We start from the raw sequence: 115343 nt of genomic DNA, 5'->3' as shown, positions 1-115343 counted from the left end.
GCTCGTAGATGCGAATCCCGTCCGCATCGCAAGCGCTAAGCACTTAACTGTTTAATCCAGTCAAGGCTCGCAACAGTGGCACCGGAAGGACGGTATTCACACCCGATCCATCCTGTGTAGCCACGCTGCTCCAGCGCGGCGAACAAAGCTGCGAAGTCGACGTTCCCTGTTCCCGGTTCGTGACGCCCCGGGCAGTCGGCAATTTGCACATGGACGGTTCTGTCATAAAACCGAGCCAGAACATCTGCCGCATCTCCGGTCAAAAGCTGGGCATGGTAAAGATCGAGAATCAGCCCGACACTCGGAAAGGTCTCCAGCACCTGTTGCGCCTTGCTGAAGTCAGACATGTAATAGCCCGGCATCTCTTGCGTACAAATTACTTCGATAAGCGGCCGCAATCCCTGATCCTCGAAGTACTTGACGGCATACTCCAGGTTGCCTCCGAAGATAGGTCCTGCGTCATCCTGCGTCGTAACACCAGACATGATGTGGACATTCGAACATGCCAGCGCCTTTGCATAGCGGGCGGCCTGGAGCAAACCGTGGCGAAACTCTTCTTCCTTGCCCTGCAAGGCAGCGATGCCTTTGGTAACGCCCGCCGGTGCGGCGAACTGAATCAACGGCAGACTGTATTGCGCCAGGTGGTCTGCCAGGAGGCTCGCGTCGAATTCATAGGGCGACGGGAACTCCACTGCCCGAAAACCCGCTGCGGCGGCGGCTTCGATGCGTTGCAGAAAAGGCAATTCATTGAATTGGAAACCGAGATGAGCGTTGAACTTGAGCATTAGATAAATATCCATCCTTGGGAAGAAATGAAATCATCAGCCTGGAGCATCCTTCGCTGCTCCAGCACTGCATCAAAACAAAGCCCTCGCAGCAATGCGAGGGCTTTGTTGCTTCTGGGGTGTAAATCAGGTCTCAGTGACCGGCACTCTGCCCGCCATCAACATGCAGAATCTCCCCGGTGACAAAGTTGGCGCTGTCCAGATACACCACAGCCTGAGCAATATCGTTGATCTCCCCCATGTGCCCAACCGGATGCAAACTTCCCAGTGCTTCGTGAGTTTCCTCACCATGCATCGGCGTCTTGATGATGCCCGGGGAAACCGCATTCACCCGAATGCCACGCTTGGCGTACTCAATGGCCAAGGATTTGGTCGCCGCGTTCAACCCACCTTTGGTCAATGAGGCCAACACCGACGGCACACCGTCAATCGCGTGGTCCACCAGGCTGGTGGTGATGTTGACGATGTGGCCGCTGCCCTGTTTTTCCATCTCGGTGATCGCGAGTTGGGTGATGTAGAAGAAACCATTCAGGTTCACCGACAGCACCGCGGCATAGTCCTCAGGGGTGTAGGCAGTGAATGGCTTGGCGATGAAGATCCCGGCGTTGTTGACCAAGGTATCGATACGGCCGAAACGTTCGATCGTTTCACGGATGACTCGCTGGGCGATCGCCGGGTCGCCAATGTCGCCGGCAACGGTAAGGATGTCCGGGTCGGTGGATGGCTGGATCGAACGCGAAGTGGCGACAATCCGGTAATCGAGATCACGGAAGGCCTTGACCATGCCTGCGCCAAGACCTTGAGAGGCGCCAGTAATAACGATGACTTTTTTCGAATTGCTCATGATGAACCCTCTACTACTGAATGATGGTTTTGACGGACGCGGTCATGACTGCCCCTGCGCTTCAGCCAGTTGCTTGCGGTATTGGGTAGTGGTGATCCCGGCATAGCCCCAGTTATCGGTGTCGACTTCTTCGATCACGATGTGGGTCAGGTCCGGGCGTTTGTTGAGGACGCGTTCCAGGGTTTCAGTGATTTCGGCGATCACCTGAGCTTTCTGCTCGGAGGTAACGCCATCGCGGGTGATGCGTACGCTTACGAAAGGCATGAGGAATCTCCAGTGGCCCTCTCATCGGGATGATGGGGAGGCGTTGGAGAGGAATGTATGAGGTTGGGTCAGGGGGATAAAGGTGGGGACGGGAACATCATTAGTGACGTGGTGTAATGAGTTGCCGGGAACACATCATCATGCGCAGACTATTGAAAAGAGATTTCCGCCCCCCAAAAAAGACGCCGACACACGGTCAAATACACCCGTTGACACCCGCGTCACACGGGAAGAAAATTTAATCGAGAGCGCGAAACCGACTGCCTTCAGGTGGCGATAGTCGATGTAGGAGCCCCGTTGATGACCTGAAAATCAGCGCTCGGGTAAACCTCTCCTCCCCTGCTTGAGGGAGCACAATATCAAGCACCTATTCACGAAAGCAGCCTGATCAGGCTGCTTTTTTTTGCCTTGGAAAAAGGTTTAGCTGCTGCCAAAAAACGCCCACACCTCCCCCCATCCGGGCCTTTTTTGCCCCCTGATCACCTACCTGCCACCAAAACCCCGATCCTGTGTAAGCCTCAAACCATCGGACGCAGAATCATTTCGCTACTAAACTCGGGACAAGCATGCTCAGGTGCAGGATCATAGCCAGCACGCGACCGACGCCCACCCGGCGGCCAGGTACACAACAATAGCCAGCCCACTTCAGAGGGCATTACCCAAATGGATAGCAGAACCTTACGTAACCTCATGCGCATTGTGCAGACCGGCTCATTGTCGGCGGCGGCAGAGCATTCCTGTTTGACCGTGCAGGCATTGGCCGCGCAGTTGAACAAGGTTGAAGAGCAGTTCGGTTTTCGGTTGTTTCGTCGCTCCAACAAGGGGCTGACCCTGACAACGCAGGGCACGGAGCTCACGCCCTACATGGACAAAGTGTTGGTCGCCACGCGGCAACTGGAAGAAAAAGTCGCCGCGCTCAAAGTGCCTGGGCAGCGCACGCTCAAGGTTGCGCTTAACACCACGCTCTCGGCCGACTTCAACCGGCGAATGATCGGACGCCTCATTGAGGTGTTTCCTGATTATCAACTGGAATTCAGCTACGCCGAGTCGATGGAAAACCTCAGCAAGTTGAAGAATGAGGATTTCGACCTGGCCGTGCTGATCGGCCCGCAACAACCGGGGTTACCCAGCATTGCCCTGCCCCATGTACAGGTGCAGGTGGTCGGTGCCCATTGCGGTCAGGAAAACGATCCGCTGATGCTGCTCGGCAATAAGTTTCAGGTTCGTCCTGCCGATGATTGTCCGTATTCCCACAGCTTCTTGCGTTTTCTCGACGCCGGCCTTGGTAATTACGAGTCAGGCAAGCGGATGATCTATTCCTGCAGCGAGACCCTGACCCTGTCGTTGATCACACAAATGGACGGCCTTGGCATGGTTTCCCGTGAAGCGGCGCTGCGTAACGGCCTGACCATTTTCCCGGGTTTCGAGGATTCCCTCGAAGTGCGGTTGGCGGTCAATAATCCCGAGTTGTCGGGCCAGGCCTTGAACGACGTGGTCGCTCTATCACTACATGAACGACCCGAGCGCAATGTACGCAGCCGTCCCAACCGCCACACTGAGAAAGAGGTTTTTGCTGAAATACGCACATAACAACGTCGGAATCGCTGCATAGAATTCCGGGCGATCGAGCTGCACCTGCTGATCCTTGATCAACAGCGGCGTAAGGCTGATTGCAGCGACGATCGCCACCGGCAGGTATTCCAGCGCCCTGGCGACGAAGGGCGGCCAATGGTCGGTGTTCACTTGCAGCGGCAATGCACGCGGCAGGAACGTCACGGCCATCATTAGCACGACGACCAGGATCAGGAACGTTTGGTCAGGCATACACCCACCCCGCAGCCCACGAATGTGGCGATGAATACGTTGAAGGGTGAGCTGCCGATCAGGCTCAGGACACCCATGCAGGCGACCGCGGCCAGTGCGGCGATCAGTTTATTGCGGGTGTTGCACAGCGATACCAGCACGTAGAGCATCATCGCGGTCAGCGCATAGTCGAGCTGATATTTGATCAGGTGCGCCGCGTACTGCGCGCAGATTGCTCCCAGCAAACCACCCAGTACCCACGACGTGTGGCAATACAGATTGAAGCCAATCAGATAACGCACATTGACCGGCGTGCCCTTGCCCAGTTTGACGCTGTGGAAGGCGAACGATTCATCGGTCAGCCCGCCGGCATAACACCAGCGCTCGAGACGACTGAGCCCCATCGCCTGCAAGGCCTTGGCCATGTAGACCGACATCAGCATGTGCCGCGCATTGATCAGAAACGTAGTGAGGATGATGGTGGTCAGCGACGCGCCGCTGGAGATCAGCGCCAGGGCGGCGAACTGCGAGGCACCGGCGTAGACGAACAGGCACATCGCGACCGGCAGCCACACGGGCAATCCGGCATTGACGGCCATCAAACCGAACACAAACGACACCGTGAAGTAGCCCGCAATAACCGGGCTCGCTTCAGCAAACGTGCGCGAGGGCTGGGGCTCGACCATCAGCGGCTGGCTGCTGGACGTCTCATTCATAAGTCCCTCTCAAAGGTCGTTTCGCCACGCGGCTCGCAAAAGCCCTGGGCACTCCAAAAACGTTTGCCGGCAAGGTTAGCATCGTCAACGAACAGGAACATCCGCAGCACACCGACCCGTTTCATGTCTGCCGACGCCGCTTCCACCAGGCGCTGACCGACGCCCTGGCTGCGATACACCGGGCTCACCGCCAAGTGATTGATGGTGCCACGGCTGCCGAGCATGCCGCCCAACACCGCGCCGACTACTTCGCCACGGATATCGAGCGCGAGGAACGCCGCAGTGGTTTTTTGCACCAACACACCGCGCAGGCATTTGGCGTCCTGCCATTCACAGAACGACACTTCTTCGAATTGCCGAAAGAAGCACTCCAGGCGCTGGGCATCCTTGGCCGTCGCGCGCTGCAGCATCACCGGTGCAGGGCACTCAGCGATGTGCAACATGGGGTCTAGCTGTTCAGCGAACAATGTCGAAAGCGGTCCCGGGCCGCGAGAAGGAAATGGCCAGAATCTGCCGATAGGCCATTTCGTGAGCGTGGGTGTTGCGTGCCGGTGTCACGTAGTGACGCATGTCGCGATCGAGGAAGTAGGTGGTGTCGAGGATTTCCAGATAGGTCGTCGCCGCCAATTGTTCCTCTTGGGGCGAATACAAACGGCTCTCCGCCCCATCCACGTTATTGCGACCCCAGAAATGCACACCGCTGAACGGATAACCGTCGCAATGAATACCTTCAGGGGTAATTTCCAGTTGCTTGCCTGGCTTGATTTCGATGCGGATCTGATGGATCTGGCATTGCCAGATTTCGTCGTGCAACTCCGGCGGCAATACGTTCTTGTACACCTCGAAATCCGCATCGATGAGGCTGCGCATCACCGGCGAATTGATGACTTCGTTGGAGAAATCCTGGAAGTGCCGCTCCAGTCCGCCGACGTAGCTGTTGTTGGCCTTCGATTGCACGTAGGCGCGGTGTTCCAGCTGCGTCAAGTCACGGGTGACCGGGTTGTATTCGAAATCGCTGTAACGACGGAAACGCATGCCCGCATCGGCCTGGCCGTAATAACTGTCCGGCTCCATGCTTTCCCAACTTTTGGTCAATCTGACGAAGTCGGAAAAATGACCGAACAGATTAAAGTCAGCTCCCTGGACGTTGACATATTTGTCGCGCCGTAGCGATTCGCCAACTTCTCTGTTTAAAACGATCATTACTAGGTCTCCGCTGCATTTAGCGGCTTAATCTAGTAGGTGCAGGATTTGCGGCCCATGAGAAAGAATTTCAGGCATATCAAGCGTTGATTGAAACGCAGTATGAAGTTGCTTTAATTCGACTTTCCGCGATCGAAAACAGCCATTTTTTGTATTTTCCTACGGTCATGAGGCGAAAAAAACCCTGAACCAGTCAGGGTTTTTATCGAGTCTGAACAACTCAGCCGATCATCAGAAGATGTTGATCGGGTAATCCACGAATACGCGCAATTCGTTGCCGCTGACGTTGTACTCGCTGGATTTGTGCGACACACGCAGGATCGAGCTGCGCACCTTCACGCTCAGGTCTTTGGCCGGGCCACTTTGCACGACGTACTTGAACTGGTTGAAGATCTCGCGCTCGGTGCCGCCTTCGCTGGTGGAGGTGGTGATGTTGTCACCGCGCACGTAGGCAACGTTGTAGCTCAGGCCAGGAACGCCGAATGCGCTGAAGTCCAGGCCATAGCCCAACTGCCAGCTGCGTTCGTCTTCAGCGTTGAAGTCAGACCAGTAGGAATTCGCCAGATAGATGGTGTTGCCACCGTCGCCGACGCGACCTTGATCCTTCTGGTAGCCACCGTAGGCGTAACCCAGGTTGCTGTCGCCGGTACTGCGCTGGTGAGCGAGAGTGAACGAATGCGGGCCGGTGGCGAAGGTCGCTGCCAGGCTCCAGATCTTGTTGTCGTCGCCGGTAGCACCGCTTTCACGGACGTAGGAATCGTCCAGCTTGGTGCGGTAGCCGTTGAAGTCCAGCGTCAGGGACTGATCCTTGTCGATCGGGAACACGTAGTTGGCGTTCACGTACTGTTTCTTCAGCACGTCTTCGACGTCGGACGCGTACAGCGCGGCCTTGAACTGTTCGGTGAACTGGTAACTACCGCCCAACACGTTGATCGACTTCAAGCCACCGCTGTCACGGCCTTCAGCACTTTTGCGCGATTCGGCGGTGAAGCGACCGGCGTTCAGTTCCAGGCCTTTGATCTCCTTGGAGGTGATCAAAGTACCGGTGTAGCTTTCTGGCAGCAGGCGCGAGTTGTCATAGTTCAGCACCGGCAAGGCTGGCATCTGGTCGCCATGGGTCAGCGTGGTGCTGGAGAGACGGAACTTGACTGCCGCGCCACCCTTCGACAAGTCGTCCGCCGCGTTGCCGCTGTCGCCCTGTTTGAAAAAGTCGATACCACCGGCGCCGCTGCGGCCTTTGCCGCCATCCAGACGCAGTGCGTACAGACCGAAAGCATCCACACCCACACCAACGGTGCCTTGGGTGAAGCCGGACGAGAAAGTACCGATCGCCGCTTGGCCCCACTCGGCTTTGTCCTGTCGGCCGTCCTTGTAGTCACGATTGATGTAGGCGTTGCGCAGCAGCACTTTGAGGCTGCTGTCTTCAACAAAACCCTTGGATTCGGCCTGGTCGTTAGCCATAGCCTGAGTGGCGCTCAACATCCCCAATGCGATCAGGCTGATTCGCTTGTTCAACATGTTATTTTCCTTATTACGGGTTGATACGCGCTGTGTCGAACCACTGAAATGGCGCTATCGCGCTCTTTTTTCACCCAAAAACAAAAAGGCCCGCCCACGAAAATTCGCGGCGGGCCTTTTATTGTTTTGTGAGTCATGGCGGTTAGCCACAGGCGTGGGGCGCATCCTATCTGCGCCCTTAATAAGGTGTCAATTTCAGGAATCGTCTGTGAATAGGCGAAAATCGTCTAAGAAATCACTTGTCAGCGATAGCCAATTGCACGGTGTGGCTGTCGACGAATTGTTCGAAATGCGTGACTTTGCCGTTGGCCAGGGTCCACAAGTGAGCGACCCGAGCATTCATCGGGCGCCCGGTGGCTTTGTAGATTCCGCTGTAATTGCCGTAGGCAAACACCTTGTCGCCCTGTGCGACGTAGTGCTCGACCTTGAACTGAAAATCTTCCCACTCGGTGGCCAGGCGCTTGAACACGTTTTCGACGATAGCGTCGAAACCGACATAGGTCCCGGCGTACGGGAAACCTGCGGCCTCAGTCCAGCGAGCGTCATCGGCCAGTGCCGCGGCGGTATTGCGAGCGTTCTCCTGGGAGTTGGCGCCTTCGTAGGTGCTTTTAATCAGGCTCAGGTTATCCATGGTGACTCCAGGTGAATTCAATGGGCGCAGCCGTCGAGGCCACAGGTTTGAAACGCGGATGAAGACTCTTTCGCCGCAAACGACTGACCCAGCCATTGGGCGAAGGCTTGCGGCTTGCCGAACCATGGGCCGATGTCGACCAAGGTGAATTGGCCATCCTGTTCCATCGCAAAAGTCGGAAAACCCTGTCCACCGACCTTGGCCAGGAGTGCGCGGCTGTCCTTGATATGGCGCTCGGTGTCAGCTTCATTAAATGCCTGTTGGAACGCCTCGGGTTCAAGGCCGGTCTGTGTGGCGAGTTCCAGCAGCACGGCGTTATCAGCGATGCGTCGACCTTCCATGTAATGAGCCGTCTGCAAACACCCCAGCAATGCTAGCCCGCAGCCAGCGATCTGCTCGGCTGCCAGCACAGCGGCAATCGGCGGCGCGGAATCGAACACTGCCGTCTCATCGCGCAGCAAACCTTCAAAATACGCCTCACCAAACGACTGGCCGGTGTACTCGGCGATGCGTCGGTCATGGGGCATGACGTAATTGCGCAGTTGTGACGAAACGGTCTGGCGGTTGGCGCCGGTCATCATGCCGCCACCGTGGGCGATTACCGGCAGCACGCTTTGGGCGGCCTGCACCAGTGGCTTGGCGCCGTAACACCAGCCGCACAATGGGTCGTAAATGTAGTGAAGGATCATGGGAAGACTCCGGCAACAAAGTAGGAAAACTCAATGCCGGCAGGTTAATCCCCAGACAGTTTCGGAAAAACGCTGGAATGGCTTTCAGTCTGTTTCATGAATCGGTCGAATACTTTCTGTTTCCGCCAGGTTATGGCCGATATGACCGGAACCTATATCTTCTAAACAATGCAAAACCTTGTGGGAGCGGACTTGCTCGCGAAGGGGCCATCATGTTCAACATCTTCATTGACTGACATATCGCTTTCGCGAGCAAGCCCGCTCCCACATTTGATCTCTAGTGTTCATAAAAATCTTCGCCCATAAAAAAGCGCCGCCTTCCCGGCAGCGCTTTTATCAATCCGTTGTTTTTCTTCTTATCCTTCCATCACATCCCACAGTGCGTCCAGTTCCGCCTCGCTGAATAAACCAGCAGGGTAGCGCTCGATCATCATCCGGCGCGGATCAGGTTCTCTGATCTGACGCGTTCCATTGGACTTCAACCATTGCGCCAAGACCTGGAGCGATTCGCTGTTAACTGCCAGGGGATGCATTGCCCGCTCGCTCACGACGTTCATTTCGGCGTTCATCTCAGCGCTCTCTCCTGGTTTGTGAGCGGCTAACTTATCCAAGGTTTATGACAGAACATCGAAGTTCTCTCCCTCCCCATGTTGCGCCATCGAAGATACAAGAGCTGTGCCAATGTTTTCGAAGTGTCGACAAGTGGATACAAAAAAGCCCGCAGTCCTGATGGGCTGCGGGCTTTCTGTGAAATAACGACGCTAAATCGTTGCTCAATCGATTCTTCAATCAACTCAAGCTGTTACGACCTCACTCACTCCTTGTGCGGCGCGGGTTGTTGTTGGGTAAGGCAGTGGATGTTACCGCCCCCCAGTAACAGTTCGCGACCCGGCACCATGACCACTTCATGCTGCGGGAACAAAGCCTGCAAAATCTCTTTGGCCGGACCGTCCAATGGGTCGTCGAAGCTCGGCGCGATAATGCCGCCGTTGACGATCAGGAAGTTCACATAAGAGCCGGCCAGACGAACGGTCGGATTGCGTTCCTGAGTGCCATCCACCGGATCGACACCTGCGCACTCTTCTTCGGTGGCATACAGCGGCCCCGGAATCGGCATCTTGTGCACCGTGAACGGGCGCCCCTTGGCATCGGTGCTGTTTTGCAGCACGTTCATTGCCGCCTGGCAGCGCGGGTAGTTCGGGTCCTGCGGATCGTCGGTCCAGGCCAGCAGTACTTCGCCCGGACGCACGTAGCAGCAGAAGTTATCCACATGGCCGTCGGTTTCGTCGTTGAACAAACCGTCCGGCAGCCAAATGATTTTATCCACAGCCAGATTAGCGCTGAGCACCGCTTCGATTCGCGCACGGTCCATGTGCGGGTTGCGATTGCGGTTGAGCAGGCACTCTTCGGTGGTAATCAGGGTGCCTTCACCATCGACATGGATCGAACCGCCTTCGAGCACAAAACCTTCGGTGCGATAGCGCGGGCTGCGCTCGATTTCGAGGATCTTGCCCGCCACCTGCGAGTCACGGTTCCACGGCGAATAAAGACCACCGTCAAAACCGCCCCAGGCATTGAAGTCCCAATCCACACCACGGACTTCGCCGCGATTGTTGATGACGAACGTCGGGCCAGTATCCCGAACCCAGGCGTCATCGCTGGACATCTCCACCAAACGAATATTCGGCACGTCGAGACGGGCGCGAGCATTTTCGTACTGGCCGGCGGAAACCGCCACAGTCACCGGTTCGAAACGCGCGATGGCCTTGGCCACCGCCACGTGCGCGGCTTGCGCCGGTTTGCCGCCCAGGCGCCAGTTGTCCGGGCGCTCGGGCCAGACCATCCAGGTCTGGGTCTGTGGTGCCCATTCGGCGGGCATGTAAAAGCCGTCGGTGCGAGGGGTACTGTTCAAAGTGGTCATGGTTCAGGACTCCAGGGAACCGTCGAGGGTTTTGATCGCGCCGTACAGGTTCGGGCGACGGTCACGGAACGAGCCCCATGCGCTGCGGATGTGCTCCAGCTCATCGAGGTCGAAACTGTGAACCAGAATGCCTTCTTCTGTTTCATTCAGCTCCTGGACTTTCTCGCCAAACTGGTTGGCGATGAACGACGAGCCGTAGAAGGTAATGTCGTAGCCGTCCTGCTCTTCGTTGCCGATGCGGTTGCTGGCAATCAACGGCATCAGGTTGGCGCCGGCATGGCCTTGCTGCACGCGCTGCCAATGGTCGCGGGACGAAATGGTCTTGTCGTGTGGCTCGCTGCCGATGGCGGTCGGGTAGAACAGGATTTCTGCGCCTTGCAGCGCCATGCTGCGGGCGCACTCAGGGAACCACTGATCCCAGCAGATGCCCACGCCGATTTTCGCGTAGCGGGTATTCCAGACTTTGAAGCCGGTATCGCCCGGGTTGAAGTAGTACTTTTCGTGGTAGCCAGGACCATCCGGGATATGGCTTTTACGATAAATCCCGAGGTTGCTGCCGTCGGCATCGATGATCGCGATGCTATTGAAGCGTGCGCGGCCGGCCAGCTCGTAGAAGCTGATTGGCAGAACAACCTGCAATTCTTTGGCGACCTTCTGGAAATGCTTGATGGCGACGTTGTCTTCGACCGTCGTGGCCAGCTGCAGGTAGTCAGGGTTCGGTTTCTGGCAGAAGTACGGTGCCTCGAACAGCTCCTGGATCAGGATGATTTGCGCGCCTTTCGCCGCAGCCTCACGGACCAGCTTTTCAGCGGTCTCGATGTTGGCTTCAAGGTCCCAGGAACAGGCCATCTGGGTAGCGGCGACGGTAACGATACGGCTCATGAATCATCTCCTGGGCAAGTGTGAAGGTCGAGGGTGGCATCGACCGATGACAGAAAGAGGCAGCACCGGGCGTGGTTCATCCACACCGTGGGCAGTGGCGACTTTATAGCCGATAAAAATCGGCTTTTAAAGCGATAAATATTCTTTTCGTCGGAAAATTCTCACTTAAACCCGATAACAATCGATATTAATGTATGTCTTTATGACGCCTTCGCGGGCAAGCCTCGCTCCTACAGGTCCGTGTCGTGCGCATATTCCGCGAACGACATAAATCCGTAGGAGCGAGCGGTGCGGCGATCCGACTTGCCCGCGAAAGCGATCTCAAGTCTTACAACCCCTCGTCCAACACCTTCGACAGCATGTCGACAAAGAAATCCACGCTCTGACGCGACGTAACCATCGGCGGCTTGATCTTGAGAATGTTCAGGTAATCGCCCGTCGGCTGCATGAAGATCCCCAGCTCACGAAGGCGATCGCACAACGCTGTGGTTTCTTCGGTCGCGGGCTCCAGGGTTTCTCGATTGCGGATCAACTCCACGCCCAGATAGAAGCCGGAACCATGCACCGCGCCCACCAACGGATGCTGGTCAATCAACGCTTCAAGACGTTCTTTGAAATACCCGCCCACAACCTGCGCGTTCTCCCAGAGTTTTTCTTCTTCCATCACATCCAGCACCGCCATGCCGATTTGGCAACTGACCGGGCTGCCACCGGCCGACGAGAAGAAGTAACCCTCGGCCTCCAGCGCTTCGGCAATTTCCCGTCGGGTAATGACTGCGCCCAACGGTTGGCCGTTACCCATGCCTTTGGCCATGGTGATGATGTCCGGCACCACGCCCTGCTCTTCGAAACCCCAAAAGAATTTGCCCATGCGGCCGTAACCGACTTGCACTTCATCGGCGATGCACACTCCGCCCTGAGCGCGGACCAGCGCATAGACCTGCTTCAAATAGCCCGGTGGCAGCGAGATACCGCCGGCATTGCCGTACACCGGCTCGCAGATGAAACCGGCCAGTTGGCGTTTCTGTTCGGCAATTTTTGCCAGGTTATGTTCGACGCTGCGCAAGTAGTCCGGTGCGCTGTCGATGCCACGAAATTCACCGCGATAGGTGTTCGGCGCGGTCACTGGATGCACCCAGTCCGGACGGCTGCTCAAGGCCTTGGGGTTGTCGGCAATCGAGGTCGAAACCGCGTCCGCCGCGACTGACCAACCGTGATACGCCTCCAGCACGCTGAGCATGTCGCGACCGCCGCTGTAGGCCCAGGCCAGGCGGATCGCCAGGTCATTGGCCTCGGTGCCGCTGTTGACCAGAAATACGCGATCCATGTTGTCCGGTGCCAGCTTGAGCAAACGCTCGGAAAACTCGGCAATCGCCGCGTAGTGAAAACGCGAATTGGTGTTGAGCAACGACCACTGCCGGCTGGCGACGGCAGCCATGCGCGGATGGCCATGACCCAGGACCGCGACGTTGTTGAGCATGTCGAGGTAAGAACGACCCTGCATGTCGATCAGGTGATTGCGCCAGCCGCGCTCGATGCGCGGCGGGTCGACGTAATAGTGCTTCTGGGAGCGAGCGAAACTCGCGTCACGGCGGGCCAGCAATGTCTGCGGGTCGAGTTCTTCTTCTGCATCACAGGCCAGGCCCAGCAACACGGCAGGTGAAGGACACAACGCCTGCCAGGCTGCCGCGCGCGAAGGTGTGCAAAACAACGGCGCATCTAGCTGAGCGCTTCGGCACAACTGCACGATCAACGGCCCGTTGACTGAGCCCAGCACCTGGCCTTTGACCAGCGCCGCGCTACTGCGCACCGATGGGGTCACACCCCACAATCGGACGCTGAGCTCCGGGCCGTCCAGTTGCAGAAAATTCTCCCCTTCGATATGGATAACCCCGGCGAACGGCGCTTCGACCGCCGTGCCGTCGGGTACTCGCAATGCAACATGTAACGGGAAAGTATCCGGTTCACTGGCGCTGTCCGGCCGAGTGCGGGACAGACGATACTGGCCATATCGACTGGCCGCCAGACCGTGAGCCGCGGCGGCCTCAGTCAGCAGACGTTGGTCGATCCCCTCTTGCTCCCAGTTACCCGCCTCGAAATGCGGACTGAGCACGCCCAGATCGATCAACGCAAATTCACGCCCCACCAGACTCGGCAACAATGGCGCGAAGCTTTCACTGCCGATGCTCGGCAGGCTTTGACCGACGGCGGTAAGAATCGCCGCCTCCATCAACTCCAACGGCACCGACGTGGCAACACGGAAAATTTCCCACTCATGGGTCAGGTTGTCGCGACTGTACTCATTGCCCGGATCAATGCTGACCTGCTGCTCGCCACTCAGCACCAGCACTGCCGAGCGGGCGACGATCAGCGGCCAGAGTGCCAGCAACTCTTCATGCTGCAACGGATTGACCGCGTGATAAGCCCGAACCGCCGGCAAAATGCAGAACGGATCGCCATCGGCATGGTGCAGCAGCGCGGCGCAGGTCACCGACAGATCGGTGATCCGCCAGGTACGGACCAGGTCGCCGAAATCGATGACGCCCTGCAACTGCCATTGGTGCTGCGAATCCCGCTGCCAGACTACGTTGTCGTCGGTGATGTCCATGTGAATCGCCTGCACCGGCAGCTTGTCCACCAAGGGCTGCAAATGGCGCTCGGCCTGTTCGGCAGCTTCAGCAATCAACCTTTGTTGTTGCTCATCCTTGATCACCGGCAGCAGATGCGCGATTAACGCATTGGCGTGGCGAGCGTCCCATTGCAGGGTGCGCTCAAGGCCTGGGTGATTGAAACCGGCCAGCGCCAGGTCCATTTCGCCGCAGAGCCGACCAAAACCGGCGACCACTGAATGGCTTAGATGATTGAGGTGCGTCAGGGGCTGGCCGTCGATGTAATCAAGCAGGCGCACGTGCACCGCTTGGCCGCCGACCTCAAGTGAGAGCAAGTCTGCGCCATTTTTGGCAGCAATCACTCCAGGCACCGGCACGCCGGAATGTTCAGCCAGATGCTTGAGCCCTGCGTGTTGGGCTTGCAGCTCCAGCGCCGAGTAATCGCCACGACAGATTTTCAGGACAAAACGCCCCTGCTCGCTGTCGACGCGCAAATTGAGATCCTGCTGGCTCCCAAGAGCCTGCAACCGCCCGCTCAGCCCGTAATGCTCTTTCAGCAGCTCTATCGCTTGCGCCGCAGACACCTGCGGGCTGGGCAGACTGGCGCGGTGAATCAACGTGGCGAGCGGCATACAACGACCCCTGAAATTTTATTAGGCGCTTATATCGCCACTGCTTGGGGCGATACGCAACCCCCTTCCTGGTTGGCGCAAATCAAATGCCCGCGCAACTCTCTTCATCGCCCCACTCGCACCCGCCGCCACTTTGCGTAAGAATGTCGGCCATTAACGCCTAATGCTGGAGAAACACCATGAATGTAGTCACCACCGACCTGCCCGGTGTTCTGATCATCGAACCCAAGGTATTTGGTGACGAGCGCGGTTTCTTCTATGAGAGCTTCAACGCCAAGGCTTTCGAAGAAGCGACTGGCCTGAACACCCAATTCGTTCAGGACAACCATTCCCGCTCGCAAAAAGGTGTACTGCGCGGTTTGCATTACCAGTTGGAGAACACTCAGGGCAAACTGGTCCGTGTCACCGCCGGTGAAGTGCTGGACGTGGCGGTGGATATTCGCCGCAGCTCGCCGCATTTCGGCAAATGGGTGGCGGTACGCCTGTCCGCCGACAATCATCGCCAACTCTGGGTGCCGGAAGGTTTTGCCCATGGTTTCGTGGTGTTGAGTGATTTCGCCGAGTTCCTCTACAAGACCACCGACTACTACACTCCGTCGGCCGAGCGCAGCATTCGCTGGGACGATCCGGACCTGGGCATCGACTGGCAGCTGGACGAAGCACCAAAACTGTCAGCCAAGGATCAGTCCGCCGCGTTCTTCAAGGACGCTGAAGTCTTTTCCTGAATGCCTGTGTGAATCTTCACCGCCAGTGCGCACTTGATCCTGGTGCGCAGACTGCGCCCGCAAGCCTAGGCATAATGCGTCTATACCCATAGGCGCTTGATGCTCATGACACCAACTCTCCCCCGCAGACCCCGCTGGCGCAGCCTGGCGCTACTCGCGTTGTGCCTGGCGCCCTTGCTGTGGCCGCTGGAGCATCTGGCCGAGCGTTACTACCGCAGCGAACTGGCCGGGCAGAACCGTCAAACCCTCGACCTCTACGTCGCCAACCTGTTGGGCACTCTGCATCGGTATGAAGTGTTACCGCAGATTCTCGGCGAGTTGCCCGCCCTGCGCGCGACATTGGCTGCACCCGACGAGGGCGTGATTCAGGGTAATGCCAATCGCCTGCTGAAAAACATCAGTGCCCAGACCGGCGCCGAAGTCATGTACCTGATGGACACCACCGGCAAGACGCTGGCGGCCTCCAATTGGGACAAACACGACAGCTTCGTTGGCCGCAATTTCGCTTTCCGTCCTTATTTCAGCGAAGCCATGGCCGGGCGTCTGGGGCGCTTCTTCGGCCTGGGCACCACCTCGGCCAAGCGCGGTTACTTCTTCGCGGCGGCGATACGTGATCGCGAAAAAATCATCGGCGTACTGGTGATCAAGGTCGACCTCGACCACACCGAAAGCCTCTGGGGTAAAACCCCGGAACAACTGTTGGTCACCGACCACAATGGCGTGGTCATCCTCACGTCACGGCCCGAGTGGCGTTTCCGCTCGACCCGTCCATTGAGCGACGCAGAACGCGAGGCCATTACCGCGATTCAACCCTACCCGACCCGCGATCCCAAGCCGTTGAATCTAGACGCCAACGCCTGGCTGACCCAAACCCGGCAGATCGAAGAAACCGGCTGGAGCGTCAGTATCCTTGCGCCGCGCACCCTGATCGATCGTCCGGTACGCACCGTCGTGGCCATCGGCGGCGCAACGCTGCTGGTATTGATGCTGCTGCTCGGCCTGATGATGCAACGCCGGCGCCATTACCTGGAGCGGATCGCCTTCGAAGGCAAGGCCCGCCACGAACTGGAGGGCCGGGTCGCCGAACGGACCAGCGACCTCGAAGGCCTCAACCGTCGACTCAAGCAGGAAGTGCTGGAGCGCGAACACGCTCAGCAGGAACTGGTGCGCGCGCAGGATGACCTGGTGCAGGCCGGCAAGCTCTCGGCGCTGGGGACGATGTCGGCGAGCATCAGCCATGAGCTCAACCAACCGCTGGCGGCAATCCGCAGCTACGCGGAAAACGCCGAAGTGCTGCTCGATCATCAGCGCACCGAGGATGCTCGCGGCAACCTCAAGCTGATCAGCGAATTGACCGGGCGCATGGCCTCGATCATCGCCCACCTGCGCGCCTTCGCCCGGCGTGATCGCCACGCCCCGGAAAGTGTTGCCCTGCAACCGGCACTGGACGACGCGCTGGCGTTACTGGCCAAGCGTCGGCGCAGCATGGAAGTCGAGCTGATCCGTGACCTGCCGGCTGCCACCCTATGGGTCGAGGCCGGGGAAACCCGTCTGCGCCAGGTACTCGGCAACCTGCTGGCCAATGCCCTCGACGCCCTGACGGAAAAAGGCCCGCCGCGTAAACTCTGGTTGAGTGCCGAGTCCACCGCCGACGGCGTCAATCTGTACATTCGCGACAATGGCCCCGGGTTCTGCCTGGAAGCGCTGGGGCGTGCCGGCGAGCCCTTCTACACCACCAAGACCCGCACTCAGGGGCTTGGCTTGGGGCTGGCGATCTGCGACACCCTGATGCGCGCCTTCGGTGGTGAATTGTCGTTCTCCAACCACAAGGAAGGTGGCGCCCTGATTACCCTGAAGTTGCGCGCAGGCGCACCGGGCGTGAGCCTGCAACCGTCCGAGGACCGAAGTGCATGACCATCGACAACCGCATCCAGGTCGTGTTGATCGACGACGATCCCCACCTGCGCCAGGCCCTGAGCCAGACCCTGGACCTGGCCGGCCTGAAAATCCTGCCGCTGGCTGAAGCCAAAGGCCTGGCCGGGCAGCTGGAGCGTGACTGGCCGGGCGTGGTGGTCAGTGACATCCGCATGCCAGGCATGGACGGCCTCGAACTGCTGACCGAACTCCACGCCCAGGACCCGGAGCTACCCGTGCTGCTGATCACCGGCCACGGCGATGTGCCGCTGGCCGTTCAAGCCATGCGTGCCGGAGCCTATGATTTTCTGGAAAAACCTTTCGCCAGCGACGCGCTGCTCGACAGCGTACGTCGTGCCCTGGACCTGCGCCGGCTGGTGCTGGACAACCGCAGCCTGCGTCTGGCCCTGAGCGATCGCAACGAACTGAGCGCTCGGCTCGTCGGGCAATCAGCGCCGATGCTGCGCCTGCGTGAGCAGATCGGTGCACTGGCGGCGACCAAGGCCGACGTGCTGATCCTCGGCGAAACCGGTGCGGGCAAGGAAGTGGTGGCGCGCGCGCTGCACGACCTGTCGAGTCGGCGTAACGGTCCATTCGTGGCGATCAACGCCGGGGCTCTGGCCGAGTCGGTGGTGGAAAGCGAGCTGTTCGGTCACGAGCCCGGTGCGTTTACCGGCGCGCAGAAGCGTCGCATCGGCAAGTTCGAATTTGCCAATGGCGGCACGTTGTTCCTCGATGAAATCGAAAGCATGAGCCTGGATGTGCAGGTGAAATTGCTGCGCTTGCTGCAAGAGCGGGTCGTCGAGCGTTTGGGCGGCAACCAGCTGATCCCGCTCGACATCCGCATCATTGCCGCGACCAAGGAGGACCTGCGTCAATCCGCTGATCAGGGCCGCTTCCGTGCCGACTTGTATTACCGCCTGAACGTCGCGCCGCTGCGCATTCCGCCGCTGCGTGAGCGGGGTGAAGATGCGCTGATGCTGTTCCAGCATTTCGCTGATGAAGCCAGTGCCCGCCACGGTTTGCCACCCCACGAATTGCAGCCGGGACACCGGGCGCTACTGCTGCGCCATACCTGGCCAGGCAACGTGCGAGAACTGCAGAACGCCGCCGAACGCTTTGCCTTGGGTCTGGAACTGGCGCTGGACAACAGTGCGCCGGATGGCGGCGTCGGCAGCACGATTGAAGTGGTCAGCGGCGGCCTGAGCGAGCAAGTGGAGAACTTTGAGAAGAGCCTGATTGCCGCCGAACTGGCGCGCTCACACAGCTCCGTGCGCAGTCTCGCCGAAGCGCTCGGCATTCCGCGCAAAACCTTGCACGACAAACTGCGCAAGCATGGTCTGAACTTCGCCGATGCCGGCGCCGGCAGCCACACTGACGACCTTGATTGAGCTACCGTAAAATCATCCCCTTCACACAAAAGGCCCGTGAATGAACCGCGACAGTCGTCACCTGGAATCGATCCTCCATTCTGACATCCCCCTCACGCGGGACATGGGCCTCAAAGTGCTCGACTGGCACGACCAACAACTGCGCCTGCACCTGCCGCTTGCGGCCAACGTCAATCACAAGAGCACCATGTTCGGTGGCAGTCTGTATTGCGGCGCAGTGCTGGCCGGCTGGGGCTGGCTGCATTTGCGTTTGCGTGAAGAAGGCATCATCGAAGACGGTCACATCGTGATTCAGGAAGGGCAGATCAGCTACCCGCTGCCGGTCACCATGGACGCGACGGCGATTTGCCAGGCACCGAGTGCGGCAGTCTGGAAGAAGTTTCTGGCAATGTATGAGCGGTATGGGCGGGCACGGTTGACGCTGCATTCGCGGATCGTGAATACCGGGAGTGAAGAGGATGCGGTGCGGTTTACCGGGCAGTACGTCCTTCACCGGTAAAGCAAAAGATCGCAGCCTCGTTTCACTCGACAGCTCCTACAGAAAAACGTGTCCCCCGTAGGAGCTGTGTAGGAGCTGTCGAGTGAAACGAGGCTGCGATCTTTTGATCTTTGATCTTTGATCTTCAACCCCGAGCCAAAGCCAACAATTTCTCCCGCCAAGCCGCTTTAGCCGGCAGCGCCAGGAAAAACTCATTCAGCAACGACTCCCGCGCCGGATAGCAGAACGGCTCACCGTTCAAATCCAGCACCTCTCCACCTGCGCCTTCCAGCACACCTTGCGCAGCCGCCGTGTCCCACTGCGAAGTTGGCGCCAACCGCGGATAACAATCCGCCGCGCCTTCCGCCAGCAGGCAAAATTTCAGCGAGCTGCCGATGTTCGCCAGTTGCAACTCACCCAGGCTATCGCTCAATCCCGCGAGTAACCGTTCCTGCTCAGGGCTCGAATGCCGACGACTGGCGACCACCGTGAAAAGCTCACCCGCAGCCGGAACCTCGCGAACCTGAATCGGCAACGGCTCGGCGCCTTTATCACCACGCCAGGCACCCAACCCTGCACCGCCGACATAAAAGCGCCCGTTGGTCGGCATCGACACCACACCAAACACCACCCGCCCCTGCTCGATCAGCGCAATGTTGACGGTGAACTCTTCGCTACCGGAGATGAACTCCTTGGTCCCGTCCAACGGGTCGACCAGCCACCAGCGCTGCCACCCGGCGCGCACGCTCTGGGGGATATTGGCGTCCTCTTCGGACAGCACCGGAATGCTCGGATCCAGCGCTGTCAGCCCGGCCAGAATCACGTGATGAGCGGCCATGTCGGCGGCGGTGACCGGGGAATCATCGGACTTTGCAGTGACAGCAACGTTGACGCGCCAGAATGGCAGGATCGCCTCGCCAGCCTTCAAAGCCAGTTCAACGACTGGCGCCATCAACGGATGGGGAAAATTCAAGTTCACGGCAAAAACACCCCACGCTGAGTCAGTAAGTCACGGGCCAGATACAGCGCCGCCAAGGCACGGCCCTCGGTGAATCGTGGATTCTGCGCCAAAGACGACAATTCACGCAGGTTGATCTTTTCCACCCCCATCGGCTCGGGCTCGTCACCCTCCAGGCGTTCTTCGTACAGCTCAGTGGCCAGCACCACCTGGATCCTCTGGCTCATGTAGCCCGGTGACAATGACAACTCGGTCAAATGCTCAAGCTGTCGCGCGCCATACCCGGCCTCTTCCATGAGTTCGCGCTCGGCCGCCGCCAACACGTCTTCGCCCGGCTCGATCAAACCTTTGGGCAGGGACAATTCGTATGCATCGGTGCCGCCGCAGTATTCCTCCACCAACACCGCGTGCTCCGCGTCGAGCATCGCCACAATCATCACTGCGCCATGGCCGGTGCCTTTGCTGACCAGACGCTCGTAAGTACGCTCCACGCCATTGGAAAAGCGCAACTTCAGCTCTTCGACACAGAACAAACGGCTGGTGGCGACAATGTCGCGGGCGAGTACGGTGGGTTTCTGGCGCATGAGAGGCTCCTTGGCGTAAGCGGGTTACTATACCCGGCCTATCCTGATTGTTTATCTCAGATATCTTTTTACCGCTGGAGAAGTTTTATGTCCCTGCTGCCCTGGCATGACATCGATACCGTTTTGCTGGATATGGACGGCACGCTGCTGGACCTTCACTACGACAACCATTTCTGGATGGAGCACCTGCCCCAGCGTTATGCCGAGCTGCACGGGGTGAGCCGGGCCATGGCGGAGCTGGAATTGCAGCCGCTGTTCGAACGCAATGCCGGACAATTGCAGTGGTACTGCCTGGATTTCTGGAGCGCCGAGCTGAAGCTGTCGGTGCGCGAACTGAAACTGGAAACCGCGCACTTGATCGCCCTGCGTGCGGATGCGGACACTTTTCTGGCGGCGATCAAACGGGCCGGCAAACGCGTGGTCCTGATCACCAACGCCCACCGCGACTCGCTGTCATTGAAGCTGGAACGAATTGAACTGGCGCCGTATTTCGAGCGCTTGATCAGCTCTCACGATTACGGTTTCCCCAAGGAAAACCCGCAGTTCTGGGATGCCTTGCAAGCCGACATCGGCTTCGATCCGGCGCGCAGTCTGTTTATCGACGATACGTTGCCGATTCTGCGCAGTGCGCGCAATTTTGGCGTGGCGCATCTGCTGGCCGTGAGCGAGCCGGACAGCCGAAAAGGGCCGAAGGACACGGCCGAGTTTGCGGCGGTGGGGGATTATCGGGAGTTGATTGCCGGGCTCTGATACCGAGTCGTCTGCTTCGCGGGCAAGCCTCGCTCCTACAGGCCCCTGTCGTTCGCGGAGTATGCGCACGACAGGAACCTGTAGGAGCGAGGCTTGCCCGCGAAAGCCATCACACAGTCTCGAACCTTACTCAGGAATCCGCAACACCTGCCCCGGATAGATCTTGTCCGGGTGCGAAAGCATTGGCTTGTTGGCCTCGAAAATCTTGTTGTACTTGTTCGCGTCGCCGTATTCGGCCTTGGAAATCGCGCTGAGGGTGTCGCCCTTTTTCACCGTAACGAAGCGAGCGGCCTTCGCCACCGGCCCGGTCACCGTGATCTGGTCATCCACGCTACCGACCCCGGCAATATTACCCAAGGCCAACAGAATTTTTTCCTTCTCTTCCTGACTCGCCACTTCACCAGTGACGATGACTTTGTCGCCCTCGATTGTCGCCTGAACATTCGGATTACCCAGGCCGACCTTGCTGATGTGTTCCTTCAACTGCTCGCTGGCATTCGCATTGCCAGGTGTCAGCAGATCAATAAGTTTTTCGCCTGCTTCTTTCACAAAGCTAAAAATACTCATGGTGCACTCTCCTTGGGGTTTAGGTTCCAGACGCCAAAGACTAGACCAGCCTTGCAAAGCCCGGTTCCCAGCCGACCAATGACCCAACCCCGCGCAGGCGGTAGAATCGCAAACCTTGCCCGCGCCCTGGAGCGAAGATGGACATCAAGCAGCTCAAATTCCTCATCGCCCTCGACGAAACCCGGCATTTTGGCCAGGCCGCCGCGCGTTGCCACATCACCCAACCGACCCTGTCCATGCGCCTGCGCAGCCTCGAAGAAGAACTCGAACTGCCACTGGTCAACCGCGGCCAGCGCTTCGAAGGTTTCACCGCGCCGGGCGAGCGCGTGCTGGCGTGGGCGCGTACGGTGCTGGCGGCCTACGACGGATTGCAGGCCGAAGCGGCAGCCTGTCGCGGCAACCTCGTGGGTACGTTGCGTCTGGGCGTGGTGCCGCTGTCGAGTTTCGATCCGGTACCGCTGATGCAGCGCCTGCACGCCGAGCACCCGAACCTGCGCTTCGAACTCTCGGCCCTGAGTTCCGAGCAGATCCTCGAGCAGCTGGCGAACAACCGTCTCGACCTCGGTGTGTCCTATCTGGAGCGTCTGGACGGTGAGCGTTTCGACTCCCTGGCTTTCAGCGAAACCCACATGGGCTTGCTCTACGATCAGCGTTTCTTCAGTTTCGGCGACGCGCCCTTGAGTTGGAAATCGTTGATTGAACTGCCGTTGGGCATGCTCACCAGCGGCATGCATTTTCGCCAGTCCATCGACCATAACTTCCACAGCCGTGGCTTGGCCCCCCAACCGTTGCTGCAAACCGATGCGGTCCACCAATTGTTACAAGCGGTACACGGCGGTCTGTGCTGCGCCGTGATGCCATTGGAAGGTGGACTGGAAAACCTCACCGATCACTTGCGCCTGCAGCCTATAGAAAGTGCCCAGACCCTCGCCCGGCTGGGGCTGATCATGCGTCGTAGCGCTCCGCGTTCGGCGCTTGCAGAAGCCTGTTTCGCGATCTATCAGCAATCAGTGGCCGTCTCTTGATCGACGTCATCTATCAGCAGATCAGTAATAGCAATTAGACACGACCCGCTGACCCGCCTAGGCTTAAAACTGACCAACCCATCGGTGATACCTGATGAACGCCAAGCGCCCTGCCCGCGCGGCGCCTGCTGTTGAAACGCCCGCGACCGTCGCCAGTCAGACATACAGTTACTGCAACCTTGAATACACCGAATCGGCCAGCACCGCGCTGGCCGAGGAAGTCGCGTTGGCGATTGCCTATAACGGCATCAGCCAGGCCGTCATGTTGGTCACACCAACGGATCTTGAAGACTTCATCGTCGGCTTCAGCCTCGGCAGCGGAATCATCGAAGACGCCTGCGATATCTACGACTTGCAACTCAGCGGCACGGGCTCGGCGCAATACGCGCAAGTGACCATCGCCAATCGCGCCTTCTGGAACCTCAAGCAGCAGCGTCGGCAACTGGCCGGCACCAGTGGTTGCGGGCTCTGTGGCGTGGAAGCGGTTGAGCAAGCACTGCCCGATCTCAAAGTCTTGCCCGGCGCCCCACTGCCCCCGACCGAATGGCTGGACGGCCTGCGCCAGCGCATCGGCGAATTCCAGCCGCTGGGCCAACATTGCGGCGCGGTACATGCGGCGGTGTTCATGAACGGCAACGGCGAATTGTTGCTGGGCCGTGAAGACATCGGTCGACACAACGCCCTCGACAAGCTGATCGGTGGGTTGATCCGCCAGAAGATCCCGATCACTGGCGGCCTGGCGATTGTCACCAGCCGTTGCAGCCTCGAATTGATCCAGAAAGTTTTACGCGCCGGCATTCAGACCCTGGTCAGTTTATCGTCGCCCACGGGCCTTGCCGTGCAATGGGCCCGTCGACACAACCTCAACCTCATCCACCTGCCGCAGAAAAGTGCGCCGCGGGTCTACAGCCCCGCGACGGAGAATCAAGCGTGAGTCAACATCGTCAAGCCGACCAGAAACCCGTCCCCCGCTACAAGCCCTACAAAGGCCCAGCCGGTGGCTGGGGTGCGCTGATCAGCGTCGCCCAGGCCTGGTTGACCAGCGATAACGCGCTGAAAAACCTGCGCATAATGCTCAAGACCAACCAGAACGGCGGCTTCGACTGCCCCGGTTGCGCCTGGGGCGATTCTCCGGAAAAGGGCATGGTGATGTTCTGCGAGAACGGCGCTAAAGCGGTGAACTGGGAAGCGACCAAACGCCGTGTCGACGCTGCATTCTTTGCCAAACATAGCGTCACCTCGCTGCTGGAACAGAGCGACTACTGGCTTGAATATCAGGGCCGCCTGACCGAGCCGATGAGCTACAACGCCGAAACCGATCGCTACCAACCCATCAGCTGGGATGATGCCTTCACCCTGATCGCCAAACATCTGCGCGGCCTGTCGAGCCCGAATCAGGCCGAGTTCTACACCTCGGGCCGCGCCAGCAACGAAGCGGCGTTCCTCTATCAATTGTTCGTGCGCGCCTATGGCACCAACAATTTCCCCGATTGCTCAAACATGTGTCACGAAGCCAGTGGTGTTGCGTTGGCGCAGAGCGTTGGCGTCGGCAAAGGCACCGTGACCTTCGATGATTTCGAACACGCCGATGCGATTTTCGTCTGGGGCCAGAACCCCGGCACCAACCACCCGCGGATGCTCGAACCCCTGCGCGAAGCGGTGAAACGCGGCGCTCAGGTGGTGTGCATCAACCCGCTGAAAGAACGCGGTCTGGAACGTTTCCAGCATCCACAGCACCCACTGGAAATGCTCACCAACGGCGACAAGCCGACCAACACCGCGTACTTCCGCCCGGCACTGGGCGGCGACATGGCGATCATGCGCGGCATGGCCAAGTTCCTGCTGCAATGGGAGCGCGATGCGCAGAAGGCTGGTGAACCTGCGGTGTTCGACCACGACTTCCTCAATGAACACAGCGTCAACGTTCTGGAATACCTCGGCATCGTCGACGACACCCCGTGGGAGCAGATCGTCGAGCAGTCCGGCCTGCCCCTGGTGGAAATCGAGCAAGCGGCGCGCATGTACGCCAAGGGCAAGAACGTGATCATGTGCTGGGCGATGGGCATCACCCAGCATCGTCATTCGGTGGCGACCATCCAGGAAATCGCCAACCTGATGCTGTTGTGCGGCAACATCGGCCGGCCGGGTGCCGGTCTGTGCCCGGTGCGCGGCCACAGCAATGTGCAGGGCGACCGGACAATGGGCATCAACGAACGTCCGCCGGTGGCGTTCCTCGACGCTCTGGAGCGGCGCTTCCAGTTCAAGGTTCCCCGTGAAAACGGCCACAACGTGGTCGAGGCGATTCACGCCATGGCCGACGGTCGCTCGAAAGTCTTCATCGGCCTGGGCGGCAATTTCGCCCAAGCCACCCCGGACAGCACGCGTACCTTCCAGGCTCTGGCCAACTGCGACCTGACCGTGCAGATCAGCACCAAGCTCAACCGTAGCCATTTGGCCCACGGTAAAGACGCGCTGATCCTGCCGTGCCTGGGCCGTACCGACATCGATATCCAGACCGAAGGCGCCCAAGCGGTGACCGTGGAAGACTCGTTCAGCATGGTCCACGCCTCCAACGGTCAGCTGCAGCCACTGTCGAACCAGATGCGCTCGGAGCCTGCAATCATCGCCGGCATCGCCGCCGCAACCCTGGGCAGCAAACCGGTGGACTGGAACTGGCTGGTGGCCGATTACAGCCGCATCCGCGACCTGATCGCCGACACCATCCCGGGCTTCCGGGACTTCAACGAAAAAATCCAGAACCCGGGTGGTTTCTACCTGGGTAACAGCGCCAGTGCACGTCGCTGGAATACCCCATCGGGTCGGGCCAACTTCCGTGCGAACAGGCTGCCCAAACATCTGGTGCATGAGCGCACCCGCGCCACCGGCGTGCTGCCGGACCTGATCATGCAGTCGATGCGCTCCCACGATCAGTACAACACCACGATTTATGGTCTTGATGACCGTTATCGCGGGGTGAAAGGTCAGCGCGATGTGCTGTTCGTCAATGAAGCCGACATCATTCGCCTCGGGTTCAAACCCGGGCAGAAGGCTGACATTGTTTCGATTTGGGATGATGGCCGTGAGCGTCGGGTGAAGGGTTTCACGCTGCTGGCGTTTGACATTCCTGCCGGGCAAGCGGCCGCTTACTATCCGGAAGTGAACCCGCTGGTGCCGCTGGAAAGCACTGGAGATGGCAGCCATACGCCGACATCGAAGTTTGTGGCGATTCGCTTGGAAGCGGCGAGTGAGACTGGGTTGATTTTGGCCAAGTCGGCTTAACGCGGCGTCTGAGCTGACGCCATCGCGAGCAGGCTCGCTTCCACAGACCTGCCAATACATCCGTCAGGAAGATGTTTGCTAGCATTGCGTTTGAATCAATCCAGATCAGACACGAGTGCTCAGCATGCAACTCCCGGACATGAACCTGTTGGTCGCCCTCGACGCCTTGCTCGATGAAGGCAGTGTGGTAGGCGCTGCACGGCGGATGAACCTCAGCCCGGCGGCGATGAGCCGGACGCTGACGCGGATTCGCGAGGCCATTGGCGATCCGATTCTGGTGCGCGCCGGTCGAGGCTTGGTGCCGACGCCCAAGGCACTGGAGTTGCGCGAGCAAGTGCGGGATCTGGTGGAGCAGGCCGCTTTGCTGTTCCGCTCCGCCGATGAGGTGGATCTGGGCAGTTTGCGCCGGCGGTTCAGCATTCGCGCCAATGATTTCTTTGTTGGCGTTTACGGCGGCAAGCTATTTGACACGATGGAACGCCAGGCCCCGCATTGCGAATTGCGCTTCGTTCCTGAGGGCGATGGAGACGACGAAGCCTTGCGTGAAGGACGTATCGATTTAAGCGTCAGCAACAATCGTCCGCTGATGCCGGAAGTGAAGGTTCAGAACCTGTTTTCCACGCACTTTGTCGGGCTGGTGCGTGAAGATCACCCGTTGTTCGACGAAGAAATCACCGCCGAACGGTACGCCGGGTTTTCTCATATCAGCATGTCCCGTCGCGGGATCGCCCGCGGGCCGATCGACACGGCGCTCAACGCCTTGGGGCTGGAGCGGCGGGTGGCGGTGATTGCACCGAGTTTCCATGCGGCGATGTTCGCCTTGCCGGATTCCGATCTGATTCTGCCGGTGCCCAAGGAGGCGCTGCTGAGCGTGCGACGCCTGGGCTTGAAACTGCGCTCGTTCACCCTGCCAATTCCGTTACCGACCCTGATGCTGACCCAGGCCTGGCACCCGCGTTTCGACAAAGACCCGGCCCATCGCTGGATGCGTGAAACCCTCAAGACCTGTTGCGATGAGACGTGGCTGGCCGCACAACCTACCTGAGTTGACGCAACCCCTTGTGGGAGCGGGCTTGCTCGCGAAAGCGGTATTTCAGTCAATATCAATGCTGAATGACACACCGCCTTCGCGAGCAAGCCCGCTCCCACAGGGGATCTGTGTCGTTTCAAAAATTTGCCAGCCATCCGATTTGATTGCTGCATGGAACGCACTTATAAGCTGCCAACAAGTCAATTTTCGTAACCTTCCACGCTCCCTAAAATGCTTCGGTATTCCCCTTCCGGAGCTTGCAGTACATGACTTCCCTCACGGTCACGGCGCCTCTCGCTGCGGCCAAACCAACGGCCGCCGTCGCGCCACCGGTCTTCGGCCCGCGAATCATCATCGGCCTGGTGGGCGTGTTACTGGCGGTGCTGGTGTCGGGCCTGAACGAGATGGTGACCAAGGTCGCGCTGGCCGATATCCGCGGCGCGTTGGCCATTGGTTACGACGAAGGCACCTGGCTGGTCGCCAGTTACACCGCGACCTCGGTGGCCGCCATGGCGTTTGCCCCTTGGTGTGCGGTGACGTTCTCGTTGCGGCGCTTCACTCTGTGCGCGATCAGCGCGTTCACCCTGCTGGGTGTGTTGTGCCCGTTCGCTCCGAATTACGAAAGCCTGCTGGTCATGCGCACCTTGCAAGGTCTTGCCGGCGGCGCGCTGCCGCCGATGCTGATGACCGTTGCACTGCGATTCCTGCCGGCCAACGTGAAACTCTATGGCCTGGCCGGTTATGCCCTGACGGCAACCTTCGGTCCCGGTCTCGGTACACCGCTGGCCGGGTTGTGGACCGAGTACGTCGGCTGGCAATGGACCTTCTGGCAAATCGTCGTGCCGTGCCTGATTGCAATGGCGGCGGTGGCCTACGGTTTGCCCCAGGATCCGCTGCGGCTGGAACGCTTCAAGTCATTCAACTGGCGTGGCTTGCTGCTGGGGTTCCCGGCGATCTGCATGCTGGTGATCGGCATTCTGCAAGGCAATCGGCTGGACTGGTTCGAGTCGAGCCTGATCTGTGGACTGCTCGGCGGCGGGCTGCTGTTGCTGGTGCTGTTTTTGATCAATGAATGGTCGCAACCGATTCCATTCTTCAAATTGCAAATGCTCGGCATCCGCAACCTGTCGTTCGCGCTGTTGACGCTGGCCGGCGTGCTGGTGGTGTTGCTCGCGGTGGTCCTCATTCCCTCCAGTTACCTGGCTCAGGTCCAGGGTTATCGGCCGGTGCAGACCGCGCCGATCATGCTGCTGGCGGCGCTGCCTCAGTTGATCGCGCTACCGTTGGTGGCGGCGCTGTGCAACCTGCGCTGGGTCGATTGCCGCTGGGTGCTGGGGATCGGCCTGAGCATGCTGGCGCTGTCTTGCCTCGGTGGTTCGCAGCTGACGTCGGCATGGATTCGCGATGACTTCTATGTCCTGCAATGGCTACAGATTTTTGGGCAGCCCATGGCCGTGCTGCCGCTGTTGATGCTCTCCACCGGCAGCATCACTCCGATGGAAGGGCCGTATGCCTCGGCCTGGTTCAATACCGTGAAAGGCCTGGCGGCGGTGATTGCTACGGGTGTGATCGAGGCACTGACCACCGCAAGGCTGCATTTCCACTCGACCATGCTGGTGGACAACCTTGGTAACTCGCCCCTGATCCAAAGCGACGCAAGCCTGGCTCACCGACTGCATCAACAGGCCCTGGTGCTGACCTCCTCCGATCTTTATCTGTGCATGGCCGGCGTCGCCGTGGCGCTGATCCTGCTGATTTTCTGGCTGCCGACGCGGATCTATCCACCGCGCGCGCCGACTTGAATGCTTCACTGAAACAGAAGGTTTTTATGACGACTCAATCAAAGCAAAAAGTCGCTGTCGGCGTTGCCGCAGTGATGGCGCTCGGCGTGTTGATTTACCTGCTGGCGCCGGGCTTGTTCGGCAAGCGTACACAGCAGAGCACCAACGATGCTTTCGTCTCGGCGGACTTCACCCGGGTGGCGCCGCGCGTGGCGGGGTTCATCAAGGACGTGCTGGTGGAAGACAACCAGCTGGTCAAGGCCGGACAGCTGCTGGCGTTGATCGACGACCGCGATCTACGCGCTGCCGCTGAAGCCGCCGACGCTGAAACCCTGGTGGCCAGGGCGCAGTTGCAAAACGCTCGAGCCACCCTGGAGCGTCAGACATCGGTGATCGCTCAAGCCCAGGCTACGGTGGTTTCAGCAAGGGCTGAAATGGCCTTCGCCGAGCATGAACTGAACCGCTACAACCATCTCGCCGGGGTCGGCGCCGGCACGGTGCAAAATGCTCAGCAAGCACGCACACGCATCGATCAGGCCTCCGCCCGTTTGGCCAATGCCACGGCGGTGCTCGCGGCGGAACGCAAGCAGGTGGAGATCCTGACCGCCCAGCGTGATGCGGCCGAAGGGGGGCTGAAGCGAGCGCAAGCGGCGCTGGAAATGGCCAGCTATGAGCTGTCCTATACGCGCATCGTTGCGCCTCAGGACGGCATGGTCGGCGAACGCGCGGTGCGGGTCGGCGCCTATGTCACACCGGGCAGCAAGATTCTGGCCGTGGTGCCGTTGGAGCGGGCCTATGTAGTCGCCAATTTTCAGGAAACCCAACTGACTGACGTACAGCCGGGGCAGAGCGTGCAAGTGCAGGTCGACAGCCTCGGCGGCGAAGCCCTGCGGGGCCGCGTGGAGAGCATCGCACCGGCCACCGGCGTGACCTTCGCCGCGGTCAAGCCGGACAACGCCACTGGCAACTTCACCAAGGTTGTGCAACGGATTGCGGTGAAAATCCTCCTCGATCCGGGCCAGCCATTGGCCGAGCGGTTGCGGGTGGGGATGTCGGTGGAGGCGAGGATTGATACTGCAAGCGCCAGCGAGCATGAGGTTGCGCAACGATGAACTTTGTTAATCGCACATCCCTGTGGCGAGGGAGCTTGCTCCCGTTCGAGTGCGCAGCGCTCGCAAATTTGGGGTCCGCTGCGCGGCCCAACGGGAGCAAGCTCCCTCGCCACAGGGTCAGCATTCATTCAGTGGTTTTTGTGTTGAGTCTGTTTTCTTTGAGTGCCTGCACCGTCGGCCCGGACTTCCAAAAGCCTCAGCCGCAACAAGTGGCCGAATGGTCCAAACCAACTAAAGCCGCCGCCAGTCAGATCATTCCCGGCGAAATGGACGAACGCTGGTGGGAAGTATTCCACGACCCGAAACTCTCGGCCCTGACCCAGCGCGCCCTGACCGACAACCTCGACCTGAAACTCGCCAGCAGCCGCTTGCAGCAAAGCCGAGCCGCGCGTCAGGTGATCACCGCCGACCGCTATCCCACTACCGCCGCCAACGGCAGCTACGGGCGTAAACGCAACAGCGGTGAAGGCCTGAACGATCCGTCGGGCAACGACGGCGACTCGGCGTTCAACCTGTGGGACGCCGGCTTTTCCGCCTCCTGGGAGCTGGATTTCTGGGGCCGTGTACGCCGCGAAACCGAAGCCGCCGATGCCACGCTGGAAGTGGCGGAAAACGATCGCCGTGGTGTGCTGCTGTCAGTGCTTGCCGAAACCGCTCAGGACTACATTCAACTGCGCGGTGTGCAAGGCACGATGGCCGTCACTGAGCAGAACCTCGACGTCGCCCGCCACAGCTTGAAACTCTCGCAATTGCGCCTGGCCGACGGCGTGGCGACGGATCTGGACGTCGCCGAAGCCGCTGCGCAAGTCGCGGCCATCGAATCACGTTTGCCGGCGCTGGAGCAGCGTCAGTCGCAACTGATCAACGCCCTGAGCCTGTTGATGGGCGAACCGCCGCAAGCGTTGTCCGCCGAGTTATCCACAGACGCTCCCGTGCCGCAAACCCCGCGTCAGGTCGCCATCGGCTTGCCGTCGCAATTGGCCGAGCGCCGCCCGGACATACGTCAGGCCGAAGCCCGCCTGCATGCCGCGACCGCCAGCATCGGCGTGGCCAAGGGCGACTTTTATCCGCGGATCACCCTGTCGGGCAATATCGGCTCGCAAGCCATGCAATTGAGCGATTTCGGCTCCTGGGGCTCGCGCTCGTTCGGCATCGGCCCGCAGTTGAGCCTGCCGCTGTTCGACGGCGGTCGCCTGCGCGGCATGTTGCACCTGCGCGAAGCCCAGCAACAGGAAGCGGCGCTGGCCTACCAGCAAACCGTGCTGCGGGCCTGGCATGAAATCGACGATCAGCTCACCGCCTACAACGCCAGCCAACTGCGCCGCGACAGCCTCGCCGAAGCCGTGCGCCAGAACCAGATCGCCCTGCGCACCGCGCAACAGCAGTACGTCGAAGGGGTAGTGGATTTCGTCAACGTCCTCACCGCGCAAGGCGAATTGCTGGCGACCCAGCAACAGTGGGTCGAGAGCTCGACCGGGGTGTCGTTGGCGATGGTTGGGTTATACAAGGCGTTAGGTGGGGGATGGGAATCGGTGTATCCGCTGATGGAGACGGCGCAGCGCTGATCTGCGCGCAGAAAAACGAAAAAACCGGCCGGAGCCGGTTTCTTCACCCTGACTGCCAGCGAATTTAATCGCTGCGTGTAGGGTTCAGTGGTGCAGAGAGATTAAAGTCGCATGTCGAAGGCTGCAATGGCTGATTGATGGGGAATCGCGTAGGACGCGTCCTGATAATTTGTAAGGTATTACATACTCCCTTGACCAATCAATGATGCCCATCCGCTTGACGCTCACCCCCGCTGTCATAGACTCCGCTCATCCGTCAGGGAGTTACGGTTATGCGGCGTTTTCGTGTTTGGGTTGCAGGATTGACCTTTGTAACGTGCGTAGTACAGGCGCAAACGCCTGCGCCAGACGATCCGTTGCTGGAAAGCAGCGCGGTTGGCGGGAATGCGTCGGTCAGCAATGAAGCCCGTGGTGTGCTGCGGGCCCGGGATCAGGCGGTGCTGGCCAGCGAGTTGTCGGGGCGGATTGTCGAGTTGCCGTTCAGTGAGGGCGAGTCGTTCAAAAAGGGCGACACCCTGGCGCGGTTTGACTGTTCGGCTTATCAGGCTCAGCTCAATGCGGCTCAGGCCGCCAGCCGTGGTGCTGGTGAAGAACTGGCGCACAACAAACAACTGGCGGCATTGAATTCGGTCGGACGCTTTGAAGTGGCGCGAGCCGAGGCCAAGGTCAGCGAGATTCAGGCTCAGTCTCAGGTCTATCAGGTTCAGGTCAAACGCTGCAGCGTGGTTGCGCCGTTTGATGGCCAGGTCGTCGAACGTAAGGTCAAGCGCTACGAAAGCGTTGCCGCCGGCGCGCCGTTACTGGACGTGGTCGATAACCGCACCCTGGAAATTCACCTGTTGGTCCCGTCGCGCTGGATGGGCAAGCTCAAGCCCGGCCAGACATTCAGTTTTGTCCCCGATGAAACCGGTCAGCCGCTGGATGCCACGGTCAAACGCCTCGGTGCGCGAATTGATGAAGGCAGCCAGACTTTGCTGCTGGTGGCGGCGCTGCCCAACGCCAACGGTCTGTTGGCCGGCATGAGCGGAACGGCGCATTTCGCGGAGCTCAAATGAACGCCCCGGTGACCGGCGGCGCCGAGCAGGTGTTCGCCAGGTTTCTCGACCTCGAACGCCAGACCCGCGCCGCGCGCACGCCTTCGCAACTGGCTTACAGCCTGGTCAATGACGGTCAGGCGCTGTTCGGTTTCCGCCATGCCGCGCTGTTGATCGCCGGCAAGGTGCAGGCGGTTACCGGTGTTAGTGCCGTGGAACCGAATGCGCCGTTCGTGGCGTTTGTCGAGCAGGCGGTCGCACAGCTGTTCAAGCTTGAGGTGCTGAAACAGGCGCGGGTGATTGCGCCTGATCTCCTTAGCGAATCGATTCTGGCCGACTGGCAAAGTCTGTCAGCCGCTCAGGTGTTCTGGCTGCCGCTGATCGATCATCAGGGCGAGGTGTTCGGCGGTCTGTGGCTGGCGCGGGATGTGCCGTGGAACCCTTCCGAACAAGTGCTGCTGTCGCAACTGGGCGACACCTACAGCCATGCCTGGCTCGCGCAGCAACCGCGCAAACCCTGGCGACTGCGCTGGACGCGCAAGCGTCAGGTGGCGCTGGTTGCCGTGTTGTTGCTCGGGCTACTGATTCCGGTGCGCCAATCGGTGCTGGCGCCGGCCGAAGTCGTCCCGTTGGGCGGTCGGGTGGTCGCCGCGCCGCTGGACGGAGTGATCGCCGAGTTTCTGGTCAAACCCAATCAGGCGGTGAAAACCGGCGACCTGCTGCTGCGCTTCGAAAGCACCACGCTCAAGGCTCAGGCCGATGTGGCCGAGCGCGCCCTGGGCGTTGCCGAAGCGGAACTCAAGGCCAATTCCCAACGTTCCTTCGCCGATGCCGAGTCCAGTTCGAAAATCGATCTGCTGGCGGCGCGAGTGGAGCAGAAGCGCGCCGAACGGGATTACGCCCGTGAACTGCTCAAACGCAGCGAAGTACGCGCCGAGCGGGACGGTATCGCGGTGTTCGCCGACGCCGAACGCTGGACCGGCAAACCGGTGCAAACCGGCGAGCGGCTGATGGAAATCGCCGACCCGAACCAGGCCGAATTGCGCATCGAGTTGGCCGTGGGCGATGCGATTGCCCTGGAGCCGGGCGCACAAGTCGCGCTGTTTCTCGACAGCGATCCGCTGCATCGGCACCTGGCCAAACTCGAACGTTCGGCCTACGAAGCGCAGCCCACCGCTGCCGGGCAACTGGCTTATCGACTGGATGCGACGTTCGACGCCGCGCCGCCGCGCATCGGTTTGCGCGGCACTGCGAAAGTCTTCGGCGACCGTGCGCCGCTGGCGTTGTACCTGTTGCGCCGACCGCTGGCCGGGTTGCGTCAGAGCGTGGGCCTGTAGATGAACCTGCCGAGCCTGCGGGCAGACCTGCAATTGTCGGCGGCGGCCCCGGCCCTCGACGGGTCGCCGCGCTGGACCCTGGCCGACCCGGTGCGCGGGCGCTATTTCAAACTCGGTGCGGCGGCGATGCGCCTGCTGCGCCATTGGTCGTTGGGCGACCCCGAGCAAGTGCTGCGTGCCGCCAACCGCGAACCGGGGCTGCCGCTGGATGGTGCGGCGCTTGAGCAATTGCTGGAGTTTTTGCGCGGCCACGATCTGATCTGCGCCCTCGACCCGTCGCAGCGCGCCAGTTATAGCCTGAAGGCCGCGGCCCAGCGCCAAAGCCTGTGGCAAATCCTGCTGCATCAATACCTGTTTTTCCGGATTCCGCTGTGGCGCCCGGACGCCTTTCTCAATCGCGCCTGGCCGTGGCTGGAGCGTTTCGGCCCGCGTGCATTGCGCTACGGATTGCCCGCGACGCTGGGGCTTGGGGTGTTTCTGGTGTCGCGGGACTGGCAGCGGTTTATCGCGACCTTTCCTCACCTGTTCAGCCTCGGCGGTGCGCTGGCGTTTGCTGTGGCGCTGTTTTTCGCCAAGCTGTGCCACGAGTTCGGCCACGCCTTCATGGCCAAGCGCGCCGGTTGTCGGGTGCAGAGCATGGGCGTGGCATTCATGGTGCTGCTGCCGATGTTTTACACGGATGTCAGCGACGCCTGGCGAGTCAATGATCGTCGGGCGCGGTTGCTGATCGGTGCCGGCGGGGTGCTGGCGGAACTGGTGTTGGCGTGTATCGCGCTGCTCGCCTGGTCACTGCTGCCTGACGGTCCCGGACGCACGGCGGCGTTCATGCTCGCCAGTGCGACCTGGATCACCACGCTGGTGATCAACCTCAATCCGTTCATGCGTTTCGATGGCTACTTCTTGCTCAGTGATTTCTGGGAAGTGGACAACCTTCAAGGGCGGGCCTTTGCCTTGTGTCGCTGGCGGCTGCGCGAGTTTTTGTTTGGCTACGCGGCCCCGGCGCCGGAGCCGTGGTCGCCGAAGATGCAGCGGCGTTTGTTGATCTGGGGGTATGGCGCGTGGTTGTGGCGCGCGGCGTTGTTTTTCGGGATTGCGCTGGCGGTCTATCACCTGTTCTTCAAGGTGTTGGGGATTTTCCTGATGCTGGTGGAACTGGTGTGGTTCATTTTCCTGCCGATCCTGAGCGAATGGCGGCAATGGTGGAGCCGTCGTGAACAGGCGCATGCGCCTCGGGTACTGCTCAGCGGTCTGGTGTTGCTTGGGTTGTTGTTGCTGCTGGCGCTGCCTTGGCGTAGCGCGGTGGAGTTGCCGACGATGCTTGAGGCCGGACGCGCCAGCGCCCTGCACGCGCCGGTGGCGGCGCGGGTCAAAACGGTGAATGTGCACGACGGCCAGGTCGTCGCTCAAGGTGAGGTGCTGATCGAGCTGGAATCCCCGGATCTGGATTCACGCCAGGCCATCGTCCGTCGCGAAATCCAGATCCAGCAATTACAGATGCGTCGTCAGGCCGGTCGTAGCGAAACCGCGGCCGACGCCGGAATCGTCGAGCAGCGCCTGGCCGAAGCCGTGGCCGAATATCGCGGCCTGGCCGCTCAGCGCGAACGTCTGCTGCTGCGCGCGCCCCACGGTGGCAAGGTGCGTGATCTGTTGCCGCAGTTGATGGTCGGCCGCTGGCTTTCGACCAAAGATCCTTTGACCCGGGTAGTCGAGGACGGCGCGCGGTTGCGCGGTTATCTGGCCGAGGCCGAACTCTGGCGTGTCTCCCCGGGAGCCAGCGGACGGTTCATCGCCGATGATCCGATGCACCCGGCGATCGCCGTGCAATTGAGCGAAATCGACACCAACGGCGTGGCTTATGTCGATCAGGAAGCGCTGACTTCCGATCACCACGGGCCGATCGCCGTGCGCCGCGATCAGCATCAACGCGCCGAGCCGGTACAGGCGCAGTACGGAGCGCGATTGAGCATCCTCGAAAATACCCCGACACCGGTGCAGCCGTTGCGCGGCATTGTGGTGTTGCAGGGCAGTGGCGAGTCGTTATTGGGCGTTGCCTGGCGACGCATGGCGGCGCTGGGAGTCAGGGAAAGCGGTTTCTAAGGAGGAACAGCGATGGCGAAAACCGATTCAATGGCAGCGGACGGCTTGGTGGTCAGGCCTTCGCGGACCAGTGATGGACCTTTTCTGCACAGCCTTTACCAGGCGGCGCGGCCGGATCTGCAATGGATCGACGGTGAGCAGGAAGTGGTTGAGCAGGTGGTTGCCCAGCAATTCAGGGTGCAGGAACAAGGGCTGGGGGAGAACTTCCCCAACGCCATGCATTATGTGATCGAGAAACTCGACACGGCCATCGGCGCACTGACCACCGACTTCGGCCCCAATGAAATCCGCGTGCTGTACCTGGCGTTTATCCCCCAGGCCCGCGGCAAGGGTTACGGTCGGACGGTGCTGCAAGGCGTGCAAAAAGCTGCGCAACAAATTCGCTGCCCCGTGGCGACGGTGGTCTGGGCCAATAACCTCCATGCTCGCCAGCATTACCTGGCGCTGGGGTTTCAGGTTGAAGAACGCAACCCGGCGGCAGAGCGGTTGGTGTGGTACCCACAGGGTTGAGCCCGGGGCAAGGCCCCCTCGCCACAGGCTCGCTCCCACATAAGCTCGATACAGAAATTCGAAGAGAACCACCATGAGTAACCTGACAATTATCCCTCTCAGCTCCGCCCTCGGCGCGCAAATCAGCGGCATCGATATCAGCCAGCCGCTGAACGTTGAGCAACGCGATGCCATCGAGCAGGCGCTGCTCAAGCATCAAGTGCTGTTCTTCCGCGACCAGCCGATTGAGCCGCAGCAGCAAGCGCGATTCGCCGCCTATTTCGGTGAGCTGCATATTCATCCGATCTACCCGAACGTGCCGGAGCAGCCGCAAGTGCTGATCCTCGACACCGCCGTCACCGACGTGCGGGACAACGCGATCTGGCACACCGACGTGACCTTCCTGCCGACCCCGGCCATGGGCGCAGTGCTCAGCGCCAAACTGCTGCCCGAATTTGGCGGCGACACGCTGTGGGCCAGTGGTATTGCGGCGTATGAAGCACTGTCCGCACCGATGAAAACCCTGCTAGAAGGGCTGACCGCTACTCACGATTTCACCCGTTCGTTCCCGCTGGAACGTTATGGCAACACACCCGAAGCCCTGGCCCAGTGGGAAGAAGCCCGGCGCAAGAACCCGCCGCTATCGCACCCGGTGATTCGCACGCACCCGGTGAGCGGGCGCCGGTCGCTATTCGTCAATGAAGGGTTCACGTCGAAGATCAATGAGCTGTCGGAAACGGAAAGCGAGGTGATTCTGAAATTCTTGTTCGCCCACACCACACGACCGGAATTCACCATCCGCTGGCGCTGGCAGAAAGACGACATCGCGTTCTGGGACAATCGCGTGACCCAGCATCACGCGGTGGATGATTACCGCCCGGCACGGCGGGTGATGCAGCGGGCGACGGTGTTGGGGGATGTGCCTTTCTTTCGGTGAGCACTCAGCTTCTTCAGTGGCTATGAGGGCCTCTTCGCGAGCAAGCCCGCTCCCACCGGTGATCGCATTCTTATCTAAGGACTCGGTCTAATGTGGGAGCGGGCTTGCTCGCGAAAGCTATGTGACAGGCGCCAGAAGACCCGGCGCCGAACACTTATTCAGCCGTCGAAGGCTTCTCCCAAAGATTGACCCCACCCTCCTGGGCAAACCGGTCAATCTCCGCCAGTTCTTCCACGCTGAAACTCAGGTTCTTCAACGCCCCGACATTCTCGATGATCTGCTCCGACCGGCTCGCGCCGATCAGCGCCGAGGTCACCCGTGGATCGCGCAGGGTCCAGGCCAGCGCCAGTTGCGCCAGGCTCTGACCACGGCGCTTGGCGATTTCATTGAGCGCCCGCACATGGGCGATGTTGGCTTCGGACAGGTGAGACGCCTGCAGCGAACCACCGCCCGGACGATTGACCCGCGCATCCGCTGGCACGCCATTGAGGTATTTGTCAGTCAACAGCCCCTGAGCCAATGGCGTGAAGGCGATCACGCCGGTGCCGAGTTCATCGGTGGTGTCCAGCAGGTCCTTTTCCACCCAGCGGTTGAGCAGGTTGTAGGCCGGTTGATGGATCAGCAACGGTACTTTCCACTCCTTCAGCAACCCGGCGATTTCACGGGTCTTCACCCCGGAATAAGACGAGATGCCGATGTACAGCGCCTTGCCCTGCTGCACGGCAGTGGCCAGTGCGCTGGCGGTTTCTTCAAGCGGCGTGTCCGGGTCAAAGCGGTGGGAATAGAAGATGTCTACGTAATCGAGGCCCAGACGTTGCAGGCTCTGGTCGAGGCTGGCCAGCACGTATTTACGCGAACCACCGCCCTGACCGTAAGGGCCCGCCCACATATCCCAACCGGCCTTGCTGGAGATGATCAACTCATCGCGGTACTGCTTGAAGTCTTCACGCAGCAAACGACCGAAGTTGATCTCGGCGCTGCCATACGGCGGGCCGTAGTTGTTGGCCAGGTCGAAATGGTTGATGCCCAGATCGAATGCCGTGCGCAGCAACGAACGCTGGGTGTCGATCGGCGTGCTGTCGCCGAAGTTGTGCCACAAGCCCAGGGACAACGCCGGCAGCACCAGCCCGCTGCGCCCCACGCGGCGGTAAGGGATGCAATCGTAGCGGTTTTCGGCAGCGGTGTAGGTCATCGAATCCTCTCTTGTCGGTCTTGAATGGGGTATCGACTGCTTTGCAAGTTGCCCAGCATACGCTTGGACAAACGCCGATAAACCTCGGACTCGAGAAAATGCTGAAACGTTTCACAAATTTCATCTCCAGTGCCAGACCCATCGCCAGGATCGCAGCCTGCAGGAGCTGCCGAAGGCTGCGATCTTTTGATCTTCGTTTGCCTTCAAACGGCCTGCGCAAACACCTCCCCCAACCAATCCACAAACACCCGAACCCGTGGCGACATGTGTTTGTTATGGGGATACAAAACGGAAACCGGCATCGGTGGCGGTGGTGTGTCGGTGAGGATTTCCCGCACCAGCCCTTGGGAAATCAGCGTTTCCATTCGGTAGTGCGGGCACTGGATCAGGCCCAATCCGGCAATCGCCGAGGCTGCATAAATCTGCGCACCGAACACCGACAATGCGCCATCGATTGCCACTTCTTTCAGCTCGCCATCCACCATGAATTGAAACGGAAACAACTTGGCGGTGGTCCGCGAAACGTAGTTCACCGCGCGGTGTTTTTTCAGGTCCTCGAGGTTTTTCGGTTCGCCATATTTGCGCAGGTAGGCAGGGCTGGCGCAGGTGATCTGTCGCAAGTTGGCGACACGTTTACCGATCAGTGCCGAGTCGCCCAAGGTGCCGGCGCGCAACACGCAATCAACGCCTTCTGCGATCAGGTCGACGAAGCGGTCGGCTTCGCTGATGGACAGGTCGATGTCCGGGTAGCGCGCCATGAATTGCGGCAACGCCGGGATCACGAAGTGCTTAGCCAAGGTGCCGTGCAGATCCACTCGCAACCGCCCTTTCGGCGCTACGCTGCGAAATGCCAGTTCGGCCTCTTCCAGTTCCGCCAGCAACTGCACGCAACGCAGGTAATACGCCTCTCCGTCCAGCGTCGGACGGACCTTGCGGGTGCTGCGCTCCAGTAAACGAGTACCGAGCCAGGCTTCGAACTGATTCAGCGTGTGGGTCAGCGTCGCCCGCGGCAGATTCAGGTCATCGGCCGCCAGGGTGAAGCTGCTGCGCTCGTAGATCCGCACGAACACCTTCATCGCTTTGACTTGATCCACGGGTCACTCCTGGCGCTCGATTGTTGGCGATTATTGAACAGTCAAGGCAACTCTCATGCATTTATCGGCCTGAGTAAACATGTGAGTCTGGCTCCACTTCAAACCACTCCAAGGAATCAACGCCATGACTGCTCAAACTTCGAAAGTTGCCATCGTGACCGGCGCCTCCCGCGGCATCGGCGCTGTGATCGCCAGGCAACTGGCCAGCGAAGGTTTCGCCGTCGCCATCAACTACGCCAGCAGCGCCACTGAAGCCTCAAAACTGGTGGTGGAGTTGCGTCAGGCCGGGCATCAGGCCATAGCGGTCAAGGCTGACGTGGCCAATGCCGATGACGTGCGCCGGTTGTTCGACGAGACCGAAGCGCAACTGGGCAAGGTCGATGCGCTGATCAACAACGCCGGCACCCTCAAAGTGATGCCGCTGGCGCAGCACACCGACGAACTGTTCGACCAGACTTTCAACATCCACGCCCGCGGCACCTTCAACACCTTGCGTGAAGCGGCGACGCGTCTGAACAGCGGCGGCCGGATCATCAACTTCTCCAGCAGCACCGTTGGCCTTAACTTGCCGGGCTACGCGGTGTACATCGCCAGCAAAGCGGCTGTGGAATCCCTGACCCAGGTGTTCGCCAAGGAAATGCGCGGGCGCAACATCACCGTCAACGCGGTGGCGCCTGGCCCGGTGGCGACTGAGCTGTTTTTGCACGGCAAGAGCGAAGAGCAAATCCAGACTTTCGCCAAGATGCCTCCACTGGAGCGTTTGGGTCAGCCGGAGGATATTGCTCGCGTTGTGTCGTTTCTGGTGGGGCCGGATTCGGCTTGGGTCAATGGGCAGATTCTGCGGGTGAATGGTGGGTTGGTTTAACTATGCTCGATGTATTGGGGTGAATCAGCAAGGTCGCCTTCGCGGGCAAGCCTCGCTCCTACAAACGCAGTGTCGTTCGACACAAAAATCTGTAGGAGCGAGGCTTGCCCGCGAAGACGACCTCAAAGAGACCACACATCTGAGGGAGAGGAACGCATCATGCACACCACCATCATCATCTTCTTCGGCCTGGTCCTGCTGGCGCTGATGCTGTTCATCGGCGAGAAAATCGGTTTCCCCCGCCAGACCCTGGCCTACAGTTTTGTCGCGCTGTGGCTGGCGTTGACCTTGATCAACGGCGCGGTCGGCATGGTTAACGCCGGCCAGCCGTTGAGCACGGAACTGGTGGTGGGTAGCGCGGTATTCGGCGTACCGGTGGCGGCGCTGGTGTTGTTCATGACGATGAGCACTGACGCCTGACAAGACGTCAGCGCCACCCTTTTCAATCAACGCACCAGGTGCAGGAACTGCATGTGCCGCTCGTACTGGTCGAGGATATCGTTGATGACCTGCTCCTTGGTGTAGCCCACCAGATCGTAATCCTGACTGCCCTCGCGCAAATGCACTTCGGCCCGGTGGTAACGACGGTTGTTGAGTTGCTTGGAACCCATGCCGCCACGGGCGAACGATGGCGTGAAGTACCCGCGCATCTGCACCTGATAGATGAACGGATGCAGTTCGCCGTGACCGATCTCCAGGCTGACGTTGTCATTGGCCGGATCGGGCTGAGTGACCACGTGCAAGCCCTTCTCGACGAACACTGCCGTCACTTCTTCAATCGCCGGGCGCACCGTCGCATCGAGGAAGCGATAGACCTCATCGCGCGACGGGAAATGCACCGCCTGACTCAAGCGCTGACGCCAACCTCCGCGTCGCGAGCCGGACACCGGCGCGAGGGAATGCAGTTGCGCGATCTGCTTCTGCGATTCCAGATAAAACGCCTTGTGCAGCCCCCACATCATCAGCAGCAAAATCAACGAGAACGGCAACGAGGTCAGCACCACCGCTGACTTCAAGGCGTCGATGCTGCCGGAGAACAACAGCGCGCTGGTCACCAACGCCGTCATCGCGCCCCAGAATACTCGCAGCCATTTCGGCCCGTCTTCATCCGGGTTGCCACCCTTGGCGGACAACGTCGACAACACCACAGTGCCGGAGTCGGCGGAGGTCACGAAGAACACGAAGCTGATGAACACCGTGACCGCAATCACGGTTTTGCTCCACGGGTAGGTTTCCAGCAGCAGGTACAGGGTCATCGACGGGTTGTCGATGGCCGACATACCGAGCGCGCTCATGCCGTGGTTGAGGACCTGATCGATGGCGCTGTTGCCGAAGATCGACATCCACGCCAGGGTGAAACCAAGCGGAATCAACAGCACGCCGAAGACGAATTCACGGATGGTCCGGCCCCGGGAAATCCGTGCGATGAACAGGCCCACGAACGGCGACCATGCAATCCACCAGGCCCAGTAGAACACCGTCCAGCCACCCAGCCAGTCGCTCGGTTTGTCATAGGCGTAGAGGTCGAAACTCTTCATCGGCAAGGCGCCGAGGTAATCGCCGATGTTCTGGATCAACGTGTTGAGCAAGTGCTGGGTGGGGCCGGCGAACAACACGAACAGCAGCAGCGCACAGGCCAGCAGCATGTTGATGTCGGACATCACCCGCACGCCTTTATCGACGCCGGACACCGCAACGATGATCGCCGCGCCCATCATCAGCGTGATCAACCCAACCTGAATCCACTGGGTGTGGGCGATGCCGAACAGGTAATCGAGCCCTGAGTTGAGGTGCAAAACACCAAAGCCCATATCGGCGCCGAGGCCGAACACCGTGGCGATGATGCCGAAGCCATCCACCGCGTAACCGATGGGGCCGTTGATGCGCTTGCCGATCAACGGATACAGCGCCGAACGCAGAGCCAGCGGCAGGTTATGTCGATAGGCGAAATAAGCCAGCGCCATGCCGACGAAGGCGAATACGCCCCAACCGTGCAGGCCCCAGTGCAGAAACAGAATCTGCATCGCCTGACGCGCCGCATCCGCCGTACCAGCCTCACCTTGCGGCGGTTGTGCCAGGTGCGTCAGCGGTTCGGACACGCAAAAGAAAAACAGCGTGATGCTGATCCCGGCGGCAAACAGCATGCCGGCCCAGGACAGGTAGCTGAATTCGGGCTCGTCGTGGTCGGCACCGAGCTTGATCTTGCCGTAGCCAGACAAGGCGGTGACCACCACGAAGACCAGATACAGCGTCATCGCGAGCATGTAGTACCAGCCGACCGTATTGGCCGCCCAGTTTTGCGCTTCCAGAAGCCAGGCACCGGCCTGTTCGGGTATCGCCATGACCACAACGGCGAACAACAAAATAAAGGTCGCCGCGAAATAAAACACCGGCGGATTCATGCGGACCTGGCCGCTTGCGGGGGTGGACGATGCACTCATCAAAAGTGCACCTCAAGGGGGTGAAACAGGGCAATCAAAAACGGACTCGGCAAAGGCAAGCCTCCTGTTGTGAGCGGGCAGCAAACCGACGGTTTAACTTGAATGAGCGTTCAAGTTAAACATGGATAGGGGGCTAAGGACTAATCGCAGGGCTCGGCGGTACTTTTCGTACGCTAGCTCAAGGATGGGTATTACGCGGGGTTTGGGGGATTCGTTCAGCGGGAAATTAGCTAAATGCCATTATCCTGGTTCGGCTTGAAACCATTCGCGAGCAAGCCCGCTCCCACATTAGACCGAGGCGCGGGACAGGTACGCGATCTAATGTGGGAGCGGGCTTGCTCGCGAAGGCGGCCGATCAGACAGCGAACATTTTCACAGGCTTACTTTTGTGTCCCATCATCATGCTGCAAATTCGCCTGGCTGAGGTTGCACCCCGCCGGCACACTGCGGGTCAGCCAGACGTTGCCGCCGATGGTCGAGCCCTTGCCGATGGTGATGCGCCCCAGAATCGTCGCGCCGGCATAGATCACCACATCGTCCTCGACGATCGGATGCCGCGGATGGCCCTTTTGCAACTGGCCGTCTTCATCCGCCGGGAAGCGCTTGGCGCCCAGGGTCACCGCTTGATAAATCCGCACGCGCTCGCCAATGATCGCGGTCTCGCCGATCACCACGCCCGTCCCGTGATCGATAAAGAAACTGCGACCGATCTGCGCACCCGGATGGATGTCGATGCCGGTGGCCGAGTGGGCGATTTCCGCGCTGATCCGCGCCAGTAGCGGCAAGCCGGCGCGATACAAATGATGGGCCAGACGATGGTGAATCACCGCCAGAATTCCCGGATAGCAGAGCAACACTTCGTCGACACTGCGAGCCGCCGGGTCGCCGTGATAGGCCGCCAGTACGTCGGTGTCCAGCAGAGTGCGCAGCCCCGGCAAAGCCAGGGCGAAATCCTGAATGATCTGGATGGTTTTGGCCTCGACTTCAGTGTCTGCCTGGGCACTGTGGCGCGCGGCGTAACGCAGTTCGAGCCGCGCCTGAGCCAACAACGCGTTCAATGCCACGTCGAGTGTGTGACCGACGTAGAAGTCTTCACTCTCCTCGCGCAAATCCACCGGGCCCAGACGCATCGGGAACAACGCACCGCACAAGGCTTCGAGAATATCCGCCATGGCCGCTCGGGACGGCAACTCGCGACCGCCCTGCTCGCCGCTGGCACGGCCGTTTTGTGCGCGCCACTGCTCACGCGCCGTACGCAGTTGGCTGACTATGGTCTGCAATTGCCAATGGCTGGAACGCTCGCTCACGGTAAAAACTCCTCACGGGCGGCCGGACTGTCTGGCCGCGTTAACCGCGATTACTTTACGGCAACGGCTTGCAGCCGAATTAAGAACCAATAGTGCTGTACTCAATACTTTTGGCTATAAGCGATTGGCAGTTGCCCCACTAAATACCCGTGCCTATAGTCCTGACATCTTCCTCCGCCAGTACGGACCCATGATCAAACAACAGCTTGCCCGCTTTAACCGCCTCGACCTGCTCGGTCATCCTACGCCCCTGGAAAAACTCGAACGCCTGTCGACCTGGCTGGGCCGCGATGTGTACGTCAAACGCGATGACCTGACGCCATTGGCACTGGGTGGCAACAAGCTACGCAAACTCGAATACCTGGCTGCCGATGCCCTGGCCCAGGGCGCTGATACATTGATCACTGCAGGCGCGATCCAGTCCAACCACGTGCGCCAGACCGCTGCCATTGCAGCCAAGCTTGGCCTGGGCTGCGTGGCCCTGCTGGAAAATCCGCTGGGCACTGACGACAGCAACTATGTCGGCAACGGCAATCGGCTGTTGCTGGACCTGTTCGATGCCAAGGTCGAGCTGGTGGAAAACCTCGACAACGCCGACGAGCAATTGGAAGCGCTGGCCGGGCGTCTGCGCAGTAACGGCAAGAAGCCGTACCTGGTGCCGATTGGTGGCTCGAATGCATTGGGTGCTTTGGGTTATGTCCGTGCAGGCCTGGAACTGGCCGAACAGATCAAGGACACCGGGCTGCAATTCGCCGCCGTGGTGCTGGCGTCCGGCAGTGCTGGCACCCACAGCGGCCTGGCGCTGGCTTTGAGCGAAGCACTGCCGGATTTGCCAGTGATCGGCGTGACTGTTTCCCGTAGCGATGAAGATCAACGACCGAAAGTCCAGGGCCTCGCCGAGCGCACGGCCGAGCTGCTGGGCGTGGGCCTGCCGGCGAATTTCAAAATCGATTTGTGGGACGAATATTTCGGCCCGCGTTATGGCGAGCCGAATGCCGGGACACTGTCGGCGCTGAAGCTGCTGGCGAGCCAGGAAGGGTTGTTGCTGGATCCGGTGTACACCGGCAAGGCCATGGCCGGTTTGCTCGACGGCATTGGGCGCCAGCGCTTCAATGACGGCCCGATCATCTTCCTGCACACCGGTGGGGCGCCGGCGTTGTTTGCCTATACCTCGGTGTTCTGAGAGCGCATCGCGCTCTTCGCGGGCAAGCCTCGCTCCTACGGTTTAACCGCACCCTCCTGTAGGAGCGAGGCTTGCCCGCGAAAGCGATCTCAAATTAATATGCAATTAAGAAATAACAAACTTGATATTTAGTATTTTCGTATCTAAAGGCAACATCATATAGTCGCGCCGCAGGCGAATTTGCAGCAAGACGCATAAGCTGCTTTAGGGCAGGATATCGCAGTCGTTCAAATCCCGAATTTGCCAACTTTCCATAAGCGTCTTCCATAAGAAAACACAGGGGCTTGTCATGAATTTTTCCGCATTACGTCGAAATCTGCTGGTGGGTTCGCTGGGCCTGGCGCTGAGCGCCGGCCTGCTCGGGCAGGCAGTTGCCGGTGAGCAACTGCAAAAAATCAAGGACGCAGGCGTGATCAACGTCGGTCTGGAAGGCACTTATCCACCGTTCAGCTTCGTCGACGAGGCCGGCAAACTGAGCGGCTTCGAAGTCGAGTTCTCCGAAGCCTTGGCCAAAGAGCTGGGCGTGAAGGTCAAACTGCAGCCGACCAAATGGGAAGGCATCCTCGCAGCCCTGGAATCCAAGCGTCTGGACGCGGTGATCAACCAGGTGACCATCACCGAAGAGCGCAAGAAGAAGTACGACTTCTCCACGCCTTACACCGTTTCCGGGATTCAGGCGCTGACCCTGACCAAAAACAAAGACACCATCAAGACCGCCGCCGATCTGGCCGGCAAGAAAGTCGGCGTGGGCTTGGGCACCAACTACGAGCAGTGGGTGAAAGAGAATGTGCCTAAGGCTGAGATCCGCACCTACGAAGATGATCCGACCAAGTTCCAGGATCTGCGCGTTGGCCGCATCGACGCCATTCTGATCGACCGCCTGGCCGCGCTGGAATATGCCAGGAAGGCCAAGGACACTGCCGCCGCTGGCGAAGCGTTCTCCCGCCAGGAAGCCGGTATTGCCCTGCGCAAAGGCGAACCTGAGCTGCTGGCAGCGGTGAACAAAGCCATCGACAAGCTGCGTGCCGACGGTACGCTGAAAAAGCTGTCGGAAAAATACTTCAGCGCTGACGTCACTCAATAATGGGAGAAGCTTTCCAACTTGCGCTGGACTCCGCGCCCTTTCTGCTCAAGGGCGCGTACTACACGGTCATCCTGAGCCTGGGCGGAATGTTCTTCGGCTTGCTCATGGGCTTCGGCCTGGCGTTGATGCGGCTGTCGCGCTTCAAACTGGTGAGCTGGATCGCCCGCATCTACGTGTCGTTCTTTCGCGGCACGCCGTTGCTGGTGCAACTGTTCGTGATCTATTACGGCTTGCCGCAATTGGGCATCGAACTTGATCCATTGCCAGCGGCCCTGATCGGCTTCTCGCTGAACATGGCCGCCTACGCCTGCGAAATCCTGCGTGCCGCCATCAGCTCCATCGAGCGCGGCCAGTGGGAAGCCGCCGCCAGTATCGGCATGACCCGCGCGCAAACCCTGCGCCGGGCCATCCTGCCGCAAGCGGCTCGCACGGCCTTGCCACCCTTGGGCAACAGCTTTATCTCGCTGGTCAAGGACACGGCGCTGGCAGCCACCATTCAGGTGCCGGAGCTGTTCCGTCAGGCACAGCTGATCACCGCTCGCACCTTCGAAATTTTCACCATGTATCTTGCCGCTGCGCTGATCTACTGGGTTCTGGCGACTGTACTGTCGCACCTGCAGAACCAGTTGGAAGCGCGGGTCAATCGGCACGACCAGGAGTCCTGACCCAATGATTGTCGTGGAAAAACTGACAAAGCAGTTCAAGGGTCAGGTGGTGCTCAACGGCATCGATCTGCAGGTGAAGGAAGGCGAGGTGGTGGCGATCATCGGCCCCAGTGGCTCGGGCAAGACCACCTTCCTGCGTTGCCTGAACTTTCTCGAGGAGCCTAGCAGCGGCCGGATCAAGGTCGGCGACATCGAGATCGATGGCAGCCGTCCCCTGAACCAGCAGCAGAGCCTGGTACGGCGCTTGCGCCAGCACGTGGGTTTTGTGTTCCAGAACTTCAACCTGTTCCCCCATCGCACGGCCCTGGAAAACGTGATCGAAGGCCCGTTGGTGGTGAAAAAGATCCCGCGCGCCGAAGCCGTTGCCCTGGGTAAAAAGCTGTTGGCCAAGGTCGGCCTGGCGGGCAAGGAAGACGCTTACCCGCGACGCCTCTCCGGCGGTCAGCAACAACGTGTGGCGATTGCCCGAGCGTTGGCGATGGAACCGGAAGTGATCCTGTTCGATGAACCGACCTCGGCGCTGGACCCGGAACTGGTGGGTGAAGTGCTGGCGACCATCCGCGGCCTGGCCGAGGAGAAACGCACCATGGTGATCGTTACCCACGAAATGGGCTTTGCCCGGGACGTGGCCAACCGTGTGGTGTTTTTCGACAAGGGTGTGATCGTCGAACAAGGCGAAGCCAAGGCACTGTTCGCCAACCCGAAAGAGGAACGGACGAAGCAGTTTCTCAGCAAGTTTCTTAATAACGCTTAGTGCTGCCCCACTCGAAAACTGTCAACTTCCATGGATGGAAGTGGCATTAACTCCGCTTTATAAAAGCAAATAGCATCTTTCAACGACTTACACCCTTCGCCCCACCCTAAATAACTTCCCGGCCTCCCATGCGGTACATATATATGTCCTGCAACAGATTCATATCGCCTAAAATTTATAAAATACCCTGCTACCCACGCTCAGAGGGTTGCTGCCTCAGAGGCATAAAACCCACCAAATACCCCACTTTATTCGACAGAGTGATGCGGTTTATTAACCCTACTGCGTAGGAGCTTTCTGAATCACGCAAGAACTAACCTTTAACCAACCCACGCTATTGACACCTATTCAAACGCACTCTTATCTAGTTCCCAACAGGCAACAGCCATCACACTCATTATTATTTAATCGCGCCAATAGCGAATCGTTTTGTTGCTTGGTAATTCACGCCTTTCGATCTTTCAGAAATGGACTTCGCGGCAAAGCCTCAAGGAGAGAAACCCATGACCAGCACTTCCAACAAACCTGAACTTGCAGCCCCGACCCTGGCGCAAAGCCACAAGGCCGGTATCAACATCACCTCGGCCGCTCATCTTATGATCGACGTGCCACCCTACCCCGGCATGGATGAAGGCGATCTGATCGAGCTGTTTTGGGACAACTGCTATGTCGCCTCCAGCGTGTTGGGGGCCGACCATGACAGTAAAGCCGTGAGCCTGCGGGTGCCGGAAAGCTTCATTGCCAATGGTTCTGCCCGCGTCCATTACAAGGTCATGCAGGTGGGGCAAGGGCCAGCGGTATCACCGGCGGCGCACGTCCAGATCAAACTCGATTGCCCGGGCGGCCTGCCCTCGCCCCTTTGCGATGAGGAAAACCAGAGCCTGGCGCCGGTGTTTATCCCCGAGACTATTCGCCGTCAGGGGGTCAATCCGAACCAGGTCAAGCGCGGTGTCCCGTTGACCATCGAACCGTACCTGAACATGGCCGCCGAAGACGAAATCACCTTGCGCTGGGGCGACGTGCGCATGGACCTGCCCAAGCTCAAGGCTTGCGATGTGGGTCAGCCGATTCAGGTGTGGGTGCCCCCAGCGATCATTGTCGAGGCCGGCGAAGACCTTCGACTGGAAGTGACCTACTGCATTCTTGATCGGGTGGGTAACAACTCGCGGTGGGCACCACCGCGCAGATTGAAGATCGGTTGCGCCAATCCCTATTTGAAGGCCCGGCCAAAGGAGTTACTCATGGCCGCCGAACCCCGCAAACACTGAGATCCATGTAGCAGCCGAACGCAGGCTTCGCCAGCTGCTACAAGGGGCGTGCCAACTCATCTATCGGGTGAGTAACGTACCTTCTATGCATATTCCTAAAAGTTAGTTCATTAATTATTTATACACGTTTATGGTATATACACCGGACCACCGGACATTCGTGTTTTTCGTTCGCCGCAACCCATGCGGCGCTTTCATGAGATGTGAGGTAGGTATGGTCCGGAACACAATCACCCCAGTGCAAATCGCCAGGGCATTGCGTGCAGCCAAGGAGCGGCACTGATGTCCAGTCTGGCAGACGCAGTAATCCAGAGTGATCTGGACATCGCCCCATTGTTGTTGCCCGCGCAGGTCTTGCGCAACGACGCACAAGCCATCAAGGCGGCCCATGAGCTGGCGCAAGTCGCCCGCCTGCAAGCAGCCAAACGTGACCAGCAACGCAAGTTGCCGTGGTCGGAAATCGAGCAGTTCACCCGCAGCGGTCTGGGCAGTATTTCCATCCCGCGAGAATACGGTGGCCCGCAGGTTTCATTCGTCACCCTGGCCTCGGTGTTCGCGATCATTTCCGCGGCCGACCCGGCGTTGGGGCAGATCCCGCAGAACCAGTTCGGGATTCTCAACCTGATCCTCGGCGCCGCCACCGAGTCGCAGAAAAAACAGCTGTTCAAAAGCGTGCTCGAAGGCTGGCGGATCGGTAACGCGGGACCGGAGCGCGGGACCAAAAATACCCTGGAGCTCAAGGCGCGGATCAGCGCCGACGGCGATGGCTTCGTCATCAACGGGCAGAAGTTCTATTCCACCGGCGCGTTGTTCGCCCACTGGGTGGCCGTCAAGGCGCTGAACGACGACGGCAAGCAAGTGCTGGCCTTCGTCCGTCGCGGTACACCCGGGCTGCGCATCGTTGATGACTGGTCGGGTTTCGGCCAGCGCACCACCGCCAGCGGCACCCTTTTGCTCAACAACGTGCGGGTCGACGCCGAGCTGGTGGTGGATAACTGGAAGATCAACGACAGCCCGAATACTCAAGGCGCCGTGTCGCAGCTGATTCAAGCAGCCATCGACGCCGGAATCGCCCGGGGCGCCATCGATGACGCCATCGAATTCGTGCAAAAACGCGCACGGCCGTGGATCGACGCCAAGGTCGACCGGGCCAGCGACGACCTCTATGTGATCGCCGACATCGGCAAGCTGAAAATCGAACTGCACGCCGCCGAAGCGTTGTTGCGCAAGGCCGGGCAAGTACTCGATCAGGTCAACGCCGCGCCGCTCACCGCCGAGTCCGCTGCGCGCGCCTCGATTGCCGTGGCGGAAGCCAAAGTACTGACCACCGAGATCTCGCTGCTGGCCAGCGAAAAACTCTTCGAACTGGCCGGCAGCCGCGCCACCCTCGCCGAATTCAACCTCGACCGCCACTGGCGCAATGCCCGGGTGCACACGCTGCACGACCCGGTGCGCTGGAAGTATCACGCGGTCGGCGCTTACCACCTCAATGGAACCTTGCCTGCGCGGCATTCCTGGATCTGACGACCAGAACCTTTTGACCAGATCCCTGGAGAAACACATGACTCTTTCTCACCACGTCGCGGTCATCACCAGCGATGAGCAAGCCCTGATTGTCGCCAGTGACCTGGCCGATGATTTCAAACGCGACAGCGCCCTGCGCGACCGCGAGCGTCGTTTGCCGTACCCGGAACTGGAAGTGTTTTCCCGTTCGGGTCTTTGGGGCATCAGCGTGCCAAAGGAATACGGTGGCGCCGGGGTTTCCAACGTCACCCTGGCCAAGGTCATCGCGTTGATCGCCCAGGCCGACGGCTCTCTCGGACAAATCCCGCAGAACCATTTCTATGCCCTTGAAGTGCTGCGCGTAAACGGCACCGATGAGCAGAAAAAACGCCTGTACGCAGAAGTGTTGGCCGGCCAGCGCTTCGGCAATGCACTCGCGGAACTGGGCACCAAAACCGCCCATGATCGCGTCACCAGCCTGACTCGCGATGGCGACGGCTACCGCATCAACGGCCGCAAGTTCTACGCCACCGGCGCGATTTACGCCCAGCGCATCCCCACGTCAGTGGTGGACGAAAACGGCGTGCAGCAATTGGCCTTCGTCCCGCGCAACAGCAAAGGCCTGACGGTGATCGACGACTGGAGCGGTTTCGGCCAGCGCACCACCGGCAGCGGTTCGGTGGTGTTCGAGGACGTCTACGTCGCCGCCGAGGATGTGATCCCGTTTCAAAGCGCTTTCGAACGCCCGACCACCGTCGGCCCGTTGGCGCAGATTCTCCATGCCGCCATCGACACTGGCATCGCCCGCGCCGCGTATGAAGATGCGCTGCATTTTGTGCGCACCAAGACCCGGCCGTGGATCGACGCCACTCATGAAAAAGCCACCGAAGACCCGCTGACAATCAAGAGCTTCGGCCACTTGAGTATCCGTCTGCACGCCACCGAAGCCCTGCTGGAACGCTCCGGCGAATTCCTCGATCAGGCCCAGGCCGACCCCAATGCCGAGACCGTCGCCGCCGCATCGATTGCCGTTGCCGAAGCCCGGGCCATCAGCACCGAAATTTCCCTCTCCGCCGGCAGCACGCTGTTCGAACTGGCGGGCAGCCAGGCGACCCTGGCGGAACACGGCCTGGATCGCCACTGGCGCAATGCCCGGGTGCACACCCTGCACGACCCGGTGCGCTGGAAATATCACGCCATCGGCAATTACTACCTCAACGATGAAAACCCTCCATTGCGAGGGACCATTTGATGGCTGGTGCCAAAAAGAAAATCCTGCTCAACGCGTTCAACATGAACTGCATCGGGCATATCAACCATGGCCTGTGGACCCATCCACGGGACAATTCCACCCAATACAAAACCATCGAGTACTGGACTGAACTGGCTCAGTTGCTGGAACGCGGACTGTTCGACGGTTTGTTCATCGCCGACATCGTCGGCGTGTACGACGTCTATCAAAACTCGGTGGACGTGCCGCTCAAAGAGTCGATCCAGTTGCCGGTCAACGACCCGCTGCTGCTGGTCTCGGCCATGGCAGCGGTCACCAGAAACCTCGGCTTCGGCCTCACTGCCAACCTGACCTACGAGCCGCCGTATCTGTTCGCCCGGCGTATGTCGACGCTTGATCATTTGAGCCGTGGGCGGGTCGGCTGGAACATCGTCACCGGCTACCTCGACAGCGCCGCCAAGGCCATGGGCCTGAGCGAACAGGTGGAACACGACCGCCGCTACGACCAGGCCGACGAGTACCTGCAAGTGCTCTACAAACTCTGGGAAGGCAGCTGGGAAAACGGCGCGGTGCTCAACGACCGCGAACAGCGGATCTACGCCTTACCTGCGAAAGTGCACAAGATCGAGCACAAGGGCGAGTTCTATCAGGTCGAGGGCTATCACCTCTGCGAACCGTCGCCGCAACGCACGCCGGTGCTGTTCCAGGCCGGCAGCTCCGATCGCGGTTTGCTGTTCGCCGGCCGGCATGCCGAGTGCGTGTTCATCAGCGGTCAGAACAAACCGGCGACCCGGGTTCAGGTGGACAAGGTTCGCGCCAGCGCCGTCGAAGCCGGGCGCAATCCCTGGGACATCAAGGTGTTCATGGGCTTGAACGTGATCGTTGGCGAGACAGAAGAGCTGGCCTGGGCCAAGCACGCCGAGTACCTGAGCTACGCCAGTGCCGAGGCAGGTGTGGCGCACTTTTCGGCGTCCACCGGGATCGATTTTTCCGAGTACGAACTCGACGAACCGATCCAGTACGTGAAGAGCAACGCCATCCAGTCCGCCACCAAGAACCTGCAAAACAACGACTGGACCCGCCGCAAACTGCTGGAACAACACGCCCTCGGTGGCCGCTACATCACCGTGGTCGGCTCGCCTGAGCAGGTGGCCGATGAACTGGAGTCGTGGATCGCCGAAACCGGTCTGGATGGCTTCAACCTGACGCGAATTGTCACGCCGGAAAGCTATGTGGATTTCATTGAACTGGTGATTCCGGAGTTGCAGCGCAGAGGGTCGTACAAGACCGCTTACGACGACGGCAGCCTGCGGGAAAAGCTGTTTCACGGCCAAGCGCATTTGCCTGAGCAACACACAGGCGCCGGTTACCGGCGCTAAAAGCTTCGCGAGCAAGCCCGCTCCCACATTAGATCTGTGGTGAACACAAAATTTGTGCCCGACTCGATCCACTGTGGGAGCGGGCTTGCTCGCGAAGAGGCCCACCCAAACACCACACATTCAATGCCCTGACTGGAAAACCATCATGACCAAAAAACTCTTACCCCACCCAGTCAAAGCACTGGCCCTGGCCCTCGGCCTCTTCAGTTCCGTCACCTTCGCCGCCGACGCACCGCTGAAGGTCGGCACTACCGCCGCCTTCGCCATTCCCCTGGAAGCCGCCGTAGAAGAAGCCTCTAAACAAGGCCTGAAAGTCGAACTGGTGGAGTTCAGCGACTGGATCGCCCCCAACGTCAGCCTCGCCTCGGGCGACATCGACGTGAACTATTTCCAGCACATCCCGTTCCTGGAAAACGCCAAGGCCGCCGCCGGTTTTGACCTGGTGCCGTTCGCCCCGGGCATCATCAACAACGTCGGCCTCTACTCGAAGAAATACAAAAGCTTCGACGATTTGCCCGAAGGTGCCAGCGTGGCCATCGCCAACGACCCGATCAACAGTGGTCGCGGCCTGCAACTGCTGGCCAAGGCCGGGCTGATCACCCTCAAACCGGGCGTCGGCTACAAGGCCACCGAAGAAGACATCATCGCCAACCCGAAGAAAATCAAAATCCTTCAGGTCGAGGCCGTGCAACTGGTGCGCGCCTACGACGACGCCGATCTGGTCCAGGGCTACCCGGCCTACATCCGTCTGTCGAAGACCTTCGATGCCAGTTCCGCCCTGCTGTTCGATGGCCTCGATCACAAGGAATACGTGATCCAGTTCGTGATCCAGCCGAAAAGCAAAACCGACCCGCGGCTGATCAAGTTCGTCGACATCTACCAGCATTCGCCCGCCGTTCGTGCAGCGCTGGATAAAGCCCACGGCAAGCTCTATCAAGCCGGTTGGGAAAGCTGAGCATGACGGCCGCGATCCAACGGCGACTGGAACTTCCGGAGCCACATAACGCCACACAAACCGAACTGCACCCAGACCTCAATCGCGCCCACGTGCGCTTTATCGGCCTGGGCAAAACCTACAACGGTCAGCAAGGTCCGGTGGCGGCCTTGCACGGCATCGACCTGGCGATCCAGCGCGGTGAAGTGTTCGGCATCATCGGTCGCAGCGGTGCCGGCAAGTCATCGCTGATCCGCACCATCAACCGCCTCGAACAACCGAGCAGCGGGCGGGTGCTGATCGATCAGGTGGACATCGGCGAGTTCGACGAAGACCGCCTGGTGGCGCTAAGGCGACGGATCGGCATGATCTTCCAGCACTTCAATTTGATGTCGGCCAAGACGGTTTGGCAGAACGTCGAATTGCCGCTGAAAGTCGCCGGTGTGCCCAAGGAGACGCGCGAGCAGAAAGTTCGCGAGCTGCTGGAACTGGTGGGCCTGCAAGAGAAACACAAAGCCTACCCGGCGCAGCTGTCCGGCGGGCAGAAACAACGCGTCGGCATCGCCCGCGCACTGGTCCATGATCCCGAGATTCTGCTGTGTGACGAGGCGACGTCGGCGCTGGATCCGGAGACCACGCAATCGATCCTCGGCCTGCTGCGCGAGATCAATCAACGGCTGGGTTTGACCATCGTGCTGATCACCCACGAGATGGCGGTAATCCGCGATATCTGTGATCGGGTGGTGGTGCTGGAACATGGGCGAATCGTCGAGCAAGGGCCGGTCTGGGAAGTTTTTGGCAACCCGCAACATGAGGTCAGCAAGACCTTGCTCGCGCCGCTGCAACACGGCCTGCCGGAAGAACTGCAAAGCCGCTTGCGTCCACAGCCGCAGTCTTCGGACGCCGCTGTGGTGCTGCGTTTGCAATTCACCGGCAGCACGAGCGAGGAGCCAGACCTGGCGGCGCTGTTCAGCGCTCTCGGTGGTCGCGTGCGCTTGCTGCAAGGGGGCGTGGAACGGATTCAGGGCCATGCACTCGGGCAATTGTTGCTGGCGGTGACCGGTTCGTCCCTCGGCACCGAGGAATTGCGTCAGCGCGCCGGCAACTGGGCGCAACAGGTGGAGGTGCTGGGTTATGTGGTTTGATCGGTTGCTTCAGGGTTTTATCGACACGTTTTTGATGGTGGGTGTGTCGTCGCTGATCGCGCTGCTGGCGGGCATTCCGTTGGCGGTGATTCTGGTCACCAGCACCAAAGGCGGGATCTACGAAGCACCGGCGCTGAATCGTGCGTTGGGCGCGTTCGTGAACCTGTTCCGCTCGATTCCGTTTCTGATTTTGATGGTGGCGCTGATTCCGTTTACCCGCCTGATCGTCGGCACCACGTATGGCGTTTGGGCAGCCGTGGTGCCGCTGACCATTGCGGCCACGCCGTTCTTTGCACGCATCGCCGAGGTCAGTTTGCGCGAGGTCGACCATGGGTTGATTGAAGCGGCGCAGGCGATGGGCTGCCGACGCTGGCATATCGTCTGGCATGTGCTGTTGCCCGAGGCGCTGCCGGGGATTGTCGGTGGTTTCACCATTACGTTGGTGACGATGATCAACTCGTCAGCCATGGCCGGGGCGATTGGGGCCGGTGGGTTGGGGGACATTGCTTATCGGTATGGGTATCAGCGCTTTGATAGCCAGATCATGTTGACGGTAATTGTGTTGCTGGTGGTGTTGGTGGCGGTGATTCAGTTGGGTGGGGATCGGTTGGCGCGTGGACTCAACAAGCGCTGATCGAGATAGCAGCCGCGATGCTCACCTTGTAGCAGCTGGCGAAGCCTGCGTTCGGCTGCGAAGCAGTCGCAAATCCTGCTTTCACAGTCTTCCTGAAACACCGTGAACTCTGATTTCACGACTGCTTCGCAGCCGAACGCAGGCTTCGCCAGCTGCTACAGACCGCGTTACGTCTTAACTGACTGGCATTAAGACAATCCCCTCGCCGAAGCGTAAGTTTTCTCACAAGAAAATCAGAGTGCCAGCAGGCCCGATCCCTTTCATTTGCAGGACGTTTCCTAGATCATTCCGCTCGCTTGCGCCGACAGAATCTGGTGGCTAGTCTCGGTTCGTCACTGCTCATCAGTGATCGGGTTTAGTCGCCCGGATCTTTCCAGGCGCACAGCGCCACCTCATGTCAGGTGTTTTTCATTGCCTGAAAGTTATGGTGGCTGTGCGCAGGGCACCCTCGGGTGCGCCGGTATTGCCTGGAGACCGGTCGACTAACCTGCGTGCAGCCGCCACCCCTATTCGTTTAGTCGCGATAACGGTTGGCTCCAATTAATTCCAGGAGTTTTACCAATGAAAAAATCCGTACCCGATCCACCTCCCGAAAACCCCACCAACGAAACCGCCACCGACGACCTGCTCAGGGATCGATCGGCGCTCTACCGTGCGATCGATTTCCACCTCACCGGCAAGCAGCCGACGGCGCCCGATGAATTACGCTTCTACAACGTCAGCAAAGACGTGAGCTTCGAAGACGCCCAGCTTTATGTGGCGGATCTGTTGCGCTGCGCCTCGGTCACGGCGTATCAGTGCGGCGATCAACTCAAGGGCGCCGATCGGGCATTGGTGTTCTCCGTCTGGCATTTGCTGGAGATTGCCAAGGCGATGGTTGATCGGTCCATTGAATGTCTGGGGATGAAACAGAGTTGAGTCTGGCTGAAGTCATTGGTCGCCAGTGATACCGCTTTCGCGAGCAAGCCCGCTCCCACATTCGATCTTCGGTGAACATGGAATTTGTGTTCGACGCGATCCATTGTGGGAGCGGGCTTGCTCGCGAATGGCTGCGCAGCAGCCCCCGGCGTCATGGCGTATATTCAGCTAATCCCAATTACCTGCGCAGCCAACCATGAAACAGACTCCCGACGACCTGGAGCAGATCACTTCCACCACCCTGGGCCATTACAACGCGGTGGCCGAGGACTTCCGTGAAGGCACTCGCGATCACGATGTCAGCCAGAACATCGATGCCCTGTTGCGGCATATCCAGGGTGAGGCGCCGTTCAGCATTCTCGATTTTGGCTGCGGCCCTGGCCGTGATCTGAAAACCTTCACCCGCCTGGGCCACAGCGCCGTCGGGCTCGACGGTTCTGAAAAGCTTGCACAGATGGCCCGGGAGGACAGTGGTTGTGAAGTCTGGCAGCAAGACTTTCTGAAACTTGACCTGCCGACCGAGCGGTTTGACGGGATATTCGCCAATGCCGTGCTGTTTCACATTCCGAGTCAGGAGTTGCCTCGGGTGCTGAAGGAACTGCGTGGGGCGTTGAAACCGGGCGGTGTGTTGTTCAGCTCTAATCCGCGTGGCGAGAATCAGGAAGGCTGGAACGGGCCGCGTTATGGGGCTTATTACGATCTTCAGGTGTGGCAGCAAATGCTGACTGAAGCGGGGTTTGTGGAGCTTGAGCATTACTACCGGCCAACGGGGCTGCCGCGGGAGCAGCAGCCTTGGTTGGCGAGTGTTTGGCGTAAGGTGTAAGCAGCTCAAGTCTGAGGTGTCGGTACTGACGCTTTCGCGAGCAAGCCCGCTCCCACATTCGACCGAGTTGTCCAGACGGACGCGATCGAATGTGGGAGCGGGCTTGCTCGCGAATAGAGCGCGCAGCGCTCGCCTCTATGCCTCTTTCTTCGGCTCGCGAACCTTGTACCAGGCCACGTACAGCGCCGGCAAAAACAGCAGCGTCAGCAAAGTCGCGATGATGATCCCGCCAATCATCGCGTAGGCCATCGGCCCCCAGAACACTTCCCGCGCAATCGGGATCATCCCCAGGCTCGCTGCCGCCGCCGTCAACAATATCGGGCGGCGCCGGTGTTCCGTGGCTTGCACCACCGCGTCCCACGGCGTGTAGCCACTCTTCTCGAAAGAGTCGATCTGGGTCACCAGAATCACCGAGTTGCGGATGATGATGCCGATCAGCGCCAGAATCCCCAGGATCGCCACGAAGCCCATCGGCGTACCGGTCGGGATCAGCGCCAGCACCACGCCGATCAGGCCCAGCGGCGCGACGCTGGCCACCAGGAACAGCTTCTGCACGCTGTGCAACTGGATCATCAGGAAGGTCGCCATCAAAAACAGCATCAACGGCACGACCTTGGCGATTGGCCCTTGGGCCTTGCCGCTTTCCTCCACCGTACCGCCAGTGGCGACTTTGTAGCCCACCGGCAAACTGGCGGCGAACTTGTCAATGTCCGGCTTTAGCTGTTGCACCAGGTCGGTCGGCTGAATCTCGTCGCGCACCGCGGCCTTGATGGTGATGGTCGGTTTGCGATCACGACGCCACACCAGTGGCTGCTCGAGTTCATACCGCACCGTGGCAAACGCCAGCAGCGGAATCGACGTGCCGCTCGGGGTGACGATCTGCAAGTTCTCCAGGGTTTTCGGACTGCCGCGTTCGGCATCCTCGGCACGACCCACCACGTTGATCAGGTAAATATCATCATCGACCTGCGTGACCGGCAAGCCGACGACGATGCTGTTCATCAGGTTCGCCACATCCTCCGATGACAACCCCAGTTGCCGTGCCCGGTCTTGGGCGATGTCGATGCGCAAGACTTTGCCCGGCTCGTTCCAGTCGTAAATGATTTCGCCGATGTGCGAGTTCTTATCCAGCTCGGTGGCCAAGGCAATCGCATGTTTGCGCACCTGATCGATGTCTTTGCCGCTGACCCGGTACTGAATCGGCCGCCCCACCGGCGGGCCCATTTCCAGCGCCTGGACGTAACTGCCGACACCGACGAATTCTTCGCGCAGGCGCTTTTGCAAACGCTCGGTCAGGGCCGTGCGCGATTCCAGGCCTTTGCTGACAATCACCAGTTGCGCGTAGTACGGGTTCTGCAATTGCTGGTCGAGGGGCAGGTAGAAACGGATCGCCCCCTCGCCGATGTAAGTGCTCCAGCGCACGATGTCCGGGTCGTCCTTGAACGTCGCTTCAAGCTTGTCCACCACCTTGCGGGTTTCGTCGATCGAGGCGTTTTGCGGCAGGTTCAGGTCGACGAGAATTTCCGGGCGGTCGGAGGACGGGAAGAACTGGTTCTGCACGAACTGCATGGAAAACACCGAGAGCACAAACAGCGCCACGGTGATGCCGATGGCCCACCAGCGATTGCGCATGGCCCAGAGCAGGCCGCCATTGAACGCCCGACCGATGCGCCCAGGCTCCGCGTCGTGAGGTTTCACATTGGCGCTCAGAATGTGCACACCGAGTACCGGGGCGAACAGCACGGCGACGATCCACGACACCAGCATCGCCACTGCGATCACCGCGAACAGCGTGAAGGTGTACTCACCGGCCGAGCTTGCGTTCAAGCCGATCGGCACAAAACCGGCGACGGTGACCAAGGTGCCGGTGAGCATCGGGAATGCGGTCGAGGTGTAGGCGAAGGTCGCCGCCTGCTCTTTGGTTTCGCCCATTTCCAGGCGCGTGACCATCATTTCCACGGTGATCATCGCGTCGTCCACCAGCAGGCCGAGGGCGATGATCAGCGCACCGAGGGAGATCCGCTGCATGGTGATGCCGCTGTATTCCATGAAGAGGAAGACCATCGCCAGCACCAATGGAATCGAACACGCCACCACCAGCCCGGCACGCACGCCAAGACTGACGAAGCTGACGATCAGCACGATCACCACGGCTTCGAACAACGCACTGGTGAAACCGCCGACGGCTTCTTCCACCACTACAGCCTGGTCGGAAACGGTGTGTACACCGACGCCCACCGGCAGGTCCGCCGTCAGCTCAACCATGCGCAGGTGCAGCGCCTTGCCGAAGTCCTGAATGTTGCCGCCCTTCTTCATGGCGATCGCCAGGCCAATGGCCGGCTGGCCGTTGAAGCGAAACTCCGGGGTCGACGGATCGACGTATCCACGGCTGATGTTGGCGATATCGGCCAGTCGATAGAAGCGATCGTTGAGCTTCAGGTTGACGTTGGCCAGGTCTTTCTCAGAGGCAAATTGCCCCGAAGTCCGCACCGAAATCCGCTCCGGACCGGCCTCGATCACCCCGGCTGGGGTCACGGCGTTCTGTGATTGCAGGCTCTGCACCACCTGACGCTGATCGATGCCGAGGGCGGCGAGTTTGCGAGTGGAGAAGTTCAGGTAAAGGACTTCATCCTGCTCGCCGACCATCTCGACCTTGCCCAGCCCCGGGACTTCACGGATTTCGGCCCGCACCTGTTCCACGTAATCGCGCAACTGGCGCATCGACAGGCCATCGGCGGTAAAGGCATACACCGAACCGAACACGTCGCCGAACTCATCGTTGAAACCCGGCCCTTGCAGGCCCTTCGGGAAGTCACCTCGAATGTCGTTGATCTTCTTGCGCACCTGGTACCAGATTTGCGGGATGTCCTTGGCACTGGTGGTGTCGAGCAGGTTAACGAACACCGTTGATTCGCCGGGGCGGGTGTAGCTTTTCACGTAGTCGAGCGAGTCTAGTTCTTCGAGTTTTTTCTCGATCCGGTCGGTGACCTGCTTGAGGGTCTGTTCCTGGGTAGCGCCGGGCCAGCGAGTCTGGATCACCATGGTTTTGATGGTGAACGAGGGGTCTTCTTCGCGACCGAGGTTCAGGTACGAAAACACGCCCATCAGTAGCGCGACGAACATCAAATACCAGACGAACGACTGATGTTTGAGGGCCCATTCGGATAAGTTGAAACTCCCTTTCATTGCGGGCTGTCCTCGTCAATTTTCACTTTCTGCCCCGGTTTGAGGCTGTTCACACCCGCGCTGACCACCCGCTCGCCGGTTTTCACGCCGTTGGCCAGGACCACCGTGGCATCGGTCCGGCTGATCAGGCTGACCTCCCTTGGCGAAACGGTTTGCGTCTGTGGATCAACGACCCAGATCCGCAGTTTTCCATCGACCTCCTGCAGCGCACTCACCGGCAGTTCGAGGCGCGGCTTGATCGCGGAGCTGAGGGTCACGCTGATCGCCGTGCCGAGGCGAAAGCCCGGTGGCGTATCGGCCAGGCTCAGGCGGGCGCGACGGGTACGGGTCGCGCTTTGCGCCTGGGGCTCGATTTCGCGCACGATGGCGGTGCTGGTGATGCTCGGGTCCAGTTGTGAGGCGACCTGGAACACCACGTCGGCTGGCAACTGATCAACCAGGGTATCGGGCAGGTCGATCACCGCTTCCTTGATGTCCGGCTGCGCCAGGGTCACTACTTGCTGGCCGGCCGTGACCACTTGCCCGGCTTCGGCGTTCCACGCGGTGACGATGGCTTTGTGATCGGTGCGTAGCTCAACGTAGTTGAGTTGGTCCTTCGCCTGATCGACGGCGGCCCTGGCTTGATCGAGGGACGCCTGGGTGGTTTTCAGGTCGGTCTGGGCGATGTCCAGTTGCGCCTGCGCGCCAACCCCGCGATTGAACAGTTCCTGCTGACGCCGGGCGTTGGCCTGAGCGTTGATGAGCTGCGCCTGAACCCGCGCCAGATCACCCTGGGCGGAGCGCAACTGGTTCTGCTGATCGGTGGGGTCGAGGGTCGCGAGCAACGCGCCCTTCTGCACTTCGGCGCCAACATCGACGTTACGGCTGGCGATACGCCCCGGCACCCGGAAACCGACGTTGCTTTCGTAACGGGCCTGAATGCTGCCGGCAAACCGGCCGAGGTTTTCTTGATTGAGCGCCTTCACTTCCACCGACAACACCGGCCGAACCGGTTCTGGCGGCGCTTCCTCCTTGGAACAGGCGACCAGCAACAAACCGGCGGACAACAGCAACAGGCGCTTCATGGCTGGGCTCCTGTCGCTGGGGGCTGGTAGGTGTTCTCGACAATCTCCACGCGCACGCCCGGATGCAGTAACTGACCGCCTGCGGTGACGACTTTTTCGCCCCCGTTAAGGCCGGCGCTGACAATGACTTTGCCAGTCAGGTAACGACCGACGGTGACGGTGTGCAACTGCGCCTTGCCCTCGGCATCCACCAGCCACACGGCCGGGTCACTGAGGTTTTTGGTCAGGGCCGCCCAAGGCAATTCCACCGCGGTTTTGCCCACCGGCTTGGCGGTGGCGCTCACCACCGACCCCAGCTGCATACCCTCGGGGAGGCTGTCGAGGGTGACTTTGACTTGTACTGTGCCGGTCTGCGCCGAGACTGCCGGCGTGACTTCCCGAACGGTGCCCGTGGTCTTGATTTTCGGGTTGTCGAGCAGGCTGACCACAATCGATCTGTCCGCCGGCGGCTCCGTCAGCAGTGACTCGTACACGTTGAACACCGCGTCACGCTCGCCGTCCCGGGCCAGGCTGAAAATCGGCACCGTGGCTTGTACCACTTGGCCGACTTCAGCCTGGCGCGCGGTAATCACTCCCGGCGCTTCGGCAATCAACGCGGTGTAGCTCAGTTGATCACGGGCGTTGGCCAATTGCGCTTGAGCGGCGGTCAGCGCGCTCTGACTGCTGCGCAAGGCGGCTTGGGCGGAGTCGTATTCGCTCTGGCTGGTGTAGCCCTTGGGCAGGAGTTTTTGTTGGCGAACGAAGGCGGCGGCGGTTTGTTTGACCCGCGCCTGTTCGGCAACGACCTGGGCCTGGGCCGAGTCGACGCTGGTTTGCAGGTCCTTGGGATCGAGCTTGGCCAGCACTTGTTTGGCCGAAACCCGGTCACCGACATCGACCATGCGCTGGATGATCTTGCCGCCCACGCGAAACGACAGTTCGGTTTGTACTCGCGCCTGGACGTCGCCGGTGAGTGTCACTGCAGCGGCGTAATCGGTTGGCTTGACCTCTTGCACGAAGACTCGTGGGCGGTCCTTCTCGACGGGCTTTTTATCGCCACAGGCGCTCAGCAGGGCGAAGAGGCTCAGGCCAACCATTAATTTCAATCCGGGACCCGCCATGCAGACTCCTTTGCGTTGTACGAACGTGCAAGTGACGATACGACTGTGAGCTTAGAACAGGGTTCAACAGGTGCACGGGTTTGCTGCATCGCATGGGGCTTGGGGGTTGCCTGTGGCGAGGGAGCTTGCTCCCGCTCGGCTGCGCAGCAGACGCAAAACCTGCTGTCTCGTTTTGCCTGACACACCTCGTTTAACTTTTTTGGGCCGCTTCGCAGCCCAGCGGGAGCAAGCTCCCTCGCCACATACGCTCACAGTCGCCGACTAAGACAAACTGGCGGCCCCTGCAGCAGGAAGCTTCCCATGCTCAAAACACTCGCGGTGGCCAATTACCGCTCGATCAATAAATTGGTGATTCCGCTTCAACGGCTGAACCTGATCACCGGCCCCAACGGCAGCGGTAAATCCAATCTCTACCGCGCCTTGCGTCTGCTGGCGGAAACTGCTCAGGGTGGAGTGGTCAATGGCTTGGCACGCGAGGGTGGGCTGGATTCGACCTTCTGGGCCGGGCCGGAAACCATCACCCAGCGCATGCGCAATGGTGAAATCCCGATCCAGGCAACCATGCGACACGGCGCCAAGCGCCTGCGCCTGGGGTTTGCCGGTGAAGACTTCAGCTACTCGATCGCGCTGGGCCTTCAGGAACAGAGTCTTTCCGCGTTTTCTCTGGACCCGGAAATCAAAAGGGAATGCATCTGGTCCGGGCCGTTCTATCGCCCGGCCAGCCTGCTGGTGGATCGTGACGGCCCGATGATTCGCACACGGGTCGGCCGCAGCTGGGAGGTGCTGGCCCAACGCACGCCGAATTTCGACAGCCTGTTCGATCAGGTTGGTAGCTTGCGTACTTCGCCGGAAGTCTTGCAGCTGCGTGAATTCATCCGCCGCTGGCGCTTCTACGATCACTTTCGCAGCGATGCCGAAGCTCCGGCGCGACAACCACAACTGGGCACTCGCACGCCGGTGTTGCACCACGACGGTCGCGACCTCGCGGCGGCGTTACAGACCATCCGCGAAATCGGCGATCCCGAAGCCTTGCAGGCGGCGATCAGCGACGCGTTCCCCGGCGCGACGCTGAACATCGCACTGCTGCAAGGTGGCCGATTTGCAATCGAGTTTTATCAGGAAGGGTTGTTGCGGCCGTTGTCCGCCGCCGAGTTATCGGATGGGACGTTGCGCTATTTGTTGCTGGTTGCGGCATTGCTGACGCCTCGGCCGCCGACGTTGATGGTGTTGAACGAACCGGAAACCAGTCTGCATCCAGACCTGCTGCCGGCATTGGCGCGGTTGATCATTCGAGCGTCCGAGCAGTGTCAGGTGTGGGTGGTGTCTCATGCGCGGCGGTTGATCTCGGCGTTGCAGCAAGACCCGGAATGCAATTGCATTGTGCTGGAGAAGGATTTCGGCCAGACCGGGATAGTCGGGCAGCGGATGCTGGATGAGCCGGTGTGGTATTGGCCGGATTGATCGGCGTCTTATCTGGCTGATTTGCTGCGGCAGTGGAAGACGACTATTTTCCTTTGCGCTGTAGGAAGGATCTTTTTTTCAAGACAGCCCTCCAAGAACGCACAGCTTTTGGCCAGACTCAGGGCCGAACCATCACAAGGAAGGGAAAATGGCTGACGTAAACGTGCCGCAGCGGCTGGATCCGCAAGACATCGTGAAATTGCTGATGGCGTTGCGCAAGGCGCTGAAGGCGCGGGCGGCCTGAAACTTTAAAGCAAAAGATCGCAGCCTCGTTTCACTCGACAGCTCCTACAGGGATACGCATTTCAATGTAGGAGCTGTCGAGTGAAACGAGGCTGCGATCTTTTGATCTTGGCGTAATAAAAAACGCCGACGCTGTATCAGCCGTCGGCGTTGAAACCTTGAAAAGGTTTGATACGGCGGTCAATCAGAACGCCGGCAGTACCGCGCCGCTGTACTTCTTGGCGATGAATGCCTTCACTTCCGGGCTGGTCAGGGCCTTGGCCAGTTTCTGGATGGCGACGCTGTCCTTGTTGTCTGGACGCGCCACCAGGAAGTTCACGTAAGGCGAATCGGCACCTTCGATCACCAGTGCATCTTTAGCCGGGTTCAGACCCGCGTCCAGCGCGTAGTTGGTGTTGATCATGTCCAGGTCGACCTGGTCCAGAACACGCGGCAGCATGGCCGATTCCAGTTCCTTGAACTTGAAGTTGTGCGGGTTCTTGGCGATGTCTTTCGGGGTGGCCACAGCGTTTTTCGGGTCTTTCAACTCGATCAGGCCAGCCTTCTGCAGCAGGATCAGGGCACGGCCACTGTTGCTGCCTTCGTTCGGGATGGCGATGGTTGCGCCGTCTTTCAGCTCAGCCAGGCTTTTGACTTTTTTCGAGTAGCCGCCGAATGGTTCGACATGCACGCCGATCACGGTCACCAGGTTAGTGCCTTTGCCTTCGTTGAAGTTTTTCAGGTACGGCAGGGTCTGGAAGTAGTTGGCGTCCAGACGCTTCTGGTCGACCTGCACATTCGGCTGAACGTAGTCGGTGAAGACTTTGATCTCCAGGTCCACGCCTTCTTTGGCGAGGGTCGGCTTGATCAGTTCAAGGATCTCGGCATGTGGAATCGGGGTCGCCGCCACCACCAGTTTCTCGCCAGCCTGGGCCAGGCCCGCGGTCAGGGCAGCCGCCAATGCGGTAAACAACAGAACCTTTTTCATGCAGTGTCCTTATCGAAATTCGCGGCCATCATCGACGACGGCTAAACAGTCAGGTGGTTTTTGTTAAGTGCCAGTGAAGTGCTATCGCTGGCGTGACGCGGACAATACCGGGATTTTTTATTCCCGAACAATATCTTTTATTCACTTTCATATTCCATTTTGTTCATACAGATCCAACTCGCCCAAAACCCTGTAGGAGCGAGGCTTACCCGCGAAGGAGTCCTCCCGAACAGACCGAGTCGCCGGCTTCGCGAGCAAGCTTCGCTCCTACAAAAAGCCCGGAACATGACCTCTGTAGGAGCGAGGCTTGCCCGCGAAGGCGTCCTCCCGGACAGACCGAGTCGTCTGCTTCGCGAGCAAGCTTCGCTCCTACAGAAGCTCGGTGGCTTTGAGCAGTTGTTTCAAGGCCTCTTTCTCGGCGGCGGAACCGTTGCCGAGGATTTTTTTGAGTTGCTGTTCGATCTGAAGCAGCGATACCGATGCCTCGGGCAAATTCAAATGCTCCGGCAAAATCTCATCGCCGGTACTCACCAACAACGCAAAGTGGATGACGTTCTCCAGCTCCCGGGTGTTGCCCGGCCAACTGTGCTGCTCCAGCAGATGCTGTGCGGCGTCGCTGATCAATGGCACCGGCAGATCGAGGCGTTGGCTGTAGATGCCGAGGAAGTATTCGGCCAGCGACAAAATATCACCCACCCGTTCGCGCAAGGCCGGCAGTTCGAGCTGGCCTTCGCTGAGGTAGTGATAAAGCCGTTCATGGAATTTTCCGGCAGCCACGGCCTGACCCAGATCGATGCTGGTGGCGGCCACCAGACGTACGTCCACCGGGCTTGGCTGCTGAGCGCCAACGCGAGTGACTTCGTGGTTTTCCAGGGCTGCGAGCAGCTTGATCTGGATTGGCAACGGCAAGTCGCCGATCTCGTCCAGATAGAGCGTGCCGCCATTGGCCGAACCGAACCATCCCGCACGACTGCTGGCCGAACCGCTGTAACTGCCGGCGGCATAGCCGAACAGTTCAGCGTCGGCGTAGGTCGGGCTGATCGCCCCGCAATTGACGGATACGAACAATCCACCACGGTCACTGGCGCGATGGATGTGCCGCGCCAGCAGTTCTTTACCGCTGCCGGTTTCACCGCGGATCAATACCGAGATCGAACGTGGCGCCAGTTGTTCCAGCTCCTGGCGCAACTGCCGGGAACGCGGATCGACGAACACCAACGCCTTGGCGCGAATGCTCAGCGGACTTTTTTCCGCATCAGGAAAGGTCAGCAGCGGCTGACCGAAGGTTTCATGCAAGCTCATGGCAGACTCCCGCCCAAAACCGCCGGCAGACGGGGGCGTTTTTTAAAAAAACAAAGGGTTCAAGCGCGACGCAGGGCGTGTTGTTCCATGCGGTTTTGCAGACGATAGAGGTACGCAAAACCCTGTTCCCAACGCTGGTGACCGGACTTCACGTTGATGTGCCCGGCCCCCGATAAAATCCCCGCCTCGGCGCCCCAGTTACGTGCCAGCTCAAGCGCTCGTGGCGCACTCACGGCACTGTCGTTGTCGGAGCTGACAACCTGGCTCGGGAACGGCAGCAACGTTGTCGGAATCGGTGCGAAGTTGCGCAAGGCCGGTGCGCAGGCCGGGCGTTCGACGTCCGCCGGCGCGACCAGCAAGGCGCCGCGCACCTGACGCAGAAAATTCAGTGGCGCCGTGGCCGCCCAATGGGCAACGGTGATACAGCCCAGGCTGTGAGCGATCAGAATCACTGGCGTGCTGTCGGCGGCAATCGCCTCGGCCAATACCGCAACCCAGTCCTCACGACGAGGCGTCAGCCAGTCGGCCTGCTCCACCCGCGCACTGTTTGGCAGGCTGTTCTGCCAATGGGTTTGCCAATGATCTTCTGGCGATCCTTGCCAGCCCGGCACAATCAGGTAGCGAATTGATTCGTTGCGCATGGGGGAGCTCTCCTGCTGCGTGTCTGTTCGTGACCGAGTATAGGGAGGAGAGTTATATTCGTTAAGGAATAAGAAGCTATTTATTAAGACCTATATCGAATATACAACGCGATCAAATGTGGGAGCGGGCTTGCTCGCGAAGGCGGTCTGTCAGTTGATATTGATATTGACTGACACGACGCCTTCGCGAGCAAGCCCGCTCCCACAGGGTTCACTGACTGGCACTTTATCCGGGATAAAAAAGGGGCCGCACCCTGCCAAGGAGACGGCCCCGGAAACTCGAAATCTGTTAGCGCTGATCAACATCGCTGTGACGCGATAATTGGCTGAAACGGTTATCCGATAAAGGAATATTTAATTACTTTAATAGGCCTGAATCGCATATTCGAATCGCTGCTTGCGTCACACCGTATCGTCCCTTTGGGTCAAATTGATGACCAGCATTTGAGTTTCCGGTTACCTCATCAAACCTGAGCGGCACGCACCTCTTGCATCTCGGCGGTGTCCTTGCGCACAAACCGGTTCGCCCGCCCGAACGTCCCGAAATCATTGAACCGCACCCCCATCTCGCGCATCACTTCATGCGCCACCGGGACGGTCATCTGGCGGATGTAAAACGGCTCTTTCACCACAAAATGATGGATCCCGTGGCTGCTGCCGAAGTTGAAGCAGAATGCTTGCAACGGCCACATCCACCAAGGGTTCAGCACCTGAGTCTGCTGAATCACATTCCCCGGCTCCACGTCACCGTAGTAGTGCATGTTCGAGCTGACAAAATGCAGGCAGAACGTGCGCAACACATTCGGGCCGATGATCACGACGGCCGCGATGTCGATCACCGGCATCACCGCCAAAGTAGTCGCCGACCATTCGATGGGCGCCCCCAGCAGATGCGCGATGCCGTTGGCGGAGTGAAAACCGAGGAACACGTACCACGCTCCCCAATGCACCAGCGCCAGCGGTGCGTAAACCTTCAGAAAACGCTTGATGATGCTGAACTTGTGCGCCCGGGTCTTGGCTCGCAGCATGCGGATGAACGCCGACATCACGTTGTCGCCGACCATCAATAGCCGCGCGATTCCCCACGGCTCACCGTTGGTGATCGCCCGCTCTTCCATGTCGGCTTCGGTGCCGGACACCTTATGGTGGTTGAGGTGCAAATGACGGCGGATCCAGGGATTGATGGTGCTCGGTCGCGCCAACCACACCAGGCCCATCATCAGGTTGTGCGGCACGCGCTGTTTGCGGAAGTACATGCTGTGGATCAGGTCATGCTCCAGCTCATGGGTCAGCGAGGCGAAAAACGCGTTGAGCAACAGGCATACCCACCAGGCCATGTACCCGGTGATGTACAGCGCTGCGGAACCGATCATCCCGGCCAACGCGAAGGCCAGAATGCCCGCGCCCAGGGCGTCCTGATGGTTGAGAATCGGGTAGCGCTGGCGCAGTTCGACGCCTTTGGCCAATACCACCTGGCGAATATGCGCTGCTCGCTGTGCTGCATTCAGTCGCTGGGGACTTGCACAAATACCGTCCATGCTTCCATCCTCTGGTTATTGATGTTCGCATCCTGCCTTGCGATGCTGTACGGAGCGGTAGCCGTGAACGCCAACCTGTTGACCGGACGCGCCATTCAATATGACTGAACCGACCTCCCTCGCCAGCTGGACCCGCGCACTGCGCAAGCAGCTCGAAGCGCTGGGGCTCGACAGCACTACCCTGTGCCAACAGGCGGGGCTCGACCCGCAGTTGATGGACGACCCGAACGCCCGTTACCCGTTGTCCGGCACCACGCGCCTGTGGCACATCGCGGTTCAGGTCAGCGGTGACCCGGCGATTGGCTTGCGGGTGTCGCGTTTCGTCAGCCCCACCACCTTTCATGCGTTGGGTTATGCGTTGGTGGCCAGTGGCAGCCTGCGGGAAGTCTTCGAGCGCATCGTGCGTTATCACCAGGTGGTCAGCGACGCGCTGGATCTGGAACTGACCCGCGCCGAGGATCGCTACTACTTCCGCCTGAAAATCCCCCCAGGCAACCCCGCGCCAGCCTTCGAGGCCATCGACGCCTTCGCGGCGATTTACGTGCGCACCTGCCGCAATCGCCTGGGCCGTGACTACGCCCCGCTGGCGGTTTATCTGCGCCGTCCGGAACCAGCCGACCCGCACCAATGGCACAAAGTGTTCCGCTCGCCGGTGTATTTCAACGCCGATGAAGACCGACTGGAATTCGCCCTGGTGGATTTCGACAGTCACCTGGACGATGCCAACCCGGAACTGGCCGAACACAACGAAACCGTGCTCAAACGCACCCTGGCGCAACTCAAACCCCTGACCTGGGAGCGCAAGGTTCGTGACGCCATTGAAGAGCAATTACCCGAAGGCGAACCGTCGGCCGATCGCATCGCCCAGGCGCTGCACTTGAGTCTGCGCAGCCTGCAACGGCACTTGGCGGATGAAGGTTGTCGGTTCGATACGCTGCTCAATGAAAGCCGGGAGAACCTGGCGCTGCTGCATCTGCGCGACCCACTGTGCTCGTTGGGCGAAATCAGTTATCTGCTGGGATTCGCCGACACCAGCAGCTTCAGCCGCGCGTTTAAACGCTGGACCGGAATGACGCCGGGGCAGTTTCGGGATGGGTTGCAGTGACAGATCCTAGAGGTGTTTTGAGTTTTCCGGCCTCTTCGCGGGCAAGCCTCGCTCCTACGGGATCAGCCCGCGAAGGCATCCGTCGCAACGCCACACATATTTCAACCTTTAACCAGACTGCGCGCTTGGCCTGATTTCCACTGATCCATCATCGCATCGCCAACCTCGGCAAAACTGCTATTGGCCCTGATGTAGTGAGCCATCTCCCCCATCGCCACTTCCATCCCGTGAGCAACCTGTTGCAGCAGCTCATTGCAGCGCCCTTCTGTCAGGTTGCAGGCCGACCGACCAAAACGCATCAGCATTTTGTACTTGGGCCACGCCTTCGATCCGCCTAACAGCAACGCCATGCTGTCGGCCTTGATGTAGACCGAAGTCGTAACAATGTCATAGGCCGGAGCCAAACCGATTTGCGCATCAGCGCCACAATGTTCATACAGCACACCGAAGTTCTTGAGATGAGCATCGCCGTTCTTCAAACCGGACGAAAGAGCAACGATTTTGAAAAAAGACTCAAGCGCCTGGTTGAGTAATGACGGGGAGACAAATTCCTTGATTTGCCTGGCAGCGCCTTCGTACGAACCGTCGTATTTGGCCTTCGAAGGCCAGGCATTGAGTACGCAGAAATCCTCAAAACCCAGATAGCCTTTGTCATTCAGATCGAAGCGCTCGACGATCAGAAATTTACCCCGTTCGCTGAGTTCGAACTTCGGCACCTCAAGCCCCGAATGGAGTGCGGCTCGCATGCAGAAGTACTCGTTGGCGGCCAGCTCCGGGTATTCCTCTGCACGGAAGGACTTGACCAGATGCGTTGCCCCTCGATGGGTCAGGCGGTCAATGATTGTCGCACTGTCGCGCACAAGCACCTTTGGCTGAACCCCCGAAACGCCTGAGTACTGACCATAGGTGTGCAACAGGTCATCGAACAGCCCTTGAGCACCATCATGAACCAGAAGATCCGCAAGGCTGGTTTCGGGGGGCGGCTCGTTAGCACTTAGCGTATTTGCGATTCCCACGCGTCCCAGCTGATGCGGACCAACGATCGCCAGCATTGCGAAGTCGTCGAATCCTCGCACCGCTTTGCTGAAGCGCCGAACCAATTCATCGCGCAGAGGACCTTCTGGCAGATTCATTTCAAAAACCGGCGGTACACCTCGCTCCCACGTGTAGCTCTCAAGGCGAGCGGGCATGGTCAGCGAGACGGCATTTTCCTCTAATGCGTCTTGCGCATAGGTGAATACTGAATCGACACCTGACTGTCCGCGGCCCAAGGCCCCTACCATGGTGCCGGAAACACTGACGTGCAGCCTTTCCACAACACGCCCCTCAGCCATGGAAGTTAACCTTTTTCAGGGTATCCAGCGTCGGACGCTTCGACTGCCTGGGTACAGCAGTCAGTTCGTATCCAAAGCCGTTCAAGATCGCTTCAACCTTGCGGATACCGATTTCAGAGACGGTGTTGTTCTCGATACCAGAAATCGTGGCACGGCTCATTCCGTACTGCTTTGCCAGATCCTGTTGAGACATCTTTCGCTCTTTGCGCAGTATTTTGATCAGTTTCCCAAGGTTTTCCATTCGAGTCGCTCGCATCGTATACAGTGCAAAATTGACTAATAGCACATACATGCATCGTATTTAATGCATAACTAGGCCGAAGTCTAGCTCATTTCTTGGCCAGTCTCGCTCTCAACGCCCCCGATCACGCCGCAACAACTTGCGCACCCGTTTCACCAGTTCACTGACGGCAAACGGCTTGAGCAGGTAATCATCCTCATGCAACTCCAGCCCGCGCAGTCGATCCTCAATGCCGTCCTTGGTGGTGAGGAGCAGCACCGGCGTGTCGCCGAGCTTGCGGATCTGTTGCAGCAACTGCCAGCCGTTGAGTCCCGGCAGCATCACGTCGAGGATGATCAGTTCATATTCGCCGGATTCGATAAAGCGCCGGCCGTCCATGCCATTGAGCGCCACATCCACCGTGTAACTCGCTTCGCTCAAGCCTTTGGCCAGAAGGCTGGCGGTCTCGGGTTCGTCTTCCACTAGCAACACACGCATGGCACACCTCGATTGTCGTCGTCACAGGCTAGGCGCGTTCGCGGATAAAGCCCATCAATACCGTGGTGATTTCAAAAGATCGCAGTCTTCGCAGCGCCTACAGGTGCACGTCAAATCATCGCCAACGCCCGCAACCGCTCGGCATCCAGAATCTCGATCTCGCCGTACTTGAGATCCACAACCCCTTGCCCCTGCAAATCCTTGAGGAGCTGATTGGTGGTCTGGCGCGACAGCGACAGCATCGATGCCAGTTGCTCCTGAGGCAGTTGCAGAACACGGCGCGGCGGGGCGATTTCACCGTAACCCTCGGCGATCATCAGCAAGCGATGAGCCAAGCGTGCCGGGGCTGGCATCAGGCTCAGCTGTTCGAGGTTGATGAAGGTCAGGCGCAGTTTGTGGCTCATCAGCAACGCCAGTTGCCGCCAGTAAGCCGGTTGTTGGTCGAGCACCTTCAGCAGCGTCGCCTGCGGAATGTGCAACAGGATGCACTGGCCAACGGCGTAGGCATCGTGGGTTCGCGGCTGGCCATCGAACAGGCAGATTTCGCCGAACCAGTGTGGCGACTCCACCAGGCTCAGCAGTGCTTCCTTGCCCTGCTCGCTCACCGCGCCAATGCGCACCGAACCTTCGAGCACTGCATACAGCCCGCATGGCGGATCACCGCGTTTGAATAGCAGTTGCCCCGACGGCAGGCGCCGAACCCGGGCCGCAGCCAGCAGACTATCCTGTAAAGGAACAGGTAAATGACTGAACCACTGCCCCGTATCCAGGCGCGAACGCCAAACCTGCATGTCCATGAAAACTCCTGGAGATTGTCGCCTGGCTGACAGAGCGAGAGATGAAACCCGGGGCATCATCCATCACCCTACAGGAGGAATAACAATGAAAAGCCTCGTTGACCATCTCAGTCAATACGCCGCCTACCACCGTGACCCGCGCAATATTGCCAGCCACTTTATCGGTATCCCGCTGATTGTAGTGGCGGTTGCGGTGTTGCTGTCGCGGCCGCAATGGGGCGCAGGCTGGATTTCGCCGGCGGTGCTGGTCGCGATGGCATCGGCGTGGTTTTACTTGCGCCTGGAGGTGCGTCTTGGGGTGTTGATGACCGTGTTGCTCGGTCTGTGCATTTGGGCGGGACAGGTTCTCGCGCAGCAAAGTACGCTGGTCTGGCTGGCAAGCGGCATCGGGATGTTTGTGGTGGGGTGGGCGATTCAGTTTGTCGGACATCATTACGAAGGGCGCAAACCGGCGTTTGTCGATGACGTGACGGGATTGATTGTCGGGCCGCTGTTCGTGGTGGTTGAGTTGGCGTTTTTGCTCGGGATGCGGCGTGAGCTTAAAGAGCAGATCGAGGCGCGAGTGGGTGGTGTGCGTTTGCGTCAGAAAGGTGCTGCGGCGTAGATCGCTTTCGCGAGCAAGCCCGCTCCCACAGGGTTTTGGGTTGGCCACAGATGTGTGTTCAACGCAGATCCACTGTGGGAGCGGGCTTGCTCGCGAAGCTTTTGCTTTTAAAGGTTGGCGACTTTCTGCCAGACCTTGGGCTTGAAGAACAACGTCTCACCCTTGGCCAATCCGACCAGGCTGTCGTGGTCTTTCACCACTTCAGCCTCGATCAACTCGCTCTGGCCTTCGACCTTCAGTGTCACCCGCGTAGTCGCGCCCAGCGGACGAATATCGCGCACTTCAGCCGCGTGGTGGTCTTCCAGCTCATGCCGCGACAGCGACACTTCGTGTGGACGGAACAGCACGTGCCGGTCTTCGCCCAAATGCAGACGGTTCGAGTCGCCAAGGAAGTGATAGACGAAATCGCTGGCCGGGTTTTCGTAGACGTCACCCGGTGAGCCGATCTGCTCGATCACACCCTTGTTCATCACCACGATACGGTCGGCGACTTCCATCGCCTCTTCCTGGTCGTGGGTCACGAATACCGAGGTCAGGTTGATGTCTTCGTGCAGCCGTGCAAGCCAGCGACGCAGCTCTTTACGGACCTTGGCATCCAGTGCACCGAAGGGTTCGTCGAGCAGCAAAACTTTCGGTTCCACCGCCAAGGCACGGGCCAATGCGATGCGCTGACGCTGGCCGCCGGAGAGTTGTTCCGGGTAACGATCGGCCAACCAATCCAGTTGCACCATGTTCAGCAGTTCGTGGACTTTAACCGCGATCTGGCTCTCGCTCGGGCGTTGGTTTTTCGGCTTCATGCGCAGGCCGAACGCGACGTTGTCGAACACCGTCATGTGCCGGAACAGAGCGTAGTGCTGGAACACGAAACCGACATTGCGATCACGCACGTCGTGGCCGGAGACGTCTTCACCGTGGAACACGATGTTGCCCTGATCCGGGGTTTCCAGGCCGGCGATGATTCGCAGCAACGTGGTCTTGCCGCAGCCTGACGGCCCCAGCAACGCCACCAGCTCGCCGCTTTGAATGTCCAGGCTGATGTTGTCCAGCGCCTTGAACGCGTGGAAGTTTTTGCTGACGTTACGCACTTCGATCGACATGACTTATTCCTCCGCGGCGCTGGCGCGCAGGCGGTTAATACGGTTTTCGCTCCACTGCTTGAGCAGCAGGATGAAGAGCGCCAGGATCAGCAACAGGCTCGCCACGGCGAACGCGGCCACGTGGTTGTATTCGTTGTAGAGAATCTCGACGTGCAGCGGCAGGGTGTTGGTCACCCCGCGAATGTGCCCGGAAACCACCGACACCGCACCGAACTCCCCCATCGCTCGCGCAGTGCAGAGCACCACGCCATAGATCAGGCCCCATTTGATATTGGGAACGGTGACGTGCCAGAACATCTGCCAGCCATTGGCGCCAAGCAGGCGCGCGGCCTCTTCCTCCTGAGTGCCTTGTTCCTGCATCAGCGGGATCAGCTCACGGGCCACGAACGGCACGGTGACGAAAATCGTCGCTAACACAATGCCCGGCAAGGCGAAGACGATCTGGATGTCGTGATCCTGCAACCACGGGCCGAACAGGCCCTGAGCACCGAACATCAATACATAGACCAGACCGGCGATCACCGGCGACACCGAGAACGGCAAGTCGATCAGCGTCACCAGCATGCTCTTGCCACGGAACGAGTATTTGCTCACGCACCACGCCGCACTGACACCGAACACCAGGTTCAGCGGCACCGAGATCAGCACCGCAATCACGGTGAGTTTCAACGCCGACAAGGCGTCCGGCTCGAAGATCGCGGTGAAGAATGCACCCAGGCCCAGCTTCAGGCCCTGGGACACCACGATGAACAATGGCAATAACAAAAACAGCGCGAAGATCAGCCAGCCGAGGCCGATCAAGACTCGCCGCGACGTGGCACTGCCACGGCGGGCGGCGTTCGAGGAGGCTGCTGCAATAGACGATTGGGACATTTTTGCGCCTCCTTATGGGGTTTCGATGCGCCGCTGCAGCAAGTTGATCAGCAGCAACAGGACAAAGGAAACCACCAGCATCAGTACACCAATGGAGGTGGCACCGGTGTAATCGTACTGGTCGAGTTTGACCATGATCAGCAGCGGCAGAATTTCGGTTTTCATCGGCATGTTGCCGGCGATGAAAATCACCGAACCGTACTCGCCGACCCCACGGGCAAAGGCCAAGGCGAAACCGGTCAGCCAGGCTGGCAGCAGCGCCGGCACCAGAATATGGCGGAAAACCTGTAACGGTTTCGCCCCCAGGCACGCCGCCGCCTCTTCCACTTCACGAGGGATATCGGCCAGTACAGGCTGTACGGTACGTACTACGAATGGAAGCGTTACAAAAGTCAGCGCCAGGGTGATGCCGAGGGGGGTATACGCGATCTTGAAACCCAGATCCGCCGCGAACTGACCCACCAGGCCGGTGGGGGTGTACAGCGCGGTCAGCGCGATACCGGCCACCGCGGTGGGCAAAGCAAAGGGCAAGTCGATCATCGCGTCGATGACTTTTCGTCCCGGGAAGGTGTAGCGCACCAGCACCCAGGCCAGCAGCGTGCCAATGATGCCGTTGATGACCGCGGCATAGAGCGCGGTGCCGAAGCTCAGCTTCAACGCCGCCAGCACCCGTGGCGCCGAGATGATCGCCCAGAACTGGTCCCAGGTCAGTTGAGCGGCATGTACGAACATCGCCGCCAGTGGAATGAGCACAATCAGACTGAGGTACACCAAGGTGTAGCCCAGCGTCAGCCCGAAGCCGGGTATGACGGGGGAGATACGACGTGACATAAAAGTCCTTGGTTGAGAACGCGCTAAGCCCCGACGGTGAAATCGGGGCCCGTTAGCCAATGCCAGCCACTTAAGTGCTAAACCTGTGGGAGCGGGCTTGCTCGCGAAGGCGGTGTGTCAGGCGACATCAATGTTGACTGTGCCGCTGTCTTCGCGAGCAAGCCCGCTCCCACATGGAATGCGCATTGGCTGATCTATTTCAGGTTACTGCGCCTGATAAATCTGGTCGAACACGCCACCGTCATTGAAGAATTTCGGTTGCGCGGTTTTCCAGCCGCCGAAGTCCTTGTCGATGGTCACCAGCTCCAGTGTCGGGAACTGTTTGGCGTACTTGGCGGCCACCTCTTTGTCACGTGGACGATAGAAGTTTTTCGCCGCGATTTCCTGGCCGGCCGGGCTGTACAGGTGCTTGAGATACGCTTCAGCAATGTCGGTGTTGCCCTTTTTCTCGGCGTTCTTGTCGACCACGGCCACCGGTGGTTCGGCCAGAATCGACAGCGAAGGCACGACGATGTCGAATTTGTCAGCGCCGCCGTCTTCTTTCAACGCCAGGAAGGCTTCGTTTTCCCAGGCCAGCAACACGTCGCCCTGACCGTTGTTGACGAAGGTGATGGTCGAGCCGCGAGCACCGGTGTCCAGCACAGGCACGTGTTTGAACAGGGTCTGCACGTACTCTTTAGCCTTGGCTTCGTTACCGCCGTTGGCTTTCAGGCCATAGGCCCAGGCCGCGAGGAAATTCCAGCGCGCCCCGCCGGAGGTTTTCGGATTCGGGGTGATGACTTCCACGCCGTTTTTGGTCAGGTCGCCCCAGTCCTTGATGCCTTTCGGGTTGCCCTTGCGCACCAGGAACACGATGGTCGAGGTGTAAGGCGTGCTCGCTTCCGGAAGGCGCTTCTGCCAGTCGGCCGGCAGGCTCTTGCCGAGCTTGGCGATTTCGTCGATGTCACCGGCCAGGGCCAGGGTCACCACGTCGGCCCGCAGACCGTCGATCACCGCCCGGCCCTGCTTGCCCGAACCACCGTGGGACTGCTGGATTTTCACGTTGTCGCCAGCGTGGTCTTTTTTCCAGAAGTTGATGAACTCGGCGTTGTACTCCTGGTACAGCTCACGGGTCGGGTCATACGACACGTTGAGCAGCTCGTAATCCTTGGCAACCGCGGAACCAGCAAAAAGGGCACTGGCCAGGGCGGCCAAAGCAAAATGACGAATCGACGACATGGTGAAAGCTCCTGGAATTCTTGATGTGTTGGCTTTTCTTATGGTCTGGAACGGGTTGCCTGTTTGAAGATCGCAGCCTTTACATCAGCCTCCCGTAGGAGCTGCCGAAGGCTGCGATCTTCCAATCTTTCAATCTTTCGCTTCAGCTCGGCTTGTTGCCCGGGCTCTGCAAACGGAATTTCTCTTTACGTTCGATCTGAACCACCTGGGCGTTATGCACGGTGATTTCCACCGCGCCAAAGCGCAGATCGCGCAAGGCGCTTTGGATCTCACGCAAAATGGTGGCTTCGTCCTGCCCGTCAACACTACGTAGGGATGCGCTCATGGTGCTGCTCCTTAATGAGATATGCCTGGCAGTGGCGGGCACTGCTTACGGCGTGAGAGCAATAGTAGATAGGCGCAGATATTCTTAAAAAGACTATTTAAGAATGTTTATATAACTAGAATGCATTATTTGATGGAGCAAGGGGTTGCGGAGGACCAACTACTTTCAAGGGCATACAAAACCCTGTGGCGAGGGGGCTTGCCCCCGTTCGGCTGCGTAGCAGACGCAAAAATTTGGGGCCGCTACGCGACCCAACGGGGGCAAGCCCCCTCGCCACAAAAAGCAGATCAGGCGCTCATCCAATCACTGGCGCCCGAGCCCAATCCAATGATGCCGCCGGCACTGGCCGCCCAAACCAGTACCCCTGCCCCAAATCGCAGTCGTGTTCGAGCAGGAAACTCGCCTGCTCGACCTGCTCGATCCCCTCGGCATGCACTTGCAGCCCCATGCTCTGCGCCAGCGCAATAATCACCCGCACAATCGCCACGTCATCCTCATCACTCGGTAACCCTGCGACAAATCCCTGATCGATCTTGAGCTTCTGCACCGGCAGACGCTTGAGCCGCAGCAATGATGAATAGCCCGTACCGAAATCATCAATGGCCAGCTGCACGCCCAACTCGCGTAAACGATGCATCTGCTCCAGCGCCACTTCCGGGTCTTCCATCACCGCGCTTTCGGTGACTTCCAGCTCCAGATACGCCGGGTCCAGGCCCGTATCGTGCAGCACCTGAGCCACTTGCTGATACAACTCGCGGCGGGCAAACAGGCGAGAAGAAACGTTCACCGCGACAAACGACAACACCACGCCCGCCGCTTGCCACTGGCACATCTGCTGGCAGGCCTGACGCATGATCCAGGCATCGATCTCGGCAATCAGCCCGGTGCGTTCGGCGATGGGGATGAATTCAGCCGGCGACACCAACCCACGTTGCGGATGCTCCCAGCGCACCAGCGCCTCGACGCCGATCAGGCGACGGGTTTTGAGGTCATGCACGGGCTGGTAATAAACCCGCAATTGCTCCTGCTCCAGCGCCTGGCGCAATTGGAACGCGACCTCGACGCGCTGCTGGGCATGCGCAGTCAATTCTTCGGTGTAGAGGGCATAGCCATCGCGGCCAGCGCTCTTGGTTTTGAACAGCGCCGAATCGGCGTTGCGCAATAGCTGCTCGGCGCTCAAGGCATCGCTGGGGAACAGGCTGATGCCAATGCTGGCATTGATGAACAGCGAATGCCCGTCGATCTGGAACGGTTCTTTAAGGCCATCGATGACTCGCTGAGCCAGCGCCGCGGCATGCCCCGGTTGCGGGCAGTTTTCAGTCAATACCGCAAATTCGTCGCCGCTGAGCCGCGCCAGCGTGTTGCCCGGGCCGAACAAGGCATTCAGACGCTCAGCCACAGCCTTGAGCAGTTGGTCACCGACACTGTGACCGAGACTGTCATTGATCAACTTGAAATGATCGAGGTCGATCATCAGCAACGCACAACCGCGCTTATGGACCTGCGCCGAAGCCACGGCCTGCCCGGCACGGTCGGTTAGCAGAAGGCGATTTGGCAGATCGGTCAACGGATCGTGATGGGCCAGATGCGTCAATTCATGTTCGGAGTTCTTGATTGCGCTGATGTCGGAAAACACCGCAACGTACTGGCTGAGCCGCCCCTGCTCGTCGCGAATGAGACGGATCGTCTGCCATTGCGGGTAGATCTCGCCGCTTTTACGACGGTTCCAGATTTCCCCGCTCCACTCGCCGAGGCTGTCGAGTGTCGTGAACATCGCTTGGTAGAAACCCGGCGGGTGATGGCCCGACTTGAACATGTTCGGTCGCTGCCCCAGCACTTCCTCGCGCTGGTAGCCGGTGATTTCCATGAACGCCCGGTTCACATGGACGATCAACCCGTTGCTATTAGTGACCAGCACCCCTTCACGGGTGCAATCGAACACCGCTGCCGCCTGACGTAAACGCTCCCGGTCGGCATTGCGCTCGCGCAATTTGGCGCCGACACCCAGGCAGCGAAACAATCGTGCCCGTGCAATGAAGATCAGCCCGGCACTGAACGCCACGCAGGCATAACCGTTGATCAGCTGCCAGCGCAGCAGGTCGGTGGAATTATCGAAGAACCTGTTCAATAAATAACCACTAAACTGGAGCCAGGTTACGGAAAGCACCAGGTAGAGCAGCGCTGCACGCAAAGCATCGCGATAGGTGGCTGACATTAGAGCGTCCATGTCCCTACAAAAAGGCTGGAATTATAGATTAAAGACACATCCAGCCACTCTTATCTGAAAGGGCGACTGGTTTTATCTGTGGGCTAAGTGATAATGCAACGGCTGTTTTTTTCTTTATCGAGGGTCCTATAGGCTATGTGGTACGAAGGTTTTCTTGGCTTATCGCCCTGGTCACTGGTGGCTGTCACCCTACTGATGACCCACGTGACGATCGTCGGCGTCACGGTTTATCTGCATCGCTATTCAGCCCATCGCTCGCTTGAGCTCAATGCCGGCCTGAAACATTTCTTCCGCTTCTGGCTGTGGTTGACCACGGCGCAGAACACCCGCGAGTGGACAGCTATCCACCGCAAACACCACGCAAAATGCGAAACCGTCGACGACCCGCACAGCCCGGTCATCAAAGGGCTGTCCACCGTTCTGCGCAAAGGCGCCGAGCTGTACCGCGCCGAAGCGGAAAACCCCGAGACCCTGCGCATCTACGGCAAGAACTGCCCCGAAGACTGGATCGAACGCAACCTCTACAGCCGCTTCCCGCTGTTGGGTGTGGCGATCATGGGCGTCATCGACCTGCTACTGTTCGGCACCATCGGCATCACCATCTGGGCCATCCAGATGATGTGGATCCCGGTATGGGCCGCCGGCGTGGTCAATGGCCTGGGCCATGCCATCGGCTACCGCAACTTCGAATGCCGCGATGCGGCGACCAATCTGGTGCCTTGGGGCATCCTGATCGGCGGCGAAGAACTGCATAACAACCATCACACCTACCCTAACTCCGCCAAACTGTCGGTGAAGAAATGGGAATTCGACCTCGGCTGGGCCTGGATCCAGGTCTTCAGCTTCCTGCGTCTGGCCAAGGTCCAGCGGGTTGCACCGATCGCCCACCGCGTTGAAGGCAAAGGCAGCCTGGACATGGACACTGCCATGGCGATCCTCAACAACCGCTTCCAGATCATGGCCCAGTACCGCAAGCTGGTGATCGCGCCGCTGGTCAAGCAAGAGCTGGAAAAGGTCGATCACTCGGTCCGTCATCAGTTCCACCGGGCCAAGCGTTTGCTGTCGCGGGAAACCAGCCTGCTGGACGACAAGCACCATATGCGCATCCAGACCATGCTCGAGCACAGCCAGGCGCTGAAGGTAATTTACGAGAAACGCCTGGCCTTGCAACAGATCTGGGTCAAGACCAGCTCAAATGGTCACGACATGCTGGCTGCCATCAAGGATTGGGTACACGAGGCCGAGGCCAGCGGGATTCAATCCCTGCGTGACTTCGCCGGCCAGTTGAAAACCTACTCCCTGCGCCCTGCCAACGCCTGATCCTCCACAGAAGAGGCTTTTCGTAGGAGCCAGGCTTGCCGGCGAAGGCGCTCTTAAACACGCCTTCGCCGGCAAGCCTGGCTCCTACGTATCCGATCCGCCCTTCGGGCTTGCCCCCCACCCGCTTGACGGCGAAGCCATCGCAAACCAGCGACGTGTTTTAACCGCCCGGCGGGAGCATGCTCTCTCACCACCCAAGGCGGGAACTTCGCTCCAAATCCCCTATCTCAAAGACACTTCGCCATCCAGGCGGGCTCTGTTTTTGGCCGCTGTCGACATAGCGGCACGCCCTTTGAGATTTGTGCCGATGGTCCATAAAAACCTACAAGACACATCCCTTCCACAGTGGCCCGAGGCCGCGCAAACCCTGATGGCGCTGATGCATGCCCAGGGTGAAGTGGCGCGCCTGAGCGAACGCGAACAGCTGTTCAGCTCGCTGCTGGTCAGCGTCAACGCCGTGCTTTGGGCATATAACTGGGAAACCCGCCAGGTGCTTTACGTCAGCCCGGCCTATGAACGGATTTTCGGCCGCCCCGCTGGCCTGTTGCTGTCCGACTACAACCACTGGCGCGACAGCGTCTATCCCGACGATCTGGACTACGCCGAGCGCAGCCTCGCGCAGGTGCTGGTCAAAGGCGCCGTTGAAGACCGCGAGTACCGCATCATCGCTGCCGACGGCCAAGTGCGCTGGCTCAGCGACAAGTGTTTCATCAACCGTCAGGCCGAGCCGGGTCAACCGGTGATCATCGTCGGCATTGCCGAAGACATCACCGAAAAAAAGCAGATGGAAGCCCAGCTGCAACATCTGGCCAGCACCGACGTGTTAACCCAAAGCAGCAATCGCCGACACTTCTTCGAATGCGCCCATCGCGAATTCGAGCAGGCGCGGTTGAACGGTGCGCCGATGGCGTTCCTGCTGCTGGACATCGATGACTTCAAAGTGGTCAATGACACCTACGGCCATCAGGAAGGCGACAAGGTGCTGCAACGCATCGCCGAGAGCGGTCGCGCGGCCCTGCGGCGTGGTGATCTGTTCGGACGGATCGGCGGTGAAGAATTCGCGGCGGTGTTTCCCGGCTGCGCACCGGACATGGCCATGCAAGTGGCCGAGCGCCTGCAACGGGAAATTCAGCGGTTAAGCTTCAGCCATGACGACCAGACCTTCGGCATCACCGTCAGCCAGGGCCTGAGCAGCCTCACACACGAGGATGAAAGCATCGACAGCCTGTTCGCCCGTGCCGATGCGGCGATGTACCAGGCCAAGCGCCAGGGCAAGAACCGCATCATTTCTGGCTGATTTTTTTGTAGGAGCGAGGCTTACCCGCGAAGGGGTCACCGCGGTTTTACTGACCCACCGTGGTGACTTCTTCGCGGGCAAGCCTCGCTCCTACAGGTTTTGCGTGAAGCTTATTTTTTACGCAAACGCATCAGCTCCGGCAATCCGATCTTGAGCAATCGCGCTGTGCGGCTCTTGGCCAGTGCCTCGATCCCCTCATGCTCGGTCAGGCGCGCCAGTTGCGCGGCCATGTTCATCACCAGCGCTTCGCGGGAGTAAACCCCGCCACCGAACTGGTAAACCGCCGCAATCAGCTCCCGCAGCTCCAAGGGCAGCCGCCAGCGGGTCCGTAGCGCCGAACCATAGGCCGCGCCGAACTCGGTCAATGCATCGCCGACTTCCTGCCATTCATCCAGCTCACCGCCAGCTTCCTTCCACTCCTGCAAACAACGCAGCAACGCCAGGTCGCCGAGGCAATGCAGCATGCCTGCGCAATAACAGCGCGCCTGATCCAGATCCAGCAAACGCGCCAGTGTCCGGGCGTATTCGGCGGTGTGCAGCGACAACTGCCAATAACGCTCGGCATAGTCCGCCAGCTGCGGATCACTGAGCCGGGCACTGCGTTTGAGAGCGAGCCCCAGAATCAGGTTCATGCTTTGCCCGGTGCCCAAGCGGTGCAGCGCCTGGGCCAGGGTTTGCACAGCGACGCCATGATGCTGGGCTGCGCTGTTGGCGGCAGCGATCAGGACAGCGGTAATTTGCGGATCAGTGCGGATTTCGTCTTCCAGCCGCGTCAGATCGAGGCCATCGGGATTGAGGCTACGTTTGATCGTCACCTGCACATCGGTCATCAACGGCGCACCCTCCGCCAGTTCGCGACGTCGCTCCAGGTACACCGACAAGGTCATGCCTGGCGCCAATGACGGCGCCTCACAGGACACCTCTTCGCCGGCGTTCAGCAACAAATCCTGCAGGCGCTGGGTCAGGCTTTCGATGTTCAAGGGTTTGGTCAGGTACGCCGTGGGCGCCAGGGGCAAGACTTCGCGCACGCTGGCGCTGTCGTTGCGGCTGCTCATCAGAATGAAGGGCAGCGGCGGATTACGCTTACGCTGCCGGACGCTGCGCAGAACATTCAGGCCATCAACGCCAGGCAACTCCCAGTCGACGATCACCAGGTCATAAGGGTTTTCCGCCAACAGCTGCAAGGTTTCCTGGCCATCGGCACACAGGTCCAGCCGCGCGTCACAGCGCACATTCAACAACACCTGCTTGAGCAGGTCGCGGGACCAGGGGTCGGCCTCGGCAATCAGCACACGCGGCACAGCGGGTAACACCACAGCAGTCATCGCACACTCCAACGGCAATGCTTGCACCTTAGTCAATGATGGCCATTCGATACAGCTCAATTGCCGCCGATCTTTTCAAGCAGATACAAAAAAACCCGCCGAAGCGGGTTTTTTGTCGATCAGGTCACAAATCAATCAGAGCTCAGAGAAGCACTCTTCGATGATCGCCAGACCTTTGTCCAGTTGCTCGTCCGGCGAGGTCAGCGGTACCAGTACGCGCAGAACGTTGCCGTAGGTGCCGCACGACAGCAGGATCAGACCCTTGTCGCGCGCCTTGGCCACAACCGATGCCACAGCAGCAGCGTTCGGCTTGTGGCTGTCGCCGTCGACGAACAGCTCGACCGCGATCATCGCGCCCAAAGCACGTACTTCGCCGATGACCGGGTATTTGGCCTGGATGGCTTTCAGGCCAGTTACCAGACGCTCGCCAACCGCTTTGCAGCGATCCAGCAGGTGCTCTTCTTCGAACACTTCCATCACGGCCAGGGCCGCGGCGCAAGCGATCGGGCTACCGGCGTAAGTACCGCCCAGGCCGCCTGGAGCGATGGCGTCCATGTATTCGGCCTTGCCGCACACACCGGCCAGCGGGAAACCGCCAGCGATGGATTTGGCGAAGGTGGTCAGGTCGGCAGCAACGCCCATCTGCTCCATGGCGAAGAAAGTGCCGGTACGGCCAGCGCCAGTCTGTACTTCGTCAGCGATCAACAGAATGCCGTGCTGGTCGCACAAAGCGCGCAGACGCTTCATGAACTCTTTAGGCGCGACGTAGAAACCACCTTCGCCCTGAACCGGCTCGATGATGATGGCAGCGATGTCACGCGGCTCGGCGTCGTTCTTGAAGATGCGTTCGATGCTGGCGATCGAATCGTCGATGCTCACACCGTGCAATTCGTTCGGGTACAGCGCGCGGAAGATGCCGCCTGGCATCAGGCCCATGCCGGCCGAGTAAGGCACGACTTTACCGGTCAGGCCCAAGGTCATCATGGTGCGACCGTGGTAAGCGCCGGTGAACGCGATCACGCCGGCACGGCCAGTGGCGGCGCGGGCGATCTTGATGGAGTTTTCCACGGCTTCGGAGCCGGTGGTCACCAGCAGGGTTTTCTTGGCGAAATCACCCGGCACCTTGGCGTTGATTTTTTCGCACACTTCCACGTACGGCTCGTACGCCAGAACCTGGAAGCAAGTGTGGGTCAGCTTATTCAGCTGCTCGGTCACGGCGGCGATGATTTTCGGGTGCACGTGACCGGTGTTCAGCACGGCGATACCGCCGGCGAAGTCGATGAACTCGCGACCTTCAACGTCGGTCACGGTAGCGTTCTTCGCGGACTCGGCGAAGATCGGGTGAATCTGGCCAACACCGCGCGGTACAGCGGCTTCGCGGCGTTTCATCAGGGATGCGTTAGTCTTGCTCATAGTGTCCTCATTCACCGCTCATCGGGCGGCGTGGTTCAAGGAAAATGCGGCGGGGAGGCAACTACGGCAGCATGCGATGATCGACTGCCACAGCTTTCCCGGCCACAGAGAAAATTCCGTTTGAAGCGCGCAAAGGGACAGCGCTCTCGTGCCCTTTGCGCTTGAAGCAATGCCTTGCCTTAGATGCCCAGGCAGAGGTATTTGATTTCCAGGTAATCTTCGATGCCGTACTTGGAGCCTTCACGGCCCAGGCCCGACGCCTTGATGCCGCCGAACGGCGCGACTTCGTTGGAGATCAACCCGGTGTTGACGCCGACCATGCCGTATTCCAGGGCTTCAGCCACACGGAACACACGGCCCAGGTCGCGAGCATAGAAGTACGAGGCCAGACCGAACTCGGTGTCGTTGGACATCGCGATCACGTCAGCTTCATCTTTGAAGCGGAACAGTGGCGCCAATGGGCCGAAGGTTTCTTCCTTGGCCACGGCAGCGTTATTCGGCACGTTGGTCAGAATGGTCGGCTCGAAGAAGTTGCCTTGCATGCTCTTGCCGCCCGCCAGCACGGTGGCGCCTTTACCGACGGCATCAGCAATGTGCTCTTGCACCTTGGCCACGGCTTTTTCGTCGATCAGCGGGCCAGTGGTGGTGCCGTCTTCCAGACCGTTGCCGATCTTGAGTTTGGCCACGGCCACTTTCAGTTTTTCGGCGAACGCGTCGTACACCGAATCCTGAATGTACAGACGGTTGGCGCAGACGCAGGTCTGGCCATTGTTGCGGTACTTGGAAATGATCGCGCCTTCGACGGCCTTATCCAGGTCCGCGTCGTCGAACACGATGAACGGCGCGTTGCCGCCCAATTCCAGAGAGACTTTCTTGATGTCTTTGGCGCACTCGGTCATCAACTGACGGCCGATTTCGGTCGAACCGGTGAAGGACAATTTGCGCACGATCGGGTTGCCGGTCAGCTCGCTGCCGATATCGCCAGCACTGCCGGTCACCACACTGAACACACCGTTCGGAATACCGGCACGTTGAGCCAGTTCAGCCAGGGCGAATGCAGAGAACGGAGTTTGCGAAGCCGGCTTGAGCACCATGGTGCAACCGGCGGCCAGGGCCGGGCCGGCTTTACGGGTGATCATCGCGGCCGGGAAGTTCCACGGAGTAATCGCAGCGGTCACGCCGATCGGCTGCTTGATCACGATCAGGCGCTTGTCTGGCTGGTGACCCGGAATCACGTCACCGTAGATGCGCTTGGCTTCTTCAGCGAACCACTCGATAAAGGAAGCGGCGTAAACGATCTCGCCCTTGGCTTCAGCCAATGGCTTGCCCTGCTCCAGAGTCATCAGGCGAGCCAGGTCGTCCTGGTTCTCGATGATCAGCTCGAACCAGCGACGCAGCTTGTTCGCCCGCTCCTTGGCGGTCAGGCCACGCCAGGCCGGCAGCGCTCTGTCAGCGGCTTCGATCGCACGGCGGGTTTCGGCAGCGCCCATTTTCGGCACAGTGCCCAGAATTTCGCCCGTTGCCGGGTTATTGACCTTGATCGTCTGACCGTTGTCCGCATCAACCCAAGCGCCATCGATAAAGGCTTGCTGGCGGAACAACTGGGTGTCTTTAAGCTGCATGTCGGCTTTCCTTAACAGCACCGCGCGAGGCGGAGCGAATTATGATTGTAGAAAGGCGCCTTATAGGCTGCCGTCAGGGAAATCATTCACCGGGCTGAAGCACATAAATAGCGCACAAATCGAACTCGTGCGGTTCAGCACCCAGACAAGAGCGTTTGAAATCTCAAACGAATCCTAGGATCAAAGGGGGTAAAGGACAATAGGCTGTTCGAAAAAAAGAACGAAAACGCCGCATTTGCCTATTTTTTCTGATCAGCGTAGCAAACGCAGGTTACGCTTTTGAAAAAGGCAGACGATTCAGCAGCATGGACGCCCGCAGCGCATATGAGTATCATGGCGCCCGCATCGCACCAGTAGCTCAGCTGGATAGAGTACTGCCCTCCGAAGGCAGGGGTCGTGGGTTCGAATCCCGCCTGGTGCACCATAATGTAGAAGTGAGAAAGCCTCAGGTCTTAGGGTCTGGGGCTTTTTTGTGGGTGTCTCGTCCTGAATAAGGTTTACACCTTCTGGCTTCTTTCAGGAAGGTGCAATGGCAGTGGTCAGGCATGCACCTCACGATCAAGAACGTCAGCTACCCACTGATTGATACTCTTGTGGGCTAACTGCGCTTTTACGGCGACGGTTGCGTGGAGTGCCGGCGCTAAACGCAGACTGAGATTGCCAGAATAGGGCTTCTGCGGCGCACGTCCGAGCTTGGCGCAAGTATCCAGATAATCAGTGACGGCCTCTTCGAATGCATTTCGAAGCTCCTGTACCGACTCGCCATGAAACCCAACGACATCTCTAATACCAGCAATATGGCCGACAAACAGGCCATCTTCCTCGCTGTATTCAATTCGGGCGGCATAGCCTTTGTAATTCATTACGTTCATGGGGTGACTCCTGCTTGTTCAAGGAAAGCCCGAGCATCACGAACCTGGTAGGGCTTTGCTTCTTTGTCCGGGTGTGGTCGGTGAAAGGTGGCAACCACACCGTTCAGCTCAAAGCGTACCCGGGACCCATTGCCTTCAATGGTCTTGGCACCAGCGGCGCCGAATAAAGACTCGATACGGGCCCACTCCAGCGTGGCTGGGGTCGGCCTTGAGAATATTGCTTTCAGGGTGCTGAGCTGTTTGTTATTCATGGTATGAAATTATGATACCAGGCAAAAGAAAGCAACCGCGAATCCTTATCTATCTGGGCCTGGACGGATGAGGATTGACCAAGACTGGCAGAAACTCGACTGGTAGGGCGGAAAAATCCAGGCAATAAAAAACCCCTGAGCAGTCTCAGCACCGAAGCGCATCAACCGACAGGGGCCGTGTTGTGGGTGATCGTAAGGGTTGAGGACTTCTCGTCAACTGCCGGTAGGCACTGGTGACCCAGTCAAGGCAGAGGCAACCGTCAAGGAAAACTTGACGGTTCGAATCGCTGACTCGTTTCAGGTCAGCCGCGTGCGGATGAACCAGTCGCTGCCGATGCTCATCGCCTTACCCCACAACATTTTCTGGGTAGTTCTTGGGTAGTTTCTTGGGCGGTTTCTTGGGTAGTTTCTTGGGTAGTCAGCGGCGCTGCTGCTACCGCCCCCTACACCTGTTGCGCAAAACACGCCTAGATGGACTCAAGGTCAAACAGCATTTATCAATGACAAAAAACCGCCAAAGCGGTTTTTTCATTCTGTCGTCCAGTCAAACTCGTCGTACTCATCATCGTCTTCTTCATCCTCGATCAACTCATCATCAAGAACGTCATCCTCAAGCGCTTCTTCTTGCTGCTTCGCCAGAAGAAACTCCTTACGACTCTCAGTCACTGCTCGCCGTAATTCCTCACCCTTCACCGGGCAGTTGAGCATTTGGGCGATGCGGTCGATTTTTTTTGCCACGGCATCCTCCAACGCATCGGCTATAGGCCGATAGTGCGCGCTTTCGGGTGTCGATGCCAAATTTGCCGACCGCTGTTCACCTCATTTTTTCTGCAAGTCCTTGAGTCGGGCCGTGAGGTTTTCCTTGGGGAAGCGCTTGTGCAATGTCGTCAGCAGCGCCTCGGCGGCTTGTGTCTGACCGGTCTCTTGCAGGCGTATCACTTCACGTAATTGATCATCCAATGACTTGGCCGGCGCGGCTAAGCGTTTGCTGATTTTTGCTTCGTCAGCCATTTCGCTGTTGATCGACTCACGCTGCAACGGTGCCGAGAACTCCGCCATGGGCGCGGCAGGTGCCGGAGCGGATATAGCGCCGGCCGGTTCATCCTGGGAGCGGGCAGCGGCTTCCGGTTTGGCAAGCGGTGCGGACGCTTTTGGCGCAGGAACAAAGTCATAACTCGGCAGTTGTTCCGGGGTGCGCTGCACCAGTGCAAGCATCAGCGCGACGCCAACGAGGCTGGCGAATGCAACCTGCCAACGGGGTTGCTGGCAAGCGCGGAGCCAGCGCTGCCACAGGTTCGGCTTCGGTGTTGGGGCTTCGCGATGGGCCGTTGCGAGGATGAAGGCGTCGAGATGCGCCGGTGGTTCGCCGCTGCTGTGATCGCGAAAATGCTTGAGCACTTCATCGTCGGGCGATGGCGGTGTTTGTCGGGCGTCAGTCATGTCAGTACCTCCTCGGCCAGCAGCCGACGCAGTTTTTGCTGGGCGTAGCGCAAGCGGCTTTTAACGGTTTCCAGCGGGGTTTCGGTGAGGATGGCGATCTGCGGCAGGTCGAGGTCGCCGTGGGCGCGCAGCAGGAACACTTCGCGCTGGTCGGCGGGCAAGGTTTGCAGGGCGGCTTCGAGGCGTTGACCGTCGCGGCTCAGGCTCAGCAGTTGTTCGGGGTCGGCCGCGTCATCAATCAGGGCATGGGTTTGTTCGTCATAACTGTCGTGCAACGGGTTGTGGATGCCGTGTTTGCGCCAGTGATCGATCAGTCGGTTGCGGGCAATCTGGTAGAGCCAGGTACGAAAATTCGCCCGGCCTTGTGGCTGACTGGTGCTGCGGATCAGGCTCAGCCAGGTTTCCTGGTACACCTCTTCGGCCAGTTCGGGCTTGCCGCTGAGGCCGAGGAGGAATCGATAAAGGCCCTGACGGTGGCGGGCGTACAAAACTTCGAACGCCGGCCCGTCGCCCGAGCGATAACGCGCCAGCAGCGATTCATCGCTGCTGGCGGTTGAGCTGATTTCAGGATCGGACATGTCAGTGCTGGCCTCTTTCACTCTATCCGGTTGTCGTTGGGCTGTTGATTCGAGGCGGTCGGGGTTCGCAGGCTCTGCGCCAATTCCACCAATTGCACGAATTCACCGCGCAGGCCGAATTGATCATCGCCTCGTGCGCCACGGGCCAGGGCTTCGGTGTCCTTCAGGCTGAACTCACCGGTATAACGCCCGTCCTTGAGCTGCTGGGAAAATGCGGCGACGGCAGCGGCGAATCTCAGATCATCACTGGCGGCCGAGAGTTTGCCGGCCTCACCACTCAGGATTGGCCGCTCGATCAAGCGACTATTCCCACCTTCCGGCAACTGATAACGCACTCGCAGCATCGCCATTTCCCCGTTTTTTGCGGATACATCGGCCCCAGGATTGCCATAGCGCAGCGGTTCCAGCCAGCCCTTCTCGCCCTTGGGGACAATTTCATACAACGCGGTCACCGTATGTCCTGCGCCGATTTCTCCGGCATCGATTTTGTCGTTGCTGAAATCCTCGCGTTTCAAGGCGCGATTCTCATAACCCAACAGCCGATATTCGCTGACCTGCGCCGGGTTGAACTCCACCTGCAGTTTCACGTTTTTCGCCACCACCGCCAAAGTCGAACCGAGCTGATCCACCAGCACTTTGCGTGCCTCGCGCAGGTTGTCGATGTAGGCGTAGTTACCGTCGCCAGCGTCGGCCAGTTGTTCCATCAGGTGTTCATTGTAGTTATCCACACCAAAACCCAGGGTGGTCAGAGACACGCCGGTCTTGCGTTTATCCACAGCCATTTGCTTGAGGCTGTCAAAGTCGCTGATGCCAACGTTGAAGTCACCATCGGTGGCCAGCAGGATGCGGTTGATGCCTTTGGGGATAAACGCTTGTTGGGCCATTTGATAAGCCAGTTCGATACCCGATGCTCCGGCGGTCGAGCCGCCCGCAGTCAATTGATCGATGGCGGTACGAATTTTCGCTTTTTCCCGTCCGGAAGTCGGCTCCAGCACCACGCGAGATTCTCCGGCATACACCACCAGTGAAACCCTGTCCTGCTCGCGCAGTTGATCGACCAGCAATTTCAGGGTGCTTTTGACCAGCGGCAAACCTTCGCGGCGATCCATGGAGCCGGACACGTCCACCAGAAACACCAGGTTCGCCGGGGCCAGTTCCGCCACCGCATGATCGGATGCCTTGATGCCGATGCGCAGCAATCGGGTATGCGGGTTCCATGGCGACGGCGCCAGCTCGGTGGTCACGCCGAACGGCGAGCCATCGGTGGGCAAGGCGTAGTCGTAGGGGAAGTAATTGACCATTTCTTCCAGGCGCACCGCCCCATCGGGAGGCAAACGCCCCTGATTGAGCAAGCGCCGCACGTTGGCGTAAGCACCGGTGTCGACATCGGCACTGAAGGTCGAGACCGGTGCTTCGGCCACGCTGTGGATCGGGTTATCGGCCAGCGCCTGATATTGCTCCCGCTGCTCATCCCGATAGCCCTGTGGATAAGCTTCACCGGCCGGCATGGGCGCGAAAGCGACCGACGGTGCCGGTCGCGCGCTGCGCTTGGCCATCGCGGTATCTGCCATGACCGCCTCGCTACGCACCAACGCTTCAGTTTTCAGCGCACCTTGAACCGGTGGCGCGACCACTGCCGGAATGTTCGTCTCAGAGTCTGGCGTGGATGAAGCGCCGCAACCGGCAACGGCCAGCAGCAACCCGGCGGCGAAACCCTGGGCGGCCGGGCGGAGGTAGTGCAGAGGGAGGGACATGGGGGCTGACCTCAGGAGGAAATTGACTCATTCATCCTCTGAGACGGACAGCCCGGCAGGTTCGGGTTAATCGCCGGAAAAAATCTTCAGCGGTGATAACGCCGCACCACGCTGCTGTTTTTCAGCACATGGCCTTTGATTTGTTCCATCAGCTGCGCGCGGGTCAGGCCGGCAGGCAAGGCATCTGGCGCCAGGTCCAGGGCGTAGAGCTGAATGAGGTAGTGATGGGAGCTGTCGCCGACGGGCGGGCAAGGGCCGATGTAACCGGTGGTGCCTTTGCTGTTGCTGCCGCTTACGCCTTCAAGGGCGGATTTGGCGCCGACGCCGGCCGGAATCTGATGTGTGGTGGCCTTGATCCCGTAATGAATCCAGTGATCGACACCCAGGCCTTTCTGGCCGTCCGGGTCGTGCATGACGATGGCGTAACTGAGGGTGCCCGCAGGGCCGGCGTTCCAGCTCAAGGCCGGGGACTGGTTCTTGCCGCCGCAACCGCTGGCATCGCTGGCCGCCGCCGACGTGAACAGACGATTGTCCGAAACGCCGGGAATGCTGAGGGTGAAACGCTCCTGGGCCTGCGCCGGAAACTGCACGCAAAGGGCGACTGCAACGGCCGCCAGCCAAGGGTTCAAAAAGGTCAATCGGGTCATACCGGAGCACCTTGTGCGGGTGAGGCCGTCGTCGGCTGGCAAACTATAGCCGGACCGTTCGTGCGCTGGCAGCAGGAATTGGCTGAACCTCGGAATAAGCGCCAAACTCCTAAGTGAAACACTTGCCAGGAGATCGATCATGGCCCTGCATCGCGTTGCCCGTTTCGCCGATGTGCCCCAAGACCGTGGCCTTGAAGTCCGGATCGATAAGACGAAAATCGTCTTGCTGCGGCTCGGCGATCAATTGCGCGCCTATCAGGGCAAATGTCCCCACGCCGGGGCTCCCTTGGCCAAAGGTGCTCTGTGTGAGGGGCGGCTGATCTGCCCGTGGCACAAGGCAGCGTACCGGCTCGAAGACGGCGCGTTATGCGAGCCACCGTCCCTGGACAGTCTGCGACGCTACCCGCTTGAAATCCGCGACGATGAGGTCTGGGTCGATGACCAGCCGATGCCCACCGCGAGCACCCCACCGGCGGACGATAAGCGAACCTTTGTGATCATCGGTGCCGGTGGTGCAGGTACGGCTTGTGCGGCGGCGCTGCGGGAGAAAGGTTTCGGCGGCCGGGTGGTGTTGATCGACCGCGAGCCCGAGGCCGGTTACGACCGTACTGTGTTGAGCAAATTTGTGATTGCAGGCGAGATGCCGCCAGATGAAGTCCCGCCTCTGCGCGATGAAAGTTTTTATCGCGAACAACGCATTGAACAGATAAACAGCGATGTGATGGGACTGGATGCAGAGAACCGGACTCTGCGCCTGGCCGATGGTCAATCGTTGAGCTATGACGCCGCCGTGATTGCCACCGGCGGCATACCCAAAACCCTGTCGCTGCCTGGCGCCGATCTGCCGCAGGTATTCGTGCTGCGCTCGAAGGCGCAGGCGCAGCGGATTCTTTCAGTCGCAAAACCTGGTCAACGGGCAGTGATCGTTGGCGACAGTTTCATCGCTCTGGAGTCCGCCTCTTCCCTGCGTCAGTACGGCCTGGAGGTCACCGTCCTGGCCCGCCATGCCATCCCGTTCGAGGCGCACTTCGGCGACGCCGTCGGCAAGGCAATTCGTGCCCTGCACGAGGCCAACGGGGTGGTGTTTCATACGGATGGCGAAGCCGCGCAGATCGAAGGCACAGGCAAAGTCGAAGCGGTGCTGCTGGACAACGGACAGCGCTTGCCCGCGGACCTGGTGTTGGTCGGCATTGGCGTCACCCCGGCAACGGCCCCGTTTGCCGATCTGCCAAAAGAAAAAGACCAGTCATTGAAGGTCGACGGCGGGATGCGCGTGACCGACGGGCTCTGGGCCGTTGGCGACATTGCGACCTTCCCGCTCAACGGCCAGCCCCAACGGATCGAGCACTGGCGCCTGGCCCAGCAACAGGCGCGGATTGCGGCGGCGAATATGCTCGGCGGCGATGAGCGCTACCTCGATGTACCGTATTTCTGGACCTGGCACTTCGGCAAAAACTACGACTACCTCGGTCACGCCCAGGCTTGGGACGAGGTCGAGTTCAAGGGTGACCCTGACCATCCACCGTTTATCGGCCTGTTCGGCAAAAACGGCGTGGTGGCGGCGGCCGTTGCCTGCGATGAAGAGCGGGCGATGGCGATGCTTGCTGAACGGATGAAGCAGCCGCTGTCGGTGGATGAGGCCTGGCGGCTGATCAGGGACATAAATTGACGGCTGTTTTCCCCCGCCGACCACCGTAAAACTCTATGGCGAGGCGCAAACCTGTGGCGAGGGAGCTTGCTCCCGTTCGTCTGCGCAGCAGACGCAAAATCTCTGATCTACCAAAGATCTTGTGAGCGCTACGCACTCAAACGGGAGCAAGCTCCCTCGCCACAGGGGAATGCAAGCTAGACCCGGCTCATTGGCTCGCGGTTATCGTCATCTTCGGCTGGCAGGCGGATTACCAGCGGATGCTCCAGCGGCGCCAAAGGCGACGGTAGGTCAGCCGGGGCGACCGGGATGAAGTGCGTAACGACGTGGCTGACATCGCCATCCTGATCGTTATGAATGGTCATCGAACCCGGCGTGCGCAGTTTCGCCAATCGGTCGCCGGTCAGCTTGAAGCTTTTGCTGAGCCCCTGATCATCCACCACCGGCGCCGGCAAACGGCGCTGGGCGAAGCTCTTGCTTTTGCGCTGTTGATAACGCGCCCATGTGATCAGGATCACCGCGTTCAACAACGCCACCCACAGGTAAATCTGCAACGTGCCGAGGGCGTCGAAAAACGACGCATCGATGCGCGGGCCGTCATGGGTATCGATCAACGGCCACAACCCCCGCACCAGTAAATACAGCAGACCGATCCAGGCCAGCACGGTTAAGAAGACATCGATCACGACCAGAAAGGGCCGCTGCCGGGTTCTGATGATTTTCATTTGATGACTTCCTCTTCATCGTCATTCAGCGGCTTGATGCCCCGGTCCGGACTGACCCAACGCGCGCGCTTCTGATGTTGACCGAACAGCACTTTCGGGAAGCTGACCAGGGTGGTAAGCAGGCTGATGAACCAGAACACCAGCGGATACCAGACCACCCAGAACATGGTCTTGCCGAGGCCCTTTTCGTAACGGCGATCGATCAGGATGCTGACGGCGAATTGCACCAGGCAGACCACCGCCAGCAGCAGCCCGGTAAACGCCGGTGGCAGCAGGTGATCAACGGCAATGGCGGGCGGCATCTCGATGAATTTGCCAACGCCCCAGAAAATCACCGACAGCAGAAAGGTGAAGGCCCAGCCGGTGGAGAGGCAGTATTCGAACAGCAGCGGCCAGAGGTAACGATGGCGGTATTGCCAGATGCCACGGATGTTTTTGAACAGCACCTCGGCGCCGCCCTGGGCCCAACGCAGACGCTGTTTCCACAGGCCGCCGAGGGTTTCCGGCATGAGGATCCAGCACAACGCGCGGGGCTCATAGAAAATGCTCCAGTGATCCAGTTGCAGCTTCCAACTGATGTCGATGTCTTCGGTGATCATGTCCGGGCTCCAGTAGCCGACCCGGTTCAGCGCCGTGCGACGGAAGGCGACGATCACTCCGGAGACGGTAAAGATCCGCCCGAACACCCGTTGGGTGCGCTTGATCAGGCCGATGATCGACGAGAACTCGCCGACCTGCACGCGGCCGATCAAGGTCGAACGGGTGCGGATTCGCGGGTTGCCGGTGACGGCGCCGAGGCGCGCGTTATCGAGCATCGGCGCCACCAGATACGCCGCGGTGTTCGGCGCCAGCAATGCGTCGCCGTCGATGCACACCAGATACTCGCTGCGCGCCGCAATGGCGCCCATGCGCAGGGCCACGGCCTTGCCCTGGTTCTCCGCCAGGTGCAGCACCCGCAGACGCGGATCCTGCGCCGCCAGTGCATCGAGCACCGCGGCGGTGTTGTCCTTGGAGCCGTCGTTGATCGCAATCACTTCGATGTTCGGGTAATGCTGGGCCAGTGCCGCGTGGATGGTATCGGCCGCGTTGTCGCCTTCGTTGTAGCAAGGGATCAGGATCGAGATCAGCGGTTCGCCGGCCAGCGCTGGCGGCAACGTATCGTCCTGCCACGGCCAGTGCCGCTCCCAGTGCAGCCAGAAATACAGGCCGCCGGCGATCCACAACCCCGACATGAACAGTGGATAAAAGAACACGAAGTCCATCAGGAATTGCCCGGTGAGCAGAAAGATCAGCCCGAGGGGAACCCCAAGGACGATCGCCAGAACCAGCAGGGCTAAAAGTCTGTCCAGCATGTTATGGATTCCACTTGTTGGAGAGCGCGGGCCGCACGGTTTTCAGCTCCGGCTGGTTCTCGAGGAAGTTGTCCGGGTAGTAGCCAAAACTGGTGGCGCCCTGACGCTTGAGGCGGCCCATCCACTCAGCCAACTGTTCGCCGTCGATGTCGGCGTCGGTTTTTTTCGTCCAGTCACGGGCCTGCAATTCGAACACCGTGCGCTCGAGTGCGCCGGGGCGCGATTTCACCGTTGCCACCAGCGTTTCGAGCCAAGGGCCGGATTGTTGGCGGCTCTGTTTTTCCATGAGTGGCATGGCCATCGGCGCCGTCCAGTCGTAGGCGCCCAGGAAGTCGTCGAGGTTCTGCGCGAACCAGGCTTCGCTCTCGGGGTTGAGCATCGGCTCGGCGAAAATATTGCGCGCCGTTTTCACTTGCGGGCCACGAATGGCGCGAACCTTGGCGGTCAGTTCGTGAGTGAAATCGATCAGGTAGCGGCTCTTGAACCGCGTCCAGCGCTGCAAGGTGGCCGGATCGTCACGCAGGGCGGCAATCGAACCCGGCAGACCGTTGGCGGCATAAACCTTCAGGGCTTCAGGGCCGGCATCTTCGAAGTCCGACAGCACCGCGTCATCGTGATAGAGGATGCCGTCGACCGAGGTCAGACGCGCCAAATCTTCGTAGATTTCACCGATGATGCGCCGCACGTTCGGGTCGAATGGCGACAAGCGCTTGTACTGGTCCGGATCGATCGAGCTGATGCCGGTTTTTGGGTCCCAACGAGTGACCCGTGGCAGCTTCGAATCCAGGGCAAAACTCAGCACCGGCATCCAGGCATAGACTTTGACCTGAGCCCGAGTGCGCAACTGCCAGGCCACGCGATCGAAGATATCGGCGCGCATCGGCAAGTGCCGGTTAGGAAAGTACAGCGAGTGCACCAGGCCATCGCCCGCAGGGTCGGCGAAGGCTTGCAGGAACACCGTGTTGGCGCCCATGTCGGCCATGCGCTGGATCAATTTGCCGAGGTTGATTTCCTGTTGGGCCGGGTCTGGATCGTAGACGTTGTCCAGGTCCACATGCACCACGCGCATCGGCGATTCGGCCTGCACCGAAACGATGCTGTTGGCGAAGTGTTCGCCATCCGGGTCCGAGGCCACCAAAAAGCGCGGACTGCTCATCAGGTTGTCGAGGGCATCGAGACCATCTTCCAGCGTCAGGGCCATCTGATAACCCTGCTCGTTGACCACGTGCAACGAGGTGCCGTCCGCCGCGCCATAGGGCCAGACCCAGACACGCGGTTTGTAACCGGTGACCTTGCGGATCTTCTCCGAGATGGCCGCCACATCGGCGCGCATCCGGGCCTGGAATTGGGCTTCGGTTTCATAGCGACCGGTAGCCGCGTCATAGTGCCGGGTCGCGGCCGCCGGTTGCAGGTTGCCTTGCGGGTTGGCCAACACGCCTTTGTGGCTGGCGTCGGTGTGGGCGGCGATTTCCACCAGGCCGGATCGGGAAATCTCGCGGATCTGCTCCCAGGTCAGGAAGTCCGAACGCTTGCGCGGTGTACCGGCGAAATCCACCGGCTGGTTCAGCGGCGTATCGATCCACACCCCGACCGGCGCCAGCAAGGCGGGCCAGTTATAGGCGCGCAGCACCGGCAACACGCGGGTGTAGAAGCTCGAATAGCCATCGTCGAAACTCAGCATGATCGCCCGTGGCGGCAGCTCGGGGCCGCCGTTGCGAACAGCCATGATCTGGTCGACGGTGACCGGTTTGTAGTTGTTCTCCCGCAGCCACGCCAGTTGCTCGAGCAGACGCTCGGTGCGCACGGCCACCACCGCCTGATCGGGGTCACGGTCTTCGACATCGTGGTAAGCGATTCCGAGTACATGGTTTTTCGGCCACGGCTTTTCATTGGCCGACACCGGGCGTTCGGACGGCGGTGCGAAGGCCGGGGCTTGCTGGGCGCAGGCGCTGATCAACAGCGCTCCCAGCAAAAGGATGAAACGCGAAATAAAAGGCATCTTCAAACTCTTCTAGAAGCGGTAAGTGAGGTCGACGAGCAGGCGCAGATCGGTTTCGCGGTCGCCGTCATAAGGCCGGTTGATCACGCTCAGCAGGCCGCCCACCTCGAATACGTCGTTCCAGCTGTAGCGCTGGCCGTAACCCAACAGGCCGACGCCGCCGGTCCCGTGATCGCGCTGGCTATAGGTGCCCGCGCCGGCCTGGAACTGCTGGCTCCAGGAGGTTTCGTAGCGGTGGTAGAGCACGTGATTGACGTTCACCGTCGGCAGCACGCTGAAGTCGGATTTGGGGTTGAAATACGGCACGTCGTCGGACTTGGAGTTACGGCTGGTGCCGACCTCCAGGCCGAGGTCGACCTGCAACCCCGGCGCGCGGTAAACACCCTCGCGACCGGTGAGCAAGGCTTCGACACGGTTGTTGCCGTCGCTGAAGTGCGAAGGGCTGACCGCCAGCCTCCACTCGCGGCTCTCATTGGCGCGCCAACGGATGAAACCGCTGCCGCCGTTGGCGGTGATGTCGCTGTTCAAGGCCCGCAACGGCGTTTGCGCCGACAGGTATTCGAGGCTGCCGCCGTACTGCCAGTGATCGTCAATGTCTCTGGCAATCGCCAGGCGCGCACCCTGTTTGTCACCGAAGCCATAGGAATGGTTGGAGACTTCCGCCTCCAGGGTCATATCGCGAGTCCGGCGTTCGAGCCCGACGCGCTGAAAACGATGGTGGCCGGTGCCTTCCTGGAAGTCGCCGGTGGCGTAACCGGCACCGGCGAACACGCGCCAGTCTTCATCGATAGGTGGGCTGTACAGCGTGGTTTCGAGGCCGAAATCGCGACTGCCGTTGACCGCCCCGGCGTCGTCGTTGCCCCCGCCATAACTCTTGCCACCGTAGGCCTCCACCCGCAGCTCGGCCATGTCATGGACCGCACGTTGGCGCTGCAAACGCTGAACCTGACGGTTGTCCGGAAAACGCGCGACCACATCGTCGGTCAGCACATCCATCTGCCGCCATTCCTGCAGATCCATGGCGGTGTGACCTTGCGCAACTTCCAGGCCGATGTCCCGCGGCGCCATGCTCTCGGTTTCCTTGAGCTGATTCTCGGCGCGCCGTGGCCAGTCCCGGGCCAGGTACAAGTCGGCCTGGGCCAGACGCAGGCCGAGGTTGCCCGGGGCCTGATCCACCAGCGTCTGCAAACGCTGCTCGCCCGACGGTAGATCAGCGCCGTAGGTGCCGGCCTGGGCAGCGAGTTGCTGCGCGTCCATCCATTCATCGTTGGGATTGCCCACCGGCAAGCCCTTGAGCTCGACCCGTGGCTTCTGGGTCTTGGCCAAGTCTTCAGCGACCTGACGTGCTTCATCGGCCTTATCGCTTTCGAGCAAGGCGTAATAGAGCGCGGTACTGTCTTCCAGACGGTCGCCGACATCGGCATCCGGCGCCACCAGCACCTGACGATACAAATCGGTGGCGATTTCTGGTTGACGCTGGTCCAGATAAGACGACGCCACCCAACGCAAGGCATAGGTCGGAATCTTCACACCTTCGGCGAGCAATTTCTGGTATTCGGCGATCACATCAGCGGTGCGCGCGCGGGCTTTGAGGGCGCCCATGCGATCGATTCGCCAGCGGATGACGTCATCGTGGGCCTGAGGATCCGGCGTCCAGGTCATCAACAACTGGTCGTAATCGGCCAGAGCCCGATCAGCGATCAGATAACGTTCTTTTTCGCTGCGGGTGGCCAGCTCGGCCAGCCGCACGCGTTCTGCGGCCAAGTCACCTTCAAGACGTCGCAGCGTGACCGGATCCAGCAATCCCGGCCGCTGACGCGCCAGGCGCAAGGCCGGTTCCGGCAGGCGGGCGCGTTGCAGGGCAATCACGTATTCCCGAGCGACGTCGGGCTTGCTGCCGGCGCGGACGAAGGCCTGATCGTATTCAAACAACGCGTCGTAGGTGGCACCGGCGCGGGTCAAGGCGTAAGCCAGGGCCAAGCGGCGGGAAGGGTCATCCGGTTTCGCCGCCACCAGCGCCCTGGCGCGGGCAACCGCCTCGTCAGGCTTACCGGCGTCGGCCTGGGTCATCGCCAATCCCAGCTGCAGGTCGGGATTTTGCGGTTCAAGGGCCAAGGCCTTGTTGTACACCTGGGTCGCCGAGTCCCAGCGCTTGAGGTTGCGATAGGCACGCGCAGTAGCGGTCAGGGCCTGAACCGGCAACGCCCGATTGTGCCCCTGGGTTTCATAGACCTGAACCACTTCGGCGTCCAGACCGGCCCAGCTGGCGATCTGCAAGTGATCGCTGATCTGACCGGTGGTGGCCTGGTTGACTGGCACCTGACGCAATACCGTCAGCGCAGGCGTGTAGTTGCCGGCCCGTGCATCGCGAACCATTTGGTCGTAGGGGGTGTCGGCGAACGCCTGCATCGGCCACAACAACTGGCCGCACAGCGCAACGCGAAACAGGGGGCGTAAACCACGATGAATAAAGGGACCAGCAATACACGGCATTCGTCAGCATCCTTACATGGCCAGCCGGGTCGCAATGTCCCCTTGCCCATTCGTAGCGGAAAGCCGGATCGAAAGACCCGGCCAGGCTTTATCGACGCAATTTTGCATGCAAGCGAAGTCAACTATTCAGAGCACAATAATTGTTCAGATTCGTGATGTTCAGGCCTTCTCCAATGCCCAGTCAGCCAAGGTACGGAACCTATGGGAGCGGGCTTGCTCGCGAAGCCGGTCTGTCAGTAGACATTGATATTGACTGACACGACGCCTTCGCGAGCAAGCCCGCTCCCACAGGGGCCTGCGCTCGAGACTGGCATTGGAACCTCCTTCCCCTCTCCCCGTTTCCAAACCCCAGACAGCAAAACGCCCGGCGTCTGCGTAATGCAGAGGCCGGGCGTTGCGGTGAGGCCTGTAGTTTTACTGGATGCTGACGTCGCCCGTGCCGCCAAGTTTGCTCATCACGAAGCCGACAAATTCTTCGAGGGTCATTTTCTGGCCGTTGAAGTCCACCTGATTGTTGGCGTAGTGCAGCTTGGTGACGACGTTGTTACCGTCCACTTTCGCCAGTTGGGTGCCCACCGCCATGCTGCTGAACATGTCGGCGGTTGCGCTCGCCTGATCGGCAATGAGCTTGGCGTCGGTCTGGCCGTCGATTTGCGACTGCACGGTGAGCACGTCAACCAGCATTGGCTTGGACACCAAGAGGTTGAAGTCCAGCAGCGCGATCAACTGCTTGACCAACTGGTCTGGCGGCAAGTCCATGGACTGCGGTTTGGTCAGGTCCAGCACCAGGTTGGCGCGGCTTTCGCCGTTGGTGGTGTTGAACGAGAGGTTTTCCAGAGCCACCTGGGGACCTGCGGCCAGCAGTTTCTCCAGGCCGGTCTTGACCTGAGCCTCTTCGGCCGGGGTCAGGTTCAGTTCCGGCGCCGGTAGACCGGCGGCAGCGGCTTCAGTGGCGGCCTTCTCGTACGGTTGCAGTTTGGTCTGGTAGATCTGCATCAGCGACATCGTTGACGGGATGTCGAGGTTTTTCAGGCTCATGGCCATTTGTGCAGAGCCGATAACCTTGCCGTTCAAGGACACTTCACCGACCTTGTAATCGGCACGCCCCGAAGCGTTGGTGCCCGATTCCTCGGTCTGGTTCTTCATTTCAAAGTTCTTGACGCCGAGTACCGACTGCTTGGCCCCGAAGGTGGTCTTGCTGTGGGTCAGCTCGACGGTGTTTTCGCCGGTGTAATAGCCGTACGTGCTTTTGTTCAGGTTACTGGCCACGGTCAAGCCGTTGAGCTCGACCTGCACCGGGGTCTGATCTTCAGCCACAGTGGTCAGCTTCAGGCTGTCCATATAACCGTCTGCCTTGACCTTTTGCGCCTGAGCACTGGCGGCTACATCGAGTTTCATACCGGAAAAGGTCAGATTGGATTTGTCATCCAGTGCGGTTTCCAGCGGCAGAAACTCCAGGGTGCCCTTGGTGGAATTGTCGTAGCCGATGTTAACCACGCCTTTGACCGGGGATTTGTCCTTGGCGGCAGCGAACCACTTTTCGGTCAGCGGGGTCTTTTCCAGCTCGTAGTGACTGGTCGCCAGGACCGGCAACCACTTCAGCGACACCAGGCGCGAGAACGGCAGCGGACCGTGTTCGATGCGGTCGACGAACAGCAACTCGACCGGTGCTTCACCAAACATCTCGCCCTCACCCTTGAGGCGATAGTGCGCAGTGCTGCTGAACACATGGCGATCCAGCGACACCAGTTCCAGCGACGCCGTGCCGTTGGAACCAGCCAGCGCGACTTGCAGCTCTTTGTTGGCGTCGGTGATCGAGGTATTCAGCACTCCATCGAGTTTGCTGCCGGTGTACCACGCACCGCCAGCGCTGATTGCACCGATGGCCACGACAATTCCTAGAAGCACGCCTGCTGATTTATTCATGAAGTATCCGTTCAATGTCCGTTGTTGAAAGTGTGGTCGTCTTCCCTGAACCCATGGCGGGTCGCGGTCACGACTGCGCTGAAAGTGGGATGGAGATTAGCATTTGCTCCGCAAAGCGGCCCAATGATTAAAGGTGAAAGAGTGTCTATGGGATATTGCTGCTTGTGGACAACTGGCAAGGGTTGAGAGTTTCGGCGGTCATTCGATCGCCTTCGCGGGCAAGCCTCGCTCCTACAGGATTTGTGTCATTTGCGAAATTTGCGCACGACACAAATCCTGTAGGAGCGAGGCTTGCCCGCGAAGGCATCAGTCCAGCCAACCTCAATTCAGGAATACTGAACCTCAATCTCATCAAGCTGATGATCAAAGCTCTTGAGCCGAGCAGTCCACGTATACACCAGCACTTCAAAATCCCGATTGATCACCGCCCCGCCGGTCACTTCCGCGCGCGGGTCGCAGAAATCCAGCTGATAGCGTTCACGGGCCATGGCGTTGGCGACATCGGACAGCTCTCGCGCATTGTTGAGCCAGTGCCACCCTTCATCGGCCACTTGCTTGTCCAGCGCCAGGCATTGTTTTTTCAAGGTTTCGAGGCTTTTTTCCAGCGGCGTGCCGGTGAGTTCGCCCATGACTTCCTGGAACGTGCGCCCCGGTTGCCAGTAACTGCCCCAGAAATACCGGTCGAACACCGTTTCGACGCGACGCAAAGCCACCTTGGTGTCCCAGATCAGCACCAGGGTCTTGCCTTGTTCAAGTTGTCGCTTCTTGATGCGCTGGTTCTGTAATGAAGCCCAGGCGACCACCACGATAGCCATCACGGCGATCAACGCTGCTGCGCTGTCGAGGAATATCAGCGCCGTGTCGAGCTGGTGGGCCAGCATGACGCCGTAGAAATAGGTGGCCGACAGCAAAACCAATGCCGCAATGGCGCACCAGAAGCCGGGAGCGTAAGGGTTTTTCATTATTAGATCCCCATGATCAACGCAAGCCTTGATCGACGGGTTCGCCACGCGCCCCCATCAAGTCAAAGCATAGCAACGGCCTCAGGGTTTGCCGGGCTGTGACCCTTGCGTTCGTCCGCTTTCCCGGCCGCAACGCAAAGAACGTCCGTCTGTCGTGACGTGTACAAGCTTGACCCAAAAAATGTAGTGAAGATGTATATACTTCGTCAGTACATATTCCGAGGACTTGGACATGTCAAAACAAGCCGTTTTTACGATGAAACTCGAACCCGAATTGCGTGAACAGTTCATGGCCGAAGCAGAAGCTTCTCATCGTCCTGCCTCTCAAATCGTCAGGGAAATGATGCGTCAGTTCGTTCAAACCCAACGAGAATCGCGCGAGTACGAAGCATTCCTGCAACGTAAGGTCGACAAAGCCCGAGTGTCCATGCGCGCTGGGGATGGCCTGACCAATGAAGAAGTTGAAGCAGAATTCACTGCCAGGCGAGTGCGAGCAGCTATACAAGAATGAAGATAATCTGGACGCCAACAGCAGCACAGGATCGTGCAGACATTTGGGATTACCTGCATGCCGTCAACCCGCAAGCCGCCATCGACATGGACAACCGCTTCAAAGACGCGATATCCCGCATTGCCCAATACCCTGAAAGCGGCCCTGTCGGAATCATTGCAGGTACCCGCGAGCTAATTCCACATCAGAGCTATCGTGTCGTTTATGAACCGGGGCCAGACGCGATCTGGATACTCGCTCTAGCGCACACGTCCCGACAGTGGCCACCAGAAAAATGATTGTTACACCCCCCGCCCCTTCCTCAACAGCACATCCAGCTGATCCACCACCTCCGCCCAATCCGCATCATCCAGAATCTCCTCACGCAGCAGCGCTGCCTGGCTCTCGTTCCAGAAGAACGCTTCCGCCAGGTGCAGTTCGGGCTTGAGTGGTGAATGGGTAGCGATGAATTTATCGATGCTTTCGGCGTCATCCGGCAGGCCGAGTTGTTTGAACAGGGATGGGAGGCTGTGGGTTGGGGATTCCATGTCGGGCTCCTTCGTGATCGCTTATTGGATGGGTGACCGGGGTGCGGCTATTCGCGGGCAAGCCCGCTCCCACAGGGTTTTCGCAAGTCCTGTAGGAGCGAGGCTTGCCCGCGATGACGTCAGTCGGGGCGACTGTTATGCCGAAAGACTCAACTCGCACACCTCGGCATGCGGCACCATTTTCAGAAATTCCGGCACGCTCATGTGTACCAGGTTGTTGTGGTTGCCGGCTTCCAGGTAAATATCTTTCTGCCGGGTCAGCTGTGGGTCGATGACCATGTCCATCCCGTAGGATTCACCCAGTGCAGGCACGGCGCCGCGTTCGCAATCGTCGAACAGGTGCGGCAGGTTGCTTTCACGGGTGACTTGCCATTCGCTGCTGCCACGGACTTTGCTCAGGTCCAGGTGACGGCTGGCAGGCAGCACGGCCATCAAGTAATGCCCGTGGCGGTCGTCGAGGATCACCGATTTGGCGACCCGTTCGGCAGGGATACCCGCGAGCCGAGCCGTTTCAAGGCTGCTGGCCGAGTGCGGGTGGGAAACGATGTCATATTCGCAGTGGGCCTTGTCCAGGCTGTTCTGCACGGTTTTTGCCATACGCATGATGCACCTCGGTGTCCGCAGCAACGAATCGCGGACGATGGTTAACTTTTGCCTCCCTTAAAAGTCTAGGCCCGCTGGTGGGATCCGGCGGGAAATCCGCCCGTCGGACGCTGTCGACACTGGTCAAAATTCATACCAATGCAGGGTCAACTAGACTTGTATACAGAGCCCTGAACGGCTCGCGGACGGATGACTCTCCCGGAGGGTCAAGTGAACATGCGTTGCTGTGCAATTACGCTGCTGCTGGCCCTGAGCGGACCGGTTTTCGCGGCGGACACTCTCGTGGTGCTGGTTCCCGATCCCCTCGGGCTCTGGTTGATCACCTTCGGCATTGCGTTTCTGATCGCCGAGGCGGCCTTGCCCAATTACGGCGTGGTCGGCCTGGGCGGCCTTGTGATGTTCGTGATTGGGGCAGTGATTCTGACTAACGCCGAAGTCCCTGTTCCGTTGATGATCGGCTTGGGACTGATCAGCGCACTGCTACTGATTTTCCTGGTGATCCGCGCCTTGAAAACCCGACCGCGCCGCAACGTCAGCGGTGACGCCGAAATACTGGGCGCCGTGACGCCGATAACGTCGTTGCAGGCCGGTAACGCTTATATCGGCTGGGTGCACCTGCAAGGCGAGCAATGGCAGGCAATGAGCGAAACACCGCTGCAACCGGGTCAACAGGTCCGGGTAGTGGCACGCAAGGGTCTACTGCTGGAAGTGGTCGCGGCTGACGCGGCGCCCGTATGAACAATGATGGCGGAGAATAGTCATGGGTCTGCAACTGGGTTTTGCCGCGCTGCTGTTACTGCTGATTGCACTGGCGGGGTCGACCTTCCGCATCCTGCGCGAATACGAACGCGGCGTGGTGTTCCAGCTCGGACGCTTCTGGCAGGTCAAGGGCCCTGGCCTGATCCTGCTGATTCCGGTGGTTCAGCAAATGGTTCGTGTCGACCTGCGTACCGTGGTGCTCGACGTACCGCCGCAAGACGTCATCACCCGGGACAACGTCTCGGTCAAGGTCAATGCGGTGCTGTATTTCCGCGTGCTCGATCCGCAAAGGGCGATCATTCAGGTCGAAGACTTTCTCATGGCCACCAGCCAACTGGCCCAGACCACATTGCGGGCGGTGCTCGGTAAACATGAACTCGATGAATTGCTGGCCGAACGGGAACGGCTGAACGTCGATATCCAGCAAGTACTCGATGCGCAGACCGACGCCTGGGGCATCAAGGTGGCCAACGTCGAGATCAAGCACGTGGACCTCAACGAATCGATGATTCGCGCCATCGCCAAGCAGGCCGAGGCCGAACGGGAACGTCGGGCCAAGGTGATCCACGCCGAAGGCGAGTTGCAAGCCTCGGAAAAACTCATGCAGGCGGCTGAAATGCTCGGCCGTCAGCCGGGGGCCATGCAACTGCGTTACATGCAGACGCTGAGTTCGATCGCCGGGGACAAGAGTTCGACCATCGTCTTTCCGCTGCCGATCGAGTTGCTCAAGGGGATGGCGGACTTGTCGTCCAAGCCTTGATGCACTGATGACTGTGGCGAGGGAGCTTGCTCCCGCTGGGTCGCGTAGCGGCCCTAAAACCTGCGACTGCTTCGCAGCCGAGCGGGAGCAAGCTCCCTCGCCACAAAAGCCATTGCGCTCATACTTTGCGCAATTGCTCCAATGCCTCATAAGGCTTCCGCGCCCACTGATTCACCCGCTCACGAAGCAGCACCGAGGCCTCTCGACGCTTGTCATCGCTGTCACCAACAAACCCCTGCGACGGCTGCTTGGCATGTTGTCCCACCGCCGCAAACACCTGCTTTCGCTGCTCGACATCCAATGCAAAGAACGCTGCCAACCGCCCCGCCATCGCCTGCGGCAGTTCGCTGTAGTTCACCGCCAGGCCGCCAAACGCCCGGCATTGCGCCAATCCCTGCGCCAGCAACCGCCCCAACCGCCGGGCGATGTAATCCTCACGGCTGCTGAACGGAAATTTCTCATCCAGCACGCTCGCCCCGATCATCCCCGGCACCATGTGCATACCCGGGCGACGCAGATGCGAGACGGCGATCTCCAGCGGATCGCGATAAAGAAACAACCACGGCGTTTCGGGGAAGCATTCGCGCAGTAACGGCAGTTCACCGATATTCCAGGCGTCGAGTTTGATCACCAGCCGTTGCTCCACGCCAAGCCGACGTTGCCCGTAAGCAGACAGCACCCCTTTGATGGCTGCACGGCGCTCGACGGCGGGTAAATCACTGCGCAGCAAGGCATCCAACGGCGGTGGCTCGCTGACGACAATGTGGCTGTCGAGTTGCGCCAGCATCTGGCTGATCAGGGTCGAGCCACATCGCGAGGCATGAAAGATAAACGCACTCGGGGCCAGCCCAGGGCTGCAAACCTGCCAGTCAGCGAGGGTCGACAATGCAGATTTCCGGCGAAACGCCTGATTGAACGGCAGTCGCAGCGCGTCTTCCACGGCCTCACGAAAAAACGGCTGATGCAGCGGCGTGTCACCGAACCAGCACCAGTCGACTTGCCATTGCCCGGCCTCTTGCCACACGCGAATCGGCAACCAGCCTTCCAGGTTCAGGCGCTCCATTGTTCATTCCATTGACGGCGACCGTCGCGCATCGCCGCGCGCAGTTCTTCAGCGGTGAACGCAAGTCCACGCTCGGCGGACAGTTCCAGGGTACGGACGATAAAGGCTTCGTTGTCCTGCAACCCCTGCAAGGACTTGCACAGCTGCGGATCGCTGGCCACCAATGCCTGGAACTGTGCTAAAGCGTCATGACCGATTTGCGGCGGCGGCGTGGTTGCCAACCCGTCGAGAATCGCTTGCTCCAGCCAGGTGTCGGGCCGGCAATCAAGCACCAGATGAACCCGTGCCCGGGTATCGCGATTGTCCACGCGATGCGGCCGCGACAGGTCGAGAAACCAGCATTCGCCAGCGGCCATCGGCATGCGCTGGCGGTCCAGCAGAAAGTCCACTCGGGGTGGACTGAGCAACGGGATATGCAGACGCAAGTCAGCGTCTGGCGCGCCCAGGTCATAGTCGCGATGCTCGTGAATGCGCCCGCCCGGGCCGAGCCGCAGCAGACGCGCGCAGACGATCTGCAGCGGCAGATCCCGCAGCCCTTGTTGCCATCGAGCATCTTGCAGCCAAGGCGCACGCAACAGCGTCTCGCCGCGACCGGGCGACAGTTCAGTCAAGGCATCGGCCGCGCAAATCAGCGCCACACCGCTCCAGTCGCCAGCGTAATAATCGCTATTGAAGTGGCTGTGCCAGGCGTCCTCGCCAATCGCCCCCAGCGCCTGCAACAGCAACGGCAAATCCACCGTTACCGGCAAGCGGGAGAAGGCCGGCCGACTCATCGTTTCGGCAACACCGCGCATTCGCCGAGCCAGGTCAGCAAACGGTCGAGACAGGCCTCGACCGACTGCGCACCTGTGTCGAGCACCAGCGACGCGCATGGCGGTGGCTCGTAAGGCGCAGAAATACCGGTAAACCCCGCCAACTCACCCCGTCGAGCCCGGGCGTAATGACCTTTGGGATCGCGCTGTTCACACACCGCCAACGAGGCGCTGCACCAGACTTCACGGTAATCCTCCCCCAATCGTCGGGCGAACACTTCACGCAACTCCACCAAAGGCGCGATCATCGCGAGGATGACGACCTGCCCGTTCTCGACCAACAGTGCCGCGAGTTCACTGGCACGGCGGATGTTTTCCAGGCGATCGCTGTCGGTAAACCCCAAATCGCGATTGAGCCCGACCCGCAGTCCGTCGCCATCGAGCACCACACTCTGCACGCCGTGCTCGAACAACTCGGCGTGCAGTGCCTGGGCCAATGTTGACTTGCCCGCGGCCGGCAAACCGGTCAGCAAAATTGCCGTGCCGCGATGGCCGTTGCGGGTCTCCCGTTGGGCGCGGCTGATGCTCGCCGTCGGCGCCAGCAGATTATTGGACCGGGGCATGGGCCACCGGCACTGAGATGTTGCCCGCCGCCCAAGCCTCTTCGCGATTGGCCAGGGCCGTGGCGATGGACTGGACTTCGGTCGATTGCACTTCGTCCGGCAGCGGATCGAGACCGGCGCTGGCGAAGATCTGCCCGTAAGCGTTGCGCAGGTCGGCGTAAGACAGGTCGCGTCGCAGATCGGCCTGCAAGGTGTTCAGCTCGCCCTGGATCAGGTCCAGTTCGCCCAGCCCGGCCGCCTGATGACGATTGCGCAGTTGGCCGACGATTTGCCCATCGATGTCTGACAGTTGCTGATTGGTCTTGAACTGCCGCATCGCCTCGCGATAGTTGGCGTTGGCCACGTAAAGCTGCGCCAGTATGGCAATCGACATCGCCTGCCTGCGCGCCGCGGCGACTTCTTCACCGGCCTTGGCAACGTCAATCGCGGCGGGCGCGGAAATCACATTGAACAGGTTCCAGGTGACTTTCACCCCGTAATCCGCCCAGCCCTGTTCCACCAAAAACGAGTTGCTGTCGTAATGCCCGCCAGCGGCAAACTCCAGCCCCGGCAGCAGACGCAGCATGGCTTTGCGGGTTTCGGCGGCGCTGATCCGGGTCTGGTAATCCTGCTCGCGCAACTCCGGCCGACTGGTCAGGGCTTCCTGTTCCAGGCTGGCGAGATCAACCTTGAGTTCCGGGATAACGTAGTCGTCCTGGGTCGCCAGCGTCAGATTGGTGCTCAGCGGCAGGTTGATCAGCGTTGCCAATTCGGTTTTCGCCAACGACAGTGCGCGGCGTTGTTCTTCCAGTTGGCGGGTGGCTTCGATCAGCGAGCGTTGATAGCCCAATGCCTGAATCGGATCGCCAATACGCTGCTCGCTCATGCTCTGGCTATTGGTGCGAGCGTTTTCGACCCGGACCATGAGGCTGTCGATCTGTTTGAGCAAACGTTCGGCGGCCATGGCTCGCCAATAGGCCGAGCGCACGTCCTGCACGATGGTGTTGATAACCTTGCGCCGACGCTCCTGGACGATCAGTCGCTGGTCGCCCTGTTGCTTGGCGCTGATGTAGCTGACACCAAAGTCGAGCACGTTCCAGACCATGGTCAGGTCCGCCACTTCACGGTCGCGGTCCTGGGAGGTCGACGGCTCCAGGGACTGGGCCCCGGTCTCGACGCTCTGGCTGCTGGAGGCGCTGACGTTGTTGCGCCCCACGTAACCGGCGTCCAGCGCCATGCGCGGCAACATGTCGAAGCTGGCGAGGTCGAGTTGGCGCTTGGCCAAGGCCTCTTCCATGATCTTGAGCCGGCCTTCGAGGTTGTATTTCACCGCCCGGGCCATGGCCTGGTGCAGGGTCAGCGGGCCGCTGAGAGGTTCCTGCCCCTTGTACATGTTTTGCAGATCGCTTTGGGCGCGCTGTTGGCTGACGCTGCGTTCGATCGGTTCACTGGTGACTGCACACCCGCTGATCGCCAGCGCCAGCAGGCTGGCGCCGAATAACTTCTGACTTCTCTTCATCCTTGGAGCCCCCAGATGCCGCCCTGCTTTAATGGTTTTTTCAGGCCTGCATTTCACTGATGCCGACCTGGTGCAAAGCCGCGGCCAGGCTTTCGATCTGCCGCTGCTCGGTGTCCTTGAGTTGTTGCAATTGCTGACCAAGACTCGGTGCGCCAAACACACCACGCAGTCCTTGGGAAGCATCTCCCATCCTGATTGAGTTATTGCCGAAGGCGTTCAGCGATTCCCCCTCACTGCCCGTGTCCTGATTGAACAGATTTGACAGCGTGCTGCTGCCAAAGACCCCGCCGTCGCCACCGCCAAAACCGAGGAAGCCGTGACCTGAGCCATCGCCACCGTTTTCACTGCTGCTGAATACCTGCGCGATAAAGCTAGGCGTCAGTGCCCCGTGGCTCATGAAAATATCGCCCAAAGGCCGAATGCCGTTGCCGATCACTCGCTGTTCAAACAGCGGGGTAAAGGTCAGCGGCGAGCCGAGATCGCCAGTGGGCGCAGTGAAGATGATCGGTTGTAATGGCACGTTGGGCAGATCGGGCACGGTGACAGGAACCGTGACCCGGAACTCGGGTTCCGGCGGCACCACGACAGGCGGGGACGACGGTGCAACGACCGTATTGATCGCATAGCTGTTCGATAGGCTGACACCGCTACCCGTGTTGCCTGCTGAATCGCTGACGCCAGCGACGCTCAGGCTGATCGCATTGTTGCCACTGCTGACATTGGCGTTCGGCGTCAGGGTCGCGGTCCAGGTTCTACCACCATCACTGCTGCTCAAACCGGACAAGCTGCCGTTCGCCACGCTGACGTCGGACAGGTCGAAACCACTCACAGCTTCGTTGAAGGTGAAGGTCACCAATGAGGTCTGGCCCACGCCCAGGTTCGGGTTGGCAACCACCACCGTGGCCGTCGGCCGTTCGCCGTCGATGGCGTAGTTGTTGGACACCGCGACGCTGGCGCCGATGTTGCCCGCCAGATCCGTCACGTTGCTGGTGTCCAGCGCAATGAAATTGCTCGGGTCGGTGATGCTCGCGGTGGGTGTGAACGTTCCGGTCCAGGTCTTGCCGCCGTCGCTGCTGGCCAGATTGGTCAGCTCGCCGTTGGTGACGCTCAAGTCCGACAAATCGAAGTCGCTGACCGCCTCGCTGAACGTGAAGGTCACCAGCGTCGTCTGGCCAATGCCCAGGTTCGGGTTGGCAACCACGATGGTGACGGTCGGGCGAGTCGCATCGAGTGCGTAGTTGTTGGAAATGGCGATGCTGGCGCCGGCATTACCCGCCGCGTCGAGCACATTGCCGGTGTCGAGCAGGATCAGGTTGGTCGCATCGTTAAGGCTCGCGGTCGGTGTGAGTGTGGCGGTCCATGTCACACCGCCGTCGCTACTGGCCAGGTTGGACAGCACGCCATTGGCCACGCTGAGGTCCGACAGGTCGAAACCGGACACCGCTTCGCTGAAGGTAATGGTCACCGTGGTGGTTTCACCAATGCCCAGCTTATTGTCCGCCACCACAATGGTCGCGTCAGGGCGAACGGTATCAATCGCGTAGTTGTTGGAGTCGGTCACGCCGACGCCGCTGTTGCCCGACGCGTTGGTCACACCGCTGTTGTTCAGGCTGATCAGGTTAGAGGTGTCCGTCACGCTGACCGCAGGGGTGAAGGTTGCGGTCCAGGTCACGCCACCATCGACGGACGAAACGTTGCTGAGGGTGCCGTTGGCTACCGTCAGGTCGGCGTTGTCAAAACCGCTGACCGCCGAGCTGAACGTGATGGTGACCAACGAGGTTTCACCGACCTTCAGCGCATTATCGGCAACCACGATGGTGGCGGTCGGCACCTCGGTTTCCACTACATAATTGGCCGAGTTGGTGGTGCCAGACCCGGCATTGCCGGCCAGGTCCGAGATGCCGCCGTTGCTCAACGTGATGAGGTTGCTGGTATCGGTAATCCCGGCGGTGGGAGTGAAGGTCCCGGTCCAGGTGATGCCGCCGTCGCTGCTGCTCACCGCGCTCAACGTGCCGTTGGCGATACTCAAGTCAGCGTTGTCGAAACCCGTTACCGCCTCGCTGAAGGTGATGGTCACCAGCGCGGTTTCGCCCGGTTTCAGGGTCGTGTCGCTCAGCACGATAGTGGCGGTCGGGCGTTGGCTATCGATGGCGTAGTTATTCGAATCGGTGGTCCCGGTCCCCGTGTTGCCTGCCCCGTCGATCACTCCGGTGTTGTCCAGGGTAATCAGGTTGGTCGAGTCGGTGATGCTCGCCGTCGGCGTCAGGGTGGCGGTATAGGTGATGTTATCGCTGGTGCTCAGATTGCTCAGGGTACCGTTGCTCACGGTCAGGTCAGCCGTGGTAAATCCGGTCACCGCCTCGGAAAACGTGATGGTCACCACCGAGGTTTGCCCCACCGCCAGCGCCGCGTCCGCGACCACGATGGTGGCCGTCGGGCGCACGGTGTCGATGGCGTAGTTGTTGGAATCGGTGGTGCCGCTACCGGCGTTGCCCGAGCCGTTTTGTACACCGCTGTTATCCAGGGTGATGACGTTGCTGGTGTCGGTGATGGCGTTGGTCGGTGTGAAGGTCGCGGTCCAGGTGACGCCGCCGTCACTGCTGCTCACGGCGCTCAAGGTGCCGTTGGCGATGGTCAGGTCAGCGTTGCTGAAGCCGCTGACCGCTTCGCTGAAGGTGATGGTCACCAGTGAGGTTTCGCCGATTCTCAGCGCATTGTCGGCAACAACGATAGTGGCGGTCGGCAGCACCGTATCGAGGGTGTAGTTGCCGGAGTTGGTGGTGCCGCTGCCCGTGTTGCCGGCCAGATCGGCCACACCGGTATTGTTCAGGGTGATGACGTTGCTCGGGTCATTTACACCGACGGTTGGCGTGAAGGTCGCGGTCCAGGTAATGCCGCCGTCGCTGCTGCTCACCGCAGTCAGGGTGCCGTTGGCAATGGTCAGGTCGGCGTTGGTGAACCCGCTGACCGCTTCGCTGAAGGTGATGGTCACCAGCGAGGTTTCGCCCGCGGTCAGTGTAGGATCGGCCAGCACAATCGTCGCGGTCGGACGCACGGTGTCGATGGCGTAATTGTTGGAGTCGGTGGTGCCGCTGCCGGCGTTGCCCGCCAGATCCGCGATGCCCGTATTGTCCAGGGTGATCAGGTTGGTTGTATCGTTGATGCTCGCGGAAGGTGTGAAGGTCGCGGTCCAGGTGATGCCGCCGTCGCTGCTGCTCACCGCGGTCAGGGTACCGTTGGTAATGGTCAGGTCCGCGTTGGTGAAACCGCTGACCGCTTCGCTGAAAGTGATGGTCACCAGCGACGTTTCGCCGATTCTCAGCGCGGTGTCCGTCACCACGATCGTTGCCGTTGGCCGCACTGTATCGATGGCGTAGTTGTTGGAATCGGTGGTGCCGCTGCCGGCATTGCCCGAAGCGTTTTGCACACCGCTGTTATCCAGGGTGATCAGGTTGGTGGTATCGGTGATGGCGTTGGTCGGTGTGAAGGTCGCGGTCCAGGTGACGCCGCCGTCACTGCTGCTCACAGCGCTCAAGGTGCCGTTGGCGATGGTCAGGTCGGCGTTGCTGAAACCGCTGACTGCTTCACTGAAGGTGATGGTCACCAGTGAGGTTTCGCCGATTCTCAGCGCATTGTCGGCAACAACGATAGTGGCAGTCGGCAGCACCGTATCGAGGGAGTAGTTGCCGGAGTTGGTGGTGCCGCTGCCCGTGTTGCCGGCCAGATCGGCCACACCGGTATTGTTCAGGGTGATGACATTGCTCGGGTCATTCACGCCGACGGTTGGCGTGAAGGTCGCGGTCCAGGTAATGCCGCCGTCGCTGCTGCTCACGGCGGTCAAGGTGCCGTTGGCGATGGTCAGGTCAGCGTTGGTGAAACCACTGACCGCTTCGCTGAAGGTGATGGTCACCAGCGAGGTTTCGCCCGCGGTCAGTGTTGAATCGGCCAGCACAATCGTGGCGGTCGGACGCACGGTGTCGATGGCGTAATTGTTGGAGTCGGTGGTGCCGCTGCCGGCGTTG

General features: G+C 59.8%; 104 protein-coding genes and 1 tRNA gene. 44 read left to right on the top strand and 61 right to left on the bottom strand.

The features are described 5' to 3' along the window. Window positions 1-35: 35 nt before the first annotated feature. From KW837_RS15140 to KW837_RS15130, 3 genes are all read right to left on the bottom strand, one after another. The gene (locus KW837_RS15140) at window positions 36-785 is read right to left on the bottom strand and encodes a hydroxypyruvate isomerase family protein (RefSeq protein ID WP_218396919.1); all 750 of its coding nucleotides are present in this window, start codon (window positions 783-785) and stop codon (window positions 36-38) included. 133 nt (window positions 786-918) lie between these two features. Beyond that, window positions 919-1629 carry an SDR family NAD(P)-dependent oxidoreductase gene (locus KW837_RS15135; RefSeq protein WP_218396917.1) on the bottom strand — a complete coding sequence of 237 codons (711 nt, stop codon included), beginning with the start codon at window positions 1627-1629 and terminating at the stop codon, window positions 919-921. A gap of 42 nt (window positions 1630-1671) precedes the next feature. After that, on the bottom strand, window positions 1672-1893 hold the full coding sequence (locus KW837_RS15130; RefSeq protein ID WP_007897514.1) for a 4-oxalocrotonate tautomerase family protein: 222 nt from the start codon (window positions 1891-1893) through the stop codon (window positions 1672-1674). 663 nt (window positions 1894-2556) lie between these two features. Here KW837_RS15130 and KW837_RS15125 point away from each other — a divergent pair. Then, a complete protein-coding gene (locus KW837_RS15125; RefSeq protein ID WP_218396915.1) occupies window positions 2557-3483 on the top strand; it encodes a LysR family transcriptional regulator in 927 nt (308 codons plus the stop codon). Here the strand turns inward: KW837_RS15125 and KW837_RS15120 are convergent. The 11 genes from KW837_RS15120 to KW837_RS15070 form a co-directional block, all read right to left on the bottom strand. Next, window positions 3400-3717 (bottom strand): AzlD domain-containing protein, encoded by a 318-nt coding sequence (locus tag KW837_RS15120; RefSeq protein WP_008068739.1) that lies wholly within the window; start codon window positions 3715-3717, stop codon window positions 3400-3402. The two genes, KW837_RS15125 and KW837_RS15120, sit on opposite strands and share 84 nt — an antisense overlap. Further along, entirely contained in the window at window positions 3696-4412 is a 717-nt protein-coding gene (locus KW837_RS15115; RefSeq protein WP_008068738.1) for an AzlC family ABC transporter permease, read from the bottom strand. Before KW837_RS15115 ends, KW837_RS15120 begins: the two co-directional genes overlap by 22 nt. Next, the gene (locus KW837_RS15110) at window positions 4409-4822 is read right to left on the bottom strand and encodes a GNAT family N-acetyltransferase (RefSeq protein WP_192346624.1); all 414 of its coding nucleotides are present in this window, start codon (window positions 4820-4822) and stop codon (window positions 4409-4411) included. Before KW837_RS15110 ends, KW837_RS15115 begins: the two co-directional genes overlap by 4 nt. A gap of 46 nt (window positions 4823-4868) precedes the next feature. Next, a complete protein-coding gene (locus KW837_RS15105; RefSeq protein WP_192346604.1) occupies window positions 4869-5615 on the bottom strand; it encodes a 2OG-Fe dioxygenase family protein in 747 nt (248 codons plus the stop codon). A gap of 231 nt (window positions 5616-5846) precedes the next feature. Next, window positions 5847-7133 (bottom strand): OprD family porin, encoded by a 1287-nt coding sequence (locus KW837_RS15100; protein ID WP_218396913.1) that lies wholly within the window; start codon window positions 7131-7133, stop codon window positions 5847-5849. A gap of 235 nt (window positions 7134-7368) precedes the next feature. After that, complete coding sequence (locus KW837_RS15095; protein WP_218396911.1) at window positions 7369-7764, bottom strand: nuclear transport factor 2 family protein; 396 nt, start codon at window positions 7762-7764, stop codon at window positions 7369-7371. 17 nt (window positions 7765-7781) lie between these two features. After that, window positions 7782-8453, bottom strand: a complete 672-nt coding sequence (locus tag KW837_RS15090; protein WP_218396909.1) for a DsbA family protein — start codon at window positions 8451-8453, stop codon at window positions 7782-7784. Window positions 8454-8809: 356 nt separating this feature from the next. Continuing rightward, on the bottom strand, window positions 8810-9022 hold the full coding sequence (locus KW837_RS15085; RefSeq protein ID WP_192346598.1) for a hypothetical protein: 213 nt from the start codon (window positions 9020-9022) through the stop codon (window positions 8810-8812). 245 nt (window positions 9023-9267) lie between these two features. Further along, window positions 9268-10374, bottom strand: a complete 1107-nt coding sequence (gene aguA, locus KW837_RS15080) for an agmatine deiminase (RefSeq protein WP_218396907.1) — start codon at window positions 10372-10374, stop codon at window positions 9268-9270. Window positions 10375-10377: 3 nt separating this feature from the next. Beyond that, entirely contained in the window at window positions 10378-11256 is an 879-nt protein-coding gene (gene aguB, locus KW837_RS15075; RefSeq protein ID WP_008068730.1) for an N-carbamoylputrescine amidase, read from the bottom strand. 328 nt (window positions 11257-11584) lie between these two features. After that, window positions 11585-14497: an aminotransferase gene (locus tag KW837_RS15070; protein WP_218396905.1), complete on the bottom strand. Its 2913-nt coding sequence runs from the start codon at window positions 14495-14497 to the stop codon at window positions 11585-11587. A gap of 179 nt (window positions 14498-14676) precedes the next feature. On the opposite strand from KW837_RS15070, the gene rfbC reads away from it, so the two are divergent. The 4 genes from rfbC (at window position 14677) to KW837_RS15050 (ending at window position 19026) form a co-directional block, all read left to right on the top strand. Beyond that, window positions 14677-15222: a dTDP-4-dehydrorhamnose 3,5-epimerase gene (rfbC, locus tag KW837_RS15065; RefSeq protein ID WP_007895246.1), complete on the top strand. Its 546-nt coding sequence runs from the start codon at window positions 14677-14679 to the stop codon at window positions 15220-15222. A gap of 105 nt (window positions 15223-15327) precedes the next feature. Continuing rightward, entirely contained in the window at window positions 15328-17136 is a 1809-nt protein-coding gene (locus KW837_RS15060; RefSeq protein WP_218396903.1) for an ATP-binding protein, read from the top strand. Further along, window positions 17133-18527, top strand: a complete 1395-nt coding sequence (locus tag KW837_RS15055) for a sigma-54 dependent transcriptional regulator (RefSeq protein ID WP_123498366.1) — start codon at window positions 17133-17135, stop codon at window positions 18525-18527. The genes KW837_RS15060 and KW837_RS15055 overlap by 4 nt, the downstream gene beginning before the upstream one ends. Before the next feature lie 40 nt (window positions 18528-18567). Next, window positions 18568-19026 carry a thioesterase domain-containing protein gene (locus KW837_RS15050; protein WP_192346587.1) on the top strand — a complete coding sequence of 153 codons (459 nt, stop codon included), beginning with the start codon at window positions 18568-18570 and terminating at the stop codon, window positions 19024-19026. A 124-nt stretch (window positions 19027-19150) separates the two neighbouring features. Here the strand turns inward: KW837_RS15050 and cysQ are convergent, their stop codons facing one another. Continuing rightward, on the bottom strand, window positions 19151-19984 hold the full coding sequence (cysQ, locus tag KW837_RS15045) for a 3'(2'),5'-bisphosphate nucleotidase CysQ (RefSeq protein WP_218396901.1): 834 nt from the start codon (window positions 19982-19984) through the stop codon (window positions 19151-19153). Further along, window positions 19981-20547 (bottom strand): ADP compounds hydrolase NudE, encoded by a 567-nt coding sequence (gene nudE, locus KW837_RS15040; RefSeq protein ID WP_123498360.1) that lies wholly within the window; start codon window positions 20545-20547, stop codon window positions 19981-19983. The genes cysQ and nudE overlap by 4 nt, the downstream gene beginning before the upstream one ends. 87 nt (window positions 20548-20634) lie before the next feature. On the opposite strand from nudE, the gene yrfG reads away from it, so the two are divergent. Beyond that, complete coding sequence (yrfG, locus tag KW837_RS15035) at window positions 20635-21297, top strand: GMP/IMP nucleotidase (RefSeq protein WP_218396900.1); 663 nt, start codon at window positions 20635-20637, stop codon at window positions 21295-21297. A gap of 126 nt (window positions 21298-21423) precedes the next feature. Here the strand turns inward: yrfG and lysM are convergent, their stop codons facing one another. Continuing rightward, window positions 21424-21864, bottom strand: coding sequence for a peptidoglycan-binding protein LysM (gene lysM / locus KW837_RS15030; RefSeq protein ID WP_218396898.1), 441 nt, complete (start codon window positions 21862-21864; stop codon window positions 21424-21426). Window positions 21865-22001: 137 nt separating this feature from the next. Here lysM and KW837_RS15025 point away from each other — a divergent pair, with 137 nt between their 5' ends. The 12 genes from KW837_RS15025 to tauD all read left to right on the top strand — a co-directional run bounded on the left by KW837_RS15025 (window position 22002) and on the right by tauD (window position 37550). Next, a complete protein-coding gene (locus KW837_RS15025; RefSeq protein WP_218396896.1) occupies window positions 22002-22889 on the top strand; it encodes a LysR family transcriptional regulator in 888 nt (295 codons plus the stop codon). Window positions 22890-22983: 94 nt separating this feature from the next. After that, complete coding sequence (fdhD, locus tag KW837_RS15020; protein WP_192346579.1) at window positions 22984-23823, top strand: formate dehydrogenase accessory sulfurtransferase FdhD; 840 nt, start codon at window positions 22984-22986, stop codon at window positions 23821-23823. Next, window positions 23820-26168 (top strand): FdhF/YdeP family oxidoreductase, encoded by a 2349-nt coding sequence (locus tag KW837_RS15015; protein ID WP_218396894.1) that lies wholly within the window; start codon window positions 23820-23822, stop codon window positions 26166-26168. The genes fdhD and KW837_RS15015 overlap by 4 nt, the downstream gene beginning before the upstream one ends. Before the next feature lie 124 nt (window positions 26169-26292). After that, window positions 26293-27213 carry a LysR family transcriptional regulator gene (locus tag KW837_RS15010; RefSeq protein ID WP_008014076.1) on the top strand — a complete coding sequence of 307 codons (921 nt, stop codon included), beginning with the start codon at window positions 26293-26295 and terminating at the stop codon, window positions 27211-27213. Between the two features lie 251 nt (window positions 27214-27464). Continuing rightward, a complete protein-coding gene (locus KW837_RS15005) occupies window positions 27465-29000 on the top strand; it encodes an MFS transporter (RefSeq protein ID WP_218396892.1) in 1536 nt (511 codons plus the stop codon). Between the two features lie 26 nt (window positions 29001-29026). Next, on the top strand, window positions 29027-30091 hold the full coding sequence (locus KW837_RS15000; protein ID WP_218396890.1) for an HlyD family secretion protein: 1065 nt from the start codon (window positions 29027-29029) through the stop codon (window positions 30089-30091). Further along, window positions 30088-31656, top strand: a complete 1569-nt coding sequence (locus KW837_RS14995) for an efflux transporter outer membrane subunit (RefSeq protein WP_218396888.1) — start codon at window positions 30088-30090, stop codon at window positions 31654-31656. The genes KW837_RS15000 and KW837_RS14995 overlap by 4 nt, the downstream gene beginning before the upstream one ends. Window positions 31657-31928: 272 nt before the next feature. Next, window positions 31929-32711, top strand: coding sequence for an efflux RND transporter periplasmic adaptor subunit (locus KW837_RS14990; protein ID WP_218396885.1), 783 nt, complete (start codon window positions 31929-31931; stop codon window positions 32709-32711). After that, complete coding sequence (locus KW837_RS14985; RefSeq protein ID WP_218396883.1) at window positions 32708-34027, top strand: efflux RND transporter periplasmic adaptor subunit; 1320 nt, start codon at window positions 32708-32710, stop codon at window positions 34025-34027. Before KW837_RS14990 ends, KW837_RS14985 begins: the two co-directional genes overlap by 4 nt. Next, window positions 34028-36124: a biotin/lipoyl-binding protein gene (locus KW837_RS14980; protein WP_218396882.1), complete on the top strand. Its 2097-nt coding sequence runs from the start codon at window positions 34028-34030 to the stop codon at window positions 36122-36124. Between the two features lie 12 nt (window positions 36125-36136). Beyond that, entirely contained in the window at window positions 36137-36634 is a 498-nt protein-coding gene (locus KW837_RS14975) for a GNAT family N-acetyltransferase (RefSeq protein WP_218396879.1), read from the top strand. A gap of 73 nt (window positions 36635-36707) precedes the next feature. Further along, complete coding sequence (gene tauD / locus KW837_RS14970; RefSeq protein ID WP_218396877.1) at window positions 36708-37550, top strand: taurine dioxygenase; 843 nt, start codon at window positions 36708-36710, stop codon at window positions 37548-37550. A gap of 154 nt (window positions 37551-37704) precedes the next feature. Here tauD and mgrA read toward each other — a convergent pair whose 3' ends face one another. Continuing rightward, a complete protein-coding gene (mgrA, locus tag KW837_RS14965) occupies window positions 37705-38742 on the bottom strand; it encodes an L-glyceraldehyde 3-phosphate reductase (RefSeq protein ID WP_218396875.1) in 1038 nt (345 codons plus the stop codon). 203 nt (window positions 38743-38945) lie between these two features. Continuing rightward, window positions 38946-39836 (bottom strand): LysR family transcriptional regulator, encoded by an 891-nt coding sequence (locus KW837_RS14960; RefSeq protein ID WP_218396873.1) that lies wholly within the window; start codon window positions 39834-39836, stop codon window positions 38946-38948. 124 nt (window positions 39837-39960) lie between these two features. Here KW837_RS14960 and KW837_RS14955 point away from each other — a divergent pair, with 124 nt between their 5' ends. Beyond that, complete coding sequence (locus KW837_RS14955; RefSeq protein WP_218396871.1) at window positions 39961-40701, top strand: SDR family oxidoreductase; 741 nt, start codon at window positions 39961-39963, stop codon at window positions 40699-40701. A 159-nt stretch (window positions 40702-40860) separates the two neighbouring features. Continuing rightward, window positions 40861-41121, top strand: coding sequence for a hypothetical protein (locus tag KW837_RS14950; RefSeq protein WP_218396869.1), 261 nt, complete (start codon window positions 40861-40863; stop codon window positions 41119-41121). A gap of 26 nt (window positions 41122-41147) precedes the next feature. Here the strand turns inward: KW837_RS14950 and betT are convergent, their stop codons facing one another. Both betT and epsC read right to left on the bottom strand, forming a co-directional pair. Further along, window positions 41148-43103: a choline transporter BetT gene (gene betT, locus KW837_RS14945; protein ID WP_218397391.1), complete on the bottom strand. Its 1956-nt coding sequence runs from the start codon at window positions 43101-43103 to the stop codon at window positions 41148-41150. Window positions 43104-43522: 419 nt separating this feature from the next. Next, window positions 43523-44449, bottom strand: a complete 927-nt coding sequence (epsC, locus tag KW837_RS14940; protein WP_192346547.1) for a serine O-acetyltransferase EpsC — start codon at window positions 44447-44449, stop codon at window positions 43523-43525. Window positions 44450-44639: 190 nt separating this feature from the next. Between epsC and KW837_RS14935 the strand changes: the two genes are divergently transcribed. From KW837_RS14935 to KW837_RS14875, 13 genes are all read left to right on the top strand, one after another. After that, entirely contained in the window at window positions 44640-45632 is a 993-nt protein-coding gene (locus tag KW837_RS14935) for a D-cysteine desulfhydrase (RefSeq protein ID WP_218396867.1), read from the top strand. A gap of 289 nt (window positions 45633-45921) precedes the next feature. Continuing rightward, a complete protein-coding gene (gene tcyJ / locus KW837_RS14930; RefSeq protein ID WP_218396865.1) occupies window positions 45922-46716 on the top strand; it encodes a cystine ABC transporter substrate-binding protein in 795 nt (264 codons plus the stop codon). Further along, window positions 46716-47381: a cystine ABC transporter permease gene (gene tcyL, locus KW837_RS14925; RefSeq protein ID WP_007903115.1), complete on the top strand. Its 666-nt coding sequence runs from the start codon at window positions 46716-46718 to the stop codon at window positions 47379-47381. The genes tcyJ and tcyL overlap by 1 nt, the downstream gene beginning before the upstream one ends. A gap of 4 nt (window positions 47382-47385) precedes the next feature. Continuing rightward, window positions 47386-48135 carry an L-cystine ABC transporter ATP-binding protein TcyN gene (tcyN, locus tag KW837_RS14920; RefSeq protein WP_008068688.1) on the top strand — a complete coding sequence of 250 codons (750 nt, stop codon included), beginning with the start codon at window positions 47386-47388 and terminating at the stop codon, window positions 48133-48135. Between the two features lie 503 nt (window positions 48136-48638). Next, window positions 48639-49403 (top strand): hypothetical protein, encoded by a 765-nt coding sequence (locus KW837_RS14915; protein ID WP_218396863.1) that lies wholly within the window; start codon window positions 48639-48641, stop codon window positions 49401-49403. A 282-nt stretch (window positions 49404-49685) separates the two neighbouring features. Then, complete coding sequence (locus KW837_RS14910) at window positions 49686-50927, top strand: SfnB family sulfur acquisition oxidoreductase (RefSeq protein ID WP_218396861.1); 1242 nt, start codon at window positions 49686-49688, stop codon at window positions 50925-50927. Window positions 50928-50964: 37 nt separating this feature from the next. Beyond that, a complete protein-coding gene (locus KW837_RS14905) occupies window positions 50965-52158 on the top strand; it encodes an SfnB family sulfur acquisition oxidoreductase (RefSeq protein WP_218396859.1) in 1194 nt (397 codons plus the stop codon). Next, window positions 52158-53516: an LLM class flavin-dependent oxidoreductase gene (locus KW837_RS14900; protein WP_218396857.1), complete on the top strand. Its 1359-nt coding sequence runs from the start codon at window positions 52158-52160 to the stop codon at window positions 53514-53516. The genes KW837_RS14905 and KW837_RS14900 overlap by 1 nt, the downstream gene beginning before the upstream one ends. 145 nt (window positions 53517-53661) lie before the next feature. Next, a complete protein-coding gene (locus KW837_RS14895) occupies window positions 53662-54471 on the top strand; it encodes a MetQ/NlpA family ABC transporter substrate-binding protein (RefSeq protein ID WP_218396855.1) in 810 nt (269 codons plus the stop codon). Window positions 54472-54473: 2 nt separating this feature from the next. Next, window positions 54474-55595 carry a methionine ABC transporter ATP-binding protein gene (locus KW837_RS14890; RefSeq protein ID WP_218396853.1) on the top strand — a complete coding sequence of 374 codons (1122 nt, stop codon included), beginning with the start codon at window positions 54474-54476 and terminating at the stop codon, window positions 55593-55595. Further along, complete coding sequence (locus KW837_RS14885) at window positions 55585-56229, top strand: methionine ABC transporter permease (protein ID WP_019581723.1); 645 nt, start codon at window positions 55585-55587, stop codon at window positions 56227-56229. The genes KW837_RS14890 and KW837_RS14885 overlap by 11 nt, the downstream gene beginning before the upstream one ends. A 561-nt stretch (window positions 56230-56790) precedes the next feature. Next, complete coding sequence (locus tag KW837_RS14880; RefSeq protein ID WP_218396851.1) at window positions 56791-57147, top strand: DUF6124 family protein; 357 nt, start codon at window positions 56791-56793, stop codon at window positions 57145-57147. Between the two features lie 196 nt (window positions 57148-57343). Then, entirely contained in the window at window positions 57344-57970 is a 627-nt protein-coding gene (locus KW837_RS14875) for a bifunctional 2-polyprenyl-6-hydroxyphenol methylase/3-demethylubiquinol 3-O-methyltransferase UbiG (RefSeq protein WP_218396849.1), read from the top strand. A 135-nt stretch (window positions 57971-58105) separates the two neighbouring features. Here KW837_RS14875 and KW837_RS14870 read toward each other — a convergent pair whose 3' ends face one another. The 3 genes from KW837_RS14870 to KW837_RS14860 are packed head-to-tail and all read right to left on the bottom strand — an operon-like array spanning window position 58106 to window position 63320. After that, window positions 58106-61156 (bottom strand): efflux RND transporter permease subunit, encoded by a 3051-nt coding sequence (locus tag KW837_RS14870; RefSeq protein ID WP_218396847.1) that lies wholly within the window; start codon window positions 61154-61156, stop codon window positions 58106-58108. Further along, a complete protein-coding gene (locus tag KW837_RS14865) occupies window positions 61153-62220 on the bottom strand; it encodes an efflux RND transporter periplasmic adaptor subunit (RefSeq protein WP_218396845.1) in 1068 nt (355 codons plus the stop codon). Before KW837_RS14865 ends, KW837_RS14870 begins: the two co-directional genes overlap by 4 nt. Further along, window positions 62217-63320 carry an efflux RND transporter periplasmic adaptor subunit gene (locus tag KW837_RS14860; RefSeq protein ID WP_218396843.1) on the bottom strand — a complete coding sequence of 368 codons (1104 nt, stop codon included), beginning with the start codon at window positions 63318-63320 and terminating at the stop codon, window positions 62217-62219. Before KW837_RS14860 ends, KW837_RS14865 begins: the two co-directional genes overlap by 4 nt. A gap of 300 nt (window positions 63321-63620) precedes the next feature. Here KW837_RS14860 and KW837_RS14855 point away from each other — a divergent pair, with 300 nt between their 5' ends. After that, window positions 63621-64781, top strand: a complete 1161-nt coding sequence (locus KW837_RS14855; protein ID WP_218396841.1) for an AAA family ATPase — start codon at window positions 63621-63623, stop codon at window positions 64779-64781. A gap of 427 nt (window positions 64782-65208) precedes the next feature. Here the strand turns inward: KW837_RS14855 and KW837_RS14850 are convergent, their stop codons facing one another. The 4 genes from KW837_RS14850 to KW837_RS14835 all read right to left on the bottom strand — a co-directional run bounded on the left by KW837_RS14850 (window position 65209) and on the right by KW837_RS14835 (window position 69472). After that, window positions 65209-65991, bottom strand: coding sequence for a MetQ/NlpA family ABC transporter substrate-binding protein (locus tag KW837_RS14850; RefSeq protein ID WP_008009603.1), 783 nt, complete (start codon window positions 65989-65991; stop codon window positions 65209-65211). A 369-nt stretch (window positions 65992-66360) separates the two neighbouring features. Further along, window positions 66361-67293 (bottom strand): sigma 54-interacting transcriptional regulator, encoded by a 933-nt coding sequence (locus tag KW837_RS14845; protein ID WP_218396839.1) that lies wholly within the window; start codon window positions 67291-67293, stop codon window positions 66361-66363. Window positions 67294-67352: 59 nt separating this feature from the next. Further along, complete coding sequence (locus tag KW837_RS14840; protein WP_218396836.1) at window positions 67353-67934, bottom strand: alpha/beta hydrolase; 582 nt, start codon at window positions 67932-67934, stop codon at window positions 67353-67355. Window positions 67935-68398: 464 nt separating this feature from the next. Then, window positions 68399-69472: a fatty acid desaturase gene (locus tag KW837_RS14835; RefSeq protein ID WP_218396834.1), complete on the bottom strand. Its 1074-nt coding sequence runs from the start codon at window positions 69470-69472 to the stop codon at window positions 68399-68401. 100 nt (window positions 69473-69572) lie between these two features. Here KW837_RS14835 and KW837_RS14830 point away from each other — a divergent pair, with 100 nt between their 5' ends. After that, complete coding sequence (locus tag KW837_RS14830; protein ID WP_218396832.1) at window positions 69573-70577, top strand: AraC family transcriptional regulator; 1005 nt, start codon at window positions 69573-69575, stop codon at window positions 70575-70577. Window positions 70578-70678: 101 nt separating this feature from the next. Here the strand turns inward: KW837_RS14830 and KW837_RS14825 are convergent, their stop codons facing one another. From KW837_RS14825 to KW837_RS14810, 4 genes are all read right to left on the bottom strand, one after another. After that, window positions 70679-71911 (bottom strand): type II toxin-antitoxin system HipA family toxin, encoded by a 1233-nt coding sequence (locus tag KW837_RS14825; protein WP_218396829.1) that lies wholly within the window; start codon window positions 71909-71911, stop codon window positions 70679-70681. After that, the gene (locus KW837_RS14820) at window positions 71904-72152 is read right to left on the bottom strand and encodes a helix-turn-helix domain-containing protein (RefSeq protein WP_218396826.1); all 249 of its coding nucleotides are present in this window, start codon (window positions 72150-72152) and stop codon (window positions 71904-71906) included. Before KW837_RS14820 ends, KW837_RS14825 begins: the two co-directional genes overlap by 8 nt. Before the next feature lie 111 nt (window positions 72153-72263). Then, complete coding sequence (locus KW837_RS14815; RefSeq protein WP_218396824.1) at window positions 72264-72629, bottom strand: response regulator; 366 nt, start codon at window positions 72627-72629, stop codon at window positions 72264-72266. 110 nt (window positions 72630-72739) lie between these two features. Then, entirely contained in the window at window positions 72740-73426 is a 687-nt protein-coding gene (locus tag KW837_RS14810) for a Crp/Fnr family transcriptional regulator (RefSeq protein ID WP_218396822.1), read from the bottom strand. An 85-nt stretch (window positions 73427-73511) separates the two neighbouring features. On the opposite strand from KW837_RS14810, the gene KW837_RS14805 reads away from it, so the two are divergent. Next, window positions 73512-74030, top strand: coding sequence for a DUF962 domain-containing protein (locus KW837_RS14805; RefSeq protein ID WP_192346502.1), 519 nt, complete (start codon window positions 73512-73514; stop codon window positions 74028-74030). A gap of 107 nt (window positions 74031-74137) precedes the next feature. Here the strand turns inward: KW837_RS14805 and KW837_RS14800 are convergent, their stop codons facing one another. The 6 genes from KW837_RS14800 to dibA all read right to left on the bottom strand — a co-directional run bounded on the left by KW837_RS14800 (window position 74138) and on the right by dibA (window position 80589). Beyond that, on the bottom strand, window positions 74138-75127 hold the full coding sequence (locus KW837_RS14800; RefSeq protein WP_218396820.1) for a sulfate/molybdate ABC transporter ATP-binding protein: 990 nt from the start codon (window positions 75125-75127) through the stop codon (window positions 74138-74140). Window positions 75128-75130: 3 nt separating this feature from the next. Continuing rightward, a complete protein-coding gene (gene cysW, locus KW837_RS14795) occupies window positions 75131-76000 on the bottom strand; it encodes a sulfate ABC transporter permease subunit CysW (RefSeq protein WP_008068643.1) in 870 nt (289 codons plus the stop codon). A gap of 12 nt (window positions 76001-76012) precedes the next feature. After that, the gene (gene cysT / locus KW837_RS14790) at window positions 76013-76831 is read right to left on the bottom strand and encodes a sulfate ABC transporter permease subunit CysT (protein ID WP_218396818.1); all 819 of its coding nucleotides are present in this window, start codon (window positions 76829-76831) and stop codon (window positions 76013-76015) included. Window positions 76832-77035: 204 nt separating this feature from the next. Beyond that, window positions 77036-78049, bottom strand: coding sequence for a sulfate ABC transporter substrate-binding protein (locus KW837_RS14785; RefSeq protein WP_007899632.1), 1014 nt, complete (start codon window positions 78047-78049; stop codon window positions 77036-77038). Window positions 78050-78191: 142 nt separating this feature from the next. Then, window positions 78192-78374, bottom strand: a complete 183-nt coding sequence (oscA, locus tag KW837_RS14780) for a sulfur starvation response protein OscA (RefSeq protein ID WP_007899630.1) — start codon at window positions 78372-78374, stop codon at window positions 78192-78194. 295 nt (window positions 78375-78669) lie between these two features. Next, entirely contained in the window at window positions 78670-80589 is a 1920-nt protein-coding gene (gene dibA, locus KW837_RS14775) for a phosphodiesterase DibA (RefSeq protein WP_218396816.1), read from the bottom strand. Window positions 80590-80736: 147 nt separating this feature from the next. On the opposite strand from dibA, the gene desA reads away from it, so the two are divergent. Then, on the top strand, window positions 80737-81921 hold the full coding sequence (gene desA, locus KW837_RS14770) for a delta-9 fatty acid desaturase DesA (protein ID WP_063341922.1): 1185 nt from the start codon (window positions 80737-80739) through the stop codon (window positions 81919-81921). Window positions 81922-82228: 307 nt separating this feature from the next. After that, window positions 82229-83218 carry a sensor domain-containing diguanylate cyclase gene (locus KW837_RS14765; protein ID WP_218396814.1) on the top strand — a complete coding sequence of 330 codons (990 nt, stop codon included), beginning with the start codon at window positions 82229-82231 and terminating at the stop codon, window positions 83216-83218. Between the two features lie 110 nt (window positions 83219-83328). Here the strand turns inward: KW837_RS14765 and KW837_RS14760 are convergent, their stop codons facing one another. The 3 genes from KW837_RS14760 to gabD form a co-directional block, all read right to left on the bottom strand. Then, the gene (locus tag KW837_RS14760) at window positions 83329-84543 is read right to left on the bottom strand and encodes a response regulator (RefSeq protein ID WP_218396812.1); all 1215 of its coding nucleotides are present in this window, start codon (window positions 84541-84543) and stop codon (window positions 83329-83331) included. Between the two features lie 135 nt (window positions 84544-84678). After that, complete coding sequence (gene gabT / locus KW837_RS14755) at window positions 84679-85956, bottom strand: 4-aminobutyrate--2-oxoglutarate transaminase (RefSeq protein ID WP_007899625.1); 1278 nt, start codon at window positions 85954-85956, stop codon at window positions 84679-84681. 179 nt (window positions 85957-86135) lie between these two features. Beyond that, entirely contained in the window at window positions 86136-87578 is a 1443-nt protein-coding gene (gene gabD / locus KW837_RS14750) for an NADP-dependent succinate-semialdehyde dehydrogenase (RefSeq protein ID WP_218396810.1), read from the bottom strand. Between the two features lie 347 nt (window positions 87579-87925). Here gabD and KW837_RS14745 point away from each other — a divergent pair. Beyond that, a tRNA-Arg gene (locus KW837_RS14745) sits at window positions 87926-88002 on the top strand. Window positions 88003-88117: 115 nt separating this feature from the next. Here the strand turns inward: KW837_RS14745 and KW837_RS14740 are convergent. From KW837_RS14740 to KW837_RS14710, 7 genes are all read right to left on the bottom strand, one after another. After that, window positions 88118-88450, bottom strand: coding sequence for a type II toxin-antitoxin system HicB family antitoxin (locus KW837_RS14740; RefSeq protein ID WP_218396808.1), 333 nt, complete (start codon window positions 88448-88450; stop codon window positions 88118-88120). Next, window positions 88447-88701, bottom strand: coding sequence for a type II toxin-antitoxin system HicA family toxin (locus tag KW837_RS14735; protein ID WP_081235251.1), 255 nt, complete (start codon window positions 88699-88701; stop codon window positions 88447-88449). The genes KW837_RS14740 and KW837_RS14735 overlap by 4 nt, the downstream gene beginning before the upstream one ends. A gap of 528 nt (window positions 88702-89229) precedes the next feature. Next, window positions 89230-89499: a hypothetical protein gene (locus KW837_RS14730; protein ID WP_256348802.1), complete on the bottom strand. Its 270-nt coding sequence runs from the start codon at window positions 89497-89499 to the stop codon at window positions 89230-89232. 21 nt (window positions 89500-89520) lie between these two features. Further along, a complete protein-coding gene (locus KW837_RS14725) occupies window positions 89521-90141 on the bottom strand; it encodes a hypothetical protein (protein ID WP_218396803.1) in 621 nt (206 codons plus the stop codon). Next, window positions 90138-90719, bottom strand: coding sequence for an RNA polymerase sigma factor (locus tag KW837_RS14720; protein WP_218396800.1), 582 nt, complete (start codon window positions 90717-90719; stop codon window positions 90138-90140). Before KW837_RS14720 ends, KW837_RS14725 begins: the two co-directional genes overlap by 4 nt. A gap of 17 nt (window positions 90720-90736) precedes the next feature. Continuing rightward, window positions 90737-92473 carry a VWA domain-containing protein gene (locus KW837_RS14715; protein WP_218396798.1) on the bottom strand — a complete coding sequence of 579 codons (1737 nt, stop codon included), beginning with the start codon at window positions 92471-92473 and terminating at the stop codon, window positions 90737-90739. An 86-nt stretch (window positions 92474-92559) separates the two neighbouring features. After that, on the bottom strand, window positions 92560-93120 hold the full coding sequence (locus tag KW837_RS14710; protein WP_218396795.1) for a YbhB/YbcL family Raf kinase inhibitor-like protein: 561 nt from the start codon (window positions 93118-93120) through the stop codon (window positions 92560-92562). A 139-nt stretch (window positions 93121-93259) separates the two neighbouring features. On the opposite strand from KW837_RS14710, the gene KW837_RS14705 reads away from it, so the two are divergent. Beyond that, window positions 93260-94789, top strand: a complete 1530-nt coding sequence (locus KW837_RS14705; RefSeq protein ID WP_218396792.1) for an apoptosis inducing factor family protein — start codon at window positions 93260-93262, stop codon at window positions 94787-94789. Window positions 94790-94965: 176 nt separating this feature from the next. On the opposite strand, the gene pgaD is transcribed toward KW837_RS14705, so the two are convergent. From pgaD to KW837_RS14675, 6 genes are all read right to left on the bottom strand, one after another. Then, window positions 94966-95493, bottom strand: a complete 528-nt coding sequence (pgaD, locus tag KW837_RS14700) for a poly-beta-1,6-N-acetyl-D-glucosamine biosynthesis protein PgaD (protein ID WP_218396789.1) — start codon at window positions 95491-95493, stop codon at window positions 94966-94968. Continuing rightward, window positions 95490-96845: a poly-beta-1,6-N-acetyl-D-glucosamine synthase gene (gene pgaC / locus KW837_RS14695; RefSeq protein WP_218396786.1), complete on the bottom strand. Its 1356-nt coding sequence runs from the start codon at window positions 96843-96845 to the stop codon at window positions 95490-95492. Before pgaC ends, pgaD begins: the two co-directional genes overlap by 4 nt. 1 nt (window position 96846) lies before the next feature. Next, window positions 96847-98844 (bottom strand): poly-beta-1,6-N-acetyl-D-glucosamine N-deacetylase PgaB, encoded by a 1998-nt coding sequence (gene pgaB / locus KW837_RS14690; RefSeq protein WP_218396783.1) that lies wholly within the window; start codon window positions 98842-98844, stop codon window positions 96847-96849. A 12-nt stretch (window positions 98845-98856) separates the two neighbouring features. Then, complete coding sequence (gene pgaA / locus KW837_RS14685) at window positions 98857-101337, bottom strand: poly-beta-1,6 N-acetyl-D-glucosamine export porin PgaA (protein ID WP_218396779.1); 2481 nt, start codon at window positions 101335-101337, stop codon at window positions 98857-98859. 414 nt (window positions 101338-101751) lie between these two features. Beyond that, entirely contained in the window at window positions 101752-103263 is a 1512-nt protein-coding gene (locus KW837_RS14680) for a YdgA family protein (RefSeq protein WP_218396775.1), read from the bottom strand. A 326-nt stretch (window positions 103264-103589) separates the two neighbouring features. Further along, entirely contained in the window at window positions 103590-104225 is a 636-nt protein-coding gene (locus tag KW837_RS14675) for a hypothetical protein (RefSeq protein WP_008068581.1), read from the bottom strand. Window positions 104226-104457: 232 nt separating this feature from the next. On the opposite strand from KW837_RS14675, the gene KW837_RS14670 reads away from it, so the two are divergent. Together KW837_RS14670 and KW837_RS14665 are read left to right on the top strand one after the other, a co-directional pair. Further along, window positions 104458-104736: a hypothetical protein gene (locus KW837_RS14670; protein WP_008068580.1), complete on the top strand. Its 279-nt coding sequence runs from the start codon at window positions 104458-104460 to the stop codon at window positions 104734-104736. Beyond that, window positions 104733-105014 (top strand): type II toxin-antitoxin system RelE/ParE family toxin, encoded by a 282-nt coding sequence (locus KW837_RS14665; RefSeq protein ID WP_218396773.1) that lies wholly within the window; start codon window positions 104733-104735, stop codon window positions 105012-105014. Before KW837_RS14670 ends, KW837_RS14665 begins: the two co-directional genes overlap by 4 nt. A 3-nt stretch (window positions 105015-105017) precedes the next feature. Here the strand turns inward: KW837_RS14665 and KW837_RS14660 are convergent, their stop codons facing one another. Both KW837_RS14660 and KW837_RS14655 read right to left on the bottom strand, forming a co-directional pair. After that, window positions 105018-105263: a DUF2789 domain-containing protein gene (locus tag KW837_RS14660; protein WP_218396771.1), complete on the bottom strand. Its 246-nt coding sequence runs from the start codon at window positions 105261-105263 to the stop codon at window positions 105018-105020. A 135-nt stretch (window positions 105264-105398) separates the two neighbouring features. After that, complete coding sequence (locus tag KW837_RS14655) at window positions 105399-105866, bottom strand: aminoacyl-tRNA deacylase (RefSeq protein ID WP_007899556.1); 468 nt, start codon at window positions 105864-105866, stop codon at window positions 105399-105401. A 210-nt stretch (window positions 105867-106076) separates the two neighbouring features. Here KW837_RS14655 and KW837_RS14650 point away from each other — a divergent pair, with 210 nt between their 5' ends. Continuing rightward, window positions 106077-106604: an NfeD family protein gene (locus KW837_RS14650; RefSeq protein WP_218396769.1), complete on the top strand. Its 528-nt coding sequence runs from the start codon at window positions 106077-106079 to the stop codon at window positions 106602-106604. 22 nt (window positions 106605-106626) lie between these two features. Continuing rightward, window positions 106627-107385 carry a slipin family protein gene (locus KW837_RS14645; protein ID WP_008009522.1) on the top strand — a complete coding sequence of 253 codons (759 nt, stop codon included), beginning with the start codon at window positions 106627-106629 and terminating at the stop codon, window positions 107383-107385. Between the two features lie 118 nt (window positions 107386-107503). On the opposite strand, the gene KW837_RS14640 is transcribed toward KW837_RS14645, so the two are convergent. From KW837_RS14640 to KW837_RS14620, 5 genes are all read right to left on the bottom strand, one after another. Then, window positions 107504-108448 (bottom strand): sulfotransferase, encoded by a 945-nt coding sequence (locus tag KW837_RS14640; protein ID WP_218396767.1) that lies wholly within the window; start codon window positions 108446-108448, stop codon window positions 107504-107506. After that, complete coding sequence (locus KW837_RS14635) at window positions 108436-109221, bottom strand: aspartyl/asparaginyl beta-hydroxylase domain-containing protein (protein WP_218396764.1); 786 nt, start codon at window positions 109219-109221, stop codon at window positions 108436-108438. The genes KW837_RS14640 and KW837_RS14635 overlap by 13 nt, the downstream gene beginning before the upstream one ends. Further along, the gene (cysC, locus tag KW837_RS14630) at window positions 109218-109823 is read right to left on the bottom strand and encodes an adenylyl-sulfate kinase (protein ID WP_123498209.1); all 606 of its coding nucleotides are present in this window, start codon (window positions 109821-109823) and stop codon (window positions 109218-109220) included. Before cysC ends, KW837_RS14635 begins: the two co-directional genes overlap by 4 nt. Then, a complete protein-coding gene (locus tag KW837_RS14625) occupies window positions 109807-111321 on the bottom strand; it encodes a TolC family protein (protein WP_218396762.1) in 1515 nt (504 codons plus the stop codon). The genes cysC and KW837_RS14625 overlap by 17 nt, the downstream gene beginning before the upstream one ends. 40 nt (window positions 111322-111361) lie before the next feature. After that, window positions 111362-115343, bottom strand: a 3982-nt coding sequence (locus tag KW837_RS14620) for an S-layer family protein (protein ID WP_256348800.1), incomplete at its 5' end; no start/stop codon positions are given.

Source organism: Pseudomonas sp. PDM24, assembly GCF_019218905.1.
Lineage (GTDB): Bacteria > Pseudomonadota > Gammaproteobacteria > Pseudomonadales > Pseudomonadaceae > Aquipseudomonas.
Note: the sequence above shows the minus strand (reverse complement) of the source record. Positions and strands in the feature narration are given on the sequence as shown.

Excerpts from the sequence above, each read along its gene's own strand:
- gabT (WP_007899625.1), bottom strand. The coding sequence starts at position 85,956 with ATGAGCAAGACTAACGCATCCCTGATGAAACGCCGCGAAGCCGCTGTA.
- rfbC (WP_007895246.1), top strand. The coding sequence starts at position 14,677 with ATGAATGTAGTCACCACCGACCTGCCCGGTGTTCTGATCATCGAACCC.
- KW837_RS14935 (WP_218396867.1), top strand. The coding sequence starts at position 44,640 with ATGATCAAACAACAGCTTGCCCGCTTTAACCGCCTCGACCTGCTCGGT.
- KW837_RS14740 (WP_218396808.1), bottom strand. The coding sequence starts at position 88,450 with ATGAACGTAATGAATTACAAAGGCTATGCCGCCCGAATTGAATACAGC.
- KW837_RS14720 (WP_218396800.1), bottom strand. The coding sequence starts at position 90,719 with ATGTCCGATCCTGAAATCAGCTCAACCGCCAGCAGCGATGAATCGCTG.
- KW837_RS14875 (WP_218396849.1), top strand. The coding sequence starts at position 57,344 with ATGAAACAGACTCCCGACGACCTGGAGCAGATCACTTCCACCACCCTG.
- aguA (WP_218396907.1), bottom strand. The coding sequence starts at position 10,374 with ATGACCACTTTGAACAGTACCCCTCGCACCGACGGCTTTTACATGCCC.
- KW837_RS14995 (WP_218396888.1), top strand. The coding sequence starts at position 30,088 with ATGAACTTTGTTAATCGCACATCCCTGTGGCGAGGGAGCTTGCTCCCG.
- KW837_RS14805 (WP_192346502.1), top strand. The coding sequence starts at position 73,512 with ATGAAAAGCCTCGTTGACCATCTCAGTCAATACGCCGCCTACCACCGT.
- KW837_RS14910 (WP_218396861.1), top strand. The coding sequence starts at position 49,686 with ATGTCCAGTCTGGCAGACGCAGTAATCCAGAGTGATCTGGACATCGCC.
- KW837_RS15100 (WP_218396913.1), bottom strand. The coding sequence starts at position 7,133 with ATGTTGAACAAGCGAATCAGCCTGATCGCATTGGGGATGTTGAGCGCC.
- KW837_RS15110 (WP_192346624.1), bottom strand. The coding sequence starts at position 4,822 with ATGCTGCAGCGCGCGACGGCCAAGGATGCCCAGCGCCTGGAGTGCTTC.
- tcyN (WP_008068688.1), top strand. The coding sequence starts at position 47,386 with ATGATTGTCGTGGAAAAACTGACAAAGCAGTTCAAGGGTCAGGTGGTG.
- pgaB (WP_218396783.1), bottom strand. The coding sequence starts at position 98,844 with ATGCCTTTTATTTCGCGTTTCATCCTTTTGCTGGGAGCGCTGTTGATC.
- KW837_RS15010 (WP_008014076.1), top strand. The coding sequence starts at position 26,293 with ATGCAACTCCCGGACATGAACCTGTTGGTCGCCCTCGACGCCTTGCTC.
- KW837_RS14785 (WP_007899632.1), bottom strand. The coding sequence starts at position 78,049 with ATGTCGTCGATTCGTCATTTTGCTTTGGCCGCCCTGGCCAGTGCCCTT.
- nudE (WP_123498360.1), bottom strand. The coding sequence starts at position 20,547 with ATGCGCCAGAAACCCACCGTACTCGCCCGCGACATTGTCGCCACCAGC.
- KW837_RS14640 (WP_218396767.1), bottom strand. The coding sequence starts at position 108,448 with ATGGAGCGCCTGAACCTGGAAGGCTGGTTGCCGATTCGCGTGTGGCAA.
- lysM (WP_218396898.1), bottom strand. The coding sequence starts at position 21,864 with ATGAGTATTTTTAGCTTTGTGAAAGAAGCAGGCGAAAAACTTATTGAT.
- betT (WP_218397391.1), bottom strand. The coding sequence starts at position 43,103 with ATGAATCCGCCGGTGTTTTATTTCGCGGCGACCTTTATTTTGTTGTTC.
- aguB (WP_008068730.1), bottom strand. The coding sequence starts at position 11,256 with ATGAGCCGTATCGTTACCGTCGCCGCTACCCAGATGGCCTGTTCCTGG.
- KW837_RS14885 (WP_019581723.1), top strand. The coding sequence starts at position 55,585 with ATGTGGTTTGATCGGTTGCTTCAGGGTTTTATCGACACGTTTTTGATG.
- KW837_RS15105 (WP_192346604.1), bottom strand. The coding sequence starts at position 5,615 with ATGATCGTTTTAAACAGAGAAGTTGGCGAATCGCTACGGCGCGACAAA.
- KW837_RS15090 (WP_218396909.1), bottom strand. The coding sequence starts at position 8,453 with ATGATCCTTCACTACATTTACGACCCATTGTGCGGCTGGTGTTACGGC.
- KW837_RS14900 (WP_218396857.1), top strand. The coding sequence starts at position 52,158 with ATGGCTGGTGCCAAAAAGAAAATCCTGCTCAACGCGTTCAACATGAAC.
- KW837_RS14680 (WP_218396775.1), bottom strand. The coding sequence starts at position 103,263 with ATGAATAAATCAGCAGGCGTGCTTCTAGGAATTGTCGTGGCCATCGGT.
- KW837_RS15115 (WP_008068738.1), bottom strand. The coding sequence starts at position 4,412 with ATGAATGAGACGTCCAGCAGCCAGCCGCTGATGGTCGAGCCCCAGCCC.
- KW837_RS15125 (WP_218396915.1), top strand. The coding sequence starts at position 2,557 with ATGGATAGCAGAACCTTACGTAACCTCATGCGCATTGTGCAGACCGGC.
- KW837_RS14760 (WP_218396812.1), bottom strand. The coding sequence starts at position 84,543 with ATGACTGCTGTGGTGTTACCCGCTGTGCCGCGTGTGCTGATTGCCGAG.
- KW837_RS15140 (WP_218396919.1), bottom strand. The coding sequence starts at position 785 with ATGCTCAAGTTCAACGCTCATCTCGGTTTCCAATTCAATGAATTGCCT.
- KW837_RS14955 (WP_218396871.1), top strand. The coding sequence starts at position 39,961 with ATGACTGCTCAAACTTCGAAAGTTGCCATCGTGACCGGCGCCTCCCGC.
- KW837_RS14810 (WP_218396822.1), bottom strand. The coding sequence starts at position 73,426 with ATGGACATGCAGGTTTGGCGTTCGCGCCTGGATACGGGGCAGTGGTTC.
- KW837_RS14845 (WP_218396839.1), bottom strand. The coding sequence starts at position 67,293 with ATGAGCTTGCATGAAACCTTCGGTCAGCCGCTGCTGACCTTTCCTGAT.
- KW837_RS14710 (WP_218396795.1), bottom strand. The coding sequence starts at position 93,120 with ATGACCCGATTGACCTTTTTGAACCCTTGGCTGGCGGCCGTTGCAGTC.
- KW837_RS15000 (WP_218396890.1), top strand. The coding sequence starts at position 29,027 with ATGACGACTCAATCAAAGCAAAAAGTCGCTGTCGGCGTTGCCGCAGTG.
- KW837_RS14665 (WP_218396773.1), top strand. The coding sequence starts at position 104,733 with ATGAAGATAATCTGGACGCCAACAGCAGCACAGGATCGTGCAGACATT.
- KW837_RS14725 (WP_218396803.1), bottom strand. The coding sequence starts at position 90,141 with ATGACTGACGCCCGACAAACACCGCCATCGCCCGACGATGAAGTGCTC.
- KW837_RS15055 (WP_123498366.1), top strand. The coding sequence starts at position 17,133 with ATGACCATCGACAACCGCATCCAGGTCGTGTTGATCGACGACGATCCC.
- KW837_RS14865 (WP_218396845.1), bottom strand. The coding sequence starts at position 62,220 with ATGAAGCGCCTGTTGCTGTTGTCCGCCGGTTTGTTGCTGGTCGCCTGT.
- KW837_RS14670 (WP_008068580.1), top strand. The coding sequence starts at position 104,458 with ATGTCAAAACAAGCCGTTTTTACGATGAAACTCGAACCCGAATTGCGT.
- KW837_RS14655 (WP_007899556.1), bottom strand. The coding sequence starts at position 105,866 with ATGCGTATGGCAAAAACCGTGCAGAACAGCCTGGACAAGGCCCACTGC.
- KW837_RS15025 (WP_218396896.1), top strand. The coding sequence starts at position 22,002 with ATGGACATCAAGCAGCTCAAATTCCTCATCGCCCTCGACGAAACCCGG.
- KW837_RS14880 (WP_218396851.1), top strand. The coding sequence starts at position 56,791 with ATGAAAAAATCCGTACCCGATCCACCTCCCGAAAACCCCACCAACGAA.
- KW837_RS14625 (WP_218396762.1), bottom strand. The coding sequence starts at position 111,321 with ATGAAGAGAAGTCAGAAGTTATTCGGCGCCAGCCTGCTGGCGCTGGCG.
- pgaC (WP_218396786.1), bottom strand. The coding sequence starts at position 96,845 with ATGCTGGACAGACTTTTAGCCCTGCTGGTTCTGGCGATCGTCCTTGGG.
- mgrA (WP_218396875.1), bottom strand. The coding sequence starts at position 38,742 with ATGACCTACACCGCTGCCGAAAACCGCTACGATTGCATCCCTTACCGC.
- KW837_RS15095 (WP_218396911.1), bottom strand. The coding sequence starts at position 7,764 with ATGGATAACCTGAGCCTGATTAAAAGCACCTACGAAGGCGCCAACTCC.
- KW837_RS14870 (WP_218396847.1), bottom strand. The coding sequence starts at position 61,156 with ATGAAAGGGAGTTTCAACTTATCCGAATGGGCCCTCAAACATCAGTCG.
- KW837_RS15005 (WP_218396892.1), top strand. The coding sequence starts at position 27,465 with ATGACTTCCCTCACGGTCACGGCGCCTCTCGCTGCGGCCAAACCAACG.
- tauD (WP_218396877.1), top strand. The coding sequence starts at position 36,708 with ATGAGTAACCTGACAATTATCCCTCTCAGCTCCGCCCTCGGCGCGCAA.
- yrfG (WP_218396900.1), top strand. The coding sequence starts at position 20,635 with ATGTCCCTGCTGCCCTGGCATGACATCGATACCGTTTTGCTGGATATG.
- KW837_RS14905 (WP_218396859.1), top strand. The coding sequence starts at position 50,965 with ATGACTCTTTCTCACCACGTCGCGGTCATCACCAGCGATGAGCAAGCC.
- KW837_RS15135 (WP_218396917.1), bottom strand. The coding sequence starts at position 1,629 with ATGAGCAATTCGAAAAAAGTCATCGTTATTACTGGCGCCTCTCAAGGT.
- KW837_RS14855 (WP_218396841.1), top strand. The coding sequence starts at position 63,621 with ATGCTCAAAACACTCGCGGTGGCCAATTACCGCTCGATCAATAAATTG.
- KW837_RS14660 (WP_218396771.1), bottom strand. The coding sequence starts at position 105,263 with ATGGAATCCCCAACCCACAGCCTCCCATCCCTGTTCAAACAACTCGGC.
- cysT (WP_218396818.1), bottom strand. The coding sequence starts at position 76,831 with ATGTCACGTCGTATCTCCCCCGTCATACCCGGCTTCGGGCTGACGCTG.
- oscA (WP_007899630.1), bottom strand. The coding sequence starts at position 78,374 with ATGAGCGCATCCCTACGTAGTGTTGACGGGCAGGACGAAGCCACCATT.
- dibA (WP_218396816.1), bottom strand. The coding sequence starts at position 80,589 with ATGTCAGCCACCTATCGCGATGCTTTGCGTGCAGCGCTGCTCTACCTG.
- pgaA (WP_218396779.1), bottom strand. The coding sequence starts at position 101,337 with ATGCCGTGTATTGCTGGTCCCTTTATTCATCGTGGTTTACGCCCCCTG.
- KW837_RS15050 (WP_192346587.1), top strand. The coding sequence starts at position 18,568 with ATGAACCGCGACAGTCGTCACCTGGAATCGATCCTCCATTCTGACATC.
- fdhD (WP_192346579.1), top strand. The coding sequence starts at position 22,984 with ATGAACGCCAAGCGCCCTGCCCGCGCGGCGCCTGCTGTTGAAACGCCC.
- KW837_RS14830 (WP_218396832.1), top strand. The coding sequence starts at position 69,573 with ATGACTGAACCGACCTCCCTCGCCAGCTGGACCCGCGCACTGCGCAAG.
- KW837_RS14985 (WP_218396883.1), top strand. The coding sequence starts at position 32,708 with ATGAACGCCCCGGTGACCGGCGGCGCCGAGCAGGTGTTCGCCAGGTTT.
- KW837_RS15070 (WP_218396905.1), bottom strand. The coding sequence starts at position 14,497 with ATGCCGCTCGCCACGTTGATTCACCGCGCCAGTCTGCCCAGCCCGCAG.
- cysC (WP_123498209.1), bottom strand. The coding sequence starts at position 109,823 with ATGCCCCGGTCCAATAATCTGCTGGCGCCGACGGCGAGCATCAGCCGC.
- KW837_RS14835 (WP_218396834.1), bottom strand. The coding sequence starts at position 69,472 with ATGGACGGTATTTGTGCAAGTCCCCAGCGACTGAATGCAGCACAGCGA.
- KW837_RS14860 (WP_218396843.1), bottom strand. The coding sequence starts at position 63,320 with ATGGCGGGTCCCGGATTGAAATTAATGGTTGGCCTGAGCCTCTTCGCC.
- KW837_RS14675 (WP_008068581.1), bottom strand. The coding sequence starts at position 104,225 with ATGAAAAACCCTTACGCTCCCGGCTTCTGGTGCGCCATTGCGGCATTG.
- KW837_RS14890 (WP_218396853.1), top strand. The coding sequence starts at position 54,474 with ATGACGGCCGCGATCCAACGGCGACTGGAACTTCCGGAGCCACATAAC.
- KW837_RS14990 (WP_218396885.1), top strand. The coding sequence starts at position 31,929 with ATGCGGCGTTTTCGTGTTTGGGTTGCAGGATTGACCTTTGTAACGTGC.
- tcyJ (WP_218396865.1), top strand. The coding sequence starts at position 45,922 with ATGAATTTTTCCGCATTACGTCGAAATCTGCTGGTGGGTTCGCTGGGC.
- KW837_RS14715 (WP_218396798.1), bottom strand. The coding sequence starts at position 92,473 with ATGTCCCTCCCTCTGCACTACCTCCGCCCGGCCGCCCAGGGTTTCGCC.
- KW837_RS14950 (WP_218396869.1), top strand. The coding sequence starts at position 40,861 with ATGCACACCACCATCATCATCTTCTTCGGCCTGGTCCTGCTGGCGCTG.
- KW837_RS14735 (WP_081235251.1), bottom strand. The coding sequence starts at position 88,701 with ATGAATAACAAACAGCTCAGCACCCTGAAAGCAATATTCTCAAGGCCG.
- gabD (WP_218396810.1), bottom strand. The coding sequence starts at position 87,578 with ATGCAGCTTAAAGACACCCAGTTGTTCCGCCAGCAAGCCTTTATCGAT.
- KW837_RS14975 (WP_218396879.1), top strand. The coding sequence starts at position 36,137 with ATGGCGAAAACCGATTCAATGGCAGCGGACGGCTTGGTGGTCAGGCCT.
- KW837_RS15120 (WP_008068739.1), bottom strand. The coding sequence starts at position 3,717 with ATGCCTGACCAAACGTTCCTGATCCTGGTCGTCGTGCTAATGATGGCC.
- KW837_RS14840 (WP_218396836.1), bottom strand. The coding sequence starts at position 67,934 with ATGCGCAACGAATCAATTCGCTACCTGATTGTGCCGGGCTGGCAAGGA.
- cysW (WP_008068643.1), bottom strand. The coding sequence starts at position 76,000 with ATGTCCCAATCGTCTATTGCAGCAGCCTCCTCGAACGCCGCCCGCCGT.
- KW837_RS14980 (WP_218396882.1), top strand. The coding sequence starts at position 34,028 with ATGAACCTGCCGAGCCTGCGGGCAGACCTGCAATTGTCGGCGGCGGCC.
- KW837_RS14820 (WP_218396826.1), bottom strand. The coding sequence starts at position 72,152 with ATGGAAAACCTTGGGAAACTGATCAAAATACTGCGCAAAGAGCGAAAG.
- KW837_RS14815 (WP_218396824.1), bottom strand. The coding sequence starts at position 72,629 with ATGCGTGTGTTGCTAGTGGAAGACGAACCCGAGACCGCCAGCCTTCTG.
- KW837_RS15130 (WP_007897514.1), bottom strand. The coding sequence starts at position 1,893 with ATGCCTTTCGTAAGCGTACGCATCACCCGCGATGGCGTTACCTCCGAG.
- KW837_RS15085 (WP_192346598.1), bottom strand. The coding sequence starts at position 9,022 with ATGAACGCCGAAATGAACGTCGTGAGCGAGCGGGCAATGCATCCCCTG.
- KW837_RS15060 (WP_218396903.1), top strand. The coding sequence starts at position 15,328 with ATGACACCAACTCTCCCCCGCAGACCCCGCTGGCGCAGCCTGGCGCTA.
- KW837_RS14765 (WP_218396814.1), top strand. The coding sequence starts at position 82,229 with ATGGTCCATAAAAACCTACAAGACACATCCCTTCCACAGTGGCCCGAG.
- KW837_RS14850 (WP_008009603.1), bottom strand. The coding sequence starts at position 65,991 with ATGAAAAAGGTTCTGTTGTTTACCGCATTGGCGGCTGCCCTGACCGCG.
- desA (WP_063341922.1), top strand. The coding sequence starts at position 80,737 with ATGTGGTACGAAGGTTTTCTTGGCTTATCGCCCTGGTCACTGGTGGCT.
- tcyL (WP_007903115.1), top strand. The coding sequence starts at position 46,716 with ATGGGAGAAGCTTTCCAACTTGCGCTGGACTCCGCGCCCTTTCTGCTC.
- KW837_RS14800 (WP_218396820.1), bottom strand. The coding sequence starts at position 75,127 with ATGTCGATCGAAGTGCGTAACGTCAGCAAAAACTTCCACGCGTTCAAG.
- KW837_RS14825 (WP_218396829.1), bottom strand. The coding sequence starts at position 71,911 with ATGGCTGAGGGGCGTGTTGTGGAAAGGCTGCACGTCAGTGTTTCCGGC.
- pgaD (WP_218396789.1), bottom strand. The coding sequence starts at position 95,493 with ATGAAAATCATCAGAACCCGGCAGCGGCCCTTTCTGGTCGTGATCGAT.
- KW837_RS14635 (WP_218396764.1), bottom strand. The coding sequence starts at position 109,221 with ATGAGTCGGCCGGCCTTCTCCCGCTTGCCGGTAACGGTGGATTTGCCG.
- KW837_RS14895 (WP_218396855.1), top strand. The coding sequence starts at position 53,662 with ATGACCAAAAAACTCTTACCCCACCCAGTCAAAGCACTGGCCCTGGCC.
- KW837_RS14705 (WP_218396792.1), top strand. The coding sequence starts at position 93,260 with ATGGCCCTGCATCGCGTTGCCCGTTTCGCCGATGTGCCCCAAGACCGT.
- KW837_RS14915 (WP_218396863.1), top strand. The coding sequence starts at position 48,639 with ATGACCAGCACTTCCAACAAACCTGAACTTGCAGCCCCGACCCTGGCG.
- KW837_RS14645 (WP_008009522.1), top strand. The coding sequence starts at position 106,627 with ATGGGTCTGCAACTGGGTTTTGCCGCGCTGCTGTTACTGCTGATTGCA.